Annotated in this window: 110 protein-coding genes, 5 tRNA genes and 1 pseudogene (2 of these 116 only partly in view); 54 read left to right on the top strand and 62 right to left on the bottom strand. The window is 59.4% G+C overall.

The features are described from left to right. From nrdE to leuA, 11 genes are all read left to right on the top strand, one after another. Nucleotides 1–1898 carry the 3' portion of a class 1b ribonucleoside-diphosphate reductase subunit alpha gene (gene nrdE / locus KHQ26_RS17395; protein WP_020803760.1) on the top strand. The gene continues 244 nt to the left of window position 1, outside the view, so the window shows 1898 of its 2142 coding nt (coding positions 245–2142); the start codon falls outside the window, past its left edge; its stop codon occupies nucleotides 1896–1898. A 10-nt stretch (nucleotides 1899–1908) separates the two neighbouring features. Then, a complete protein-coding gene (gene nrdF, locus KHQ26_RS17390; protein WP_015958861.1) occupies nucleotides 1909–2871 on the top strand; it encodes a class 1b ribonucleoside-diphosphate reductase subunit beta in 963 nt (320 codons plus the stop codon). 356 nt (nucleotides 2872–3227) lie between these two features. Continuing rightward, nucleotides 3228–4430 carry a glycine betaine/L-proline ABC transporter ATP-binding protein ProV gene (gene proV / locus KHQ26_RS17385; RefSeq protein WP_002914328.1) on the top strand — a complete coding sequence of 401 codons (1203 nt, stop codon included), beginning with the start codon at nucleotides 3228–3230 and terminating at the stop codon, nucleotides 4428–4430. Continuing rightward, nucleotides 4423–5490, top strand: coding sequence for a glycine betaine/L-proline ABC transporter permease ProW (gene proW / locus KHQ26_RS17380; protein ID WP_004174727.1), 1068 nt, complete (start codon nucleotides 4423–4425; stop codon nucleotides 5488–5490). The genes proV and proW overlap by 8 nt, the downstream gene beginning before the upstream one ends. A gap of 78 nt (nucleotides 5491–5568) precedes the next feature. Next, a complete protein-coding gene (gene proX, locus KHQ26_RS17375) occupies nucleotides 5569–6567 on the top strand; it encodes a glycine betaine/L-proline ABC transporter substrate-binding protein ProX (RefSeq protein WP_002914330.1) in 999 nt (332 codons plus the stop codon). Nucleotides 6568–6745: 178 nt separating this feature from the next. Continuing rightward, nucleotides 6746–7492 carry an AzlC family ABC transporter permease gene (locus KHQ26_RS17370; protein ID WP_020803754.1) on the top strand — a complete coding sequence of 249 codons (747 nt, stop codon included), beginning with the start codon at nucleotides 6746–6748 and terminating at the stop codon, nucleotides 7490–7492. Further along, nucleotides 7482–7817 carry an L-valine transporter subunit YgaH gene (gene ygaH / locus KHQ26_RS17365; protein ID WP_021469952.1) on the top strand — a complete coding sequence of 112 codons (336 nt, stop codon included), beginning with the start codon at nucleotides 7482–7484 and terminating at the stop codon, nucleotides 7815–7817. Before KHQ26_RS17370 ends, ygaH begins: the two co-directional genes overlap by 11 nt. 90 nt (nucleotides 7818–7907) lie before the next feature. Beyond that, nucleotides 7908–8438 (top strand): transcriptional repressor MprA, encoded by a 531-nt coding sequence (mprA, locus tag KHQ26_RS17360; protein ID WP_002914337.1) that lies wholly within the window; start codon nucleotides 7908–7910, stop codon nucleotides 8436–8438. Nucleotides 8439–8563: 125 nt separating this feature from the next. Next, nucleotides 8564–9736 (top strand): multidrug efflux MFS transporter periplasmic adaptor subunit EmrA, encoded by a 1173-nt coding sequence (emrA, locus tag KHQ26_RS17355; protein WP_002914339.1) that lies wholly within the window; start codon nucleotides 8564–8566, stop codon nucleotides 9734–9736. 15 nt (nucleotides 9737–9751) lie between these two features. Then, nucleotides 9752–11290 carry a multidrug efflux MFS transporter permease subunit EmrB gene (emrB, locus tag KHQ26_RS17350; protein ID WP_002914342.1) on the top strand — a complete coding sequence of 513 codons (1539 nt, stop codon included), beginning with the start codon at nucleotides 9752–9754 and terminating at the stop codon, nucleotides 11288–11290. A 136-nt stretch (nucleotides 11291–11426) separates the two neighbouring features. Continuing rightward, entirely contained in the window at nucleotides 11427–13103 is a 1677-nt protein-coding gene (gene leuA, locus KHQ26_RS17345) for a 2-isopropylmalate synthase (RefSeq protein ID WP_004185353.1), read from the top strand. Here the strand turns inward: leuA and KHQ26_RS17340 are convergent. The 19 genes from KHQ26_RS17340 to KHQ26_RS17250 all read right to left on the bottom strand — a co-directional run bounded on the left by KHQ26_RS17340 (nucleotide 13082) and on the right by KHQ26_RS17250 (nucleotide 27255). After that, nucleotides 13082–13849 carry an AraC family transcriptional regulator gene (locus tag KHQ26_RS17340; RefSeq protein WP_004149452.1) on the bottom strand — a complete coding sequence of 256 codons (768 nt, stop codon included), beginning with the start codon at nucleotides 13847–13849 and terminating at the stop codon, nucleotides 13082–13084. The two genes, leuA and KHQ26_RS17340, sit on opposite strands and share 22 nt — an antisense overlap. Before the next feature lie 52 nt (nucleotides 13850–13901). Next, complete coding sequence (gene luxS, locus KHQ26_RS17335) at nucleotides 13902–14417, bottom strand: S-ribosylhomocysteine lyase (RefSeq protein WP_002914351.1); 516 nt, start codon at nucleotides 14415–14417, stop codon at nucleotides 13902–13904. 156 nt (nucleotides 14418–14573) lie between these two features. After that, complete coding sequence (gshA, locus tag KHQ26_RS17330; RefSeq protein ID WP_002914353.1) at nucleotides 14574–16130, bottom strand: glutamate--cysteine ligase; 1557 nt, start codon at nucleotides 16128–16130, stop codon at nucleotides 14574–14576. Nucleotides 16131–16196: 66 nt separating this feature from the next. Then, a complete protein-coding gene (locus KHQ26_RS17325) occupies nucleotides 16197–16625 on the bottom strand; it encodes a YqaA family protein (RefSeq protein WP_002914355.1) in 429 nt (142 codons plus the stop codon). Beyond that, the gene (gene yqaB, locus KHQ26_RS17320; protein WP_020803762.1) at nucleotides 16622–17188 is read right to left on the bottom strand and encodes a fructose-1-phosphate/6-phosphogluconate phosphatase; all 567 of its coding nucleotides are present in this window, start codon (nucleotides 17186–17188) and stop codon (nucleotides 16622–16624) included. The genes KHQ26_RS17325 and yqaB overlap by 4 nt, the downstream gene beginning before the upstream one ends. Nucleotides 17189–17313: 125 nt before the next feature. Further along, complete coding sequence (locus KHQ26_RS17315) at nucleotides 17314–17628, bottom strand: BON domain-containing protein (RefSeq protein WP_002914359.1); 315 nt, start codon at nucleotides 17626–17628, stop codon at nucleotides 17314–17316. Between the two features lie 355 nt (nucleotides 17629–17983). Next, a tRNA-Arg gene (locus KHQ26_RS17310) sits at nucleotides 17984–18060 on the bottom strand. A 96-nt stretch (nucleotides 18061–18156) separates the two neighbouring features. Then, nucleotides 18157–18233 (bottom strand) — tRNA-Arg (locus KHQ26_RS17305). Nucleotides 18234–18294: 61 nt separating this feature from the next. Further along, nucleotides 18295–18371, bottom strand: a tRNA-Arg gene (locus tag KHQ26_RS17300). Between the two features lie 150 nt (nucleotides 18372–18521). Next, nucleotides 18522–18598: transfer RNA gene (locus tag KHQ26_RS17295), tRNA-Arg, on the bottom strand. Nucleotides 18599–18602: 4 nt separating this feature from the next. After that, nucleotides 18603–18695: transfer RNA gene (locus KHQ26_RS17290), tRNA-Ser, on the bottom strand. 322 nt (nucleotides 18696–19017) lie between these two features. Next, nucleotides 19018–19203 carry a carbon storage regulator CsrA gene (csrA, locus tag KHQ26_RS17285; RefSeq protein WP_000906486.1) on the bottom strand — a complete coding sequence of 62 codons (186 nt, stop codon included), beginning with the start codon at nucleotides 19201–19203 and terminating at the stop codon, nucleotides 19018–19020. A gap of 363 nt (nucleotides 19204–19566) precedes the next feature. After that, nucleotides 19567–22194 carry an alanine--tRNA ligase gene (gene alaS / locus KHQ26_RS17280; RefSeq protein WP_002914765.1) on the bottom strand — a complete coding sequence of 876 codons (2628 nt, stop codon included), beginning with the start codon at nucleotides 22192–22194 and terminating at the stop codon, nucleotides 19567–19569. 250 nt (nucleotides 22195–22444) lie between these two features. After that, nucleotides 22445–22945, bottom strand: a complete 501-nt coding sequence (gene recX, locus KHQ26_RS17275; protein WP_020805083.1) for a recombination regulator RecX — start codon at nucleotides 22943–22945, stop codon at nucleotides 22445–22447. 67 nt (nucleotides 22946–23012) lie between these two features. Continuing rightward, entirely contained in the window at nucleotides 23013–24071 is a 1059-nt protein-coding gene (gene recA, locus KHQ26_RS17270) for a recombinase RecA (RefSeq protein ID WP_002914769.1), read from the bottom strand. Between the two features lie 90 nt (nucleotides 24072–24161). Further along, the gene (gene pncC, locus KHQ26_RS17265) at nucleotides 24162–24659 is read right to left on the bottom strand and encodes a nicotinamide-nucleotide amidase (protein WP_002914771.1); all 498 of its coding nucleotides are present in this window, start codon (nucleotides 24657–24659) and stop codon (nucleotides 24162–24164) included. A gap of 139 nt (nucleotides 24660–24798) precedes the next feature. Then, nucleotides 24799–25677 carry a metal ABC transporter substrate-binding protein gene (locus KHQ26_RS17260; protein ID WP_004174698.1) on the bottom strand — a complete coding sequence of 293 codons (879 nt, stop codon included), beginning with the start codon at nucleotides 25675–25677 and terminating at the stop codon, nucleotides 24799–24801. 7 nt (nucleotides 25678–25684) lie between these two features. Then, nucleotides 25685–26548, bottom strand: coding sequence for a metal ABC transporter permease (locus tag KHQ26_RS17255; protein WP_004174697.1), 864 nt, complete (start codon nucleotides 26546–26548; stop codon nucleotides 25685–25687). Next, nucleotides 26545–27255: a metal ABC transporter ATP-binding protein gene (locus KHQ26_RS17250; RefSeq protein ID WP_015958867.1), complete on the bottom strand. Its 711-nt coding sequence runs from the start codon at nucleotides 27253–27255 to the stop codon at nucleotides 26545–26547. The genes KHQ26_RS17255 and KHQ26_RS17250 overlap by 4 nt, the downstream gene beginning before the upstream one ends. A 278-nt stretch (nucleotides 27256–27533) precedes the next feature. Here KHQ26_RS17250 and KHQ26_RS26085 point away from each other — a divergent pair. Next, nucleotides 27534–27614, top strand: a pseudogene (locus KHQ26_RS26085) (hypothetical protein); the annotation flags it as partial. 131 nt (nucleotides 27615–27745) lie between these two features. Here the strand turns inward: KHQ26_RS26085 and mltB are convergent. Then, complete coding sequence (gene mltB, locus KHQ26_RS17245) at nucleotides 27746–28825, bottom strand: lytic murein transglycosylase B (RefSeq protein ID WP_004174694.1); 1080 nt, start codon at nucleotides 28823–28825, stop codon at nucleotides 27746–27748. A gap of 276 nt (nucleotides 28826–29101) precedes the next feature. On the opposite strand from mltB, the gene KHQ26_RS17240 reads away from it, so the two are divergent. The 7 genes from KHQ26_RS17240 (at nucleotide 29102) to gutQ (ending at nucleotide 34124) form a co-directional block, all read left to right on the top strand. Further along, a complete protein-coding gene (locus KHQ26_RS17240; protein ID WP_002914812.1) occupies nucleotides 29102–29665 on the top strand; it encodes a PTS glucitol/sorbitol transporter subunit IIC in 564 nt (187 codons plus the stop codon). Further along, nucleotides 29662–30642: a PTS glucitol/sorbitol transporter subunit IIB gene (locus tag KHQ26_RS17235; RefSeq protein WP_004149462.1), complete on the top strand. Its 981-nt coding sequence runs from the start codon at nucleotides 29662–29664 to the stop codon at nucleotides 30640–30642. Before KHQ26_RS17240 ends, KHQ26_RS17235 begins: the two co-directional genes overlap by 4 nt. 13 nt (nucleotides 30643–30655) lie before the next feature. Beyond that, nucleotides 30656–31018: a PTS glucitol/sorbitol transporter subunit IIA gene (gene srlB, locus KHQ26_RS17230; RefSeq protein WP_004174693.1), complete on the top strand. Its 363-nt coding sequence runs from the start codon at nucleotides 30656–30658 to the stop codon at nucleotides 31016–31018. A 12-nt stretch (nucleotides 31019–31030) separates the two neighbouring features. Next, a complete protein-coding gene (srlD, locus tag KHQ26_RS17225; RefSeq protein ID WP_002914815.1) occupies nucleotides 31031–31810 on the top strand; it encodes a sorbitol-6-phosphate dehydrogenase in 780 nt (259 codons plus the stop codon). Nucleotides 31811–31966: 156 nt separating this feature from the next. Then, entirely contained in the window at nucleotides 31967–32326 is a 360-nt protein-coding gene (gene gutM, locus KHQ26_RS17220) for a transcriptional regulator GutM (RefSeq protein ID WP_004145754.1), read from the top strand. A 66-nt stretch (nucleotides 32327–32392) separates the two neighbouring features. After that, nucleotides 32393–33166: a glucitol operon DNA-binding transcriptional repressor SrlR gene (srlR, locus tag KHQ26_RS17215; protein ID WP_020805090.1), complete on the top strand. Its 774-nt coding sequence runs from the start codon at nucleotides 32393–32395 to the stop codon at nucleotides 33164–33166. Then, entirely contained in the window at nucleotides 33159–34124 is a 966-nt protein-coding gene (gutQ, locus tag KHQ26_RS17210; protein WP_004174691.1) for an arabinose-5-phosphate isomerase GutQ, read from the top strand. The genes srlR and gutQ overlap by 8 nt, the downstream gene beginning before the upstream one ends. Here gutQ and norR read toward each other — a convergent pair. Continuing rightward, entirely contained in the window at nucleotides 34087–35637 is a 1551-nt protein-coding gene (norR, locus tag KHQ26_RS17205) for a nitric oxide reductase transcriptional regulator NorR (protein ID WP_004174690.1), read from the bottom strand. The two genes, gutQ and norR, sit on opposite strands and share 38 nt — an antisense overlap. Nucleotides 35638–35824: 187 nt before the next feature. On the opposite strand from norR, the gene norV reads away from it, so the two are divergent. Beyond that, nucleotides 35825–37273: an anaerobic nitric oxide reductase flavorubredoxin gene (gene norV / locus KHQ26_RS17200; protein ID WP_004174689.1), complete on the top strand. Its 1449-nt coding sequence runs from the start codon at nucleotides 35825–35827 to the stop codon at nucleotides 37271–37273. Further along, nucleotides 37270–38403, top strand: a complete 1134-nt coding sequence (gene norW / locus KHQ26_RS17195) for an NADH:flavorubredoxin reductase NorW (RefSeq protein ID WP_004174688.1) — start codon at nucleotides 37270–37272, stop codon at nucleotides 38401–38403. Before norV ends, norW begins: the two co-directional genes overlap by 4 nt. A gap of 95 nt (nucleotides 38404–38498) precedes the next feature. Here the strand turns inward: norW and KHQ26_RS17190 are convergent, their stop codons facing one another. The 4 genes from KHQ26_RS17190 to KHQ26_RS17175 form a co-directional block, all read right to left on the bottom strand. Continuing rightward, complete coding sequence (locus tag KHQ26_RS17190) at nucleotides 38499–39512, bottom strand: HoxN/HupN/NixA family nickel/cobalt transporter (RefSeq protein ID WP_004174687.1); 1014 nt, start codon at nucleotides 39510–39512, stop codon at nucleotides 38499–38501. After that, nucleotides 39509–41743, bottom strand: coding sequence for a carbamoyltransferase HypF (gene hypF / locus KHQ26_RS17185; protein ID WP_004174686.1), 2235 nt, complete (start codon nucleotides 41741–41743; stop codon nucleotides 39509–39511). Before hypF ends, KHQ26_RS17190 begins: the two co-directional genes overlap by 4 nt. Nucleotides 41744–41751: 8 nt before the next feature. Further along, entirely contained in the window at nucleotides 41752–42279 is a 528-nt protein-coding gene (hydN, locus tag KHQ26_RS17180) for an electron transport protein HydN (protein WP_002914875.1), read from the bottom strand. A 136-nt stretch (nucleotides 42280–42415) separates the two neighbouring features. Then, on the bottom strand, nucleotides 42416–43429 hold the full coding sequence (locus KHQ26_RS17175; RefSeq protein WP_004174685.1) for a LacI family DNA-binding transcriptional regulator: 1014 nt from the start codon (nucleotides 43427–43429) through the stop codon (nucleotides 42416–42418). Nucleotides 43430–43696: 267 nt separating this feature from the next. Here KHQ26_RS17175 and ascF point away from each other — a divergent pair, with 267 nt between their 5' ends. The 3 genes from ascF (at nucleotide 43697) to KHQ26_RS17160 (ending at nucleotide 47080) form a co-directional block, all read left to right on the top strand. Next, nucleotides 43697–45139 carry a PTS cellobiose/arbutin/salicin transporter subunit IIBC gene (gene ascF / locus KHQ26_RS17170; RefSeq protein ID WP_002914879.1) on the top strand — a complete coding sequence of 481 codons (1443 nt, stop codon included), beginning with the start codon at nucleotides 43697–43699 and terminating at the stop codon, nucleotides 45137–45139. Nucleotides 45140–45165: 26 nt separating this feature from the next. Beyond that, complete coding sequence (locus KHQ26_RS17165; protein WP_004174684.1) at nucleotides 45166–46590, top strand: 6-phospho-beta-glucosidase; 1425 nt, start codon at nucleotides 45166–45168, stop codon at nucleotides 46588–46590. A 181-nt stretch (nucleotides 46591–46771) separates the two neighbouring features. Next, nucleotides 46772–47080 carry a SymE family type I addiction module toxin gene (locus KHQ26_RS17160; protein WP_002914883.1) on the top strand — a complete coding sequence of 103 codons (309 nt, stop codon included), beginning with the start codon at nucleotides 46772–46774 and terminating at the stop codon, nucleotides 47078–47080. On the opposite strand, the gene hycI is transcribed toward KHQ26_RS17160, so the two are convergent. The 9 genes from hycI to hycA all read right to left on the bottom strand — a co-directional run bounded on the left by hycI (nucleotide 47077) and on the right by hycA (nucleotide 54881). Then, nucleotides 47077–47547, bottom strand: a complete 471-nt coding sequence (gene hycI, locus KHQ26_RS17155; protein ID WP_004174683.1) for a hydrogenase maturation peptidase HycI — start codon at nucleotides 47545–47547, stop codon at nucleotides 47077–47079. The two genes, KHQ26_RS17160 and hycI, sit on opposite strands and share 4 nt — an antisense overlap. Next, complete coding sequence (locus KHQ26_RS17150; protein WP_002914887.1) at nucleotides 47540–47950, bottom strand: formate hydrogenlyase maturation HycH family protein; 411 nt, start codon at nucleotides 47948–47950, stop codon at nucleotides 47540–47542. The genes hycI and KHQ26_RS17150 overlap by 8 nt, the downstream gene beginning before the upstream one ends. Continuing rightward, nucleotides 47947–48714 (bottom strand): NADH-quinone oxidoreductase subunit B family protein, encoded by a 768-nt coding sequence (locus KHQ26_RS17145; RefSeq protein WP_002914891.1) that lies wholly within the window; start codon nucleotides 48712–48714, stop codon nucleotides 47947–47949. The genes KHQ26_RS17150 and KHQ26_RS17145 overlap by 4 nt, the downstream gene beginning before the upstream one ends. Then, a complete protein-coding gene (locus tag KHQ26_RS17140; protein WP_002914893.1) occupies nucleotides 48714–49256 on the bottom strand; it encodes a formate hydrogenlyase complex iron-sulfur subunit in 543 nt (180 codons plus the stop codon). The genes KHQ26_RS17145 and KHQ26_RS17140 overlap by 1 nt, the downstream gene beginning before the upstream one ends. A 9-nt stretch (nucleotides 49257–49265) precedes the next feature. Beyond that, nucleotides 49266–50975, bottom strand: a complete 1710-nt coding sequence (hycE, locus tag KHQ26_RS17135; RefSeq protein WP_004151044.1) for a formate hydrogenlyase subunit HycE — start codon at nucleotides 50973–50975, stop codon at nucleotides 49266–49268. Between the two features lie 16 nt (nucleotides 50976–50991). Beyond that, complete coding sequence (locus KHQ26_RS17130; RefSeq protein ID WP_032410519.1) at nucleotides 50992–51915, bottom strand: respiratory chain complex I subunit 1 family protein; 924 nt, start codon at nucleotides 51913–51915, stop codon at nucleotides 50992–50994. A gap of 2 nt (nucleotides 51916–51917) precedes the next feature. Further along, entirely contained in the window at nucleotides 51918–53744 is a 1827-nt protein-coding gene (gene hycC / locus KHQ26_RS17125; protein WP_004174681.1) for a formate hydrogenlyase subunit 3, read from the bottom strand. Then, nucleotides 53741–54349: a 4Fe-4S dicluster domain-containing protein gene (locus KHQ26_RS17120; RefSeq protein ID WP_004151047.1), complete on the bottom strand. Its 609-nt coding sequence runs from the start codon at nucleotides 54347–54349 to the stop codon at nucleotides 53741–53743. The genes hycC and KHQ26_RS17120 overlap by 4 nt, the downstream gene beginning before the upstream one ends. 82 nt (nucleotides 54350–54431) lie before the next feature. Continuing rightward, entirely contained in the window at nucleotides 54432–54881 is a 450-nt protein-coding gene (gene hycA, locus KHQ26_RS17115) for a formate hydrogenlyase regulator HycA (RefSeq protein WP_002914925.1), read from the bottom strand. A gap of 209 nt (nucleotides 54882–55090) precedes the next feature. Between hycA and hypA the strand changes: the two genes are divergently transcribed. From hypA to flhA, 6 genes are all read left to right on the top strand, one after another. Beyond that, complete coding sequence (gene hypA / locus KHQ26_RS17110) at nucleotides 55091–55435, top strand: hydrogenase maturation nickel metallochaperone HypA (protein WP_002914928.1); 345 nt, start codon at nucleotides 55091–55093, stop codon at nucleotides 55433–55435. Between the two features lie 3 nt (nucleotides 55436–55438). After that, on the top strand, nucleotides 55439–56311 hold the full coding sequence (gene hypB, locus KHQ26_RS17105; RefSeq protein WP_004181043.1) for a hydrogenase nickel incorporation protein HypB: 873 nt from the start codon (nucleotides 55439–55441) through the stop codon (nucleotides 56309–56311). Continuing rightward, nucleotides 56302–56574, top strand: a complete 273-nt coding sequence (locus KHQ26_RS17100) for a HypC/HybG/HupF family hydrogenase formation chaperone (RefSeq protein WP_002914934.1) — start codon at nucleotides 56302–56304, stop codon at nucleotides 56572–56574. Before hypB ends, KHQ26_RS17100 begins: the two co-directional genes overlap by 10 nt. Further along, on the top strand, nucleotides 56574–57695 hold the full coding sequence (gene hypD, locus KHQ26_RS17095; protein ID WP_004174679.1) for a hydrogenase formation protein HypD: 1122 nt from the start codon (nucleotides 56574–56576) through the stop codon (nucleotides 57693–57695). The genes KHQ26_RS17100 and hypD overlap by 1 nt, the downstream gene beginning before the upstream one ends. Next, the gene (gene hypE / locus KHQ26_RS17090) at nucleotides 57692–58702 is read left to right on the top strand and encodes a hydrogenase expression/formation protein HypE (protein ID WP_004174678.1); all 1011 of its coding nucleotides are present in this window, start codon (nucleotides 57692–57694) and stop codon (nucleotides 58700–58702) included. Before hypD ends, hypE begins: the two co-directional genes overlap by 4 nt. A gap of 236 nt (nucleotides 58703–58938) precedes the next feature. Continuing rightward, nucleotides 58939–61011: a formate hydrogenlyase transcriptional activator FlhA gene (gene flhA, locus KHQ26_RS17085; RefSeq protein ID WP_004174677.1), complete on the top strand. Its 2073-nt coding sequence runs from the start codon at nucleotides 58939–58941 to the stop codon at nucleotides 61009–61011. A gap of 53 nt (nucleotides 61012–61064) precedes the next feature. Here flhA and KHQ26_RS17080 read toward each other — a convergent pair whose 3' ends face one another. From KHQ26_RS17080 to KHQ26_RS17065, 4 genes are all read right to left on the bottom strand, one after another. Then, entirely contained in the window at nucleotides 61065–62465 is a 1401-nt protein-coding gene (locus tag KHQ26_RS17080) for a glycoside hydrolase family 1 protein (RefSeq protein WP_004174676.1), read from the bottom strand. A 50-nt stretch (nucleotides 62466–62515) separates the two neighbouring features. Next, complete coding sequence (locus tag KHQ26_RS17075) at nucleotides 62516–64708, bottom strand: CBM35 domain-containing protein (RefSeq protein ID WP_020805105.1); 2193 nt, start codon at nucleotides 64706–64708, stop codon at nucleotides 62516–62518. Between the two features lie 12 nt (nucleotides 64709–64720). Continuing rightward, nucleotides 64721–66058 (bottom strand): maltoporin, encoded by a 1338-nt coding sequence (locus tag KHQ26_RS17070; RefSeq protein ID WP_002914972.1) that lies wholly within the window; start codon nucleotides 66056–66058, stop codon nucleotides 64721–64723. Nucleotides 66059–66320: 262 nt separating this feature from the next. Further along, a complete protein-coding gene (locus KHQ26_RS17065) occupies nucleotides 66321–67592 on the bottom strand; it encodes a PTS sugar transporter subunit IIC (RefSeq protein WP_004151052.1) in 1272 nt (423 codons plus the stop codon). Nucleotides 67593–67769: 177 nt separating this feature from the next. Here KHQ26_RS17065 and KHQ26_RS17060 point away from each other — a divergent pair, with 177 nt between their 5' ends. The 9 genes from KHQ26_RS17060 to KHQ26_RS17020 all read left to right on the top strand — a co-directional run bounded on the left by KHQ26_RS17060 (nucleotide 67770) and on the right by KHQ26_RS17020 (nucleotide 75345). Then, entirely contained in the window at nucleotides 67770–68084 is a 315-nt protein-coding gene (locus tag KHQ26_RS17060) for a PTS sugar transporter subunit IIB (RefSeq protein ID WP_002914979.1), read from the top strand. Between the two features lie 9 nt (nucleotides 68085–68093). Beyond that, complete coding sequence (locus KHQ26_RS17055; RefSeq protein WP_004145789.1) at nucleotides 68094–69416, top strand: PTS cellobiose transporter subunit IIC; 1323 nt, start codon at nucleotides 68094–68096, stop codon at nucleotides 69414–69416. 23 nt (nucleotides 69417–69439) lie between these two features. Continuing rightward, nucleotides 69440–69754 carry a PTS lactose/cellobiose transporter subunit IIA gene (locus KHQ26_RS17050; RefSeq protein WP_002914983.1) on the top strand — a complete coding sequence of 105 codons (315 nt, stop codon included), beginning with the start codon at nucleotides 69440–69442 and terminating at the stop codon, nucleotides 69752–69754. Between the two features lie 50 nt (nucleotides 69755–69804). Next, on the top strand, nucleotides 69805–70719 hold the full coding sequence (locus tag KHQ26_RS17045; RefSeq protein WP_020805103.1) for an ROK family protein: 915 nt from the start codon (nucleotides 69805–69807) through the stop codon (nucleotides 70717–70719). A 56-nt stretch (nucleotides 70720–70775) separates the two neighbouring features. Continuing rightward, nucleotides 70776–71738, top strand: a complete 963-nt coding sequence (locus tag KHQ26_RS17040) for a LacI family DNA-binding transcriptional regulator (RefSeq protein WP_002915031.1) — start codon at nucleotides 70776–70778, stop codon at nucleotides 71736–71738. A 178-nt stretch (nucleotides 71739–71916) separates the two neighbouring features. Further along, on the top strand, nucleotides 71917–72834 hold the full coding sequence (locus KHQ26_RS17035; protein WP_211777927.1) for a metal ABC transporter substrate-binding protein: 918 nt from the start codon (nucleotides 71917–71919) through the stop codon (nucleotides 72832–72834). Then, a complete protein-coding gene (locus tag KHQ26_RS17030; protein ID WP_020805088.1) occupies nucleotides 72831–73652 on the top strand; it encodes a manganese/iron ABC transporter ATP-binding protein in 822 nt (273 codons plus the stop codon). The genes KHQ26_RS17035 and KHQ26_RS17030 overlap by 4 nt, the downstream gene beginning before the upstream one ends. Next, nucleotides 73649–74497 carry an iron/manganese ABC transporter permease subunit SitC gene (gene sitC, locus KHQ26_RS17025; protein WP_004145794.1) on the top strand — a complete coding sequence of 283 codons (849 nt, stop codon included), beginning with the start codon at nucleotides 73649–73651 and terminating at the stop codon, nucleotides 74495–74497. The genes KHQ26_RS17030 and sitC overlap by 4 nt, the downstream gene beginning before the upstream one ends. Continuing rightward, entirely contained in the window at nucleotides 74491–75345 is an 855-nt protein-coding gene (locus KHQ26_RS17020) for a metal ABC transporter permease (protein WP_020805104.1), read from the top strand. Before sitC ends, KHQ26_RS17020 begins: the two co-directional genes overlap by 7 nt. Before the next feature lie 66 nt (nucleotides 75346–75411). Here KHQ26_RS17020 and KHQ26_RS17015 read toward each other — a convergent pair whose 3' ends face one another. Further along, a complete protein-coding gene (locus tag KHQ26_RS17015) occupies nucleotides 75412–75753 on the bottom strand; it encodes a nitrous oxide-stimulated promoter family protein (protein WP_072159798.1) in 342 nt (113 codons plus the stop codon). 66 nt (nucleotides 75754–75819) lie between these two features. After that, nucleotides 75820–76707, bottom strand: coding sequence for a LysR family transcriptional regulator (locus KHQ26_RS17010; protein ID WP_004151056.1), 888 nt, complete (start codon nucleotides 76705–76707; stop codon nucleotides 75820–75822). Between the two features lie 184 nt (nucleotides 76708–76891). On the opposite strand from KHQ26_RS17010, the gene KHQ26_RS17005 reads away from it, so the two are divergent. Together KHQ26_RS17005 and KHQ26_RS17000 are read left to right on the top strand one after the other, a co-directional pair. Continuing rightward, entirely contained in the window at nucleotides 76892–77833 is a 942-nt protein-coding gene (locus KHQ26_RS17005; protein WP_020805091.1) for an AEC family transporter, read from the top strand. A 35-nt stretch (nucleotides 77834–77868) separates the two neighbouring features. After that, on the top strand, nucleotides 77869–79578 hold the full coding sequence (locus tag KHQ26_RS17000) for a thiamine pyrophosphate-requiring protein (RefSeq protein ID WP_020805092.1): 1710 nt from the start codon (nucleotides 77869–77871) through the stop codon (nucleotides 79576–79578). Between the two features lie 39 nt (nucleotides 79579–79617). Here KHQ26_RS17000 and KHQ26_RS16995 read toward each other — a convergent pair whose 3' ends face one another. Next, a complete protein-coding gene (locus KHQ26_RS16995; RefSeq protein WP_002915045.1) occupies nucleotides 79618–79911 on the bottom strand; it encodes a SelT/SelW/SelH family protein in 294 nt (97 codons plus the stop codon). A 215-nt stretch (nucleotides 79912–80126) separates the two neighbouring features. Here KHQ26_RS16995 and KHQ26_RS16990 point away from each other — a divergent pair, with 215 nt between their 5' ends. The 9 genes from KHQ26_RS16990 (at nucleotide 80127) to mutS (ending at nucleotide 90559) form a co-directional block, all read left to right on the top strand. After that, nucleotides 80127–82490, top strand: a complete 2364-nt coding sequence (locus tag KHQ26_RS16990; RefSeq protein ID WP_049125182.1) for a TonB-dependent receptor domain-containing protein — start codon at nucleotides 80127–80129, stop codon at nucleotides 82488–82490. A 71-nt stretch (nucleotides 82491–82561) separates the two neighbouring features. Continuing rightward, nucleotides 82562–83593, top strand: coding sequence for a hemin-degrading factor (locus KHQ26_RS16985; RefSeq protein WP_004185408.1), 1032 nt, complete (start codon nucleotides 82562–82564; stop codon nucleotides 83591–83593). Continuing rightward, nucleotides 83590–84408: a heme/hemin ABC transporter substrate-binding protein gene (locus tag KHQ26_RS16980; RefSeq protein WP_004181072.1), complete on the top strand. Its 819-nt coding sequence runs from the start codon at nucleotides 83590–83592 to the stop codon at nucleotides 84406–84408. The genes KHQ26_RS16985 and KHQ26_RS16980 overlap by 4 nt, the downstream gene beginning before the upstream one ends. Then, nucleotides 84408–85403, top strand: coding sequence for a FecCD family ABC transporter permease (locus KHQ26_RS16975; RefSeq protein ID WP_004174663.1), 996 nt, complete (start codon nucleotides 84408–84410; stop codon nucleotides 85401–85403). The genes KHQ26_RS16980 and KHQ26_RS16975 overlap by 1 nt, the downstream gene beginning before the upstream one ends. Then, entirely contained in the window at nucleotides 85396–86175 is a 780-nt protein-coding gene (locus KHQ26_RS16970; protein ID WP_004149516.1) for a heme ABC transporter ATP-binding protein, read from the top strand. The genes KHQ26_RS16975 and KHQ26_RS16970 overlap by 8 nt, the downstream gene beginning before the upstream one ends. 278 nt (nucleotides 86176–86453) lie before the next feature. Continuing rightward, on the top strand, nucleotides 86454–86936 hold the full coding sequence (locus KHQ26_RS16965) for an Hcp family type VI secretion system effector (RefSeq protein ID WP_002915094.1): 483 nt from the start codon (nucleotides 86454–86456) through the stop codon (nucleotides 86934–86936). A gap of 11 nt (nucleotides 86937–86947) precedes the next feature. Continuing rightward, a complete protein-coding gene (locus KHQ26_RS16960; RefSeq protein ID WP_049256836.1) occupies nucleotides 86948–87397 on the top strand; it encodes an STM2901 family protein in 450 nt (149 codons plus the stop codon). Further along, nucleotides 87382–87729: a DUF1493 family protein gene (locus KHQ26_RS16955; protein ID WP_008806210.1), complete on the top strand. Its 348-nt coding sequence runs from the start codon at nucleotides 87382–87384 to the stop codon at nucleotides 87727–87729. The genes KHQ26_RS16960 and KHQ26_RS16955 overlap by 16 nt, the downstream gene beginning before the upstream one ends. A gap of 268 nt (nucleotides 87730–87997) precedes the next feature. Then, on the top strand, nucleotides 87998–90559 hold the full coding sequence (gene mutS, locus KHQ26_RS16950) for a DNA mismatch repair protein MutS (RefSeq protein WP_004151059.1): 2562 nt from the start codon (nucleotides 87998–88000) through the stop codon (nucleotides 90557–90559). A 119-nt stretch (nucleotides 90560–90678) separates the two neighbouring features. Here the strand turns inward: mutS and KHQ26_RS16945 are convergent, their stop codons facing one another. The 4 genes from KHQ26_RS16945 to KHQ26_RS16930 all read right to left on the bottom strand — a co-directional run bounded on the left by KHQ26_RS16945 (nucleotide 90679) and on the right by KHQ26_RS16930 (nucleotide 93437). Then, complete coding sequence (locus KHQ26_RS16945; protein WP_002915097.1) at nucleotides 90679–90831, bottom strand: Hok/Gef family protein; 153 nt, start codon at nucleotides 90829–90831, stop codon at nucleotides 90679–90681. A gap of 338 nt (nucleotides 90832–91169) precedes the next feature. After that, the gene (locus KHQ26_RS16940) at nucleotides 91170–91406 is read right to left on the bottom strand and encodes a non-oxidative hydroxyarylic acid decarboxylases subunit D (protein ID WP_002915098.1); all 237 of its coding nucleotides are present in this window, start codon (nucleotides 91404–91406) and stop codon (nucleotides 91170–91172) included. 10 nt (nucleotides 91407–91416) lie between these two features. Then, on the bottom strand, nucleotides 91417–92844 hold the full coding sequence (locus tag KHQ26_RS16935) for a non-oxidative hydroxyarylic acid decarboxylases subunit C (protein WP_004151060.1): 1428 nt from the start codon (nucleotides 92842–92844) through the stop codon (nucleotides 91417–91419). Continuing rightward, the gene (locus KHQ26_RS16930; RefSeq protein ID WP_002915099.1) at nucleotides 92844–93437 is read right to left on the bottom strand and encodes a non-oxidative hydroxyarylic acid decarboxylases subunit B; all 594 of its coding nucleotides are present in this window, start codon (nucleotides 93435–93437) and stop codon (nucleotides 92844–92846) included. The genes KHQ26_RS16935 and KHQ26_RS16930 overlap by 1 nt, the downstream gene beginning before the upstream one ends. A 173-nt stretch (nucleotides 93438–93610) precedes the next feature. Here KHQ26_RS16930 and KHQ26_RS16925 point away from each other — a divergent pair, with 173 nt between their 5' ends. Next, nucleotides 93611–94018: a MarR family winged helix-turn-helix transcriptional regulator gene (locus KHQ26_RS16925; protein WP_002915102.1), complete on the top strand. Its 408-nt coding sequence runs from the start codon at nucleotides 93611–93613 to the stop codon at nucleotides 94016–94018. Between the two features lie 8 nt (nucleotides 94019–94026). Here the strand turns inward: KHQ26_RS16925 and KHQ26_RS16920 are convergent, their stop codons facing one another. Continuing rightward, complete coding sequence (locus KHQ26_RS16920) at nucleotides 94027–94914, bottom strand: LysR family transcriptional regulator (RefSeq protein WP_004181081.1); 888 nt, start codon at nucleotides 94912–94914, stop codon at nucleotides 94027–94029. 108 nt (nucleotides 94915–95022) lie between these two features. Here KHQ26_RS16920 and KHQ26_RS16915 point away from each other — a divergent pair, with 108 nt between their 5' ends. Together KHQ26_RS16915 and KHQ26_RS16910 are read left to right on the top strand one after the other, a co-directional pair. Continuing rightward, nucleotides 95023–96225, top strand: a complete 1203-nt coding sequence (locus KHQ26_RS16915; protein WP_049124844.1) for an MFS transporter — start codon at nucleotides 95023–95025, stop codon at nucleotides 96223–96225. Beyond that, nucleotides 96222–96599: a hypothetical protein gene (locus KHQ26_RS16910; protein WP_009485531.1), complete on the top strand. Its 378-nt coding sequence runs from the start codon at nucleotides 96222–96224 to the stop codon at nucleotides 96597–96599. The genes KHQ26_RS16915 and KHQ26_RS16910 overlap by 4 nt, the downstream gene beginning before the upstream one ends. Nucleotides 96600–96651: 52 nt before the next feature. Here KHQ26_RS16910 and rpoS read toward each other — a convergent pair whose 3' ends face one another. The 13 genes from rpoS to cysG form a co-directional block, all read right to left on the bottom strand. Continuing rightward, nucleotides 96652–97644 (bottom strand): RNA polymerase sigma factor RpoS, encoded by a 993-nt coding sequence (gene rpoS, locus KHQ26_RS16905; protein ID WP_002915106.1) that lies wholly within the window; start codon nucleotides 97642–97644, stop codon nucleotides 96652–96654. Between the two features lie 157 nt (nucleotides 97645–97801). Beyond that, nucleotides 97802–98938 (bottom strand): murein hydrolase activator NlpD, encoded by a 1137-nt coding sequence (gene nlpD, locus KHQ26_RS16900; RefSeq protein ID WP_004149542.1) that lies wholly within the window; start codon nucleotides 98936–98938, stop codon nucleotides 97802–97804. A 125-nt stretch (nucleotides 98939–99063) separates the two neighbouring features. Further along, the gene (locus KHQ26_RS16895; RefSeq protein WP_002915108.1) at nucleotides 99064–99690 is read right to left on the bottom strand and encodes a protein-L-isoaspartate(D-aspartate) O-methyltransferase; all 627 of its coding nucleotides are present in this window, start codon (nucleotides 99688–99690) and stop codon (nucleotides 99064–99066) included. After that, entirely contained in the window at nucleotides 99684–100445 is a 762-nt protein-coding gene (gene surE / locus KHQ26_RS16890; RefSeq protein ID WP_004142750.1) for a 5'/3'-nucleotidase SurE, read from the bottom strand. Before surE ends, KHQ26_RS16895 begins: the two co-directional genes overlap by 7 nt. Beyond that, the gene (gene truD / locus KHQ26_RS16885; protein ID WP_004185423.1) at nucleotides 100426–101475 is read right to left on the bottom strand and encodes a tRNA pseudouridine(13) synthase TruD; all 1050 of its coding nucleotides are present in this window, start codon (nucleotides 101473–101475) and stop codon (nucleotides 100426–100428) included. Before truD ends, surE begins: the two co-directional genes overlap by 20 nt. Continuing rightward, entirely contained in the window at nucleotides 101472–101951 is a 480-nt protein-coding gene (gene ispF, locus KHQ26_RS16880) for a 2-C-methyl-D-erythritol 2,4-cyclodiphosphate synthase (RefSeq protein WP_002915113.1), read from the bottom strand. Before ispF ends, truD begins: the two co-directional genes overlap by 4 nt. After that, nucleotides 101951–102661 carry a 2-C-methyl-D-erythritol 4-phosphate cytidylyltransferase gene (gene ispD / locus KHQ26_RS16875; RefSeq protein ID WP_009485534.1) on the bottom strand — a complete coding sequence of 237 codons (711 nt, stop codon included), beginning with the start codon at nucleotides 102659–102661 and terminating at the stop codon, nucleotides 101951–101953. The genes ispF and ispD overlap by 1 nt, the downstream gene beginning before the upstream one ends. A gap of 19 nt (nucleotides 102662–102680) precedes the next feature. Next, on the bottom strand, nucleotides 102681–102998 hold the full coding sequence (gene ftsB / locus KHQ26_RS16870) for a cell division protein FtsB (RefSeq protein ID WP_002915156.1): 318 nt from the start codon (nucleotides 102996–102998) through the stop codon (nucleotides 102681–102683). A 140-nt stretch (nucleotides 102999–103138) separates the two neighbouring features. Further along, a complete protein-coding gene (locus KHQ26_RS16865; RefSeq protein WP_002915157.1) occupies nucleotides 103139–103465 on the bottom strand; it encodes a DUF3561 family protein in 327 nt (108 codons plus the stop codon). 50 nt (nucleotides 103466–103515) lie between these two features. Further along, nucleotides 103516–104121, bottom strand: coding sequence for an adenylyl-sulfate kinase (cysC, locus tag KHQ26_RS16860; protein WP_002915158.1), 606 nt, complete (start codon nucleotides 104119–104121; stop codon nucleotides 103516–103518). After that, nucleotides 104121–105548 (bottom strand): sulfate adenylyltransferase subunit CysN, encoded by a 1428-nt coding sequence (gene cysN / locus KHQ26_RS16855; RefSeq protein ID WP_002915159.1) that lies wholly within the window; start codon nucleotides 105546–105548, stop codon nucleotides 104121–104123. Before cysN ends, cysC begins: the two co-directional genes overlap by 1 nt. A gap of 9 nt (nucleotides 105549–105557) precedes the next feature. Beyond that, the gene (gene cysD, locus KHQ26_RS16850) at nucleotides 105558–106466 is read right to left on the bottom strand and encodes a sulfate adenylyltransferase subunit CysD (protein WP_002915160.1); all 909 of its coding nucleotides are present in this window, start codon (nucleotides 106464–106466) and stop codon (nucleotides 105558–105560) included. A 9-nt stretch (nucleotides 106467–106475) separates the two neighbouring features. Beyond that, entirely contained in the window at nucleotides 106476–107882 is a 1407-nt protein-coding gene (cysG, locus tag KHQ26_RS16845) for a siroheme synthase CysG (RefSeq protein ID WP_072196938.1), read from the bottom strand. Between the two features lie 246 nt (nucleotides 107883–108128). On the opposite strand from cysG, the gene KHQ26_RS16840 reads away from it, so the two are divergent. Continuing rightward, entirely contained in the window at nucleotides 108129–109175 is a 1047-nt protein-coding gene (locus KHQ26_RS16840) for an aminopeptidase (RefSeq protein ID WP_004174643.1), read from the top strand. 72 nt (nucleotides 109176–109247) lie between these two features. On the opposite strand, the gene cysH is transcribed toward KHQ26_RS16840, so the two are convergent. From cysH to cysJ, 3 genes are all read right to left on the bottom strand, one after another. Continuing rightward, entirely contained in the window at nucleotides 109248–109982 is a 735-nt protein-coding gene (gene cysH, locus KHQ26_RS16835) for a phosphoadenosine phosphosulfate reductase (protein ID WP_002915177.1), read from the bottom strand. A 98-nt stretch (nucleotides 109983–110080) separates the two neighbouring features. Next, nucleotides 110081–111793 carry an assimilatory sulfite reductase (NADPH) hemoprotein subunit gene (gene cysI, locus KHQ26_RS16830; RefSeq protein ID WP_004142787.1) on the bottom strand — a complete coding sequence of 571 codons (1713 nt, stop codon included), beginning with the start codon at nucleotides 111791–111793 and terminating at the stop codon, nucleotides 110081–110083. Beyond that, nucleotides 111793–113151, bottom strand: the 3' portion of a protein-coding gene (gene cysJ, locus KHQ26_RS16825; protein ID WP_004151065.1) for an NADPH-dependent assimilatory sulfite reductase flavoprotein subunit. The gene runs 441 nt beyond the window's last position; 1359 of the gene's 1800 nt are visible here — the last part of the coding sequence; its start codon lies beyond the right edge, outside the window; its stop codon occupies nucleotides 111793–111795. Before cysJ ends, cysI begins: the two co-directional genes overlap by 1 nt.

Here is a 113151-nt window from a genome sequence, read left to right as displayed (position 1 = left end):
GGTTTGTGCTGGCGTTGTTCGCCCATGCCCGGCGCGCTCCGTTTCGCTTTCAGACCTTCCTCGGCGCCTGGAAGTTCTATACCAGCTATGCGCTGAAAACCTTTGACGGCAAGCACTACCTCGAGGATTTCGCCGAACGCAGCGTGATGGTGGCCCTGACGCTGGCCCGGGGCGATGAACAGCAGGCGCGGCAGCTGACGGAGGAGATACTCAGCGGCCGCTTTCAGCCCGCCACACCGACCTTCCTTAACGCTGGCAAACAGCAGCGCGGGGAGCTGATCTCCTGCTTCCTGCTGCGTATTGAGGATAATATGGAGTCCATCGGCCGGGCGGTGAACTCGGCGCTACAGCTGTCGAAGCGCGGCGGCGGGGTGGCCTTTTTACTCTCCAACCTGCGCGAGGCCGGGGCGCCGATCAAGCGCATCGAAAACCAGTCTTCTGGGGTGGTGCCGGTGATGAAGATGCTGGAGGACGCCTTCTCCTATGCCAATCAGCTCGGCGCCCGCCAGGGGGCGGGTGCGGTCTGGCTGCATGTTCACCATCCCGATATTTTACGCTTTCTTGATACCCGGCGTGAAAATGCCGATGAGAAAATCCGCATCAAAACCTTGTCGCTGGGGGTGGTGATCCCTGATATCACCTTCCAGCTGGCGAAAGAAGATGCGCAGATGGCCCTGTTCTCGCCTTATGACGTCGAACGGCTGTACGGCAAACCTTTCGCCGATTGCGCCATCGGCGACCTCTATCCGCAGCTGGTGGCCGACGAGCGGGTCCGCAAGCGCTGGATCCGCGCCCGCGACCTGTTCCAGCGCCTGGCGGAGATCCAGTTTGAATCCGGCTACCCGTACATCATGTTTGAAGACACCGTGAACCGCGCCAGTCCGGTGGCCGGGCGGGTCACCATGAGCAATCTGTGTTCGGAGATCCTGCAGGTCAGTACGCCGTCCGCCTATAATGAAGACCTCAGCTATGCGCATATCGGGGAAGATATCTCCTGCAACCTCGGCTCGCTGAACATCGCCCACACCATGGACTCGCCGGATTTCGGCCGCACAATCGCCACCGCGGTGCGCGCCCTGACCGCCGTGTCCGACATGAGCGACATTCAGTCGGTTCCCTCGGTGGCGGCCGGCAACGCGGCCTCCCACGCCATCGGCCTGGGGCAGATGAATCTGCACGGTTACCTGGCGCGGGAGGGCATTGCCTACGGCAGCCCGGAGGGGCTGGACTTCACCAATATCTACTTCTACACCGTGACCTGGCACGCGCTGCACACCTCGATGCAGCTGGCCCGCGAGCGCGGCCAGCGCTTCGCCGGCTTCGAGCAGTCGCGCTACGCCAGCGGGGCGTACTTCGACAAATATCTGCAGGAGGAGTGGCAGCCGAAAACCGAACGGGTGCGCACGCTGTTCGCCCGCGCCGGCATCTCTCTGCCCGACCGGGAAAGCTGGCGCCAGCTGCGCGACGATGTCATGCGCTATGGCATCTACAATCGCTATCTGCAGGCGGTGCCGCCCACCGGCTCGATCTCGTACATCAACCATGCCACCTCCAGCATTCACCCGATCGTCTCGAAGATTGAGATCCGCAAAGAGGGGAAAACCGGACGGGTGTACTACCCCGCGCCATTTATGAATAACGACAATCTGGCCCTCTACCAGGATGCGTATGAGATAGGGCCGGAGAAGATCATTGACACTTACGCCGAGGCGACGCGCCACGTCGACCAGGGGCTGTCGCTGACCCTGTTCTTCCCCGATACCGCCACCACCCGCGATATCAACAAGGCGCAAATTTACGCCTGGAAGAAAGGCATCAAGACGCTCTACTACATCCGTCTGCGCCAGCTGGCGCTGGAAGGCACTGAAATTGAAGGCTGCGTGTCCTGCGCGCTGTAAGGAGAACAGGATGACCCATTTAACGCGCGTCAGCGCAATCAACTGGAACCGCATTGATGACGATAAAGATCTTGAGGTCTGGAACCGTCTCACCAGCAACTTCTGGCTGCCGGAGAAAGTGCCGCTGTCGAACGACATTCCCGCCTGGCAAACCCTCAGCGCGGCGGAGCAGCAGTTGACCATTCGCGTCTTTACCGGATTGACCCTGCTTGACACCATTCAGAACACCGTCGGCGCCCCGGCGCTAATGGCGGACGCCTTAACCCCGCATGAGGAGGCGGTGCTGTCGAACATCAGCTTTATGGAGGCGGTTCATGCCCGCTCTTACAGCTCCATCTTTTCCACGCTGTGCCACAGCAAGGAAGTGGATGCCGCCTTCGCCTGGAGCGAAAGCTGCGATCCCCTGCAGCGCAAGGCGCAGCTGATGCTGGATTACTATCAGGCCGACGAGCCGCTGAAGAAAAAAATCGCCAGCGTGTTCCTCGAATCCTTTCTCTTCTACTCCGGCTTCTGGCTGCCGATGTACTTCTCCAGCCGGGGAAAGCTGACCAACACTGCGGATCTGATCCGCCTGATCATTCGCGATGAAGCGGTGCATGGCTATTACATCGGCTACAAGTACCAGAAAGGACTGGAGATCGTCAGCCCCGGCAAGCGCGAAGAATTGAAAAATTTCGCCCTCGATCTGCTGATGGATCTTTACGACAACGAACTGGCCTACAGCCGGGAGCTGTACGGCGAGAGCGGCTGGTTCGACGACGTCAGCGCTTTCCTGTGCTACAACGCCAACAAAGCGCTGATGAACCTCGGCTACGAGGCGCTGTTCCCGGCGGAGATGGCGGCGGTCAATCCGGCAATCCTCGCAGCGCTGTCGCCCAACGCCGACGAAAACCATGACTTTTTCTCCGGTTCCGGCTCCTCCTACGTGATAGGAAAAATGGAAGAGACCGCCGACGACGATTGGGACTTTTAACCGTACTTTCACCAGGAATATCGCAGGCGGATTCCTGGTGATTAATTTCACAAAATAGCGTTTAATCCACCAAATATTCTCTCCATGACCTAACCGTCATCACTTCGTCATATTTAGCAGAAAACCGGTCCATTTCAGTAGAATTATCCAAAGATAATCAAAAAATATTACCAACAACAAATTACCGCCCAGCCCTTATATCACGGGGGCTTAGCCACAGTTGCCCCCATCTGATTTTGCCGAGAGTTTGCCATTGAGGGTTGTCACAGAATCTGAGTATGTTAGGGTGTAAAAAGATCATAATCACCATCGGGTATCATATCGCAATAAACAAATAACAGGAACTTCTCTATTGCATGGCAATTAAATTAGAAATCAAAAATCTTTATAAGATATTTGGCGAGCATCCACACCGTGCTTTCAAATATATTGAGAAAGGACTCAACAAAGCGCAAATACTGGAAAAAACGGGGCTGTCGCTTGGCGTCAAAGACGCCAGTCTGGCCATTGAAGAAGGCGAGATATTCGTCATCATGGGGCTCTCCGGCTCGGGGAAATCCACCATGGTTCGCCTTCTCAATCGCCTGATTGAACCCACCCGCGGCCAGGTGCTGATTGACGGGGTCGATATCGCCAAAATGTCGGATGCCGAGCTGCGCGAGGTGCGTCGCAAGAAAATTGCGATGGTTTTTCAGTCCTTTGCGCTGATGCCGCACATGAGCGTGCTCGATAACACGGCGTTTGGCATGGCGCTTGCCGGCGTTCCCGCCGCCGAACGAGAGCAAAAAGCCCGGGAGGCGCTGCGTCAGGTGGGGCTGGAGAATTATGCCCACGCCTGGCCGGATGAACTCTCCGGCGGCATGCGCCAGCGCGTCGGTTTAGCTCGCGCCCTGGCGATTAATCCCGATATTCTGTTAATGGATGAAGCCTTCTCTGCGCTCGATCCGCTCATTCGTACCGAAATGCAGGATGAGCTCATCAAATTACAGGCGAAGCATCAACGCACTATCGTCTTTATTTCCCATGACCTTGATGAAGCCATGCGAATTGGCGATCGTATCGCCATTATGCAAAATGGCGAAGTGGTCCAGGTCGGCACTCCGGATGAAATATTAAATAATCCGGCCAATGATTATGTGCGCACCTTCTTCCGCGGCGTGGATATTAGCCAGGTATTCAGCGCGAAAGATATTGCCCGCCGCAGCCCGGTTGGCCTGATTCGTAAAACGCCTGGTTTTGGCCCCCGTTCGGCGCTGAAATTATTACAGGATGAAGACCGGGAATATGGCTATGTCATAGAGCGCGGTAATCGCTTTGTCGGGATTGTCTCGATTGATTCTCTGAAAACAGCCCTCAGCGCCGGGCAGGGGATCGAGGCGGCGCTGATTGACGCCCCGCTGGCGGTGGAAGCGCAAACCCCGCTCAGCGATCTGCTCTCCCACGTCGGCCACGCTCCGTGCGCCGTGCCGGTAGTGGATGAAGAACAACAATACATTGGCATCATTTCCAAACGGATGTTGCTCCAGGCTTTAGATCGCGAGGGGGTGAATCATGGCTGATCAGACCAATCCGTGGGGCAGCGCCCCGTCAACCGACAGCGCCGCGCAGGCTGCCGATGCCTGGGGTGGCGCCTCTACTGCCGCGCCGGCTAATGGCGGCGGCGCCGACTGGCTGCACAGCGCCCCTGCGCCGCAGCCGGAACAGTTCAATATCATGGATCCGTTCCATAAGACCCTGATCCCGCTCGACAGCTGGGTGACCCACGCCATCGACTGGATCGTGCTGCACTTCCGTCCGCTGTTCCAGGGGATCCGCGTGCCGATCGACTACATCCTCAGCGCCTTCCAGCAGCTGCTGTTGGGGATGCCGGCGCCGGTGGCGATTATCGTCTTCGCGCTAATCGCCTGGCAGATCTCCAGCCTCGGCATGGGGGTCGCCACTCTGGTATCGCTGATTGCCATCGGCGCCATCGGCGCGTGGTCGCAAGCCATGGTCACTCTGGCGCTGGTCCTCACCGCCCTGCTGTTCTGCATGGTTATCGGCTTGCCGCTGGGGATCTGGCTAGCGCGCAGCCCGCGGGCGGCGAAAATCATCCGCCCGCTGTTGGATGCCATGCAGACCACGCCGGCGTTCGTCTATCTGGTGCCGATCGTGATGCTGTTCGGCATCGGCAACGTACCGGGCGTGGTGGTGACGATTATCTTCGCCCTGCCGCCGATCGTCCGTCTGACCATCCTCGGGATAAACCAGGTGCCTGCGGATCTGATCGAAGCGTCGCGCTCATTTGGCGCCAGCCCGCGCCAGCTGCTGTTTAAGGTGCAGCTGCCGCTGGCCATGCCCACCATTATGGCCGGGGTTAACCAGACCCTGATGCTGGCCCTGTCGATGGTAGTGATCGCCTCGATGATCGCCGTCGGCGGCCTCGGCCAGATGGTGCTGCGCGGTATCGGCCGCCTGGATATGGGCCTGGCGACCGTCGGCGGGGTGGGGATCGTGATCCTGGCGATTATTCTTGACCGCCTCACCCAGGCCGTCGGTCGCGACGCCCGCAGTCGCGGCAACCGCCGCTGGTACACCACCGGCCCGCTGGGGCTTATCACTCGCCCTTTCTGTCGATAAGTCGATAACAGCGCCGCTCCCCGGCACCAGCCGATGCCCGGGAGCGGCCCTTCCCGTTAAACAATAAGAGGAACCACCATGCGACATAGTACGATGTTGGCCACCGCCGCCTTTGCCACCCTGCTCGCCACCAGCGCCTTCGCCGCCGACCTGCCGGGTAAAGGGATTACGGTGAAGCCCGCTCAGAGCACTATCTCCGAAGAGAGCTTCCAGACCCTGCTGGTCAGTCGCGCGCTGGAGAAGCTGGGCTACACCGTCGAGAAACCCAGCGAAGTGGACTATAACGTTGCCTATACGTCGATTGCCGCCGGAGATACCACCTTTATCGCCACCAACTGGCAACCGCTGCACGATGACATGTACGCCGCGGCGGGCGGTGATAACAAATTCTATCGCAAAGGAGTGTACGTCTCAGGCGCCGCCCAGGGCTATTTGATCGACAAAAAAACCGCTGAGCAGTACCACATCACCTCCATCGATCAGCTCAAAGATCCGCAGATCGCCAAACTGTTTGATACCAACAATGACGGTAAAGCGGATCTCACCGGCTGTACCCCAGGATGGGGCTGCGAAGCAGTGATTAACCATCAGATTGACGCCTATGGCCTGAGCAAAACCGTCACCCATAACCAGGGCAACTACGCGGCGATGATGGCCGACACCATTGCCCGGTATAAAGAGGGTAAACCGGTGCTCTACTACACCTGGACGCCGTACTGGGTTAGCGACGTGCTGAAGCCTGGCAAGGACGTCGTCTGGCTGCAGGTGCCGTTCTCCTCCCTGCCGGGCGAACAGAAAAACATCGACACCAAACTGGCCAACGGCGCCAACTATGGCTTCCCGGTGAACACCATGCACATCGTCGCCAACAAAGCCTGGGCGGAGAAAAATCCGGCCGCCGCCACTCTGTTTAGCGTCATGAAGCTGCCGATCGCCGACATCAACGCCGAGAATGCGATGATGCACGAAGGCCATGCTTCCGAAGCCGACATTAACGGCCACGTTGATGGCTGGATCAAAGCCCACCAGCCGCTGTTCGACAGCTGGGTGAAAACCGCCCTCGCCGCGCAGCAGTAAACCCGCTCACGGATAAGGCCCAGCGCCTTATCCGGCCCCCTTGCCCCCTTTCTCGTGGCCAGGTCATAGAAACGCGTTTCCAGGAATTTCCATAGTGTTAAGGCGCATCGCGCTCTGTTAAGGTGGAGACATCGGTCAAATTGCCATCTTCACATGGATCCAGCGATAAGTTATTCATATGGAAAACCCCGCGCCCTTAACCTGTGCCTTACCTGAACGCGTCGCCACCGTCGGCGAAGGCGTCAAAGACAGTCTCCCCATCGTCATCAGCTACCTTCCGGTGGCATTCGCCTTCGGACTCAATGCCACCCGGCTGGGCTTCACCCCGCTGGAAAGCCTGTTCTTCTCCTGCATTATTTACGCCGGCGCCAGCCAGTTTGTGATCACCGCCATGTTGGCCGCCGGCAGTTCGCTGTGGGTCGCCGCCCTGACGGTAATGGCGATGGATGTCCGCCACGTGCTGTATGGCCCCTCATTGCGCAGCCGCATTCGCTCAGCGCTGGATAAAAAGAAAACCGCCCTCTGGGCCTTCGGCCTGACCGATGAGGTTTTCGCCGCCGCTACCGCCAGGCTGGTTCGCGATCACCGCCGCTGGAGCGAAAACTGGATGCTTGGTCTCGCTTTTACCTCGTGGGCATCGTGGGTGTGCGGCACGCTGGCCGGCGCCTGGTCCGGCAACGGCCTGCTGGTGGATTATCCGGCGGTGGAAGCCGCCCTCGGCTTTATGCTGCCGGCGCTGTTTATGAGCTTCCTGCTGGCCTCTTTCCAGCGTCAGCAGTCACTCTGCGTCACGGCGGCGCTAGCGGGCGCGCTGGGCGGCATTCTGTTATTTTCCATTCCGGCGGCGATCCTCGCCGGAATTGTCTGCGGGTGTCTGACGGCGCTGCTTCAGGCCATGCTCAAGGGGATGCCGGATGAACAGTGAAGTCCTTCTGCTCGGGGTGATAGTCGGCGGCGTCAACTATCTCTTTCGCTATCTTCCTCTGCGTTTGCGCGTCGGCCACGCCCGTCCTGCCCGCCGCGGCCCGGTCAGCGTGCTGCTGGATACCATTGGCATCGCCTCGATTTGCGCGCTGTTGGTGGTCTCCAGCGTGCCGGAGATCCTCGCCGATGCCCATCGCCTGGCGCCGACGCTGACCGGCTTCCTGGTGCTGGGCGCCGCCTTCTGGAAAACCCGCAGCATCATTGTCCCGACCCTGCTGTCGGCGTTTGCCTATGGTCTGGCATGGAAAATCATCAACGGGCTTTAAGCTTTACGTATCAATTTTGGTCAATAATTCATTTGATTTATTTGTCACAATAGTTATTATATCGGCTGTAATTAATGAGGTCATACCCAAATGGATAGTTCGTTTACTCCCATTGAGCAAATGCTCAAGTTCCGCGCCAGCCGCCATGAAGATTTCCCGTTTCAGGAGATCCTGTTAACTCGTCTTTGCATGCATATGCAAGGTAAGCTGCTGGAAAATCGCAATAAAATGCTCAAAGCGCAGGGAATTAACGAGACATTATTTATGGCGCTGATTACGCTGGAGTCACAGGAAAACCACAGCATCCAGCCGTCCGAGCTGAGCTGTGCGCTGGGCTCGTCACGTACCAACGCCACCCGTATCGCTGATGAACTGGAAAAACGCGGCTGGATTGAGCGCCGCGAGAGCGATAACGATCGTCGCTGTTTGCATCTGCAACTGACCGAAAAGGGCCATCAGTTTTTGCGTGAAGTCCTGCCGCCGCAGCATAACTGCCTGCATCAGCTGTGGTCTTCACTTAGCACCAGCGAAAAAGATCAGCTCGAACACATCACCCGCAAACTCCTGAGCCGCCTTGATCAGATGGAAGAAGAAGGCGTGCTAGCGGACTCTCTACGCTAAGGGCGGCGTCGCTCAGCCCATTTTTACGTTGCAAGGAAAACAGCCAGGCCAGCAGATCTCTGCTGGCCTTTCTGATAAACAGGTCGGCTCAGCCGATGTGAAATAATAAGATCGTGGAGAATAACATGAGTGCAAATGCGGAGAGCCAAACCCCGCAGCAACCAGGCAGCAAAAAAGGAAAGCGTAAAGGCGCCCTTCTGTTGCTGACATTGCTCTTCATTATTATTGCCGTGGCATATGGGATTTACTGGTTTCTGGTACTGCGTCACTACGAAGAGACCGACGATGCCTACGTGGCAGGGAATCAGGTACAAATTATGGCTCAGGTCGCGGGCAGCGTGACCAAAGTCTGGGCTGACAACACGGACTACGTGCAGAAAGGCGATCCGCTGGTCACTCTCGATCGGACCGATGCCCAACAGGCGTTTGAAAAGGCTAAGACCCAACTGGCCGCCAGCGTCCGTCAGACCCGCCAGCAGATGATCAACAGCAAGCAATTGCAGGCGAACATCGACGTCAAAAAAACCGCCCTTGCCCAGGCGCAGGCTGACCTGAACCGCCGCATCCCGCTGGGCGCCGCGAACCTCATTGGCCGCGAAGAGCTGCAGCACGCCCGCGATACCGTCGCCAGCGCACAGGCCGAACTCGACGTGGCAATCCAGCAGTACAACGCCAACCAGGCGATCGTGCTGGGCACCAGGCTAGAACAGCAGCCGGCGGTGCTCCAGGCGGCCACTGAAGTGCGTAACGCCTGGCTGGCCCTGCAGCGTACGCAGATCGTCAGCCCGATTAGCGGCTACGTTTCCCGTCGCTCGGTACAGCCTGGCGCGCAGATCGGCACCACCACGCCGCTGATGGCGGTGGTCCCGGCGACCAACCTGTGGATCGATGCTAACTTTAAAGAGACTCAGCTGGCGCATATGCGTATCGGCCAGCCGGCCACCGTGATCAGCGATATCTATGGCGATGACGTGAAATACACCGGTAAAGTGGTCGGTCTGGATATGGGCACCGGCAGCGCCTTCTCCCTGCTGCCGGCGCAGAATGCCACCGGCAACTGGATCAAAGTGGTACAGCGCCTGCCGGTTCGTATCGAGCTGGATGAAAAACAACTAGCGGAACACCCGCTGCGCATCGGCCTCTCGACGCTGGTGGAAGTCAACACCACCGATCGCGATGGTGAAATGCTGGCCAGCCAGGTGCGGAGCTCCCCGGTTTACGAGAGCAATGCCCGCGAAATCGCTCTCGATCCGGTTAATAAGCTGATAGACGAGATCATTCAGGCCAACGCCGGATAATTCGGGGTGAGTGTAATGCAACAGCAAAAACCGCTGGAAGGCGCGCAGCTGGTCATTATGACCATTGCGCTGTCGCTCGCGACGTTCATGCAGGTGCTGGATTCCACTATCGCCAACGTGGCGATCCCGACCATTGCCGGCAACCTTGGCTCGTCGCTGAGCCAGGGGACCTGGGTCATCACCTCGTTCGGGGTCGCTAACGCCATCTCCATCCCGATCACCGGCTGGCTGGCCAAGCGCGTCGGCGAGGTGAAGCTGTTCCTGTGGTCAACCACCGCTTTCGCCATTGCCTCCTGGGCCTGCGGCGTCTCCAACAGCCTGACGATGCTGATTTTCTTCCGCGTCATTCAGGGGATCGTCGCCGGACCGCTGATCCCGCTGTCGCAAAGTCTGCTGCTCAGCAACTATCCCCCGGCGAAGCGCTCTATCGCTCTGGCGCTGTGGTCAATGACGGTGATTGTCGCGCCCATCTGCGGTCCGATCCTCGGCGGCTATATCAGCGATAACTATCACTGGGGCTGGATCTTCTTTATCAACGTGCCCATTGGCGTGGCGGTGGTGCTGATGACCCTGCAGACCCTGCGCAACCGGGAAACCAAAACCGAACAGCGGCGGATCGACGGCGTCGGTCTGGCGCTGCTGATCATTGGTATCGGTAGCCTGCAGGTGATGCTGGACCGGGGTAAAGAGCTGGACTGGTTCTCCTCCAATGAGATTATCATTCTGACCATCGTGGCGGTGGTGGCGATAAGCTTCCTGATCGTCTGGGAGCTAACCGACGATAACCCGATTGTCGATCTATCGCTATTTAAGTCGCGCAACTTCACCATCGGCTGCCTCTGTATCAGTCTGGCCTATATGCTCTACTTCGGCGCCATCGTGCTGCTGCCGCAGCTGTTGCAGGAGGTCTACGGCTACACCGCGACCTGGGCCGGCCTGGCGTCGGCGCCGGTGGGGGTGATCCCGGTCATTCTGTCGCCGATTATCGGCCGCTTCGCGCATAAGCTCGACATGCGGCGGCTGGTCACCTTCAGCTTTATTATGTACGCGGTCTGCTTCTACTGGCGCGCCTGGACCTTCGAACCGGGGATGGACTTTGGCGCCTCGGCGTGGCCACAGTTTATCCAGGGCTTCGCGGTGGCCTGCTTCTTCATGCCGTTGACCACCATCACCCTCTCCGGCCTGCCGCCGGAGCGGCTGGCGGCGGCGTCGAGCCTGTCGAACTTCACCCGTACCCTTGCCGGCTCCATCGGGACCTCGATCACCACCACCCTGTGGACCAACCGCGAGGCGCTGCATCATGCGCAGCTCACCGAATCGGTGACCCCCTTTAACCCCAACGCGCAGCAGATATACGATCAGCTGCAGGGCATGGGAATGACGCAGCAGCAGGCGTCCGGCTGGATAGCGCAGCAGATAACCAACCAGGGGCTGATTATCTCCGCCAACGAAATCTTCTGGATTTCTGCGGCTATTTTCATCCTGCTGTTGGGGCTGGTGTGGTTCGCCAGACCACCGTTCAGCGCCGGCGGAGGCGGCGGCGGCGCGCACTAAGCCTCACATAAAGGGACCTCCGGGTCCCTTTTTTACGGCGTCAGGTTGTCCAGTTCTCGCTAGTTTCTGTCTCGTTTGCGAAAGCCCGTCACCCTGCGCTCGGGCAGGATAAAGGCTGACCATTAAGGAGAACACTATGCTGAGCCATCCTGCTGAAAAGTACCGTCCCTATCCGCCGATCGCCCTGCCTGACCGCCGCTGGCCAGACCGGCAAATCAGCCACGCCCCGCGCTGGCTGTCGACTGACCTGCGCGACGGCAACCAGGCGCTGGCGGAGCCCATGGACAGCGCCCGCAAACTGCAGTTCTGGGATCTGCTGCTGGAGTGCGGCTTTAAAGAGATTGAAGTCGCCTTCCCTTCCGCCTCACAAACCGATTTCAACTTTGTCCGCCAGCTGATTGACGAACAGCGCATCCCGGAGGATGTCACCATCCAGGTGCTGACCCAGGCGCGAGACCCGCTGATCCTGCGCACCTTTGAGGCGCTGCGCGGCGCCCGCCGGGCTACCGTCCACCTCTACAATGCCACCGCGCCGCTGTTCCGCGAGCTGGTTTTCGGCATGGACAAGGCCGAGGTGATCGCCCTCGCGACCCGCGCCACCCGGCTTATCCGTCAGCAGTGCGAACAGCAGCCGGAGACCCGCTGGCAATATGAATATTCGCCTGAAACCTTCTGCTTCACCGAGCCCGAGTTTGCGCTTGAGATTTGCGAAGCGGTGGCGGATGTCTGGCAGCCCTGCGCCGAGCGACCGATGATCGTCAATCTGCCGGCGACGGTGGAAGTCAACACCCCCAACGTCTATGCCGATCAGATCGAGTATTTTTGCCGCCACTTCTCCCGCCGCGGCGAGGTCTGCATCAGCGTGCACCCGCATAACGATCGCGGCACCGGCGTCGCCAGCGCCGAGCTGGCGGTGATGGCCGGCGCCGATCGGGTAGAAGGCTGCCTGTTTGGCAACGGCGAACGCACCGGCAACGTCTGTCTGGTGACTTTGGCGATGAACCTCTACAGCCAGGGCATCGACCCTGAGCTTCGCTTCGAGCAGATGAACCGGGTGGTGGAGGTGGTGGAAAACTGCAACCAGATCCCCGTTCACCCGCGCCACCCGTGGGCGGGAAGTCTGGCTTACACCGCCTTCTCCGGCTCCCATCAGGATGCGATCAAAAAAGGGTTTGATGCCCGTCAGCCTGGCGATCCGTGGCAGATGCCCTACCTGCCCATTGACCCGCAGGATATTGGCTGCAGCTATGAGGCGGTGATCCGCGTCAACAGCCAGTCGGGGAAGAGCGGCAGCGCCTGGCTTATCGAACAAAATCATGGTCTGAAACTGCCCCGCGGGCTGCAGCAGGACTTCAGCCAGCACGTTCAGCAGGCCACCGATAGCGACGGCAAAGAGATGACCCACCATGCGCTGTGGCAGCTGTTCCGCACGCGCTACGGGCTGCAGGCGCAGCCGGCGCTGACGCTGCTCGATTATCAGAGCGCCAGCCAGCAGGATGGCCAGCTTTCCCTGCAGGCAACGCTGCGTCACCACGGCGAAACCCGACGCCTGCAGGGCCAGGGCAACGGCCTGCTCTCCGCCGCAGCCAGCGGGCTCAGCGCGCTGTTTCGGCAGCCGTTTATGATCAAGGACTATCATGAGCATACCCTCGGCGCGCGCAGCGACAGCCGGTCGGTGGCCTATATCCGCTGCGTTTTTCCGCAAGGAGAAAGCTACTGGGGCGTGGGTATCGATAATGACGTGGCGCGCGCCTCGCTGCAGGCGCTGTGCAATGCGCTCAGCGCCGCCGATCAGGCCGGGGGACGAAAATAGTCGCTGGGGGCGACGCCCATCACCCGACGAAACATGGCGCTGAAGGCGCTGTGGCTACCGTAGCCCAGCTCCAGCGCCACCCGCAGCACGGAGTGGCCCTGCGCCAGGCGCACCAGCGCTTCCATTAGCTTCGCCCGGCGCACCCACTCGCTCCACGTCAGGCTAGTCTGCTGCTGAAAATGGCGGTTTAGGGTTCGCTCGCTCATGCTGCACGCCTTCGCCGCTTGGCCGCTGCTCCAGGCCTCGCCCGGCGCCTCGCGTACCTGCTGGCACAGCCGACGCAGCGTTTCGCTTTGCGGCTCCGGCAGGCCAAACGGCAGGATCGCCATCCCGCGGATCTCATCGAGGATCAGTTCATAAATTCTTTCGTCGCGGCTGGCGGGGGCATAGCGTTCCGCCAGCGCCAGGGATGACACGATCAGTTCCCGCAACAGCGGCGTGATCTGTACGATCTGGCAGCCCGCCGGAAGATCGGCGCGCGCCAGCGGATCGATAAACAGGGTGCGCGCCGCCACGTTGCCGGTCATGCGCAGCGCGTGCGGCGTTCCCGCCGGCAGCCAGACGCCGCGCCCGGGCGGCACCACCCAGTAGCCTACCGGCGTCGCGACCCGCACCACGCCGCTTAGTATATGCAGCAGCTGGGCGCAGTCATGCTGATGCCAGTCTTCCTGGTCACCATGGGCATAATCATGGGCAAAGGGCACCAGTGGGCGGTGCTGAAAGGAGAAGGAAAGCGTCGTCGTCATCGCGGCGTCAGAAGAGCGGCCCGGCGACAGGCGTCGGGCCGTGGCGGAAGCACTAGATGTGCAGTTCCTGCAGTTTTTCTTTCGGCAACGCCAGTTCGTCGTTGCTGTTGATGCGCACATCGCGCTCAATGATATGGCGAGCGATGTCCTGGGCCTCTTCCAGCGAGTGCATGGTGTAAGTCCCGCACTGGTAGACGTTGAGCTCCGGGATCTGGTTCTGATCTTTCACCTTCAGCACATCGGCCATCGCCGCTTTCCAGGCGTCAGCGACGCGCTGCTCGTCCGGCGTACCAATCAGGCTCATATAGAAGCCGGTGCGGCAGCCCATTGGCGAAATGTCGATAATTTCCACGCCATTCCCGTTCAGATGATCGCGCATAAAGCCCGCGAACAGATGCTCCAGGGTGTGGATACCGCGTTCCGGCATCACTTCCTGGTTCGGTACGCAGAAGCGCAGATCGAAAACGGTGATTTCATCGCCATGCGGCGTGTTCATTTTCTTCGCGACACGCACCGCTGGGGCTTCCATTCGGGTATGGTCGACTGTGAAACTATCTAACAACGGCATTCGTCACCTCCGGGAGTGAATTTTTTTAAAATAAAATGAACTCTTTGTTCAGCCGCGAGTCTCAGTATATGAAAGACGCGCATTTATTATCATCATCATCCCTGAATCAGAGATGAAAGTTTGGCCACAGTGATGTGGCCTTTTTCTTTTCCAGCGCTACGCGTGCCGCGCCAGCAGCGCCTCAAACGGCTCGCTGTCTTCAGCTTCCACTTTCTTCTGTCGCGCCACCGACGCGTCGCGCTCGGCGATAAAATCGTCTTCGCTCAGGATCTCCAGCGGCTCTTCGCGCAGCTGCGTCCGGTAACGATCGGCAAGCGCACGGCCGGTACCGCCAATGCCTTCTTCAATCATAGAACGCAGAATGCGGGCTGAGAAGGTTAATTCCGGATCGTCAAAGCAGGCCAGCAGCTCGTCGCAGACCTGCTGATATGCCTGGCCACCGTGGATACTGTCCAGGGTCTGCGCCACGCGGCGTAAATCGCGGAACAGATCTTTGCCCACCTGAGCCAGCGGGAACTGCGCGCTTTCGCAGCCAATCCCCAGCGTTAAGCCCGGCTTACGCCCTTCCAGAATCACCCGATTCCAGTTGGTGCGGGTGCACAGCAGCTCATCGCTGCTCATCTCCGGCGCGTCGGCCAGCGCGCACCAGACCATAAACAGGTCGAGGAAACGCACCTGCTGGGCGTCAACGCCGATCGGCGAGAACGGATTGATATCCAGCGAACGCACTTCGATATACTCAATACCACCGCGCAACAGCGCATCGGACGGGGTTTCGCCCCGACGGGTGACGCGTTTCGGGCGGATCGGCGCATAAAGTTCATTTTCAATCTGCAGAATGTTGCTGTTGATCTGCAGATACTTGCCGTCTTTCTGCAGCCCGATTTTGGCGTACTCTTCCGACGGCGTTTTAATCGCCCGCTTCAATCCTGCCACATACTCGTGCAGATCGTTAAACGTAATTCCGAGATTGCTTTGCGACTTATTGGTATAACCAAGGTCGCTGAGGCGCAGCGAGGTGGCATACGGCAGGTAATACATGCCGTTGCCCGTTTCCTCAAAGGGCAGCGTTGTCGGTTTGCCTTGCAGGAATGAGGAGCAAATCGCCGGCGAGGCGCCAAACAGATAGGGGATCACCCAGCCAAAGCGATAGTAGTTACGAATTGAGCGGAAATAGCCCGCCGAAATGGCCTCTTTACCACTCTCGGCATCTTCCACACCACATTTTGCCTGCCAGAAGGCCATCGGTAGGGAGAAGTTATAGTGCACGCCGGAGATAGTCTGCATCAGCGCGCCATAGCGGTTCTTCAGCCCCTCGCGATATAGCGTTTTCAGGCGCCCCACGTTAGAGGTGCCGTACTGCGCCAGCTCAATATCCTGACCGGGGGCGATATAGCATGGCATGCTCAGCGGCCACATCCGCTCGTCGCCAAGCTGACGCGCGGTATAGCGATGGACATCGCGCATAAAGGTCAGCATATGCTCAATATCGCCATCTACTGGCGTAATGAACTCAAGTAAAGCTTCGGCAAAATCGGTGGTAATCCATTTATGCGTTAGCGCTGAGCCTAACGCCGGAGGGTGACCGGTCGTTGCAAGGGTGCCGTCTGCGTTCACGCGCAGCGTTTCCCGCTCCAGACCACGTTGAATACCCTGCAGAGCCTGCGGATGTTTTTCCAGCCAGGCCAGCGCCTGTGATACGTCCGGGATCAATTTGACCTCCCGCCTGTCGAAATCGTTTGAATAAGCATAATTGTAATGGATGAACTGTCAGTCCAATTAGTGCCACCACGTCATGCCCTGAAGCGTCGCTGCCGCAATAGCGATATAGCGCAGCGCCTTACCAAGGCATAAGAAAAAGAGTACCGGTCCCCAGGAAATGCGCATCCATCCCGCCAGCAAACACAGTAAATCGCCGACAACCGGCGCCCAGCTCAGTAAGAGCGTGACCGCGCCGTAGCGCTTAAGCCAGCCGGCCGCCCGCTCCTGCCAGCGCGAGGTTTTGCGCAGCGGAAACAAGCGCCCCAGAATAACGTTAGTTACCCCTCCAAGGCTATTGCCGATTGTTGCTATTAATACTAACCACCACGGATGACTGACCCCCGCAAGTAGCATAGCCACCAGCACAACCTCCGAATTGCCGGGGAGCAGCGTGGCGCTTAAAAAGCTACTGGCAAACAGCGAGGTGAGTGACAGCGCGTCGCTCACAGCAAACGCACGTCAACTGCGTCCATTCCCGCGCGCTTCGCCGCCTGCAGACCAAAGTCGGCATCTTCGAAGACGACGCATTTTTCCGGCGCGACGCCCATGCGCTCGGCGCACAGCAGGAAGGTATCGGGCGCGGGTTTATGGTTGACCACATGATCGGCCGCCACCACCGCGGAGAAGTAATGACGCAGCCCCAGGTGCGCCAGCAGCGCTTCGGCGACGGCGCTCTCGCTGCCGGTTCCCACCGACATCGGGCGACGGCCGTGCCATGCCTTAACCACCTCAATCAGCGGCAACGGGCGTACGCTGTCCAGCAGCATCGCTTTGACGGCCTGGGTTTTTTCCTGCGCCAGGCGATGTGGATCGAGATCGGCCTGGTTGAGTTCGATAATAGCCTGGGCGATTCGCCAGGTTGGTGAGCCATTGAGCGCGACCATCGCGTGTTCGTCGAAACGCATACCGTAGCGGCCCAATACCTCGTTCCATGCCTGCCGATGGGTCGGCTCGGTATCGAGAATGGTGCCATCCATATCAAAGATCAGTCCTGCGTAACCTTCGTACATTGTCTTCTCACCAACCGGTTTGGGAATGATTACTGTAACGCAAAAGCCCGCCGTTGTCGCGGCCAGCGGCGCAGACGACAAAGGCGCCCTCAGGCGCCCCCAAACATTAGGCCGGATAACCAGCCTTATTTAATACGCAGATCGTTCTCGACCATTCGCACGCCCTGCACTCGGCGTGTGACTTCTACGGCTCGTTTAGCGCTCTCCGCGGAGGAGACAAATCCGCTCAGCTGGACGCGGCCTTTAAAGGTCTGGACGCTAATTTCTGAGGACTTAATGTCTTTATCGTTAAAGAGCGCCGTTTTCACCTTGGTGGTCACCACGGTATCGTCAATATAGCCGCCCGTACTCTCCTTTGTAGCCGATCCCGCACAGCCAGCGAGGGCCGTCGTTACCAGCAGCGTCGCGCAAAAAGCAGGTATTGCTTTGAACCATTTCATGGATTTCTCTCCTTGCATTTATCTCAGCCTGATAACGCTGATATACAAGGATAAATTATAGTGGAAAGCGCGTCTTGCCAATAAAAAAGTCAGGATGAAGCCAGTGATGGAAAACGAGGTAATCGGGATGGTGAGAGAAGAGTGAAGATTATGCATTCAGAACGGGTGCGGCGATAATTTCGCAGCCTATGCAACAACATCGTCGTTGTTACTGAGGAGAATATGGTGCATCCGGGAGGATGACTCGGCTACGCCTCGCCCTTTGGGCCGTTGCTTACGCAACGTTATCCCCCCTGGTGCTGGCGATGATTTCGCAGACCATAAAACAACATCGTCGCTGTTACTAAGGAGAATATGGTGCATCCGGGAGGATTCGAACCTCCGACCGCTCGGTTCGTAGCCGAGTACTCTATCCAGCTGAGCTACGGATGCATCGGGAAAGCTATTTTACTGCGGGGTTACTCTCCTGGCACTTACGATGGTTTCGCAAACCAGATAACAACAATGTTGCTGTTACTAAGGAGAATATGGTGCATCCGGGAGGATTCGAACCTCCGACCGCTCGGTTCGTAGCCGAGTACTCTATCCAGCTGAGCTACGGATGCATCGGGATTACTGCTGTAATTCTGATATCAAATTTCGCGATTTGCCATTCTTATTAAAGAATGGTGCATCCGGGAGGATTCGAACCTCCGACCGCTCGGTTCGTAGCCGAGTACTCTATCCAGCTGAGCTACGGATGCATCGGGAAACTTGCTTTACTACGCGTCAGTGTCACAACTAACACATGCCACACTGAGTATGATGGCCTAATCGGTAGAGTGACTCGATTATGCCTCGCACTGCGGGCCGCTGCTTTCACAGCGCTCTTCTCTCTTAATTCAGAAAGAAGATGGTGCATCCGGGAGGATTCGAACCTCCGACCGCTCGGTTCGTAGCCGAGTACTCTATCCAGCTGAGCTACGGATGCAAAATGGCGGTGAGGCGGGGATTCGAACCCCGGATGCAGCTTTTGACCGCATACTCCCTTAGCAGGGGAGCGCCTTCAGCCTCTCGGCCACCTCACCACACACGCCTCTTTCGAGTGCTTCGAAGAACTTGTTTCTGCTCTTCGTCGCTGCGATGGCGCACATATTACTTTCTGGTACTTATAAGTCAAACACTTTTTCGAGACCTTTTTTCGTTTGCACACTTCGCACGCAATTCGCATGCAAAAACGGCAAAAAGGGCAATTTATCAACAGGAAATCAGCCCTGACGCTGGCATAACGCCAAACGACCAAAGCGGCAAAGGGTAATGAAAAGCGGTATGGCGCAGGGGGAAAAAACAGAAAAAGGGAAAAAGCGGCGGTAAGTGATGCGCCTCACTGCACAGCGAGGCGCGGAAACCTTAGTAACTGGACTGCTGGGATTTTTCAGCCTGAATACGCTGGTAGATCTCTTCACGGTGAACAGACACTTCTTTAGGGGCGTTTACGCCAATACGAACCTGGTTACCCTTCACCCCTAAAACTGTCACAGTGACCTCATCTCCAATCATGAGGGTCTCACCAACTCGACGAGTCAGAATCAGCATTCTTTGCTCCTTGAAAGATTAAAAGAGTCGGGTCTCTCGTATCCCGGCATTATCCATCATATAACGCCAAAAAGTAAGCGATGACAAATACCTTAGGGTATAAGCAGTCATGGCATCACATTCTGTTAAACCTAAGTTTAGCCGATATACACAATTTCAACCCGACTTTATCGTTATCAGTGTTTCTGACGCAAGGTGCCGCAACCCTCTGGTTATGGCACCTATACCCGTCATACTTCAAGTTGCATGCGTGTTGGCTTTCCTCGCTCACCCCAGTCACTTACTAGAGTAAGCTCCTGGGGATTCGCTGCGTCGCCGCCTTCCTGCAACTCGAATTATTTAGGGTAAATGCGTTTATAGTTATTACAGTTTTGCGCTGACCCAGCCTTTCACACTGGCTAACGCTGCAGGGAGAGCAGACGCATCGGTACCACCGGCCTGCGCCATATCCGGACGACCGCCCCCTTTACCGCCCACCTGCTGAGCGACCATACCAACCAGCTCCCCTGCTTTCACGCGGTCTGTCACATCCTTAGACACACCTGCAATCAGAGAAACCTTACCATCCGCTACCGTAGCTAATACAACGATCGTCGAACCGAGCTGGTTCTTCAGATCGTCAACCATGGTACGCAGCATTTTCGGCTCAACGCCGGTCAGTTCGCTGACCAGCAGCTTAACGCCGTTAATCTCTTCCGCTTTGCTGGAGAGGTTTGCGCTCTCCTGCGCCGCAGCCTGCTCTTTCAGCTGCTGCAGCTCTTTTTCCAGCTGACGGGTACGCTCCAGCGCGGCGCGAACCTTCTCGCCGAGATTGTGGCTGTCACCCTTCAGCAGCTGAGCGATATCATTGAGCTGATCGCTCTGCGCATGCAGGATGGCCATCGCGCCTTCGCCAGTCACCGCTTCGATACGGCGCACGCCAGCAGCGGTGCCGGACTCTGACGTGATGCGGAACAGGCCGATATCGCCGGTACGCGCCGCGTGAGTCCCGCCGCACAGCTCCGTGGAGAAGTCGCCCATCCGCAGAACGCGCACGCGATCGTCGTATTTCTCGCCAAACAGCGCCATGGCGCCGGATGCGCGCGCGGCATCGATATCCATAATGTTGGTTTCGATAGCCAGGTTACGACGGATCTGCGCGTTGACCAGGTCTTCCACCGCACGAATTTCTTCCGGCTTCATCGCTTCAAAATGCGAGAAGTCAAAGCGCAGCGCTTTATCATTGACCAGCGAACCTTTCTGCGCCACATGGGTGCCGAGCACCTGGCGCAGCGCCGCGTGCATCAGGTGCGTCGCGGAGTGGTTGAGACGGATACGCTGACGGCGAGCCTCATCTACGTCGGCCTGCACCGCGTCACCCACTTTCAGTGTGCCGCTGGCGACTTTACCGATATGACCAATAGCCTGGCCGTACTTCTGCGTGTCGCTGACTGCGAAGGAGAAGCCCGCGCCTTTTAATTCGCCTTTATCGCCCACCTGGCCGCCGGACTCCGCATAGAACGGGGTCTGATCAAGGATCACCACCGCTTCCTGGCCAGCGCTAACGCTATCCACCGCTTTGCCGTCGATAAACAGGGCGGTAACCTTGCCGTTCAGCTCCAGATGATCGTAGCCTTTAAATTCAGAGGCGCCGTCAACGCGGATCATCGCATTATAGTCGGCGCCGAAACCACTGGACTCGCGCGCGCGGCGGCGCTGCTCTTCCATCGCGGCTTCAAAACCAGCTTCATCAACCTTGATGTTGCGCTCGCGGCACACATCGGCGGTCAGGTCGACCGGGAAGCCGTAGGTGTCGTACAGACGGAAGGCGGTTTCGCCGTCCAGGGTGTCGCCTTTCAGCTTCGACAGCTCCTCATCCAGCAGCGCCAGGCCGCGCTCGAGGGTGCGGGCAAACTGCTCTTCTTCGGTTTTCAGCACCTGCTCAACCTGAGCCTGCTGCTGCTTCAGCTCGTCGCCGGCGGAGCCCATCACATCGATCAGCGGGGCAACCAGTTTCCAGAAGAAGGTGTCCTTCGCGCCCAGCATGTTGCCGTGACGGATCGCGCGGCGAATGATACGACGCAGCACGTAGCCGCGGTTTTCATTCGACGGGATCACGCCGTCGGCAACCAGGAAGGCGCAGGAGCGAATGTGGTCGGCGATAACGCGCAGCGACTTGTTCGTCAGATCGGTCGCGCCGGTGACTTTCGCCACGCTGGCGATCAGATCGCGGAACAGGTCGATGTCATAGTTGGAGTTAACGTGCTGCAGCACCGCGGCAATACGCTCCAGACCCATACCGGTGTCGACGGACGGCTTCGGCAGCGGCTCCATAGTACCGTCAGCCTGACGGTTGAACTGCATGAAGACGATGTTCCAAATCTCAATGTAACGGTCGCCATCTTCTTCCGGGCTTCCCGGAGGGCCGCCCCAGATGTGATCGCCGTGGTCAAAGAAGATTTCGGTGCACGGGCCGCACGGACCGGTGTCGCCCATCTGCCAGAAGTTGTCAGAAGCAAACGGCGCGCCTTTGTTGTCGCCGATGCGGATAATACGCTCGCGCGGAACGCCTACTTCATTGGCCCAGATGTCGAAAGCTTCGTCATCGGTCTCGTAAACGGTAACCCACAGTTTTTCTTTCGGCAGCGCGAACCAGTTCTCACCGGTCAGCAGTTCCCACGCGTATTTGATGGCATCCTGCTTGAAGTAATCGCCAAAGCTGAAGTTGCCCAGCATTTCAAAAAAGGTGTGGTGACGCGCGGTGTAACCGACGTTTTCCAGATCGTTGTGTTTACCACCCGCACGCACGCAACGCTGTGCGGTGGTCGCACGCGAATAATTACGTTTGTCGAGACCAAGGAAGACATCCTTGAACTGGTTCATCCCTGCATTGGTAAACAGCAGGGTCGGATCGTTGTGCGGCACCAGGGAGCTGCTGGCAACTACCTGATGTCCCTTGCTATGGAAAAAGTCGAGAAACGCCTGACGGATCTCAGCGGTGCTCTTGCTCATAATTATCCTGAAATCAAGCTACACGTCATCCTTCAAGTCGCCTCTGTCCTGGCTGCGCTTGCTCTTCCGGCACCGAACTGACGTACGTTGCGAAAGAGAGTCTCTCTTGCCGCCCTGATGCAGCTTGAATGATTTTGTGTAAAGGAATAATCGCCCAGGCCGCTGCCTGCACAGTCACAACCAGCGGCCCGACGGAATAAAGTGGGAATAAGATAAGTTTTCTTTACGGCGAAGTAAAATCCCGGATGGGTCAATCTGCAAAATTTCGCCAGATTTCCTGGATATCTTCCATCAGGTAGCCGCGGTAAAGCAGGAATCGCTGAACTTTCACTTTTTCAGTAAAGGCGGAAGGTAACGGTTCGCCGTATTTACGCTGTGCCTGCTCCCTGGCAAGGCTCACCCAGTCGATATCGCATTTGCGCATCGCCTGGTCAACGACCTGGCGCGCAATGCCTTTCTGGCTGAGCTCCTGGCGAATCCGCGCCGGACCATAGCCTTTGCGGCTCCGGCTGGCGATGAACTGGCCGACGAAGCGGTTGTCGTCGAGGTAGCGGTTTTCGATACACCAGGCGACAACCTGCTCCAGCTCGTCGGGGGTGGCGTCCAGCGCCTCAGGACCGTTTTTGCTCATCACCGGAGCGACCAGCTTGCGTCGCAGCTCCTGCTCGCTGTGGTCGCGCATCGCCAGAATGCGGATAGCACGGTCCAGCAGGCGGGCGTAGCCGGAGCGGCGTGATGAAGGTTCAGTCACAGGCACCTCGATAATCTCACAAAGCAAAAGGGCTGCCTAAGCAGCCCTGTCAGTCTTGCAGACGATATCAGAAATCCTGTTCGGTTTCTTCTGCGTCGTTGCCGTCAACAACGAAGTCTGGCTTCGCATCCTGATTGTTGAGCAGCAGTTCGCGCACTTTCTTCTCAATCTCTTTCGCCGCCGCCGGGTTCTCTTTCAGCCAGGTGATCGCGTTCGCTTTACCCTGACCGATTTTGTCGCCGTTGTAGCTATACCAGGCACCCGCTTTCTCAATCAGCTTCTCTTTCACGCCGAGGTCTACCAGCTCGCCGTAGAAGTTGATGCCTTCGCCGTAGAGGATCTGAAATTCGGCCTGTTTAAACGGCGCGGCGATCTTGTTTTTCACCACTTTGACGCGGGTTTCGCTGCCGACGACGTTGTCGCCCTCTTTCACCGCGCCGATGCGGCGAATGTCCAGACGCACAGAGGCGTAGAACTTCAGCGCGTTACCACCGGTAGTGGTTTCCGGGTTACCGAACATCACGCCAATTTTCATACGGATCTGGTTGATAAAGATCAGCAGCGTGTTGGACTGCTTCAGGTTACCCGCCAGCTTACGCATCGCCTGGCTCATCATACGCGCCGCAAGGCCCATGTGAGAGTCGCCGATTTCGCCTTCGATTTCCGCTTTCGGCGTCAACGCCGCGACGGAGTCGACGACGATAACATCAACCGCACCGGAGCGCGCCAGCGCGTCACAGATCTCCAGCGCCTGCTCGCCGGTGTCCGGCTGAGAACACAGCAGGTTGTCGATATCGACGCCCAGTTTGCGTGCATAGACAGGATCCAGCGCATGTTCAGCATCGATGAACGCACAGGTTTTACCTTCGCGCTGCGCTGCGGCGATAACCTGCAGCGTCAGGGTGGTTTTACCGGAGGATTCCGGACCGTAGATCTCGACGATACGGCCCATTGGCAGACCGCCGGCGCCCAGCGCGATATCCAGAGAAAGCGAGCCGGTGGAGATGGTTTCCACATCCATGGTGCGGTCTTCACCCAGGCGCATGATGGAGCCTTTACCGAATTGCTTTTCGATCTGGCCCAGTGCAGCCGCCAACGCTTTCTGTTTGTTTTCGTCGATCGCCATTGTTACTCCTAATCATGCAGGGTAAAGCGTGTTCGCTTCGCCGTTAATATTTGTTCAGTTGAGGCAATTATACTGTATGGTCATACAGTATCAAGTGTTTTGTAGAAATTGTTGCCAGAGCAGATTTAGCGCATAGGCCGTCGCCTGACGACGCACCGCTTCGCGGTCTCCGGCAAAGCATTCCCGCCGCGTCACCCCTTGCCCGCTCACGCTGGCGACGCCGAACCATACCGTGCCGACCGGCTTTTCGACGCTGCCGCCATCCGGCCCGGCGACGCCGCTAACGGAGATGGCATAATCCGCACGCGCCGCGCGCAGCGCGCCAATCGCCATCTCCACCACCACCGGTTCGCTTACCGCGCCGTTGTCGCGCAGCGTCGCTTCGCTGACGCCGATCATTTGCGATTTAGCTTCGTTGCTGTAGGTGACAAAGCCGCGTTCAAACCACGCCGAGCTGCCGGCAATATCGGTGATCGCTTTCGCAATCCAGCCGCCGGTACAGGATTCCGCCGTGGTCACCGTCGCCCCACGCGCCTTCAGCGCCCGGCCAATCTTCTCGCTTAGCTGCATTAATTCTGAATCGGTCATTATCGCCCCGCTTTGCTCTGGATAAAGAGGCCATCAAAGATAGCACTTTCGACAGAGATATGGGGATGAAGTGGCGATTTTACGAGGGGGGATCCAGAAATGGGTCGTCCTGTGATAACCAGGACGACCAGACAACCTGTTACTTCATGCTGTTAGCGATAAGCTCAACGTTGTGACGCATCATTTTGACGTAACTATCGGCGACGCCGCCCGGCTTAGACAGCGCTTCCGGATAGAGTTCGCCCCCCGGCTGCGCGCCGGTGGCGCTGGCAATCTGCTTCACCAGCCGCGGGTCAAGCTGGTTCTCCATAAACCAGGTATGGACGCCATCCGCTTTGATTTGCTTAATCAGCGCCGCCACCTGCGCCGCGCTGGCCTCGCTCTCTGAAGAGAGCCCCTGTGGCGCGAGGAAGGTCACGTGGTAAGCCCGGCCAAAATAGCCGAAAGCGTCATGGCTGGTCAGGACCTTGCGCTTGGCCAGCGGAATGGCGCTGAACTGCGCTTTCGCCCAGCCGTCGAGAGACGTCAGCTGGTCGATATAGCGCTTGCCGCTGCTGGTCAACGCCGCTTTATCTTCCGGGTCGGCTTTCACCAGACCATCGAGGATATTCTGCGCATACAATGCGCCGTTCGCTGCGCTGTTCCAGGCGTGGGGATCGGTCACCGTTTTACCCTCTTCATCAAGGGTATGGGTCTTGACGCCTTTCGATGCCACCACCAGCTCGCCCTTAAAACCAGAGGCCTTAATCAGGCGATCCAGCCACCCTTCCAGCCCCAGGCCGTTAACCACCACCACGTCGGCCTTGCTGAGCAGCGCGCTATCCTTCGGCGACGGTTCGAAGGTGTGCGGATCGCCGTCCGGGCCGACCAGGGTATCCACATGGACATGCTCCCCGCCGACCTGCTGCGCTATATCACCCAACACCGAAAAACTGCTTACCACATTCAGCGTTTTCGCCATGGCCCCCTGCGCCATCAGGCCGAGGGCCAGCGCGACCACTATTGCACTACGTTTCATCATTTCCTTACCCCATCAATGTGCGCCAACCGACCAGCAGCCGGCTGCGCGTGCCAAAAAATAGCGAAACAAAAAACAGTGCGCTGGCGGTCAGCACAATAGCGGGCCCGGCGGGAAGACTAATCGCCCAGGAGAAGCTTAATCCCAGCCAGGCGCAGAGCGCGCCCATTCCCGCCGCCAGCAGCAGAATGCCCGGCAGCGTGCGCGCCCAGCAGCGCGCGGCGACCGCCGGGAGCATCATTACCCCTACCGCCATCAGCGTGCCGAGCACCTGAAACCCGGCCACCAGATTAAGCACCAGCAGCGCCAGAAAAAGCCCATGCAGCAGCGCAGGCAGCCGCCGGTGATTCACCTGCAACCAGGCGCTGTCGAACGCCTCGCTGACCAGACCGCGGTAGCACAGCGCAATGCACAATAGCGTCAGGCTGGCGACGCCGCTGACAAACAGCGCCGCATCGCGATCGACCGCCAGAATGGAGCCAAATAGCAGATGCAGGAGGTCCACGCTGGAGCCGCGCAGCGACACCAGGGTGACGCCCAGGGCCAGCGAGCCCAGATAAAATCCGGCAAAACTGGCGTCCTCTTTTAACGGTGTCCGCCGGCTCACCCACCCGGCCACCAGGGCAACCACGATACCGGCGATGAAGCCGCCGAGGGTCATGGCCAGCAGCGACATGCCGCTCAGCAGATACCCCACCGCCACGCCGGGGAGAATGGCGTGCGACAGCGCATCGCCCATCAGGCTCATGCGCCGCAGCAGCAGGAAGACGCCCAGCATGGTGGTGCTCAGCGACAGCGCCAGACACACCACGAGGGCCCGACGCATAAAGCCGAATTCAATGAAAGGCTGAAAGAAGGTGTGCCAGATCATGCCGACCTCACATGACTGAAGGCCGGGAGCACCGCCCGGGTAGCGCCCCAGCAGGCGCGCTGGGGAGTCAGCAGCAGCGTCTCGGGGAAAAAGTCGGCCACCCGCTGGTTATCATGCAGCACCGCCAGGATGGTCTGTCCCTGCCGGTGCATCTCGAGGATCAAATCCATTAGTTCGCGACTGGTCGCTTCGTCGATACCGGTGAAGGGCTCGTCGAGCATCACCAGCGGCGCCTGCTGCACCATCACCCGGGCAAATAGCATGCGCTGAAACTGGCCGCCGGAGAGCGCTTCGATCGGCGTTTTCGCCAGGCCCGCCAGCCCAACCCGCTCCAGCACCGCGCCGATGCGTCGCCGGGTGCCGCCCCCCAGACCGCGCAGCAGCGACACGCCAGGCCATGCGCCCTGGCTTACCACATCCTGCACGTTGAGAGGAAACTGCGACTCGAGGGCATGGCGCTGCGCCAGCCAGCCGATCACCGGCCGTTTTCCCTGCCAGCGCAGGCGGCCACTGACCGGCGGAAGAAACCCGGCGAGGGTTTTCAGCAGCGTTGATTTTCCGCAGCCATTGAGGCCAACAATTGCCGTCAGGCTGCCGGGGCATATCATCCCGCTCAGCGGAGGGGTGATCGCTACCCCGTCATAGCCGGCGACAAGCTGCTCCAGTTCAATCATGGCAGCGTCACCGCCCACCAGGTTGCTAACCATAGCGCCGCCAGCAGCACGCCTGCGATGGCCGCGCGCGCCGCGGCGGATGCCATAAAAATCGATGTGAACATATCCCTGCCTCAATTTAATGTTATAACATAACAATAACGAAGCGAAGAAAGAATGTAAATCAGCGTCAGTCAGCGGAAATGTAACAAAGGTCAACAAGAGGCATGGAGACGGGAAAAAACGGGGGGATAAGCGCGGCCTCCCCGGCGTCATCCCCCGGTCGCGCTGCGCTTACCGGGGCTAGCAACCGGATACCAGACCGTAGCCCGGATAAGGCGCTGGCGAACTCCGCCGCCAACGTGCGGATGACGGCGCGTAACGTAGCCGCAGTGTTGCCGATGGGCGACAAGCTGTCATTGAACTCTCCCCAGGTCGCGCTGCGCTTACCGTGGCTAGCAACCGGATACCGGACCGTAGCCCGGATAAGGCGCTACGCGCCGCTATCCGGGGAGGCTGGGAAATTGTCAGCCGGATGAAAGGATTAATAACCGCCGCGGGCCTGCGCAACCGCCAGACCCAGCTGCCAGACGGCCATCGCGTAGTGGGTGCTGTGGTTGTAGCGGGTGATGGTGTAGAAGTTCGGCAGCCCGTACCAGTACTCATAGCCGGTGCCGACGTCCAGCCGCAGCAGGCTGGCCTGCTGATGGTTACCCAGCGGCTGGGTCGGGGTCAGCCCTGCGGCCGCCAGCTGCGAAACGCTGTATTTAGTCTTGAAACCATTCTCCAGCCCCGGGGCCTGCCCCAGCGCCTGCACCGCCACCAGATCGCCGCTCACCCAGCCATGCTGTTTGAAGTAGTTGGCCACGCTGCCGATAGCATCCACCGGGTCCCACAGGTTGATATGTCCGTCACCGTTAAAATCGACCGCATACTGCTTATAGGAGGACGGCATAAACTGACCGTAGCCCATCGCCCCGGCGAAAGAGCCTTTCAGATCCAGCGGGTCGTCGCTTTCGCTGCGCGCCATTAGCAGGAAAGTTTCCAGCTCCGACGAGAAGTATTCGGCGCGGCGCGGGTAGCTAAACGACAGCGTCGCCAGCGCGTCGAGGATCCGGGTTTTGCCCATCACCCGGCCCCAGCGAGTCTCCACGCCGATAATGCCGACGATGATTTCCGGCGGCACGCCGTAAACCTGATAAGCGCGGTTGAGCGCGTCCTGATACTGATTCCAGAACACCACGCCGTTCTGCACATTATCCGGGGTAATGAACTGTTTCTTGTAGCGCAGCCAGGCGCCGGTCGGCCCGGTTGGCGGCAGGCCGGTCGGCGCCTGACGATCCATCAGCCGCAGGACGTAATCCAGGCGCTTTGCCTGCGACAGGATCTCCTGCAGCTGCTGCCTGTCGAAGCCGTGCTTCGCCACCATCTTATCGATAAACTGCGCCGCCGCCGGGTTGTTGGCGAAGTCGCCGCCCATCTGCATCACGTTATGCTGCGGTTCCAGCAAAAAGCCGCCGGTTCCACTCGCCATCTCCGTTTCCGCGGGGGTCTTGGGTTTGCTGCTGCAGGCAGCGAGGAGCACACAAAGGGGAAGTAAAGCCAGATAGCGACGCTTCAACATGGGAATTCCGTTTAACAAATTCAGCAAGGGATAATTATGGTAAAGCATGCGACGACCAACAAGAAAGCGACAATCTGTTTGTAGACAAAATAGTCCTTCAACTGCTCCTCCCCTGCGTGCTTTCATGCCCTGCAACATTTCATCTCGCCCGCATCATCTTTCAAAATAAAATATTTATCTTTCATTTTGCGATCCATTTAACACTTTTAAACCTTTCAAAATGATTAAAATCAGCCTGCGATTAGCAAGAAAAATAACATGCTGAAGGAGAGAACAATGATTGACGTCGTGACCCACGGCGCGGAGTGGTTTATCGGCCTGTTTCAGAAAGGCGGCGAGGTATTTACCGGCATGGTGACCGGGATCCTCCCCTTGCTGATCAGCCTGCTGGTGATCATGAACGCGCTGATCAACTTTATCGGCCAGCAGCGGATCGAGAAGCTGGCGCAGCGCTGCGCCGGAAACCCAATCTCCCGTTACCTGCTGCTACCCTGCATCGGCACCTTCGTGTTTTGTAACCCAATGACGTTAAGCCTCGGTCGGTTTATGCCAGAGAAGTACAAGCCCAGCTATTACGCGGCGGCGTCGTATAGCTGCCACTCAATGAACGGGCTGTTTCCACATATCAACCCCGGCGAGCTGTTCGTCTATCTCGGCATCGCCAACGGCCTCACTACCCTCGGCCTGCCGCTCGGTCCGCTGGCGGTGAGCTACCTGCTGGTCGGGCTGGTGACTAACTTCTTCCGCGGCTGGGTCACCGACCTGACCACCTCGATTTTCGAGAGAAAAATGGCGATTCAGCTTTCCCAGAAAGTGCATCTGTCAGGAGCGACATCATGACCCGTATTCGTATAGAGAAAGGCACCGGCGGCTGGGGCGGCCCGCTTGAGCTCGACGCCGTCGAAGGCAAAAAGATCGTCTATATCACCGCCGGCACCCGCCCGGCGATCGTTGACCGCATCGCCAGCCTGACCGGCTGGCAGCCGGTGGACGGGTTTAAAGAGGGAGAACCAGCGGAAAGCGACATCGGCGTGGCGATTATCGACTGCGGGGGCACCCTGCGCTGCGGGCTCTATCCTAAACGCCGCATCCCGACGGTGAATATCCATGCCACCGGCAAATCAGGGCCGCTGGCCCAGTACATCACGGAAGATATTTATGTCTCCGGCGTCAAAGAGGACAACATCCAGTGCATCGCTCCCGACAGCGCAGGGGTTTCCGAGCCGCCGGCGGAAAACAAGAGCGCGGGTCGCGATTACGACACCAGCAAGAAGATTACTGAACAGAGCGATGGCCTGCTGGCGAAGGTCGGGATGGGCATGGGTTCGGTGGTGGCGGTGCTGTTCCAGGCCGGGCGCGACACCATTGATACGGTGCTGAAAACCATTCTGCCGTTTATGGCTTTCGTCTCGGCGCTGATCGGCATCATCATGGCCTCCGGCATCGGCGACTGGATCGCCCACGGCCTGGCGCCGCTCGCCAGCCATCCGCTGGGGCTGGTAACCCTGGCGCTGATTTGCTCTTTCCCGCTGCTGTCGCCGTTTCTCGGCCCCGGCGCGGTTATTGCCCAGGTGATCGGCGTGCTGATCGGCGTTCAAATCGGCCTCGGCAACATTCCGCCGCACCTCGCCCTGCCCGCCCTATTCGCCATTAACGCCCAGGCCGCCTGCGATTTTATTCCGGTAGGCCTGTCGCTAGCCGAAGCCCGCCAGGATACCGTGCGCGTCGGCGTGCCGTCGGTGCTGGTCAGCCGCTTTCTGACCGGCGCACCAACGGTGCTGATCGCGTGGTTCGTTTCCGGATTTATTTACCAGTAAGAGGTTCCTGCAGATGACTGTGATTTACCAGACCACCATTACGCACATCGGCGCCTGCGCGACGATGGCGCTGGAAGAGCAAATGCTGATCACCTTCCGCGAGGGCGCCCCGGCGGATATCGAAGAGTACTGCTTTATTCACAACCACGGCGAGCTTGCTGGCACGCTGCAGCCGGGGGCAGAGCTGCAGCTTGGCGAACAGCGCTACCCGGTGACCGCCGTCGGCGAGGTCGCTGAACAAAACCTGCGCGAGCTGGGCCACATCACCCTGCGCTTTGACGGCCATCGTGAAGCAGAGTTCCCAGGTACCGTCCATGTGGCGGGCCCGGTGCCGGACGCCATCGCGCCCGGCTGCGTACTGAAGTTTGTTGCTTAAAAGGAGAGAGAGATGAATCAGGTTGCTGTTGTCATTGGCGGTGGACAAACCTTAGGAGAGTTTCTGTGCCGCGGGCTGGCCGCCGAGGGCTACCGCGTGGCGGTGGTCGATATTCAGAGCGAAAAAGCCAGCCGCGTCGCCCAGGAGATTAACGCTGAGTATGGCGAAGGTATGGCGTACGGCTTCGGCGCCGACGCCACCAGCGAGGCCAGCGTCACCGCCCTGGCCCACGGGGTGGATGAGATTTTTTCGCGCGTCGACCTGCTGGTGTACAGCGCCGGGATCGCCAAGGCGGCGTTTATTAGCGACTTCGCGCTGGGCGATTTTGACCGCTCGCTGCAGGTCAATCTGGTGGGCTATTTTCTCTGCGCCCGCGAGTTCTCGCGGTTGATGATCCGCGACGGCATTAAGGGGCGGATCATTCAGATCAACTCGAAATCCGGCAAAGTCGGCAGTAAGCACAACTCCGGCTACAGCGCGGCGAAGTTCGGCGGCGTCGGGCTGACCCAGTCGCTGGCGCTGGATCTGGCGGAATATGGCATTACCGTGCATTCGCTGATGCTCGGCAATCTGCTGAAGTCGCCGATGTTCCAGTCGCTGCTGCCGCAGTATGCCACCAAGCTCGGTATCGATGAGAGCGAAGTCGAGCAGTACTACATCGACAAGGTGCCGCTGAAGCGCGGCTGCGAATATCAGGATGTGCTGAACGTATTGATGTTTTACGCTAGCCCACAGGCGTCGTACTGCACCGGGCAGTCGATCAACGTCACCGGCGGCCAGGTGATGTTTTAACAGGTTCCCGGATGGCGCTGCGCTTATCCGGGCTACAAAACTGTAGGTCGGGTAAGGCGTTAGCCGCCACCCGACAAAAAACGGCACCGCGGGTCGCTCGGGTTAGGCGCTCGCGCCGTGACCTGGGCTGTTCCCGCCCCCCTTAAGGAGAGACCTATGGTTACTGCATTAATCATCGTCGCCGCCATCGCCTGGCTTACCCAGCTGGCCTTTGGCGGCTGGCAGATCCGCCGCTTCAATCGCGCCTTTGATAGCCTGTGCCAGCAGGGGCGGGTGGGCGTCGGCCGCTCCGCCGGGCGCTTTCAACCGCGCGCCATCGTCGCCATCGCCGTCGATGATAACGACCGCATTAGCGACACGCTGCTGATGAAAGGCTTCACCATTTTCGCCAGTCCGCAAAAGATCCCGGCTCTGGCAGGCAAACATATTGCGGAATTGCAGCCTGATGTGATCTTTCCCCATGATCCGCGCTGTCAGAATGCACTATCATTAGCGCTTAATCCGAAACATGGATAATTTCGTTGTAAAAGTAAATATCTTGCGAAATTATCACTTCGAAACTTAAACGCAGGATAGACGCCTATGAAACCACGTCAGCGCCAGGCAGCCATTCTCGAGTTCCTGCAGTCGCAGGGAAAATGCTCGGTCGAAGAGCTGGCGCAACACTTCGATACCACTGGCACCACCATCCGCAAGGATCTGGTCACGCTGGAAAACGCCGGCACCGTCATTCGCACCTACGGTGGCGTGGTACTCAACAAGGATGAAGCCGATCCGCCGATTGACCATAAAACGCTGATCAACACCCATAAAAAAGCCCAGATTGCCGAGGCCGCCGTGCGATACATCCACGATGGCGATTCAATTATCCTCGACGCCGGCAGCACCGTGCTGCAGATGGTGCCATTGCTGAGTCACTTCAATAACATCACGGTGATGACCAACAGCCTGCATATCGTCAACGCGCTATCAGAGTTCGATAACGAGCAGACCATCCTGATGCCGGGCGGCACCTTCCGTAAAAAATCGGCCTCTTTTCACGGCCAGCTGGCGGAAAACGCCTTCGAACAGTTCAGCTTCGACAAGCTGTTTATGGGCACCGACGGTATCGATCTGAACGCCGGAGTCACTACCTTTAATGAGGTCTATACCGTCAGCAAAGCGATGTGCAACGCCACCCGCGAAGTGATCCTGATGGCCGACTCATCCAAGTTTGGTCGTAAAAGCCCCAATATTGTCTGCGGCCTTGAACGCGTGGATAAATTGATTACCGATGCCGATATTGACCCGGAATTCCAGCGGGCGCTGGAAGCCAAAGGTATTGAAGTCATTATTACTGGAGAACATCATGAGTAACTTTTTGTTAGAGGCCGGACGCCAGACCCTGATGCTTGAGCTGCAGGAGGCGAGCCGCCTGCCGGAGCGCCTGGGCGACGACTTCATCCGCGCGGCGGAAACCATTATCCACTGCGAGGGCAAACTGATTGTCTCCGGTATCGGTAAATCCGGCCACATCGGTAAAAAGCTGGCGGCAACCTTCGCCAGCACCGGCACCCCGGCCTTTTTCGTCCATCCGGCGGAAGCCCTGCACGGCGATCTCGGCATGCTCGATAGCCGCGACGTGATGCTGTTTATCTCCTACTCCGGTAGCGCGAAAGAGCTGGATCTCATCGTGCCGCGGCTGGAAGAAAAAGGCATTCCGCTGCTGGCGATGACCGGCAAATCCACCTCGCCGCTGGCGCTGGCGGCGAAAGCGGTGCTGGATATCGCCGTGGAGCGCGAGGCCTGCCCGATGCATCTGGCGCCAACCTCCAGCACCGTCAACACGCTGATGCTGGGCGACGCGTTGGCGATGGCGGTGATGCAGGCGCGCGGTTTCAATGAAGAGGATTTCGCCCGTTCCCACCCGGCGGGCGCCCTCGGCGCGCGGCTGCTGAACAAAGTGCATCACCTGATGCGTCGTGATGAAGAAGTGCCGCGGGTCAATACCGAGGCTAACGTCATGGACGCCATGCTCGAACTAAGCCGAACCGGACTCGGCCTGGTGGCGGTCTGCGATGAAGCCAACCGCGTGCAGGGCGTTTTCACCGACGGCGACCTGCGCCGCTGGCTGGTTGCTGGCGGTACGCTCAACGATGGCGTCACTCGGGCGATGACCCGCAACGGCGTAACGCTGCAGGCGGATAGCCGCGCGGTGGAAGCCAAAGAGCGGCTGATGAAACACAAAATCAGCGCCGCGCCGGTAGTGGATGAGAACGGCCAACTGGTCGGCGCCATTAACCTGCAGAACTTCTACCAGGCGGGGATCCTTTAAGCCCCAGACGTTTCGCCAGCCGATGCAGGTTGGCGACGTCCAGTTCCAGCGCTCGGGCGGTCGCCGCCCAGTTGCCCTGGTTCGCCTCCAGCGCGCGGCTAATGGCTTCTCGCTGAAAAGAGTCGGTCGCCTCGCGCAGATTGATGTTTCCCGTCGCGGGCGCCGCTGCCGCCGTCTCAGTCGGCAACATCGGCGCCGCCACCGCAAACTGGAAATGCTGCGGCTCCAGGACCACTTCATCACCGGCCTGGGTGGCCCGCGCCAGCACCACCGCCCGATGGATAGCATGCTCCAGTTCGCGCACGTTGCCCGGCCAGGACCACTGCTGCAGCCGGTTTCGCGCCGCCTCAGCCAAAATGACCCGCGCCAGCCCCATCCGCAGGCGGCACTGCTCGCAGAAATAGCCCGCCAGCAGCACCACGTCACTTTCCCGCTCGCGTAGCGGCGGAACCGACAGCGGGAAGACGCTCAGCCGATGGTACAGATCGGCGCGAAAGCGCCCTTCCACCACCTCCTGGCGCAGATCGCGGTTCGTCGCCGCCAGCACCCGCACATCGACCCGCAGGCTGCGGTCATCGCCGACGCGCTGAATATCGCCATACTGCAGCACGCGCAGCAGTTTGGCCTGCAGCGCCAGCGACAGTTCGCCGATTTCGTCAAGAAACAGGGTGCCGTTATCCGCCATCTCAAATTTACCGCTGCGGTTGCTGATAGCCCCGGTAAATGCCCCTTTCACATGGCCGAACAGCTCGCTCTCCGCTACGCTTTCCGGCAGCGCCGCGCAGTTGAGGTACACCAGAGGGTTGGCGGCTCGCGGCGACCCCTGATGCACCGCCTTCGCCACCAGCTCTTTGCCGGTGCCGGTTTCGCCGCTGATCAGCACGTTTAAATCCGAGGCGGCGACGATATCGATCTCTTTTTTCAGCTGCAGCATGGGCCCCGACAGGCCGATGATCTCCTGGCGCTCCGGCAGCGGGTAATTCACCGCCTGCGCCGGCAGGACGTTTTGCGCTTCAAGGCGGGCGATAAGCAGCGCATTATTCAGCGCCCCGGCCACCAGCGCGGCAATCAGCCGCAGCTCTTCATCGCTGAAGCTATCGAAACGATCGGCATCCATGCCGTCCAGGGTCAGCGCGCCAATCAGCGTCTGCCCGGCAAACAGCGGCAGTCCCACGCAGGCATGGACTTTGAGGCTCTCATGACCGGGGATCAACCCGTCATAGGGGTCGGGCAGGTCGCTATCCGCCGGGAAGCGCACCACATCCCCGGCGCGCGCAATCGCCTCCAGCCGCGGGTGTCCTTCCAGGGCAAAGCGCCGACCGAGCACATCCTGCGCCAGGCCATCGATCGCCAGCGGCACAAACTGATGCGCCTCATAGCGCAGCAGCGCCGAGGCATCGCAGCCAAGAATTTGCCGCAGGGTAGTAATCAGGCGCGAAAAGCGGTCGGTGTGACCAATATCGCTTTGTAAATCTATGGCGATTCTCGCCAGCTCGTCGACGGAAAAACTCATTGCCGCTCCATTGTCATTTTGACAATACGCATTGTCATATCGACTATTTTAACCATTGTCATTTTGACAACAACCAAAATCAGAAAAAATTAAAAACAGATAATTATCAATGAATTAAAAAGTTGGCACGCAACTTGATATAAGCCAGTCAACTGAGTTTAAACACACTGTATTGATTGAGGTTGCTATGTCTATTGTGGTGAAAAATAACATTCTTTGGGTTGGCCAACGTGACTGGGAAGTGCGTGATTTCCACGGCACCGAATATAAAACGCTGCGCGGCAGCAGCTACAACAGCTATCTCATCCGCGAAGAGAAAAACGTGCTGATCGATACCGTCGATCATAAATTCAGCCGCGAGTTCGTACAGAACCTGCGCCGCGAAATCGACCTCGCCGACCTCGACTATATCGTCATTAACCACGCCGAAGAGGACCATGCCGGCGCGCTGACCGAACTGATGATGCAGATCCCGGATACGCCGATCTACTGCACTGCCAACGCCATCGACTCGATCAACGGCCACCATCATCATCCGGAGTGGAACTTCCACGTGGTGAAAACCGGCGATACTCTCGACATCGGTAACGGTAAACAGCTGATCTTCGTGGAAACGCCGATGCTGCACTGGCCGGACAGCATGATGACCTACCTGACCGGCGACGCGGTGCTGTTCAGCAACGACGCCTTCGGCCAGCACTATTGCGACGAACATCTGTTCAACGATGAAGTGGACCAGACTGAACTGTACGAACAGTGCCAGCGCTACTACGCCAACATCCTGACGCCCTTCAGCCGCCTGGTGACGCCGAAAATTACTGAAATCCTCGGTTTCAACCTGCCGGTGGAGATGATTGCCACCTCCCACGGCGTGGTCTGGCGCGATAACCCGACGCAAATCGTCGAGAAATACCTCGAGTGGGCGGCGGATTATCAGGAAGATCGCATCACCATCTTCTACGACACCATGTCCAATAATACCCGCATGATGGCGGACGCCATTGCCCAGGGGATCACCGAGGTTGACCCACGGGTAGCGGTGAAAATCTTTAACGTCGCCCGCAGCGACAAAAACGACATCCTCACCAATGTTTTCCGCTCGAAAGGCGTACTTGTCGGCACGTCCACCATGAACAACGTGATGATGCCGAAAATCGCCGGGCTGGTGGAAGAGATGACCGGGCTGCGTTTTCGCAATAAACGCGCCAGCGCCTTTGGCTCGCACGGCTGGAGCGGCGGCGCGGTAGACCGCCTGTCCACCCGCCTGCAGGATGCCGGCTTTGAGATGTCGCTGAGCCTGAAAGCCAAATGGCGCCCGGATATCGACGCGCTGGAGCTGTGCCGCCAACACGGTCGCGACATCGCTCGCCAATGGGCCCTCTCGCCGCTGCCGGTTGCTGAAGCAGCGACAACACCGGAACCACAGGACTGCGCCTGTGCCGCGGCCGCGGCCGCCGATCTCGGTCCCATGATGCAGTGCAGCGTGTGCCAGTGGGTCTATGACCCGGCGAAAGGCGAATCTAATCAGGATGTACAGCCGGGTACGCCGTGGAGCGAAGTGCCGGACAATTTCCTCTGCCCTGAGTGTTCTCTTGGCAAAGATGTCTTTGACGTACTGGCGACGGAGGCAAAATGAGTGATGGCATCGTCATCATCGGCTCGGGCTTCGCGGCCCGCCAGCTGGTGAAAAATATTCGTAAGCAGGATGCGCAAATCCCGCTGACCCTCATCGCCGCCGATAGCATGGATGAATACAACAAACCGGACCTCAGCCATGTCATCAGCCGCGGACAGAAGGCCGACGATCTGACCCTGCAAAGCGCCGGCGAGTTCGCCGAGCAGTACACTCTGCGTCTGTTTCCCCATACCTGGGTAAGCGATATCGACGCCGAAAACCGGTTAGTGAAGAGCCACGATAACCAGTGGCGCTACGACAAACTGGTGCTGGCCACCGGCGCGACGCCGTTTATCCCGTCGGTGCCGGGGCGCGAGCTGATGCTAACGCTCAATAGCCAGCGCGAATATGGCGCGGCGCAGAGCCGGCTGCACGACGCGAAGCGCGTGCTGATCGTCGGCGGCGGCCTGATTGGCTGCGAACTGGCGATGGATTTCTGCCGCGCCGGTAAAGCGGTAACGGTAGTCGATAACTCCGCCAGCGTGCTGGCGGCGCTGATGCCGCCGGAGGCCAGCAGCCGCCTGCAGCATCGGCTCACCGAGATGGGCGTACATCTGATGCTGAAAACGCAGCTGGAGGGGCTGGAGCAAACCGCCGACGGCATTCGCGTCAGTCTCGATCGCCAGCGCGCGATAACCGTCAATGCGGTGGTGGCCGCCGCCGGCCTGCGCCCGGAAACGTCGCTGGCGCGCCACGCCGGACTGCAGATTAACCGCGGTATTGTGGTCAATAGCCAGCTGCAAACCAGCGACCCGGCGATTTATGCGCTCGGCGACTGTGCGGAAATCAACGGCGTGGTACTGCCGTTCCTGCAGCCGATTTTACTCAGCGCCATGTGCCTGAGTAAAAATCTGCTGGCGCAGGCGGGAGAACTCAAGCTGCCGCCAATGCTGGTGAAGGTGAAAACCCCGGATCTGCCGCTGCATCTGGCCGGCGACACCCGCCGCGACGATCTGACGTGGAATATCGTGGCCGCCAAAGAGGGGCTGGTGGCGAAAGGCGTGGATGCCGAAAACCAGCTGCGCGCCTTTGTGGTCAGCGAAGACAAAATGAAGGAAGCCTTTGCGCTGCTCAAACAACTGGTAAGTTGATGGTTTTCCCGGTTGCGGCGTAAACGCCTTAGCCGGGCTACGGTATTGTCCTGGTAGCCCGGCTAAGCGCAGCGCAAGCCGGGAACATATCCAGCCTAGCGCGCCAGATTGTCGTAGCCGCGCCAGCGATAGTTAAGCACCGATAGCGCCCAACAGGCGACAAACAACCCGACCACCACAAATCCGGCGTCGCCGAGGTTGTCGTTTAACGCCCCTACCCAGCGCCATATTCCGCCGCTGAGCGCAAACTTATCCATCAGCAGGCCCAGCGCTTCCAGGCCGCCGATAAACAGCGCCACCACCACCGAGGTGCCGGTGATGGTCATGTTGTAATAGAGCTTGCGCTGCGGTTTGCTGAACGCCCAGCCGTAGGCGCCGACCATCAGCACGTTATCGAGGGTATCCACCAGCGCCATACCACTGGCGAACAGCGCCGGGAAGACCATAATCGACCAGACGGAAATCCCGCTCGACGCACCGGCGGCGGAGATACCCAGTACGCCGATTTCGGTGGCGGTATCAAAACCGAGGCCAAACAGGAAACCGACCAGGTACATCTGCCAGCTGCGGCTTATCAGACGGAAGGTCTTGCCAAACAGCCAGCTCATCACCCCGCCGCCGCTGACGATTTCGTCGCTCACCGGCTCTCCGCGCTTCCATGCCCGAAAGCTGCGCCACACGCTGCGTAAAATCACCAGGTTGATAAAGGCCATCGCCAGTAAAAACAGGGCCGACACGGCGGTGCCGATAACGCTACCGGTATCATGCAGCCAGCTCATCTGCGTGCTGAAGGCGGTGGCGGTCGCGGCAATCGCCGCCGAGGCCAGCACCACAATCGATGAGTGGCCCAGCGAAAACCACGCCCCGACGGCGAAAGGCCGCCGCCCCTGCTGCATCATCTTGCGGGTCACGTTATCAATCGCCGCAATATGGTCGGCGTCCACCGCGTGGCGCAGGCCGTAGCCCCAGGCCAGCAGGCTGGCGGCCATCAGCGCGCCGCTGTCGCCAAAGGCCTGCAGCGCCCAGCACCAGGCCAGTAAATTCGCCGCGATCAACCCCAGCACCAGACCCGCGGCGCGCGGCTGCTGGCGTAAAACTGTCATTATCATGGTTGTATTCCTTGAGCCTGCCCGCGGGCGGCGGCGATCACCGCCTGACCATAGGCGATTGCGCCGTCGCCGGCCGGCAACTGCTGTGCAAACAGCAGAGTAAAATCCGCCAGATAAAAGGTCAATCGCGCCGCCAGCAGGCGGTTATGCAGCACCCCGCCGCTGCAGACCATCGTGTCGATGCCGCGGACGGTGGCGCAGTCGCGGGCCATCGCCGCCAGTCCACAGGCCAGGGCGTCGTGGAATGCCCAGGCTTTCTGCGCCGGAGTCGCCTGCCAGCTCAGCCATTGCCGCCAGAAGGTCGCTAAATCCAGCGCGTCGTCGCGCCACGGCAGCGTAACCGGGTGGCTGACGCCGGGGCAGCTGGCGGCCAGCGCCTCCAGCCGACAGGCCGCTTCGCCTTCATAGCTCAGACTCTCCGGCGCGCAATCCAGGGCGCAGGCAACGGCATCAAACAGCCGTCCGCAGGATGAGGCGCGCGGCGCGTTAATCCCGCGCTCGATGGCCTGCGCCAGCAGCGGCCAGTTGCGCTGGCGCAGGGTGGCGGCCTGCGGATAATCCTGCCAGTCAGGGACAAAGGCCAAACAGTGGGCCAGCAAATTTCGCCACGGCTGGCGTGCCGCCAGGTCCCCCCCTGGCAGCGCGACGGCCGGCAGCCCGCCAAGATGTTCGCATTCGCGATAGTTGACCCGCAGGCACTCCCCGCCCCACAGCGCGCCGTTCTCCCCCATACCAATACCGTCGAGTGTCAGGGCGATAACGTCCCCGCCGTCAAGCGGCCAGCGGTGCTCCGCCAGGCACGCCGCGGCGTGGGCATGGTGATGCAGCACTGTCTCCAGCGGCAGGGGCAGGGAGGCCGCCCACTGCGTTGAGCGATAGCCGGGATGGGCATCAACCACCACCCGCTGCGGCACAAACGCGTAAATGCTCTGCATCAGCTGCAGGGCGCTGCGCCACTGCTGTTCAATACCTTCCTCGCCAAGATCGCCAAAGTGCTGGCTCAGCACCGCTTCGCTGCCGCGCGCCAGGCAGAAGGTATTTTTCATATCCGCGCCGAGAGCCAGCAGCGGCGGGATGTCTCCTAGCCCTGGCGGCAGCGGCAGCGCGTCCGGGACGTAGCCCCGGGCGCGGCGCAGCATTTCACCGCTTGAGCGCACCAGTGAATCATCCATCCGCTGTACGATGTCGCGATTATGCAAGAGAAAGCCGTCGGCAATGTCGGCTAAGTCGTTGAGCGCCTGAGCATTACTTAACGCCGGCGGACGGCCGCTAAGGTTGCCAGAGGTCATTACGATGGGGCGCGCCAGGGCCTGCAGAAGCAAATGCTGCAGCGGATTAGACGGCAGCATCACCCCTACTTCCGCAAGTCCTGGCGCTATTTCGTCACACAGGCCGGAGACCTGTGCTTTGGCAATCAGTACGATGGGCGCCGCCGGGGAGCCCATCAGCGCCGCAGCGGCGGCGGGTAAGCCCGTTGCCGTCGGCAGCATTACCGCCAGCGGTTTTGCCGGGCGGTGTTTTCGCGCCCGCAGCGTGGCAACGGCTGCGGGGTTACCGGCATCGCAGGCCAGATGAAAGCCGCCGATGCCTTTTATCGCCACGATGTCGCCCGCCGCCAGCCGGGCGATAGCCGCCTGCAGCGCCGCCTCGCCGTCCAGCGCTTCCCCCTCTGCCCGCCATTCCAGTCGCGGCCCGCAGTCGGGGCAGGCCACCGGCTGGGCGTGAAAACGGCGATCGGCAGGATCGAGGAATTCCGCTTCACAAGGGGAACAGAGCGGGAACGGCGCCATTGCGGTGAAGGGCCGGTCGTAGGGCATGGCGCGAATAATGGTTAACCGCGGGCCGCAGTGGGTACAGTTGATAAAGGGGTAGCGGTAGCGGCGTGCCCGGGGATCGTTCATCTCCGCGAGGCACGCCGGGCAGGTCGCGGCATCGGGCACAATCTGAGTCCGCATCCGTCCCGCCCCGCTCTCGCGGATGGTGAAATCCTGCGGCGTGGCCGCCCAGCGATAGGGAATGCAGGCGGTGCTGTCGATCCGCGCCAGCGGCAGGCAGTGGTCAGCCAGAGCGGCAGTAAAACCGTCGTCGCCCCCGACCAGCCGCACCAGTACGCCGTCGCCGTCGTTACAGACATCGCCGCAGCGGGCCTGCGCCCGGGCCAGCTGCCAGACAAAGGGGCGGAACCCCACCCCCTGCACTTTGCCGCGAATGCGGATTTGCACCCCGTTCATACCCGGTGTTACCAGGCCAGCGCCGTACGGCGACGTTTCTCGATATTCATCTGCTCAAGTTTGTTGCGGTCAACGCACACCAGGGCATGCGTCGGGCAGACTTCCATGCAGGCCGGGCCGCTCTCGCGGTGGAAGCAGAGATCGCACTTGTTGGCTTCGGCTTTTTCCGCCACGACGTTCAGTCCGGCGCCGCTATGGCGGATCACCGGGCGCACCACCACCTCCATCGCCCCGTACGGGCAGGCGACGACGCAGGTTTTGCAGCCGATGCAACGCTCCTGCATCACATGGACAAAGCCTTTATCGCGGCTGATGGCGCCGTTCGGGCAGACATTGGCGCAGGGGGCGTCTTCACACTGACGGCAGGCGGTCGCCGTGGAAACATTGACCCCTTTGATCACGTGAATACGCGGCTGAAAGGTGTGAGGCGTCAGGGAGGCGCAGTCCTGATGTTCCTGATGGGATACCACGCAGGCCACTTCGCAAGTGCGACAGCCGATACATTTGCTCGCATCGGCGATAATGAAACGGTTCATCCATTTCTCCAGCAGTAAGAAGGTTACGCGCCGGAGTATGCATAATACGTTCCAAGTTTTTAACATATTGATTATAAAGACTATTATAGCTGGGCTTTGCTGTCATCGTCAGTAGTGACGATGACAGCTGACGACGTCAGGCACAGGGGCCCGCCACCAGCGACTCGCGTTCAATCAGCGCTCCGGGAAAGCTTTGCTGAAAGTTGAATTCCCCGCCATCCAGCATAAAGATCAGCCGATTGATGCTCTCTTTAATCATCTCCGTCACCGGCACCCGGACGCTGGCGAGCGACGGCACCATATACGGCGCAAGAGCAATATCGTCAAACCCCACCACCGAGACCTGTTCTGGCACCTTAACGCCCAGCTGGTGAAGCTGCTTCATCGCCCCGATGGCCATATCGTCATTGCTCGCCACCAGCGCGCTGTAGGTAACCCCGCGCTGACGCAGGCTCTCCACCCCCGCCGCCCCGGTTTCCGGCGTCCAGCGCCCTTCGGCGATAAGCGCCTCGTTCAGGGCGATGCCGTGGCCAGCCAGCGCGTCTTTGTAGCCGGCGAGGCGTTCGACGCCGGTGGGCGAGTCAAGGGAGCCGGTAATAAAGGCGATATCGCGATGGCCAAGCGCAATCAGCCGCTCCACTACCCGCATCGCCGAGGCTTTTTGATCGGACCAGACGCAGTGGCTGGCGTGGCGGCGCAGGCGGCGATTAAGCACCATGATCGGCTGCGAGTGGTTCTCAACGATCTCGTCCATCTCATCAACGGTGAGAAAGCGCGGGTAGATGATGATCGCATCGCAGCGCAGATCCAGCAGGTACTGGATCGCCTCCCGCTCCTCTTGCGCGCTGTGCTTGCCGTCGGCCAGGATCAGCTGCCGCCCTTTATCCTCCGTCATCCGCGCCACGTGATACAGCAGTTCGCTAAAATAGACGCCGTGGTACAGGGTATTGGTCACCACCAGGCCGAGGGTTTGCGTGGTTTTGGTCGCCAGGTTGCGCGCCAGCAGATTAGGCCGGTAGCCGCTCTCCGCCACCGCCTTAAACACCCGGTCTTTGGTCTCCTGGCTGACATAGCCGTTGCCCGACAGCACCCGCGAAACGGTCGCCTTCGATACCCCCGCGCGCTTTGCGACCTCCAGCATCGTTGCCATGTGATTCTTCCTGTTGCAAAAGTTGCAGGCAGTGTACTGCACGTTTCCCGCTTTTACAGCATTCCCCTGTTCACCAACGCGATCCGGCTCACGGCGACGCTTAGCGATCAAAATCACAAAATTGAGATCATCTTTTTTTATTTCTTGTGAAATTAAATGAAACTCACCATGATTTTGTGGAACCGGTTTCCTATAAAAACATGGTATCGCCCGGCGATGCGGGGCGGTGGCAGATCAGTACCCTATTGATAAACAGGATAAAATCCGATGTCGAAAAATTATGCAGCCCTGGCGCAACAGATAGTCGCGGCAATCGGCGGGGTCGACAACGTCGCCGCCGTTACCCACTGCATGACCCGTCTGCGCTTCGTGGTTAAAGACGACGAACAGGTCGATAGCTCTACCCTGAAAGGCCTGGCCGGGGTGCTCGGCGTCGTGCGCAGCGATAACCAGTGCCAGGTGATCATCGGCAACACTGTCTCCCAGGCCTACCGCGAGGTGGTGAATCTGCTGCCAGGCGACCTGCGCCCGGCTGAGCCGCAGGGCAAAGCGCCGCTGACCCTGAAACGCATCGGCGCCGGGATCCTCGACGCGCTGATCGGCACCATGTCCCCGCTGATCCCGGCGATTATCGGCGGATCGATGGTCAAGCTGCTGGCGATGATCCTCGAGATGAGCGGCGCGTTGCCGAAAGGCTCGCCGACGCTGACCCTGCTGGCGCTTATCGGCGACGGCGCATTTTTCTTCCTGCCGCTGATGGTGGCCGCCTCCGCGGCGGTGAAATTCAAAACTAATATGTCGCTGGCTATCGCCATCGCCGGGGTGCTGGTGCATCCTGGGTTTATCGAATTGATGGCCAAAGCCGCCCAGGGAGAACACGTTGAATTCGCCTTTATTCCGGTTACCGCGGTGAAATACACCTATACGGTGATCCCGGCGCTGGTGATGACCTGGTGCCTGTCGTATATCGAGCGCTGGGTGGATCGCATTACCCCGGCGGTGACGAAAAACTTTCTGAAGCCGATGCTGATCGTGCTGATCGCCGCCCCGCTGGCGATCCTGCTGATTGGCCCGCTGGGCATCTGGATCGGCAGCGCCATTTCCGCGCTGGTGTATACGATCCACAGCTATCTCGGCTGGCTGTCGGTGGCGATCATGGGCGGGCTGTGGCCGCTATTGGTGATGACCGGTATGCACCGCGTCTTTACGCCGACCATCATTCAGACCATCGCCGAAACCGGCAAAGAGGGTATGGTGATGCCATCGGAGATCGGCGCCAACCTGTCGCTCGGCGGCTCTTCACTGGCGGTAGCGTGGAAAACCAAAAACCCGGAGCTGCGCCAGACGGCGCTGGCCGCCGCGGCATCGGCGATTCTGGCCGGGATTTCCGAACCGGCGCTGTACGGCGTGGCGGTGCGCCTGAAGCGCCCGCTGATCGCCAGCTTAATCAGCGGCTTTATCTGCGGCGCGGTGGCAGGCATTGCCGGACTGGCCAGCCATTCGATGGCGGCGCCGGGGCTGTTTACCAGCGTGCAGTTTTTCGATCCGGCCAATCCAATGACCATCGTCTGGGTGTTTGGCGTGATGGCGCTGTCGGTGGTGCTGTCGTTTGCCCTGACGCTGATCCTTGGCTTTGAGGACATTCCCGTTGAGCAGGCCGCTGCCGACGCCAGAGCGCGCCAGGCCCGGGCCCAGGCATCCCACGCCTGAATACACTATTGATAATGAGGTAATGCATGGCGAGTTTCCCACAGGGATTTTTATGGGGCGGCGCACTGGCCGCCAACCAGTCTGAAGGCGCTTATCTTGAAGGCGGTAAGGGGCTGACCACCGTGGATACCCTTCCCCACGGCGCCCATCGCCTGCCGGTAAAATTAGGCCTGGAGAAGCGCTTTACGCTGCGTGAAGACGAATTTTACCCCAGCCACCAGGCGATCGATTTTTACCATCGCTATAAAGAAGATATCGCCCTGATGGCCGAGATGGGGTTCAGCGTCTTTCGCACCTCCATCGCCTGGAGCCGCCTGTTCCCACGCGGCGACGAACAGCAGCCGAATCCGCAGGGCATCGCCTTCTATCGCTCACTGTTCGAGGAGTGCAAAAAGCACGGTATCGAGCCGCTGGTCACCCTGTGCCATTTTGACGTGCCGATGCATCTGGTGATGGAGTACGGCTCCTGGCGCAACCGCAAAATGGTGGATTTTTTCAGCCACTACGCCCGCACCTGCTTTGAAGCTTTTGACGGCCTGGTGAAATACTGGCTCACCTTCAATGAAATCAACATCATGCTGCACAGCCCCTACTCCGGCGCCGGTCTGGTGTTTGAGGAGGGAGAAAATCAAGAGCAGGTGAAGTATCAGGCCGCGCATCACGAGCTGGTGGCCAGCGCGCTGGCGACGAAAATCGCCCATGAGATTAACCCGCAAAATCAGGTCGGCTGTATGCTGGCCGGCGGTAATTTCTACCCTTACTCCTGCAAGCCGGAAGATGTATGGATGGCGCTGGAGAAGGACCGCGAAAACCTGTTCTTTATCGATGTCCAGGCCCGCGGCGCCTATCCGGTGTGGGCCGCGCGGGTGTTCCGGGAAAAAGGGGTCACGATTGCGAAACAGCCGGGCGATGACGAGATCCTCAAAAACACCGTCGATTTCGTCTCCTTTAGCTACTACGCGTCGCGCTGCGCCTCGGCGGAGATGAACGCCAGCAACACCAATGCCGCCAACATCGTCAAGTCGCTGAAGAACCCGCACATTCCGGCCAGCGAATGGGGCTGGGGCATCGACCCGCTGGGCCTGCGCATCACCATGAACATGATGTACGACCGCTATCAGAAACCGCTGTTCCTGGTGGAAAACGGGCTTGGCGCCCGCGATGAGATCGATGCCAATGGGGACATCAATGACGACTATCGCATCAGCTACCTGCGCGAGCACATCAGGGCGATGCGCGATGCTATCGGCGACGGCATTCCGGTGATGGGCTACACCAGCTGGGGCTGCATCGATCTGGTCTCGGCGTCCACCGGCGAGATGAGCAAGCGCTACGGCTTTGTCTATGTCGATCGCGACGATGCCGGCAACGGCACCCTGACGCGTAAGCGTAAAAAGTCATTCTTCTGGTACCAGAAGGTGATAGCCAGTAACGGCGCCGATCTCGACTAAGCACCCTCGCCCACGCGCGCCCGTTCCCCGCGATAACCGGGGGACGGACGTCGGCTATCTGTTGCATCCATTACATGCTTTTTTCTCGAGCCTGATTCCATTTTCTGGTTTGCCACCTGTTTACAATAACTGGTATTTTATCCAGTACTTTTACAGGGGTATCTTCAGCAAGGAGCACATCATGAGCGCACAGCACCCTACCGCAGCCAGAGGGATAGCCAGGGCCATTCGCCAGTTAACCGTGGGATATGTCAGAAAACGCCATGAGGACCGCAAAACGCGGGAGACGCGGCGCTACACCCGCCACGCGGCATTAAGCTTAAACGGCGACTGGCTGGAGCAGGCGGGGTTTCCGGTCGGCACGCAGGTCAGAGTCTCGGTGTCGCCCGGTAAATTAGTGATAGAGAATCTTGAGCTGGCAGCGCCGGGAACGGGGCTCCCTTCCGGCCAGTCGTGCGCCGGCGGAGAGCCCGGTTCGCCGCAGGGCTAGTCGTCCGCGGCCTCCAGCTGAGTAAAGCCGCCCTTGCCCTGCCAGCCTGCCAGCTGCTGATACACCCGGGCAACGGCCTCTTTCACCGGCTGGGTCATCGGATAATAAAAACCGACGATATCCGGCTGAATGCCGAGGAAAATCACCTCGCCGACGTCTTCTTTCAGCTGATCGACCAGATAGTTGAGCGGCATGTTATGGGTGGTCATCATAAACATCTCGGCGATGTCGTCGGGATCGATGATGCGAATGTCGCCGGGGTTTAGGCCCATATCGGTGGCATCGACAATCAGCAGGCGTTCGGGGCGTAATTCGCGGATCGCCACGATGTCGTTTTCCGGCGCGCTGCCGCCGTCGATGACCACCCACTGGCCGGCCGGGTTCGCCGCGCACATCTCCGCCAGCAGCGGGCCGGCGCCGTCGTCACCCATCATGCTGTTGCCGACACAGAGTAAAACGTCAGTCACGTAATCTCCTCACCATCAGGTAGATGGCGCTCTCCTGGTGAATATCATGCAGCATGCTGAGCAGGGTTTTGCTCCACGCCTGCTGCTGCGGGGTCTGCGCGGACTGCGCTTTATCAAAGGCGTTGGCCAGCATCGCCACATGACTGCTGTCGATGACGATTTCGCCATACTTCGGCACGCCCTCCATTTTGCGCCGCGCGGCGCTTCCGGCCTCAAGGGTGGCGATCCATGCCAGATACGCGTCCCACGGGCAGCTCAGCGCCGCCTCCAGACAGTCGATGACGCCGAGGTGGTGGCCAATCGCCAGGCTGTAATAGACCACCTGCTGCGCCTGATCCGGCGTGGCGTCGTTCTCATCAATAAATTTACGGCTCAGCTGACTGAACACCACCGTCTCGCTCATCGGATACGCGCCCCCTCGACCACCTGGTTGAGATGGGTGACGATCTCGGTCAGACGCGGATCTTTCTCCGCCTCCAGCCAGCGCAGCACCTGGCTGTCGCCCTGGCCAAGCAGACGCATATAGTCATCGGCAATCTGCCGTCCATAGCGATAGCCCGCCAGACGCCGCGCTTCGCGATCGATGCGCACCCGCAGAGGCTGCACCATATCTGCATGCAGCAGCTCGGTCGGCTGTTCGTCGAGCTCACCCGGCAGACGGGCATGAATTTTCTGCTCCAGCAGGCCAAGCGCCATGGCGAAGCCGTACAGCGTGGCGGCTGGCGTCGGCGGGCAGCCCGGAATATAGACGTCGACCGGTACGATTTTATCGGTACCGCCCCAGACGCAGTACAGGTCGTGGAAGATGCCGCCGCTGTTGCCGCAGGCGCCGTAGGAGATACAGATCTTCGGATCCGGCGCCGACTGCCAGGCGCGCAGCGCCGGGGAGCGCATCGCGCGAGTCACTGCCCCGGTAAACAACAGAATATCGGCATGGCGCGGCGAAGGCACCACCTTAATCCCGAAGCGTTCAGCGTCGAACAGCGGCGAAAGGGTGGCGAAAATTTCGATTTCGCAGCCGTTGCAGCCGCCACAGTCGACGCGGTAGACGTAGGCCGAACGTTTAATCTTTTTCAGTAGCGAGGCCTTCATGCTGGCGATGGATTCATCCACCGTCATCGGCACGGGAATGCCGTTTTCATCGCGCGGGCCAAGTAAAGTACTCATCAGCTGGCCTCCCTCATATGGCGGGTCAGTTCAATACGATCGGACGGCACCAGGCATTTCTGGCGCTTGCATTCCGGGCAGGTTTCGAAGCTTTCGCGGTGCAGCTCGGCGCGGGTATCGCCGTTATGCTTGAGCAGCGCGATGGCGTAGTCGATCTCCTTCTGCACCGCGAACGGACGCTGGCACTCCCGGCAGTGGCAGATAGCGAAGCGCGACTGCTGGAGGAAATCCTCTTTCTTCCACACCGCCAGCTCATACTCCGGCGACAGCTTAATCGCCGCCGTCGGGCACACCTCTTCACAGCGACCGCAGAAGATACAGCGCCCGAGGTTGAACTGCCACGCCAGCTGGTTAGTGGCCAGATCGATCTCGACCGTCAGGGCGTTCGACGGGCAGGCGTTCACGCAGGCCGCGCAGCCGATACACTGCTGTGGCGTATGCTCCGGCTTGCCGCGAAAGTTTTTGTCCACCGGCATCGGCTCCAGCGGGTAGGCGTGCGTCGCGGTGCCGGTCTTAATAACTTTTTTAATAAAGGTAAACATGGCGATTCCTTATTTCAGCGGCGAGTTTTTACGCTCGATGCTGTAGCGCTCCAGCTCTTTGTATGGCACCACTTTGCTCTTCTTCTTGCGTACATCGACCACGGTCATGCGGTCAGTACAGGAGTAGCACGGGTCGAGGCTGCCGATGATCAGCGGCGCATCGGAAACGGTGTTGCCGCGCAGCATATAGCGCAGGGTCGGCCAGTTGGCGTAAGTCGCCGCCCGGCAGCGCCAGCGGTACAGTTTCTGGTTGTCGCCGGTCATGCTCCAGTGGATATCGTCGCCGCGCGGCGCCTCGGAGAAGCCCAGCGCGAAGCGGTGCGGAATATAGGTGAACCCCTCCACCATCAGCGGGCCGCCCGGCAGGTTATCGAGACCGAAATCAATCATATTCAGCGCGGTGTAAACCTCGTTGATCCGCACCTTGAGGCGAGATATCACGTCGCAGCCCTGCTCGCTGTGGACTTCCATCGGCAGCAGGCCGTAACCGACAAACGGGTGGTCGGCGCGGGTGTCGCGGGCGTGGCCGCTGGCGCGCACCATCGGGCCTACGTTGCTGAAGTCGCGGGCGATTTCCGGGTCCAGACGGCCAATACCGACGGTACGCTGTTCCATATTCGGCGTGCTGAGCAGCATATCCACCAGCTCCTGCACGTCGCGCCGCATCTGCTGCGCCAGCTGACGGGTCTGGATCATGTCCTCTTTCAGCAGGTCGCGGCGGATCCCGCCGATCAGGTTCAGGCCGTAGGTTTTACGCGCGCCGGTAAGGATCTCTGCCATCTTCATCGAGGTTTCGCGCACGCGGAAGAACTGCATAAAGCCGGAGTCAAAGCCGGTAAAGTGGCAGGCCAGACCGAGGTTCAGCAGGTGCGAGTGCAGGCGTTCCACCTCCAGCAGAATGGCGCGGATCATCTGCGCCCGCTCCGGCACCACGATGCCCATCGCGTTCTCCACCGAGGTGGTGTAAGCGGTGCTGTGGGCGAAGCCGCAGATGCCGCACACCCGGTCCGACAGGAAGGTCACTTCGTTATAACCCATGCGGGTTTCCGCCAGCTTTTCCATTCCGCGATGGACGTAGAACAGGCGGTAGTCGGCGTCGATAATGTTCTCGCCGTCAACGAACAGGCGGAAGTGGCCAGGTTCATCAGAGGTGACGTGCAGCGGGCCAATCGGCACCACGTTGTTTTTCTTGCTGCCGAGCTCGTTAATAAACTCGTAGGTTTCGGCGTCGGTGGTCGGCGCCGGACGCTGGCGATAATCCATGCTGTCTTTGCGCAGCGGATAGAGTTCGTCCGGCCAGTCGTCCGGCAGCACCAGCCGGCGTTCGTCCGGCAGGCCGACCGGCACCAGGCCGTACATATCACGCACTTCGCGCTCGCCCCATACCGCCGCCGGGACGCGCGGCGTCACCGACGGGTATTCCGGTTTGTTGGCGTCCACTTCCACGCGCACGGTGATCCAGCATTTGGTGCCCTGCTCCATCGACAGCACGTAATAGACCGCGTAGTGGCCGTTGAGCTTACGTTCATCGTTGCCGAACAGCACCGACAGCCAGCCGCCCTGCTGGTAGTAGAGAAACTCCACCACTTCCGGCAGGTAATTGACCTTCACGGTGATGGTTAACTGGTCTTTGGTCTGCCAGGCTTCGTCCAGCACCACGCCGGGAAAGGCCTGGTGCAGCGCCGCAAGGTAGTGTTGACCGATTTTTTCTTCAGACATGCTCAAACTCTCTTAATCACGCCACCAGCAAGGAGACGAAAGCTAAAAAGGCGAAACCAAACCCGGCCCAGGTGACGCGGGAGGTGGCACAAAAACGCAGACGCGCCATGCTGTTTTCAAACAGCGCGATAATTAGCACCCCAACCACCAGCTTAACGATGGCGACCACCAGCGCCAGCAGCAGGCCGCCGACGCTGAAGCTGGTCATCTGGCCCCACGGAAAGAAGACCCCGACAAACATCTGCAGCACCACCAGCTGTTTGAGGCTGATGCCCCACTTCAGGATGCCAAAGCCGCTACCGCTGTATTCCGACAGCGGCCCTTCCTGCAGCTCCTGCTCCGCTTCCGCCAGATCGAACGGCAGTTTGCCCATCTCGATAAAGGTGGCGAAGGCGCAGGCGCATAACGCCAGAATCAGTGGAATGCTGCGCGCCGCCGGCCAGTGGTAAAGGGTATCGGTGATGGCGCTGATATGGGTCGAGCCGGCGACCTGCGCCGCCACCCACACGCCCAACAGCAGGATCGGCTCCACCAGCACGCCGAGCATCGCTTCGCGACTGCTGCCCAGCGCGGTAAACGGGCTGCCGGTGTCCAGACCGGAAATGGCAAAGAAGAAACGGGCGATGGCGAACAGGTAGATCAGGGTGATGAGATCCCCCAGCACCGGCAGCGGGGAGTCTACCGTCACCACCGGCAGCGCGGTGGCGATGGTCAGCATCACGCCCACCATGACGTACGGCGTCAGGCGAAACACCCAGCCCGAGGCGTCAGGACCGACGCTCTGGCGGCCCAGCAGTTTCAGGATATCGCGATACTCCTGCAGTACCCCCGGTCCACGGCGGTTATGCAGCCGCGCGCGGGCGACGCGAACGATCCCGGACAACAGCGGCGCGACGGCAAACAGCACCAGCGCCTGTAGCAATGCAATTAACAGACTCATTCTCAGGCTCCTCGCGAAATGACAATCACCACCAGCACCGCCAGCTCAACCAGCGCGATCCAGCGCAGCAGCGCCGGCGCCGAGGCCGATTGCCAGCCCGGCACCAGACGCACCGGGTTCAGCCAGTGACGCAGCTTCAGCAACGGCGCAAAGGCCTCTTTCACCGGCATGGCAAAGCCGTGGGCCGTTACCACCATCGACTGCTCGTGGTCGTAACCGCAGACCCACGCCGCGCCGCGCGAGCGCGCCGCCAGGCGATCGCCTTTAAAGAAGATCATCAGCAGGAACGGCTGCAGCGGGCAGGCAATAAGCAGCAGCGCGATCATCGGCTGCGACACCACGCTCGATACCTGAGCCTGCACCGGGAAGGCGCCGCTCACCAGCGGCAGCAGCCACGGCGCGGCGATGCCGCCAACGAGGCAGAACACCGCCGCCAGCACCACGCTCAGGGTCATCAGCCAGGGGGCGCAGGTAGCGTTTTCCGCCTCTTTCGTCCGCGGCGCGCCGAGGAAGGTCACGCCGTAGACTTTCGCCATACACATCACCGCCAGTGCGCCAGTGATCGCCAGGCCAACGGCCAGTAGCGGCCCCAGCAGACGGCCGATAAACAGGTCGCCAGTGCTCATTTTGAAGAAGGATTGATAGATAACCCACTCGCCGGCGAAGCCGTTCAGCGGCGGCAGGGCCGCCATTGCCATCAGCCCCACCAGCATGGCGAGGGAGATCAGCGGCATTTTTTTACCGATGCCGCCCAGCTTCTCGATATCGCGATGACCGGTGCGGAACCACACCGCTCCGGCACCGAGGAACAGCGTGGTTTTGAACAGGCTGTGGTTAATCAGGTGATACATGCCGCCGATAAAGCCCAGCACCATCAGCGTGCTGTTGCGGGTCGCCACGCCGGTGACGAAGGCGCCCAGCCCCAGCAGGATAATGCCGATATTCTCCAGGGTGTGATAGGCCAGCAGGCGCTGAATGTTATGCTCCATCAGCGCATACAGTCCGCCGATAAAGGCGGTGATCATCCCCAGCGCCAGCAGCATCACGCCCCACCACAGCGGCGGCACGCCGCCGGCCAGCGAAACGGTCAGCATGCCGTACAGACCAACCTTCATTACCACCGTGGAAAACAGCGCGGCGGCCGGCGCGCTGGCCCCGGCGTGAGCCTGCGGCGCCCAGCCGTGCAGCGGGATCGCCCCGGCCAGCAGGGCGAACCCCACCAGACCCGGCAGCCAGAGCAGCGGGTTCTGCATCATATCCACCGCCTGAAGGTTGATCTGCGCCAGCTCGAGGGTGCCGTAGGTTGACCACACCAGCCAGCAGGTCCAGGCCATCAGCAGAGTACCGAGACGCCCCAGGGCAAACCACAGCTTACCGGAGGCGGCGCAGCCGGTGAGAAACGCCGCGCAGAGCGCCATGATCTCCGCCATCACCACCAGTGAACCGATATTGGTCACCACCACCGCGCAGGTCGCGGCGGCCAGCAGCAGGTTGACCAGCGGGCCGTTGGCCTTCACCTGCGGGTGGCGATGCCAGCTAATATTAAACAGCGACACCGGCAGCGCCGACAGGCCGATGGCCAGCAGCCACAGCGCGTTGACGCCCCCCACCCGTATCGTCAGGTGGAGAAACTGCAGCATGCCGCCGTGGATCCGCTCCGGCATCAGCAGCGCGGCGCCGCCGGCGACCACCAGCATGGCGCTGGCCACCGCGCCGCCGATCCCGGCAATGGCGCCGCTGAGCGGTTTGCGCATGGCAAACAGAAAGGCCAGTACGGCGCTGGCGGCATACCACGCCACCGCCTGATTCACTAATCCAATTACACTCATTCCCTCTCCCCCTGTTGCGCCTGGAACAGCGACAAGTCGCCAAGGTCGGTATTAAAGGTCAGCTGGCGTTTACGCTTGCTGGCCTGGGCGATATCACGGCTATCCACCAGCATCAGCGCGTTGGTCGGACAGGTCCGCACGCAGGCCGGGCCCTGGTCATCGAAGTGGCAGAGGTCGCATTTCACGGCAATAGCGCGCACGCCCGGTACCCAGTCGAGCAGCGAGCTGACGCGCGCCGGCGCCGGCGGCGCGGGGGGCGCCAGCCGGGTATTGGCATTCGCCGGGATATCCAGCGGGCGGCTGCCGGAAAATTCAATGGCGCCGAACGGGCAGGCAATGCCGCACAGTTTGCAGCTTACGCACAGGCTCTCGTTGAGCTGGACCGCGCCATCGACGCGCTGGATGGCGTTAACCGGGCAGACGGTGGCGCAGGGAGCATCTTCACAGTGGTGGCACATCTGCGGTGCCGATTCTTTTTCATTACGCATCACCTGCAGCCGCGGCATAGCCTGCAGGCCGTGCTGGCGATGCGTCTCAGAGCAGGCGGCTTCGCAGGTGCGGCAGCCGATACAGACAGTGGAGTCAGCAATTACAAAACGGTTCACCGGGTCATCCTCGGGTGAAAGTCATTTTTGACGAAATCAGGTTGCGCAGGTGTCATTTTCGACACGTGTCGACACCTTACGATCAGTGGGTCAGCGCCAGATGGCTTAAATCCACCGGTTGGTCTTGTTCCATGGCGTCATACAGACGGTCATAGACGGTGGCGATAATCGCCAGATAGTGCTCCAGCACCTGGTCGCGGGAGCGGTTGCTGATGCGGCCGTCCACCGTGCCATCCATTGCGAGGGTGGCCTGAGCAATCAGATACTTATCACCGCCGTTTTTGTTTTCGACGTAGTACTCGATGGTGTGGCTGTTGAAGCCTTCCGCGAGAGCGACGAACACCTGAAAATGGCCGAACAGCACGAAGCACAGCTCTTTGTCCGGCGCGCAGCTCATCGCGTGATGCAGGCGGGCCTTCGACAAGGTGATCCCCTGAACCAGCGAGTTACAGTAGATGTGCCACTGCTCCTGCTGCTGCCGGTGACGGTCGGCGATGTAATCCGCCTTTTCACTTATTTCCCAAATAGTCATATCGGTTTCTCCGTAGCATGAGATGCACCCTCTAAGCATTTTTCATGCCAGATTTTATTTAATTGATTTAACTATGTTTTTATATCGACCTCTGCCGATACGACATGTCGATGACAGCCCCGGGGCGTCGACATCGACATTGACTGCCACGACGATTTCATTCTGGCATCGTTATTGCATAGAAGGCGCATCGCGATACGGAGGCGACTATGCACGAAATCACCCTCAGCCAGCGGGCGCTGGAAATTATTGAACAACAGGCGCAGCAGGCCGGCGCGCGGCGGGTTACCGGCGTGTGGCTCAAGGTCGGCGCATTTTCCTGCGTGGAAGCCAGCGCCCTGACCTTCTGCTTTGAGCTGGTCTGCCGCGGCACGCTGGCGGAGGGGTGCGAACTGCATATCGCCGAACAACAGGCTGAATGCTGGTGCGATCGCTGTCAGCAGTACGTCCATCTTGTCTCGCAGCACGTTCGCCGCTGCCCGCACTGCAATAACGACCAGCTGCAGATCGTGGCGGATGATGGCTTACAGATTCAGCGTTTAGAATTGGAGTAAATTATGTGTACAACATGCGGCTGTGGCGAAGGCAACCTCTATATTGAAGGAGACGAACGAAACCCGCATTCCGCGTTCCGCAGCGCCCCCTTCGCGCCCGCCCCACGCCAGACGATGACCATCACCGGTGTCAAAACCGACCACTTCGCCCCCACCCGCACGCCAGAGGGCGACCTGCATTACGGCCACGGCGAAGCGGGTACCCACGCCCCGGGGCAGAGCCAGCGGCGGATGCTGGAAGTGGAGATCGACGTGCTGGATAAAAACAACCGCCTGGCGGCACGCAACCGCGCACGCTTCGCAGCAAAACAGCAGCTGGTGCTGAATCTGGTTTCCAGCCCCGGCTCCGGCAAAACCACCCTGCTCACCGAAACCCTCACCCGGCTGAAAGGACGCGCCGACTGCGCGGTGATTGAAGGCGATCAGCAAACGGTCAATGACGCCGCCCGCATTCGCGCCACCGGCACCCCGGCGATTCAGGTCAATACCGGGAAAGGCTGCCATCTCGACGCCCAGATGATCGCCGACGCCGCCCCGCGCCTGCCGCTGGCTGACCGCGGCATTCTGTTTATCGAAAACGTCGGCAACCTGGTCTGCCCGGCCAGCTTTGATCTCGGCGAGCGCCATAAGGTGGCGGTGCTGTCGGTCACCGAAGGCGAAGACAAACCGCTGAAGTATCCGCATATGTTCGCCGCCGCCAGCCTGATGCTGCTCAACAAAGTCGACCTGCTGCCGTATCTCAATTTCGACGTTGAGCGGTGCCTGGCCTGCGCCCGCGAGGTCAATCCGCATATTGAAATTATTCTTGTCTCCGCCACCAGCGGCGAAGGCATGGAGCAATGGCTCACCTGGCTGGAGACGCAGCGATGTGCATAGGCATTCCGGGACAAATTTGCGCCATCGACGGCGTGCTGGCGAAGGTGGAAGTTTGCGGTATTCAGCGCGACGTCGACCTGACGCTGGTCGGCGCCGTTGATGAGCAGGGCCAGCCGCGGCTCGGCCAGTGGGTGCTGGTGCACGTCGGCTTCGCCATGAGCGTCATTAATGAAGCCGAAGCCCGCGACACCCTCGAGGCGCTGCAAAATATGTTTGACGTGGAGCCGGACGTCGGCGCGCTGCTGTACGGCGAGGAGCGATAATGCGTTACGTAGATGAATACCGCGCCCCCGAACAGGTGATGCAGCTGGTGGCCCATCTTCAGCAGCGTGCTCGTCTGCTGCCGCACACCGCCGCGCGACCGCTGCGCATCATGGAGGTCTGCGGCGGCCATACCCATGCCATTTTTAAATTCGGGCTCGACCAGCTGTTGCCGGAGAACATCGAATTTATTCATGGTCCCGGCTGCCCGGTGTGCGTCCTGCCGATGGGGCGCATCGACGCCTGCATTGAGATTGCCAGCCGCCCGGGAGTGATCTTCTGCACCTTCGGCGACGCCATGCGCGTGCCGGGTAAAAACGGCTCGCTTCTGCAGGCGAAAGCCCGCGGCGCCGATGTCCGCATCGTTTACTCGCCGATGGACGCTCTGCGGCTGGCGCAGCAAAATCCGCAGCGCGAGGTGGTCTTTTTTGGTCTTGGTTTCGAAACCACCATGCCCGCTACCGCTCTGACCCTGCGTCAGGCGCGAGAGCGCAACGTCGATAACTTCTACTTTTTCTGCCAGCACATCACCCTGCTGCCGACCCTGCGCAGCCTGCTGGACCAGCCGGACAACAGTATCGACGCCTTTCTCGCCCCGGGCCACGTCAGTATGGTGATCGGCACCGAGGCCTACGGCTTTATCGCCAGCGACTATCACCGTCCTTTAGTGGTCGCCGGTTTCGAACCGCTTGATCTACTGCAAGGCGCGGTGATGCTGGTTGAGCAGACAATAGCGCAGCGCAGCGATGTGGAAAATCAGTACCGTCGCGTGGTGCCGGATGCCGGCAACCCGCTGGCGCAGGCGGCGATGGCCGACGTCTTCCGCCTGGATGGCGACAGCGAATGGCGCGGCCTGGGGGTCATCAGCGACTCCGGCGTGCAGCTTACGCCAGCCTATCAGCGCTTCGATGCCGAGGCGCATTTTCGCCCGGCGCCGCAGCGCGTGTGCGACGACCCGCGCGCCCGCTGCGGCGAGGTGCTGACCGGCCGCTGTAAACCGCACCAGTGCCCGCTCTTCGCCAGCACCTGCAATCCGCAAAGCGCCTTTGGCGCGCTAATGGTCTCCTCTGAAGGGGCCTGCGCCGCCTGGTATCAATATCGCAGTCAGGAAAATGAAGTATGAAAAGCGTCCAGTTAGCCCACGGTAGCGGGGGACAGGCAATGCAGCAGCTGATCGGCGACCTGTTTATGCAGGCCTTCGCCAACCCCTGGCTGGCGGAGCAGGAGGATCAGGCGCGCCTCGATCTGGCGGCGCTCGCCGCCCAGGGAGACCGCCTCGCCTTCTCCACCGACAGCTACGTGATTGACCCGCTGTTCTTTCCCGGCGGCAATATCGGCAAGCTGGCCGTCTGCGGTACCGCCAACGATGTGGCGGTCAGCGGCGCCATCCCGCGCTATCTTTCCTGCGGCTTTATTCTCGAAGAGGGGCTGGAGATGGCCACCCTGGAAGCGGTGGTCGCCAGCATGGCCGACACCGCCCGGGCGGCAGGGATCGCCATCGTCACCGGCGACACTAAAGTGGTGCCGCGCGGCGCGGCGGATAAGCTGTTTATTAACACCGCCGGCATCGGCGCCATCCCGGCGGACGTTCACTGGGGGACGCAGCAGATTAGCGCCGGTGATGTGCTGCTGGTCAGCGGCACGCTGGGGGATCATGGCGCCACCATCCTTAACCTGCGCGAGCAGATGGGGCTGGACGGCGCGCTGTCCAGCGACTGCGCGGTGCTGACGCCGCTTATCCAGACCCTGCGTCCGCTGAGCGGAGTGAAAGCCCTGCGCGACGCCACCCGCGGCGGGGTTAACGCGGTCGCCCATGAGTTCGCCGCCGCCAGCGGCTGCGGCATCGAACTGCAGGAGGCAACGCTGCCGGTCAACGACACGGTGCGCGGCGTCTGCGAGCTGCTTGGTCTGGACGCCCTGAACTTCGCCAATGAAGGCAAGCTGGTGCTCGCCGTCGCCCGCGACGAGGCGGAAAACGTGCTGGCGCATTTGCGGTCTCACGCGTTAGGACGCGATGCGGCGATAATCGGCGAAGTGGTCGTCCGCCCGGGCGTACGTTCCGTTGGGCTGTACGGCGTGAAGCGGACGCTCGATCTTCCCCACGCCGAACCGCTGCCGAGAATTTGTTAACGACGGCGTCGGGTCCCGGATAGCGGCTGGCGCCTTTTCCGGGCTACAAAACTGCGCGCACATGTAGCCCGGCTAAGCGCAGCGCGAGCCGGGAAAAAGCCAGCGTAATTATTTTGCCCAAACCAGCGGGCGCCCATGGATGGGTTAAAGCGGTAATAACCGCTTTATTAACATACTATTATTTGTACCATCATTTTCTTATGCGCCGCGTTGTCGGCGCGTTTTGGACGTAAGCAATGTCGTATACACCGATGAGCGATCTCGGCCAGCAGGGGCTGTTCGATATCACCCGGCTTTTATTACAGCAGCCCGATCTGGCCGCGCTAAGCGAAACCCTGACCCGTCTGGTGCAACAGTCCGCGCTGGCCGATGAGGCGGCCATCATCCTGTGGAACGCGGGTAATCACCGCGCGGCCAGGTACGCTTGCGATGAGGCCGGCCATCCGGTAAGCTACGAGGATGAAACCGTCCTGGCCCACGGTCCGGTGCGTCGCTTACTCTCCCGGCCGGATGCCCTGCATTGCGATCATGAAACCTTTGCCGACACCTGGCCGCAGCTTATCCGCAGCGGACTGTATCGTCCGTTCGGTTACTACTCGCTGCTGCCGCTGGCGGCGGACGGGCGGATCTTCGGCGGCTGCGAATTCCTCCGCCGTGACAACCGGCCGTGGAGCGAGAAAGAGTTCCAGCGGCTGCATACCTTCGCGCAGATCGTCGCCGTCGTCACCGAACAGATTCAGAACCGGGTCAGCAATAACGTCGATTACGATCTGCTGTGCCACGAGCGCGACAACTTTCGCATCCTGGTGGCGATCACCAACGCGGTGCTCTCGCGACTGGATATCGACGAGCTGGTCAGCGAGGTGGCGAAAGAGATCCATCGCTACTTCCGGATCGACGCCATCAGCGTGGTGCTGCGCAGCGACCGCAAGGGGAAGCTCAACATCTATTCCACGCATTATCTTGACGCCAGCCACCCGGTTCACGACCAGAGCGAGGTGGATGAAGCCGGCACCCTCACCGAGCGCGTGTTCAAAAGCAAAGAGATGCTGCTGCTTAATCTGCACGAGCATGACACTCTCGCGCCGTATGAGAAAATGCTCTTCGAGATGTGGGGCAATAAGATCCAGACCCTGTGCCTGCTGCCGCTGATGTCCGGCAATACCCTGCTCGGGGTGCTTAAGCTGGCGCAGTGCGACGAACAGGTCTTCACCACCACCAATCTCAAGCTGCTGCGGCAGATCGCCGAGCGGGTGTCGATCGCTATCGATAACGCCCTCGCCTACCGCGAAATTCAGCGCCTGAAAGAGCGGCTGGTGGATGAGAACCTCGCCCTCACCGAGCAGCTCAATAATGTCGAGAGCGAATTCGGGGAGATTATCGGCCGCAGCGAGGCGATGAACAATGTGCTCAAGCAGGTAGAGATGGTGGCGCACAGCGACAGCACCGTGCTGATCCTCGGCGAAACCGGCACCGGCAAAGAGCTTATCGCCCGCGCTATCCACAACCTCAGCGGACGCAACGGTCGGCGGATGGTGAAGATGAACTGCGCGGCGATGCCCGCCGGGCTGCTGGAGAGCGATCTGTTCGGCCACGAACGCGGCGCGTTCACCGGGGCCAGCGCCCAGCGTATCGGCCGCTTCGAACTGGCGGACAAAAGCTCCCTGTTCCTCGATGAAGTGGGCGATATGCCGCTGGAACTGCAGCCCAAACTGCTGCGCGTCCTCCAGGAGCAGGAGTTCGAACGTCTGGGGAGCAACAAGCTGATTCAGACCGACGTTCGATTGATCGCCGCCACCAACCGCGATCTCAAGCAGATGGTTATCGACAGGGAATTCCGCAGCGATCTCTACTACCGGCTCAACGTGTTCCCGATCCACCTGCCGCCGCTGCGCGAACGTCCCGACGATATCCCGCTGCTGGTGAAGGCGTTTACCTTTAAAATCGCCCGCCGCATGGGGCGCAATATCGACAGCATTCCGGCGGAAACCCTGCGCACTCTGACGCGTATGGAGTGGCCGGGCAACGTGCGCGAGCTGGAAAACGTTATCGAACGGGCGGTATTGCTCACCCGCGGCAACGTACTGCAGCTCTCCCTGCCGGAGCGGGATATCGTGGAAGCCCCGCGGACGCCGGCGGTCCTGCCTGAGGAAGGTGAGGATGAATATCAGCTGATCGTCCGGGTGCTGAAGGAGAGCAACGGCGTGGTGGCCGGGCCGAAAGGCGCCGCCCAGCGGCTGGGGCTCAAGCGCACCACGCTCCTGTCACGCATGAAGCGGCTGGGTATTAATAAAGACGAACTGGTGTAACCTCGCGCGCTCCCCCTTTCCGCGCCGGTGAGAGGGAGCGCTGGCGCAGCGCGCTATTTATCGCTGGTAAAACCGTTGCTGGTCGCCAGTTCGGCAAACCACAGCGCATTGCGTTTTATCTGTCGCTCGCCGGTCTCCAGATCCAGTCGCCAGAAGCCGTAGCGCCGTTTGAAGGCATTGATCCACGACCAGTTGTCGATAAACGTCCACTGGTGCACGCCAAAGCAGTTCGCGCCGTCGGCTATCGCCCGGTGCAGCTGCACCAGATGCTCCTCCATCAGCTGGATGCGGAAAGTATCGTTTATCACCCCGTCCGCCCCGGGCTCGCCCTCTGATTGTCGATCCATCGCGATGCCGATTTCCGCGAGATACCACTTAATATTGCCGTAGTTATCGCGAATATTGGCGGCAATGTCATAGATCGCCTGCGGCAGGATCTCGTTGTTATCACGATAAGGATTAAAGCGGCCCTGCGGGTTCACCGCGTTTTCGAAATAGTATTCCGGGGTGAAATAATCGAGGTCATATTCGCTCTCACGCGCTTTTACCCGCCGCGGCACGTAATAGTTTACCCCAAGAAAATCGATATCCGCGCTGAGGATCAACGCCGCGTCGTCTTTGCTGGTCGTCGGCAGGCAGTCGTGGGCGGCAAGGATCTCGCACAGCGCTTTGGGGAATTCATGTTTTACCAGCGGGTCAAGGAAGCTGCGGTTAAAAAACAGGTCGGCATACCCGGCGGCTTTTTTATCCGCGTCGCTGTCGGTGAGAGTATAGCTCGGGGTCAGGTTGAGCACCACGCCGATCTCGCCCGCCAGCGCCAGTTCACGATAAGCCGTTACCGCTTTGGCGTGCGCCAGCATAATGTTAAACGCCACCTGCGCCGCCAGCCGACCATCTTTCTTACACGGATAGTGGAAGTCGTACAGGTAGCCTCCCTCAACCGGCACAATCGGCTCGTTGAAGGTTATCCAGTATTTAACCTTATGGCCAAACAGGCTAAAGGCGGTGCGGGCAAAGCGGGCAAACAGCTCGGCTACGTGCGCCGATTCAAAGCCGCCGTACTGTTTCTGCAGCGCTTCCGGCATATCAAAGTGGTAGAGATTGATCATCGGCTCAATGCCGTTAGCGATCATCTCATCCAGATAGGCGTGATAAAAACGCACCGCGTCCGGGTCCGGCGCGCCGGTTTCCAAATCAGCGATCAGTCGTGACCACTGTATCGAGGTACGAAATGAGTTGAAGCCGGTCTGTTTCATCAGCGCCACGTCCTGCGGATACTGATGATAAGTATCACACACGGTCTGCGGCCCTACCTGCTGATAAAATCGCTCCGGCTGTTCGGCAAACCAACTGTCCCAGATGGAACGATGGCGCTTATTGGTGACCCCTTCCGTTTGCGGGCCGGACGCCGCCGCCCCCCACAGGAACCCTTGCGGAAACTGATACTGCTGCATAACCTCTCCTTCGAAAAAAGGCTGCGCCCGTCTGGCGCAGCCTGAACGTACTACTCAGCGACCACTTCGATCGATTTAATGAACATATAGCCCCAGTCGCCGGCGAAGCGGCCGAAGTCAATCTGATTGCTCCCGGCTTTAAGCGTCACAGGTATCCGCAGCTGCTGGCCCTGCTCATCCGTCTGCGGGAAGGCCACGGTCTGCGGAGCGCCCCCGTTGACGACAAATGAGTTCTGCTTACCGCCCCATTTGCCGTTGAAGGTTACATTGAGCAGGAACTGACCGCTCCACGGCGCCTGCACCTGCCAGCTGACCTTATCCCCCTCGTTGGCAAATGGGCCGAGGAAGCCGTCCTCGCCAACTGTCAGCGCGTCTTTATCACTCTTCATCACCGTCAGCCGCCCCTCAGCCACGCCATAAACTTCGCCGTGATAACGACAGAAATCCGCTGGCGCTTTCCCCGTCGCCTCGCCCACCGTCACGGTCACGGTTTTGCTGCTTTTCAGCAGCCCATCGTCCGCCGTGAACGTCAGCGCATAGGTGCCTGGCGCCGTAAACCAGGCCCGGGTTTGAGCCCGATCGGCATGGCAGAAATGCACCTGGCCATCGCCGGCGTGCTGCCAGCCCACCTTAACCTCTCGCGACGGCAGGCCATCGTCCTGCCAGCTGGCAGTAAGCTCGACGCCCTGGTCCTGCGTGGTGGTTAGGGCCGGTTCCAGCGTGACAACCGGCGGCTGATTCTCCTCGCTATGCTGCACGCTAATCACATTGGAAGGAGCCGAACGACCGCTCTCGTTTTTCGCCGTCACCCGGTAGTAATACGTATGCCCGAGCTGAAGCTGAAGATAATCGTCGCGGAACAGAACCATGGTTTCCGGATTCCATTCGTTAACACCATCGGAGATATCCCGGCCCACCACCGTCCACGGCCCGGTCGGTGAGGCGGCGCGTTCGACATCGTAGCTGCGTCCCACCGCAGCGCCCATCCAGTTGATCGCGAAGGGCGAGGTGGTCTCGCGCAGCAAAGGCGCCTCCGGCTTCGGCAGCGGCGCCATCGTCTGCTGCCCGGCCATCTGCGCCGCGGCGGTGCGCACCAGATCGACCACCGCCTGCTCCTGGTTCGCTTCGCCTTCTTTGGCAAACCCCGGCAGGTGGTAGCTGTAGTGCCCGGTCGACTCCTTATGCCAGTAGAAGCCGCCGTCGTGACGATGGCCGCGGAAGCCCCAGATAAGCCCGCCGGCGGCTTGCGCCCCGTTGACCTCGCTGTGAACAATCGACTGCATAATGGCGTTCAGTTGATCCGCCGGCAGCAGGCCAAACTCGCCGACGAGATAGACTTTTTGCCCGCCGACGGCGCGCAGATCCTGCGTCACCTGCCCGGGATGGTTATTATCGGCATTGGTGTAATAGTGATTGCTGACGATATCCACATTGGGGTCGGTCAGCGCAAAGGAATTGATTTTCTTATAGGTGCCATCTACCACCAGCTGATGAGGGGCCCATTTTTTAATCCACGCCGCGGTCTGATGCAGGAAATCGGCGTTGGTATCCTCCAGCTCGTTACCGGTTTCCCAGGCCATGATCGCCTTTTCATCATAATAGGCGCGGCCGGTGACGGTATTTGTCCGGGTGATGACCTGGCGGATCACATCCAGATAGGCTTTGAAGGTCTTGCTATCGGTCCGATAAAAGTCTTCCGCTTTTTCATGATAGAACGCCGCCAGCTGCTCGCGCCCGCCCCACCACCACCAGTGGTCGATAAACGGCAGGATCAGACGCAATCCCTGTTTATCCGCTTCGGCAATCATGTTGTCATACACCCGCATGGCTTTCTCATTCAGCCGCGGCATGCCGTCCGCCGTTTCCGGCGCCAGAATATGGGTCTCGCGCCCGCAGGCCTTATCAAATTCCTGCTGCACCGACAGCACGTAGACGCGCTGGGCTTTCGCCCCGGTTTGCACCATCGCCTGGATCCAGTTTTGCTGCTCCTGGGCCGTTGGCCATTTAAAGTATTGCCCCCAGCCGCGCGGGTCTGCCCTGCAGGGGCCGCGGGCGTCGTCTTCAATGCGGTGTAGCTCCGGCGCGTGGATCCCGGCGAAACGAAACACCTTGTCGCCGTCCTTGAGGGTGGCGCCGTCGCGAGTGATAAAGTGCGTAAAGTGCGAGCGCTCGGCGGCCAGCGCCCCGCCGGCCCCCAGCGCGGACAGCAGCCCCATCAGCAGCAGGTTTTTCATCGGCTTCATCGTTGTCTCTCCTTAGAACCAGACCTCGGCCTGTACGCCGAAGTTAACGGTGTCGGTAGAGCCACTGCGGGAATACCCGCCGGCGGTGATGGTATTGGTATCCCAGTTGTAGTTACCGTCTAATGCATCGGAGACACCTTTATCCCACTTCGCGTAGGTGACGAAGAAGCGCAGCTGCGGACGCGCCCAGAAACCGGAGTCAAAGGTCAGCGTTGGCGCAACGGTGACTTTGGTCAGGCCGCCTTTGCCTTTGCCGTTTACTCCTTTGTAGTTTTTGTCATCCAGGTATTCGTAGCCCAGCTCGTACTGCATGGCAAAGTTGCGGGTGATCTGATGATAAGGGCGGATACCAGCGACCCACATCGAGCGTCCCCAGCCATTTTCATCTTCTGTCCACCAGCGGTAGTTTTTATCTTTCTGCCAGAAAGCGAAGGTCGAGATCTCCAGGTCGCCCATCGAGGCCACGCTATCCAGCACCACTCGCCAGGACTGGGTGTTTTCCAGGTTGGCCCAGCCCCAGCCGTTTTTACCCAGCGAGTCACCCGCCGCCAGCCCTTTCCCGTACTGCAATGCGAGGCGGGAGTATCCTCCGGTCAGACCATAGAAGCCGTCAAAGTTATAAATACCGGTCACGCCATAGCCCTTCTCGGCGGAAGTCGGATGGTTTTCGTTACGGTTCATGTGGTGGCCGATCAGCTCCAGATCGAAGCCTGTCCCCGCGATCTTTTTCAGCCACAGGTTGAGGGAATAGTCATCCGGGTAGCCCTGATCTCCCTTATCCACCGGGTATGCTTTGGTTTCATCGGTGGGTGAAAAGGCGTACACCCCGGCGTCGAAGCGGGCGAAGCCGAGATCCATGTTGTCGAAGCCGCCGCCGGTGCCGTTGTACTGAATGTACTCCCAGTCGAACTGATGGCTGGAGGTGTTGGAGCTGCTATAGCGCTTACCGGCCCAGAAGGTCATCTCCGGCGCAAAATCCAGATTGCTCAGCTCGGCGAACCCTTCACGAAACTGTACGTCATGGCCATCGTCATCCTGACAGTTCCAGTCGGAGGTGCATTTCGACTGGTGAGTGAGGTTGGCCTGCACTTTCGCCACCACGCCGCTGTCCGCCGTCAGCGTCACGGTGGGGATCAGTTCGATCTTGGTGTCTTCTTCGTTGCCCAGTCGCCACTTACCGTCTGGCATCAGGCCGACGGAGTCCGCGCGGTTGCCATCGGAGTTCGCCAGGATCCCGGAGCGGATATAGCCATGCAGCGCAAAATCATACTTCGGATCGGCGCAGGCCGGGCTGCTGGCCCCTGCCAGCGAGAGGAGAGCCAGAGGTATTGAGTGTTTCAGCTTTATCATTATTTTTTTCCCACGTTATGTTTGTTAACACGAACCGATAACGGAGGGGAAATTTACGGATCAAAAACGGAAATGTACATCCACTTACGGAAAGCGCTTTCCATAATTGCCTATCTGGTTCACAAAATTAGCTCTGCGGCGAATATATTCGTGAGACTGATCACATAAAACTACAAGAATGCCGCCGGGAGCCGGCAGTGGAGCGGAAGGAGGAGGAGATGAGCAGGTGCCGCCGGGGGATAAGCCGCCGACGGCGAGGGGGTCAGCGTTCGGTTTCCGCGAGCTGGCGTTCGTACACTTTGAAGAAGGGGCGATAGAGCATCCAGGCGTTAAACATCGCGAACAGGCTCATGCACAAATTTTTCCAGCTGCCGTTCGCCGACCATGCTGCCCCCAGCGGGGAAGGCATCGACCATGGCAGCATCGCCACCGCGCGATCGAGGATACCCAGCTGAGTTAAATACCATGCGATACAGGCATTTATCAGCGGAACAAAGAGAAACGGCAGTAAAAAAACCGGGTTCATGATCACCGGAAAACCAAACAGTATTGGCTCGTTGATATTAAACAGCGACGGCAGCAGGCCAATCTTGGCCACGCTTTTCAGCTGCCGCGAGCGGCTGCGCATCGCCATCAGCACCAGCGGCAAGGTGGAGCCAATACCGCCGATCAGCAGGTAAAAATCCCAGAACCCCTGCAGATAAATATGCGGCAGCGTTGGCGAACCCGCCGCCAGCGCCTGCTGATTTTCAAACAGATAGGTCATCCAGAAGGGGTTCATGATCCCGGTGATGATCAGCGCGCCGTGGATACCGATAAACCAGAGTAAGTTACAGATAAATAAAGAGATAAGTACCGCCATCAGCGTGTCGGACGCCAGCACCAGCGGCCGCACCGCTTCGCTGATCAACTCCGGTACGATGCGTCCGGTGGTCTGCAGCAGTATGGCATTCATCACGCTTATCGACAGCATCACCACCAGCAGCGGGATCAGCAGTTGAAAGCCATTGCGGGTCATCAGCGGCACTTCATCAGGCAAGCGAATGCACCAGCCTTTTTTGTAGAAAAAACGAATTATCTCAATGGAATAGGTGCTGGATATCAGGGCGGTAAATATCCCCATACCGCCGAGATAAACATTGCTCACCGCAGTCTCGCGAAAGCCGATAAACAGCAAAAACGCCAGACACCCGGTTAAACCGCAGAGCCGTTCCGGCAGACGGTACTGCTTGGCGAGACTGGCGCTGGCGCCGAAGGCGACAATCAGCGCCACCAGGCCAATAGTTAGCTGAAAGGTCGGCAGCAGGATAGGCCGCAGCAGCAAATAGACCTGGCCGAAACGCGAGGCGCCGTCGATGGAAACGGGCGGAAACAAAATGGGAACTAACAGGCTGCCAACAATCACAAAGGGCATAGCCAGCGCAAAGCTATCGCGCATCGCCGTAATGTGGTTGTTGCGCGTCAGAACGTTCGCCAGCGGCGCCAGCCGCTGCTCGATGATGTCCACGGCCACATTCATTAACTGAATGTTCATACTCCTACCTTTGCGAATGGTTGTCTCGCCGGGATGATCGCCCACAACACCGGAAAGTGAAAGCCTGCCATAGGTGATCATGGTCACAATTAATAAATCCACAAACGGAAAGCGCTTTCCGTAATGCATCCATTTTGACTATAGTCCGCTCATCCAACCTCATCAGGAGCGGTAATTATGAAAAAAATTATGTTGTGTTGTTCAGCAGGCATGTCCACCAGCCTGCTGATGAAAAAAATGATTGCGGAAGCCGAACAGCGGGGCCTGCCGGTAGAGATCAACGCCTATGGCGTAGCGGAGTTCGCCGAACAGGTCGGCCATTATCAGGTGGTGCTGTTGGGGCCGCAGGTGAAATACATGCAGCAGGATCTGCAAAAACAGGCGGATAAATACGGTATCCGCGTCGAACCCATCAATATGATGGACTACGGCATGCAAAAAGGCGCCGCGGTCCTTGATTTCGCCCTTTCCCTTATCGAAAACAAGAACTAAGGAAAGATCATGAGCTCTCTGTACGCTAAACTGATCGACGTGATCGAACGGCAGATCACGCCGCTGGCCGGCGCGATCGGCCAGCAAAAATATGTCACCTCGATCCGCGATGGCTTTATCACTGCCCTGCCCTTTATGATCGTCGGCTCGTTCCTGTTGGTGTTTATCTTCCCGCCGTTTTCTCCGGATACGACGTGGGGGTTTGCCCGCGCCTGGCTGCAATTTTCGCTCGATCATCGCGATGCGCTGATGCTGCCGTTCAACTTCAGCATGGGGGTGATGACCCTGTTTATCGCCGTCGGGATCGCCGCCAGCCTCGCCAAACACCATCATCTGGACTCGCTGACCGCCGGGATGCTGTCGCTGATGTCGTTTCTGCTGGTAGCCGCGCCGCTGAAAGATGGCCAGATCTCTACTGCCTACTTCTCCGGTCAGGGGATCTTTACCGCCATTCTGGTGGCCATCTATTCCACCGAGCTGTACGCCTTCCTCAAACGGCATAACATCACCATTCGCCTGCCGCCGGAAGTGCCTGCCGGGGTGGCGCGCTCGTTTGAAATCCTGATCCCGGTGCTGGCGATCATTCTGACGCTGCATCCGCTGAACCTGTTTATCGAAGCCCAGCTGGGGATGATCATTCCGGAAGCGATCATGTCGCTGGTGAAGCCGCTGGTCGCGGCTTCCGATACGCTGCCGGCGATCCTGCTGTCGGTGCTGGTCTGTCAGGTGCTGTGGTTCGCCGGGATCCACGGCGCGCTGATCGTCACCGGGATCATGAACCCGTTCTGGATGGCCAACCTGTCGGTCAATCAGGCGGCCATGGCCGCTGGCACCGCTATCCCGCACATCTATGTCCAGGGCTTCTGGGATCACTATCTGCTGATCGGCGGCGTCGGCTCCACCCTGCCGCTGGCGCTGATGCTGCTGCGCAGCAAGGCCGTGCATCTGCGGACGATCGGCCGGATGGGGGTCGTGCCGGGCGTATTTAACATCAACGAACCGATTCTGTTCGGCGCGCCGATCATCATGAACCCGCTGTTTTTCCTGCCGTTCGTGCTGGTGCCGATGGTCAACGCGACCCTGGCGTACTTTGCGCTGAAGCTGGACCTGGTCAGCCGCGTAGTGTCGATGACGCCGTGGACAACGCCGGCCCCCATCGGCGCCTCATGGGCGGCGAACTGGAGCTTTAGCCCGGTGATCCTGTGCCTCATCTGTATGGCCACCGCCATGGTGATGTACCTGCCATTTCTCAAAGCTTACGAAAAACAGCTGCTGGCCCAGGAGCGTGAAAACGCCGTCGGCCAGGCTGACAACGCGGCGCAAACCGCTTAACGCTAACGATTCAGAGGATAATCATGGAATTAGAAGAACAGGTGATGGGGATCATCATCAACGCCGGTCAGTCACGCAGCCTGTGCTACGAAGCGCTGCACGCCGCCAAAGCGGGTGATTTCGCCACCGCCGACGCCAAAATGCAGGAAGCGGCTCACTATTCCCGCGAGGCGCACCTTGTGCAGACCCAGCTTATCGAAGCTGACGAAGGCGAGGGAAAAACCAAAATGACGCTGGTGATGGTCCATGCTCAGGATCACCTGATGACATCCATTCTGGCGAAAGAGCTGATTGCCGAACTGATTGCGATTTACCGCGCGCAGCCGCTTCACGCCTAGCGCCTTGCCCGGCCAGACGCGCTGGCCGGGCCTGATTCCCCGAGGTCACTATGTTACATCTTGGAATAGATATTGGCGGCACCAAAATGGAAGCCGTACTGCTGGACCCGGCGGGCGAATGCGTCCAGCGCCTGCGCCGGCCGACCCACAAAGAGAGCTATGACGCCTTTATGCGTCAGTTGCTGACCCTGATTGCCGATATTCGCGCGGTCAGCCCGCAGCCGTTCACCCTGGGGATCGGCCTGCCCGGGGCTATCGATCCGCAAAGCGGACGCATTAAAAACTGCAACTGCCTGGTGCTTAACGGTCACGATCTGCGCCGGGATATCATGCAGCAGCTTGGCCAGCCGGTGTGGATGGCAAACGATGCCGACTGCTTCACCCTTTCGGAGGCGGTGGATGGCGCCGGCGCCGGAGCTACCACCGTCTTCGGGGTGATTATCGGTACCGGCTGCGGCGGCGGGATCGCCGTTCATCAACAGCTGCTCAGCGGCCCCAACGCTATCGCCGGGGAGTGGGGGCATAATCCGCTGCCGGGCTATACTCCTGAGCGCGATGGCCCGCCGCAGCCCTGCTATTGCGGCAAAACGAACTGCATCGAAAGCTTTCTCTCCGGCACCGGCTTCGCCCGCCGCTATGGGGAACAAGCCCGTGCGGAAGCCATTGTCGCCGCGGCGCAAAACGGCGATCCGCGCGCGCTGGCCCACTGGCGACACTTTATCGATGCCTTTTCCCGTAGCCTGGCGTCGGTGATCAATATTCTCGACCCGCAGGTGATTGTGCTGGGCGGCGGTCTGTCCAACGTCAGCCAGATCTATCGCGATCTGCCTGCCGCCATCGTGCCGTGGATCTTCTCCGACACCTGCCGCACGCAGATCAAACCGGCCCGTTTCGGCGACGCCAGCGGCGTGCGCGGCGCGGCCTGGCTGCCCCGGCTTCCCGGCGCCGCGCAAGGGCAGCGGTAGACACTTTTTTCAGCAGGTATGTTAAGCTAGGCGAAAATGTTCAGACAGAAAAAGCCATGCCAACGATTGATGATGTTTCAAGATTAGCGAATGTCTCAAGAGCGACGGTATCCCGCGTGCTGACCGGCACCCGGGGCGTGCGCGAAGAGAGCCGGGAAGCTGTGCTGCGGGCCGTTGAAGAACTCAACTATCGCCCGAGCTTTGCCGCGCAAAACCTCGCCAGTCAGACATCCAGCCACGTTGGTCTGGTGATTTCCGCGCAGGACGAAAGCCACGGCGCACGTCTGCTGCCGCTGCTCTCTCAGGCGCTGAAAGGGCTGAATAAAAGCCTGCTGGTCCAGTACGTCAGCGACCCGGTAGAGCAGGCGGCGGTAATCGACGATCTGCAGCGCCAGTGCGTGGCGGTGGTGGTGCTGGGCGCCGTTGCCGCCGACGCGCCGCGCAACGTTATCGCCTTTGACCGCTTCGGCGTCGCCGGGAGCAACAGCCAGGGCTATGACTTCGCCTTTGCCACCGAAAGCGCCTGCCGCTATGTGATTGGCAAGGGACACCGCAACATCGCCCTGCTGGTGGACAGCGATAGCGACGATGCCAGCCGTCAGATGCTGGAAGGCTACCGCAACGTCCTGCAGAACTACTCCATTCCTTTTAACCGTCAGCTGGTGCTGACGGCCAACGATGACGTCGAGCAGGCGCTGCTGACCTTAATTAACAGCTTCAGTAAATACTCAGTCATTATCGTTAAACGCGACCGCTACGCGGCTGAGGCGATGCGTCTGCTGCGCGAATTCACCATCGCCGTCCCGCAGGAAGTCTCCCTGCTGAGCCTTGAGGATTCCCCGCTCGCCTCGCTGCTCTACCCGCCGCTGACCTGCATCTCCTGGCCACTGGAGGCGCTGCTGGATAACTGTATTCAGCGTATTCGCAGCCTGATTGACGACCGGCCAACCTTCACCGCCGAGGGCCGCTCGCTGGCTGGCCGTCTGATCCCGCGCCAGTCGGTCGCCGATATCTCTTGATCTTCGCCCGGTTGGCGCCGGGCCAGACTTACCTCCCCTTTTCGCGCTTTCGTTTCCCGGCTCATTATTACCCACGCATGCAAATAAGAATTATTTTCATTTATAAATAGCTTGTGCTATATAACATAGCAATGGCTATAAACGCTGGGAAATTAACCACACCATTGCGAGGGATCCTATGCTACACCTGACACCGCTGAAATCATTGCTGCTGGCCAGCGCGCTGGCTCTGCTGGCCGCGACGCCGGCCTCGGCGCAGGAGAAATTCAGGGTTATCACCACCTTCACGGTTATCGCCGATATGGCGCAGAAAGTGGCCGGCGACGCCGCCGTCGTCAGCTCCATTACTAAACCGGGCGCGGAGATCCATGATTACCAGCCCACGCCCGGCGATATCAAACGCGCGCAGGGGGCGCAGCTGATCCTCAGCAATGGGCTTAATCTCGAACGGTGGTTTGCCCGTTTTTATCAGCACTTACAGGGCGTTCCGGAGGTGGTGGTCAGCGAGGGGATCCAGCCGATGGGCATCAGCGCGGGCCCCTATAGCGGGAAGCCCAATCCCCATGCCTGGATGTCGGCAGATAACGCCCTGATCTATGTCGATAACATTCGCGATGCGCTGGTGAAGTACGATCCGCCTCACGCCGACACCTATCGCCGTAACGCCGAGGCCTACAAAGAGAAGATCCGTCAGACGATGGCGCCGCTGCAGGCCAGACTGGCGCAGCTGCCGGCGGATAAGCGCTGGCTGGTCACCAGCGAGGGAGCCTTCTCCTATCTGGCCCGCGACTATGGCCTGCGCGAACTGTATCTGTGGCCGATCAATGCCGACCAGCAGGGCACCCCGCAACAGGTGCGCAAGGTTATCGACACCATGAAGAAAGAACGCATCCCGACCATCTTCAGCGAAAGCACCATCTCCGATAAACCGGCGCGTCAGGTGGCGCGGGAAGCCGGGGCCCACTACGGCGGCGTGCTGTATGTCGATTCGCTGAGCGCCGCCGACGGCCCGGTGCCGACCTGGCTCGACCTGCTGCGCGTCACCACCGAAACCATCGTCAACGGTATCCAGGACGGGATGAGGAAGCAGCCATGAATGCAGCGCAATCGGGACTGTATGTCGACCAGCTCACCGTCACCTGGCGCAACGGCCACACTGCCCTGCGCAACGCCTCGTTCAGCGTGCCGCGCGGCTCCATTGCCGCGCTGGTGGGGGTTAACGGCTCGGGTAAATCCACGCTGTTTAAAGCGCTGATGGGCTTTGTCCGCGTTGGTCACGGCGAGATCGCCATACTCGGCCAGCCGGTCAACCGCGCGCTGCGCCAGAACCTGGTCGCCTATGTCCCGCAGTCGGAAGAGGTGGACTGGTCCTTCCCGGTGCTGGTGGAGGATGTGGTGATGATGGGCCGCTACGGCCATATGGGCTGGCTGCGGCGGGCAAAGCCGCGCGATCGCGAAATTGTCGATGCCGCGCTGGCCCGCGTGGGCATGAGCGAGTACCGCCATCGGCAGATTGGCGAGCTCTCCGGCGGGCAGAAAAAGCGCGTTTTCCTTGCCCGCGCCATCGCTCAGCAGGGTCAGGTGATCCTGCTGGATGAGCCTTTCACCGGCGTCGATGTGCAGACCGAAGCGCGCATCATCAGTCTGCTGCGCGAACTCCGCGCTGAGGGTTGTACCATGCTGGTCTCCACCCATAACCTCGGGTCAGTGAGTGAATTTTGTGATTATACGGTGATGGTGAAAGGCACCGTGCTGGCCAGCGGCCCGACAGAAACCACCTTCACCGCCGAGAATCTGGAGCGGGCTTTCAGCGGCGTGCTGCGCCACGTCGCGCTGACCGGCGGGGAAGCGCAGGTTATCACCGATGACGAGCGGCCGTTTATCAGCCGGCGCGCGGCGGGAGGCCCACGATGAGCTGGCTGCTGGAGCCGTTTGGCTATCACTATATGCTCAATGCGATGTGGGTGTCGGCGCTGGTGGGCGGCGTCTGTGCGTTTCTCTCCTGCTACCTGATGCTCAAAGGCTGGTCGCTGATTGGCGACGCCCTCTCCCACTCGATTGTACCCGGCGTCGCCGGGGCCTATATGCTCGGCCTGCCTTTCGCGCTCGGCGCATTTCTCTCCGGCGGCCTGGCGGCGGGCAGCATGCTGTTTTTGCAGCAGCGCTCGCGGCTAAAAGAGGATGCTATTATCGGGCTGATCTTCTCCTCCTTCTTCGGGATCGGGCTGTTTATGGTGTCGCTGAATCCGACGTCGGTGAATATTCAGACCATCATCCTCGGCAATATTCTGGCCATCGCCCCGGAGGATATTATCCAGCTGGCGGCGATCGGCTTTATCTCAATGGCGATTCTGCTGCTGAAATGGAAAGACCTGATGGTGACCTTCTTTGATGAACACCACGCCCGCTCGATTGGCCTGAACACCCGCGGCCTGAAGCTGCTGTTCTTTACCCTGCTGGCCGCCTGCACCGTGGCGGCGCTGCAGACCGTCGGCGCCTTTCTGGTCATCTGCCTGGTGGTCACTCCCGGGGCCACCGCGTGGCTGTTAACCGATCGCTTCCCGCGCCTGCTGGCTATCGCCGTGGCTATCGGCAGCCTGACCAGTTTCTTCGGCGCCTGGCTCAGCTACTATCTCGACGGCGCCACCGGCGGCATTATCGTGGTCGCGCAAACGCTGCTGTTCCTCATCACCTTTATCTTCGCGCCGAAGCACGGCCTGCTGGCCAGCCGCCGCCGCGCCAGGGAGGCCGCATGCTGAACCTGTTCCTGGCCCCGTTCCAGTTTCCTTTTATGGTCAATGCGATAGCGATATCGATCGTCGTCGCCATTCCCTGCGCGCTGCTGTCGGTGTTTCTGGTGCTCAAAGGCTGGGCGCTGATGGGCGACGCCATGAGCCACGCGGTCTTTCCGGGCGTGGTGCTGGCCTACATTATCGGCATCCCCTTCGCCATCGGCGCGTTTATCGCCGGTCTGCTGTGCGCCGTGACGACCGGTTTTCTCGACGATAACAGCCGACTCAAGCGCGATACCATCATGGGGATTGTCTTCTCCGGCATGTTTGGCGCCGGACTGGTGCTGTACGTAGCGATCCAGTCCGATGTTCATCTCGACCATATCCTGTTCGGCGATATGCTGGGAATATCCCTCAGCGATATTGGGCAAACGACGGCGATCGCACTGGTGATTGCGTTGATTATCGGTCTCAAATGGCGGGATTTTTTGCTGCACGCCTTCGATCCAACGCAGGCTAAAGCCAGCGGCCTGCGCAGCGGACTGCTGCACTACGGCCTGCTGTGCATGATCGCCCTGACCATCGTCGCGACGCTGCAGTCGGTGGGGATTATTCTGTCGATTTCGCTGCTGATTGCCCCCGGGGCGATCGCGCTTCTGCTGGTGAGACGCTTTATCCACGCCCTGCTGCTGGCGGTAGCGGTGGCCATCGGCTGCTCGGCGGGAGGGGTGTGGCTGGCGTTTTATCTCGACAGCGCGCCAGCGCCGACTATCGTGGTGCTGTTTACCGCGCTGTTTGTAGTCGCCTTTGTCGCAAGCACGATCCGCGATAGTCAGAAACAGAAAACTTCAGCAATTATCCCCGGTGGCGGCTAACGCCTTGCCGGGGCTACAAGAGCACGACTTGTCGCCCGGCTGCGCAGCGCTGACCAGGGAAAGCCGCTACTTTTTCGGTCGATTTTTTTCCGGCAGCGGCGGCACCGGGCGCCTGTCGTCTAGCAGATGGCGAACAGTGAGGATCGGGTGGCGCCAGAGCATCCGCGGCCCGGCCCAGCGCATAATCTGCTTCATCTCCTCGCGCTTCGCCGGCTGGTAGCAATGCACCGGACACTGCTTGCAGGCCGGTTTGTTCTCGCCAAACACGCACTTATCAAGGCGCTTGTCAGCGTAGGCGTTCAGCGCCTGATAGTGCGCATTATCGGCCTGCGCCTCGGGACAGCGCCGCTGGTAGAGGGCAATCATCCGCTGAATCGTCATTTTTTCCCGTTCGATACGCTTCCCCATCTCCCTGCCTTTCGTCTTTTTTAAGATGCATTTATCATACACCTTAATATCCATACCCGACCAGACTCACTGCTTCAGATGCTGAATCAACTGCAGGGCTGCCCCGGACAGAACCCCGAAATGGCTGTAGGCATAGAAATCCCGGATAAAAACGCTGCCCTCGAGCTCAAACGGGCGCAGCAGGCCAAGCGCTTCTTCGTGTCGGTAAACCGGGGCCGGCATCGACGTTAACAGATCGCTCTCGCACAGAAAGGCCTTAATGGCCGAGGATGAGGCGCACTCAATAACCGGTTGCGGACAGGGCAACTGCCGGGCGCGAAAGATATCCGCCAGGATGTTCATTGGCGTACTAGACGGCGGCGGCATGATCCACGGATAGTCCAGCATCGCCTCCAGGGTGACGTCCGCCGCCTGATGCAGCGGGTGGTGCTGCCTGGCGACGATGCAGATCCGGTCCTGCCAGTTAATTTTGCCCCGCACCACGATTTTCTCATCATGCGGTAAGGGACCGCAGAGGGCGATATCGATGTCGTGCATCAGCAACAGCTTATACAGCTCGGAGTCAATGCGGTCGACGATCCGCAGATGGATCTGGGGATGGCGCTGATGGAAAGCCGCCAGCTTATCGATGAAATGGCTGGTCAGCAGACTGGAAACGCAGCCAATCCGCAGAATGCCTTTCCCGGCGCCACGGATGAGCTCAATTTCCTCGCGCGCCTTTTGTTCGGTATTCAGCATCGTCAGCGCGTAGGGTAAAAAGGCGCTGCCATATTCGCTCAACGCCATGCCGTGCTTATGTCGTTCGAATAAGGATGCGCTCAGGTCCGCTTCCAGGCTCAATAGCAGTCGGCTCAGTCCCGACTGGGTGATCCCCATTTTCTCTGCGGCCAGGGTCATATTGCCTTCGCGGGCGACGGTAATAAATGCCTGAATCTGCTTAAATTTCATTGGCATGATATTTACTCATTGAATAAACGGTTTTTGCATTTCCCCTGCGCCCTTTTTTAGCGAATAAATATCGCTATCAATACGCTCAAAAATCACCGGAACGCATACTTCAAAAGGATTTATTTATCTCACCACCCACGGCAAAACACATTTCTGAACCGAAGATAATTTATAATGAGAATATATCACCATGACACAGAACAATATTCTATTAATTTCAGGCGCTATATTACCGGTCATCATTACCGTCATCATCGGCTATATTAGCGGTAAACGAAAAGACTTTAACTGGCAGCAGGCGGGAGACATCAATAAAATTGTGATGCTCTACGCATTGCCGCTAAGTATTTTCAGCAATATGGTGATGACGCCGCGACACATCGTCATGACCATGGGCCCGGTCGCCGTGGTTATCATCCTGGCGCTGATTATCAGCTTCGTCATTCCCTTACTGGTCGCCCGCTATCTGTTTCGACGCAACCTCGCCCTCAGTACGCTGCAGGCGCTGGCCATCGGCTCGCCGGCAGTCCCGTTTATCGGCACCTCAGTGCTGGCCTTTTTATTTGGCACCGTCAGCGCGTCGCTGATCACCGTGTCCAGCATCACGCAAAACGTCTTCCAGCTGCCGCTGGTGATGATACTGATGTCGGTCGCCACCGGCGATAAGAGCCAGCATATTTCCTTTGGCGCACGGGTGGTGAACGCCATTAAACAACCCGTGGTCTGGTCGCCGGTGATCGCCCTGATCATCGTGCTGGCGGATATCCATATTCCGCAGACTATCTCGATGTCGCTGGGTCTGCTGGGCAAAGCCTCTGGCGGGCTGGCGCTGTTTGCCGCCGGGATCGTGCTCTATACGCGCAGCATTGTTATCACCACCGCTACCATTATCACCGTTATCGCCCGCAATATTCTGGTCCCCGGCGCCTGCTATCTCATTTTATTAAAAATGGGCTTCAGCATGGAGCAAATAAAGGAAGTCGTATTGACGATGGCTATCCCGGTAGGCTCCATCGCGATAATTATTGCTATGCAGTATAAAACCGGCGAGCAGGAAATGGCCTCGACGATGGCGCTGAGTATTATTGCCTCCATCATTACGATGGGCGGATTTATTTTCTTAACCTTTTAATTACCGCGATTACACCGCGTGAATACGGAGAGAATATGGCCTCTATCACATTATCGGCTGCTGAACTGTTACTGCATCGGCTACAGGCGCTGGACGTGGCGTATATTTTTATCAACTCGGGCACCGATTATCCTCCAGTCATTGAAGCCTGGGCAAAGGCCCGGGCGACCGGGCAAAAGGTACCGGAGTTAGTGATCTGCCCGCATGAAAACGCCGCTATCGGCATGGCCCATGGCTATTACCTCGGCACCGGCAAGGTGCAGGCGGTGATGGTTCACACCAACGTCGGGCTAGCCAACGCCGCCTGCGGCGTCATCAATCTGGCGAACAGCAATATCCCGGTGCTGATTTTTGGCGGCCGCACGCCGATAAGCGAACATTCCCACTTCGGCTGCCGCAATACGCCGATTGGCTACGGCCAGGAGATGCGCGACCAGGCGGCGCTGATCCGTGAATCCGTGAAGTGGGATTTTGAACTGCGGCTGGCCGATCAGATCGGCGAGCATGTTGACCGGGCCTGGGCGATCGCCAGCTCCCTGCCGAAAGGGCCGGTCTACCTGAGCTTACCGCGTGAGCCACTGTGCGAAACCTTTGCCGTCGATGAGGCCGCGCTGCAGGCTGGCCCTTCGCAGCAGCCGGTCCGCTATGCGCCAGTCCGGGAAGATATCGCCCGCGCAGCCGAGGCAATCGCCTGCGCCAGACACCCGGTCATCTTCGCCCAGCGCGGCGCCCGAACGGCGGAAGGCTTTGCGCGCCTCGATAGTCTGGTGCGCGAATGGGCGATCCCTCTGGTGGAATACTGGGGCACCGAGGTTACCCTGAGCGCCGATAATCCCCTGCTCGCCGGGGCTGATCCCAGCGTCTGGCTCGCTGACGCCGATGTGATTCTGGTGGTCGACTCGCAGGCGCCATGGATGATCGCCGAGGGCGACTGTCGCCAGGACTGCACCGTGATCCAGATGGGCCCCGATCCGCTCTTCTCCCGCTACCCGGTGCGCGGCTATCGCGCGGACATCAACCTGGCGGGCGAGACCGATGAAGTCTTCAGCCTGCTGGAAGAGGCGCTGCGCCCGCTGCAGGCCGCCCGCCAGCAGCATGTGGCGGAGCGGGCGGCATATACGCAGAACCGCATCCAGCAACAGAAAAACCAGCGCGACGCGCTTATCCATGCCAGCCAGAGCGGGGCCATTACCAAACCCTGGCTCAGCTACTGCCTCGGCCATCTGGCTAATCAACACCGCGGCCGGATCGTTTCTGAACTGACCACGCTGCCGCAGTTTGCCGGACTGACCCATGCCGAGAGCTATTACCAGGAAGCGCTGGCCGGCGGCCTGGGCGAAGCCCTGCCCATCGCGCTGGGGCTGCAGCTTGCGCGCCGGGAAGAGCTGATTATTGCCGCCGTCGGCGACGGGTCGTACCTGTTCGCCAACCCTGCGGTCTGCCACCATATTGCGGAGGTAATGAAGCTTCCTGTCCTCGTCGTGGTCGGAAATAACGGCGGATGGGGCGCCGTCGCGGGCGGCACCAAAGCGCTCTACCCGGACGGCTACGCGGCCCGCGCGGAAACCATTCCGGCCACCGCCTTTACCACCTCGCCGGATTTCGCCGCGATCGCCGCCTCCAGCCGCGCGGCGGCCCTGTCGGTTTCCCGGGCCGAAGATCTCCCCGGCGTGCTGGAAGAAGCGGTATCCCTCATACGCACCCGCCGACAGAGCGTGCTGGTTGACGTGCAGTTAGCCCGCTAACGGCTTCTCCTCCGGGCGCTTGTCGTCCGGAGGGGGTTGTCACCCCTTCTGGTCACCTTTATCCACATGGCCCAGCGGCTTCTCCGGGAAGCAGACATCGCGCACCCGGCGTTTCAGCTCGGCCGCATCCGGAAAACCGCCATCCTGCTTGCGCTCCCAGATCTGCTGACCGTCGACATCGATCGTGAAGATCCCGCCGGTCCCCGGCACCAGCGTCACCGAGGCGATGTCGGTGCTGAAGGTATGTAACAGCTCCTGCGCCATCCAGCTGGCGCGCAGCATCCAGTTGCACTGGGAACAGTAGGTGATGGTGATGGCCGCTTTTGAGTTCATCGTCGTCTCGCTAAGTCTGAAAGGGCAAATTGTAAACAAAGTGCAGTTTAAATGAAGAACACATGATTATTTTGTTGCAAACGATAATACCTATCATTACCATTCGTAATCAACAAATGGAGTAAGACCCTATCCGCAACGGAAAAGACGGAGCAACCTGCAACTCTGGAAGTAACGCGTGAGCCGATACTAATAACGATCAAGGCGTGGCGACTATGTACAAATCGACTCCGTCAGCAGCATGCTGTAAAAAACGCCTGCTGGTGACCTCTTTGTTTGCAGCAATTTATCAGACTTCTGCCATCGCAGCAGATACTTCCGCCGTTAGCGGCGAGGCGGTGGATGACACCTCGGAACAAATGACCGTCACCGCCCCCGCGCCGGTGCAGAAAGCCGGTAGCGAACACAGCATCAGCGCCCGGGAGCTGGAGAATAAAGGCGCTAACGATTTCGGCTCAATCATGCGCTATGAGCCGCTCATCATCGCCACCGGGGCCAGCGGCGGCTCCGGCAACGGCAAAAGCGGCTTCGACCGCGGAGGTTACACCGGCTACAACATTCGCGGTATGGAGAGCAACCGCGTAGGCATCGACGTGGACGGTATCGCGCAACCCAACGCCACCGGCCGCGGCTACGTCGGCCGCGCCGGGCTCAACACCTTCGGCATCGGCCGCGATTATATCGACCCGTATATGTACGGCAGCGTGGATATCCAGTCCGGCGCCACCTCGACGGAAACGGCCAACAGCGCTATCGGGGGGAATGTCTCCTTCCGCCCGAAATCAGCGGATGATTACCTGCGCCCGGGCAAGACCAGCGCCTTCGGCTACCGCAGCGGTTACGACTCTGCGGATCGCAGCTGGCACAACGGGGTGACCGTCGCCGGCGGCGATGAGTTCCTGCGCGGGATTTTGGTCTATAGCCGCCGTGACGGCCAGGAAACCGAAAACAACAGCGGCACCGTCGACGCCTACCCGGCGAACTGGCACTCCGATGCTTTTCTGGCCTCCGGGATCTGGCAGCCTAACGATGAGCACAAGCTGACCAGCACCTTCGACTATTACCATAAAACCAACCACACCCACTACGATACCTGGGACTCCAGCGGCAACAGCACCATCGGCACCGCCAACCAGACCAGCCAGACCCGGCGCTGGGGCCTGAGCCTGAAGGATGACTGGACGCCGATGAACGACTACCTCGACAGCGTCTCCACAAAAATCTACTACCAGCATACCGAAGCCCATGACTGGACTTATATGCCGGACAGCGTCACCCGCAAAATGCAGACGGTGAACTCTAACTACGATACCGACACCTGGGGCCTGCAGACCGCGCTGGCGAAAACCCTGGGCCGCCACGATCTGAGCGCCGGTTTCAACGCCAGCACCAGCAAAACCCAGCGGCCGTTCAGCCAGTCGCCGATCCCCAGCGTTTACAGCGAGATCATGCAGCCGGAGGCAGACAGCCGCAGCTACACCCTCGGTGGCTTTGTCCAGGATAAGATCAACTTCGATCTCGACAGCCACAACTTCGCCGTTATTCCCGGCGTGCGCGTGGTGCATCAATCGACTAAGCCGGAAAATCTGTCCGATCTCGCCGCCAACAGCAGCGTGCTGAGCGAATCGTCGGTGGCGAATCTGTACGGCAAAAACAGCGATACCCAGGTTCTGCCGTCGTTGACCTTCCAGTACGACCTCACCCCGCGCCTGATGACCTACCTGCAGTACCAGCGCGGGGCGCAGTTCCCCAACGCCAGCCAGCTGTATGGCTCCTGGAACCTCGGCTCCAGCTACGCCGGCAGCCAGCAGTATGCCCTGATCGGCAATACCGATCTGAAGACGGAAACCAGCGATAATCTCGAGTGGGGGCTGAAAGGGGAAGTTACCGAAGGCATCACCCTGCGCACGGCGCTGTTCTACAACAGCTATAAGAACTTTATCGCCTATACCCGCTATACCCGCGCCAACAATCCGGGCCAGTTCACGAATGTGCCGTCGAACATCTACACCATTTATCAGGCGGAAAACCGCGATAAAGCCTATATCTACGGCGGTGAGATTAGCACTAAATTTAACTTTGGCACCTGGTTTGAGCAGGTGGACGGCCTGAGCGCCACCCTCGCCCTCGGCTATAGCGAAGGGAAATCGAAATCCAGCTACAGCGGCGATAAATACGTCGACCTCGACAGCGTGGCGCCAATGAAAGCCATCGTCGGCGTGGCGTGGGACGATCCGGCGAAACGCTACGGCACCGCCCTGACGGCGACCTTTGTCAAAGGGAAACAGGCGACCGCCACCAACCGCGAAAGCTACAGCAACAGCGGATCCGCCATCACCGATGCCAGCAGCGACTATATGCGCGTGCCGGGCTACGGCATGCTGGACTGGACCGCGTACTGGCAGGTGGCGAAAAACGTGCGCCTCAATGGCGGGGTCTACAACCTCACCGATCGTAAATACTGGGATTACCTGAGCAGCCGCAATATCGAGACCGGCACCAACCAGGACGCCAACGATAAAGCGCTGGCGGTGATGCCGGGCCGCACCTGGCAGCTGGGCGTCAACGTCGACTTCTGATTGCCCGAATAATAACGCACCTGCCCCCGGCCCGCCGGCCGGGGATATTCATCGTCGAGAAGGATATGATTATGCCAAATGCACACCCTGACCTGTGGCAGCGCTACCAGGCCACCAAAGCGGCCAGTACCGCGAAATATGCCCGCGATATCGCCGCGGAAATGGGGATCAGCGAAGCCGAGCTGACCGCCGCCCGCCTCGGCCATGATGCCGTGCGCCTGAGCGATGACGCCCGGACGCTGATTGCCGCCCTGGAGCGCGTCGGCGAAACCAAATGCATCTGCCGCAACGAGTATGCCGTGCATGAGCAGGTGGGCCAGTTCACGCACCAGCACCTCAGCGGCCACGCCGGGCTGGTGCTGAACCCGCGTGCGCTCGACCTGCGTCTGTTCCTCAGCCAGTGGGCCAGCGCCTTCCATCTGAACGATAATGGCCGTCAGAGCATCCAGTTTTTCGACCACCACGGCGACGCCCTGCTGAAAGTCTATGCGACCACGCAGACCGACATGGCGGCCTGGGAGACCCTGATCGCGGAATATCGGGTGGCGGCGCCGGCACCGCTGACCCTGCGCCCGCTGGAGCCGGTGAAATATGCCGATACCGCCGACGGCGCCGCCCTGGAGAACGACTGGCGCGCGATGACCGACGTTCACCAGTTCTTCGGTCTGCTGCGTAAATATCAGCTTTCCCGCCAGCAGGCCTTCCGTCTGGTGAGCGACGACCTCGCCTGCCGCGTGGCTCGCCATGCGCTGCCGTCGCTGCTGGAGACGGTGCGCCAGGAGGGCAATGAAATCATGATTTTCGTCGGCAATCGCGGCTGCGTGCAGATCTTTACCGGCGCCCTGGAAAAGCTGGCCCCCATGCGCGGCTGGCTGAATATCTTCAATACTACTTTTACCCTGCATCTGCGCGAAGAGAGCCTCGATGAAGTGTGGGTGACCCGCAAGCCGACTTCGGACGGACACGTCACCAGCGTCGAACTGTTCGCTAAAGACGGCACCCAGATTGCCCAGCTCTACGGCCAGCGCAGCGAGGGGCACCCCGAGCAGACGCAATGGCGCCAGCAGGTAGACCGCCTGACCCGTGAAGGGCAGCCCGCATGATGCGCTGGTTACTGCTCTTGATCGCTTTCCCGCTGCTGAGTCACGCCGCCGTTGAGCGGCTCGTCACCCTCGGCGGAGATGTCACTGAGATCGTTTATGCCCTTCACGCGGAGGAGAGCCTGGTGGCGCGGGACAGCACCAGCAGCTGGCCCCCGGCGGCGCAAAAGTTGCCGGACGTCGGCTACCTGCGACAGCTGAACGCCGAGGGGATCCTCGCGTTACGCCCGCAGCTGGTGTTAGCGAGCGCCCAGGCTCAGCCCTCGCTGGTCTTACACAAAGTGCAGGCGAGCGGGGTGAAGGTGGTGAACGTGCCGGGCGGCGAAAGTCTGTCCGCGATCGATAACAAAGTGGCTGTCATTGCCGAAGCGTTAGGCAAAACGGCGGCAGGCGACGCGCTGCGCCAGCAGCTTCAGCAGCAGATCGCCGCCATTCCAACGCAGCCGGTTGCTAAGCGGGTGCTGTTTATTCTCAGCCACGGCGGAATGAATACCCTGGTGGCCGGACAGCATACCGCGGCCGATGGCGCCATTCGCGCCGCCGGATTGCAGAACGCGATGCAGGGCTTCGACCACTATCGCGCCATGTCGCAGGAAGGGGTCGCCGCCAGCCAGGCGGATCTGGTGGTGATCTCCGCCGATGGTCTCAAAGGGATGGGCGGCGAAGCCGGGCTGTGGAAACTGCCCGGCCTGGCGCAGACCCCGGCGGGGCGTCATAAACAGCTGCTGACGATCGACGATATGGCCCTGCTGGGCTTCGGGCCGCGCACACCGCAGGCGATAATCGCGCTGCGAAACAAAGCGGAGCAGTTGCCCTGATGCGCCCTGCCCTCGCTCGCCGTTTGCTGCTGATGACGCTGCTGCTGGTCTCCCTGACGTTGTTTGCCACCACCCTCGGCGCCATGCGCTTGCCGCTGGTCAACCTGCTGCCTTCCGGGGATGACATGCTGCGCCATATCTGGCTGACCATCCGTCTGCCGCGGGTGCTGCTGGCCCTGCTGGTGGGCGCGGCGCTGGCCCTCTCCGGCTGCGTGATGCAGGGGCTGTTTCGCAACCCGCTTGCCGACCCGGGCCTGCTGGGCATCAGCAGCGGCGCCGCGCTGGCGGTGGCCAGCTGGCTGGTGCTCCCGTTCTCCGCTGCGGGGCTGATCGCCCTGTATATGCCGATGCTGGCGGCGTTTATTGGCAGCCTGGCGGTGATGGTGGTGATTTTCATCCTCAGTCGGGCGGAGGAGGGTTCGCTGTCGCGCCTGCTGCTGGTGGGGATCGCCATCAACGCGCTGTGCGGCGCGCTGGTCGGCGTCCTGTCCTGGCTGAGCAATGACGCCCAGCTGCGCCAGCTGTCGCTGTGGGGAATGGGCAGTCTGGGCCAGGCCGAATGGCCGACGCTGCTGGTGGCCGCGACCTTGATTATCCCGGCGGCGCTGGCGGTGTGGTGGATGGCGTCCCGCCTCAATCTGCTGCAGCTTGGCGATGAAGAGGCGCACTATCTTGGGGTCAACGTGCAGGCGCTGCAGCGCTGGCTGCTGCTGTGCAGCGCGGTGCTGGTGGCCGTCGCGGTGGCCATCAGCGGAGTCATCGGCTTTATCGGCCTGGTGGTGCCGCACCTGATGCGCCTGTGGCTGGGACCGGACCATCGCGGACTGATCCCCGGCTCGCTGCTGGCCGGCGCGATCCTGCTTCTGCTGGCCGACACCCTGGCCCGCACCGTGGCGGCGCCGGCGGAGATACCGGTCGGTCTGCTCACCAGCCTGCTGGGCGCCCCCTGGTTTCTGTGGCTGGTCTTTCGTCGGGAGAACTCCAGACATGGTTAATGAATACTGCGCCCAGGGGCTGTCACTTCACCTTGGTAAACGACAGATTATCGACAACGTCTCCGTCGCGCTGCGCGGCGGCGAGATGACGGCGCTTATCGGGCCGAACGGCGCCGGGAAATCCACTCTGCTGCGCCTGTTGACCGGCTATCTGACTCCGGACAGCGGCACCCGCCATCTTGCAGGCAAGCCGCTGGAGGCCTGGTCCCCCGAGGCGCTGTCGCGCCGGCGGGCGGTCATGCTGCAGCGAACGGCCCTGCAGGCCGACTGGACGGTGGAAACGGTCATTGCCATGGGACGCTCACCGTGGGGCGCGACGGCGGATCCGGCGGTGCTGGCGGCGGTGATGGCCGTCACCGGCTGCGATGGCCTTGCCGGCCGCCGCTATCCCGGCCTCTCCGGCGGCGAGCAGCAGCGGGTACAGCTGGCCCGCTGTCTGGCGCAGCTATGGCGCGACGGCGCGCCGCAGGGCTGGCTGTTTCTCGATGAGCCCACCTCGGCGCTGGACCTTTACTATCAGCAGCACCTGCTGCGTTTGCTCAAACGGCTCACCGCCGGCGGGCAACTGCACGTCTGCGTGGTGCTGCATGACCTTAACCTCGCCGCCCTGTGGGCCGACCGCATCCTGCTGCTCCACCAGGGACATCTGGTCGCCCAGGGCACGCCGCAGGAGGTGATCCAGCAGCCGGTTATCCATCGCTGGTACGGGGCGGATGTCCGCCTCGTCCAGCACCCGGACAACGCGGTCCCCCAGGTTTATCTGGCGCCATAATCCCCGCGCGGCGCAACTGGAATCCGGATCGCGCCGCGCTTACGCTTTCTGGCAATAATTGCCTGCATTATATTATTGAGGGTCATTTATATTTAAAATCTATACCAATGGCGTAATAACCCAATGAAATATTTACGACAGCTATTTTTAAATATAAACCATCATTACAGAGAAGATATTTCCCGTATTAATCCAAAAACGACACATTGATTATTTACTGCGCTTAATCAACTCGATACACTGTTTTCTTACTAATGATAATAGAGGGAAGAAGAAGCATGGCTATTCCAGGTAATATGTGGATATACGACGACGGTGGGGCACTAATCAAAGGTGGTTGTGATGTTGCAGACAGGGAGTTCAGCATCGAATTTAAAGGGTTTCATCACAATCTCTCCATTCCCACTGATAATGCCACTGGCAAGCCTACCGGCACTCGTCAGCACTCACCAATGATCATCGTTAAAGAATTCGACTATTCCAGTCCATACCTCTACAAAGCAGTAGCTACTGGTCAGAACCTGAAATCTGCTGAAATCAAATGGTATAAAATCAGCGATGCTGGTCAAGAAGTGGAATACTTCAATATGCTACTTGAAGGCGTCCGAATCGTATCAATATCTCCTACAATGGCTTCCCCAGAAGACAAGAACAACAACCATCTTGAATCTGTCGAACTTAGATATGAGAAGATCACCTGGAAACATTGTGACGGAAATATAATTTTCACCGATGCCTGGAATGAAAGACAAACAGCATAATAGATGAGCAAATGGATACGACAGAAGATCTAAATGGAACCTATTTCTATCACGGACAATCCAATCTTTCGGCTGGTGAACTTTTTGATGTCATTTTTCTTGAACAATTTTGTGACGAACTTGGCATTGGTATTGAATCTGGTGCCGCTATCCTCGCCGGGCAACCTTGGCTAAAAACCAGAACAAAGCCAGGAGAGGCAATAAAAGGAACAAGTGTTGTTTCTAAATATGGAAGGATGCTTCTGAGAAATGCAAAAACTCCATTTGGTATTAGGGTTCCTACACCCGTTGGTGTAAGAATGAGAAAAACGAATAGTCTTGCTGCTGTTATCGCCCGTTATGTTCCGTGGTTAGGTTGGATAGGACTTGTAAACTCAATTTATCAAGTTTCAAGAAAAACTCAGGAAAAATACAACCTAATAGCTCGCCCCAAAGACCGTATACAATGGACATCCTTTTAATGAAAAGCATTCAAGATCAGGTTTTAGACTTGTTTAAAGATGAGATCTCAACCCGTTTAGATAAAAATTGGAAAGAAATCCCATTGGAACTTGATTATGACTTATTTGATGCTCCCGGCGACGATCTGCATGACGCTTTAAATAAATTTGAACAAAAATTTAATGTTGATCTTTCCAGTGTTAAATGGTCGTGTTATTTCCCTTGGGAGAATACTCCAATGCTAACTCGGTGGTTTAAAGTAAAACGAGAAGATGTAGAAAAAACGCGTAAACCTTTAACTATCAAAATGTTTGCCGAATCAGCAAAAGCAGGTAAATGGCTTTACGACTAGCAACCACAAGCCGTTGTCGTAACGAGGTCTACGGCCAGAAGGCAGAACAACATCGACGGCGAACGTAATGTATGAAGACGATCGCGTGGCGGCGGTTCAATTACTGTGACGGTACCCCGCCCCCTCTGCAACTGGAATCCGGATCGCGCCGCGTGCTTTCGTCGGTTTCCCTCACCTGCCCATCTCCGTTATTATGTCTCATCCATGTGATAACGACGACAACTACAAAATCGCAGCCATTTCAAATCAGGGATCTGGATAACACCCCATGAGCACAATTGACAATCTCGACGCCCACACGCCGATGATGCAGCAGTATCTCAAGCTGAAGGCGCAACATCCTGACATTCTACTGTTTTACCGGATGGGGGATTTTTACGAGCTATTTTATGACGATGCGAAACGCGCGTCGCAGCTGCTCGATATCTCGCTGACCAAGCGCGGCGCCTCCGCGGGCGAACCGATACCCATGGCCGGCATCCCCCACCACGCGGTGGAGAACTACCTCGCCAAACTGGTCAACCAGGGCGAGTCGGTGGCCATTTGCGAGCAGATTGGCGACCCGGCCACCACCAAGGGGCCGGTCGAGCGTAAAGTGGTACGTATCGTCACCCCGGGCACCATTAGCGATGAAGCGCTGCTGCAGGAGCGCCAGGACAACCTGCTGGCCGCCATCTGGCAGGACAGCAAGGGCTTCGGCTACGCGACGCTGGATATCAGCTCCGGGCGCTTTCGCCTGAGCGAACCGGCCGACCGCGAAACCATGGCGGCAGAGCTGCAGCGCACCAACCCGGCGGAACTGCTGTATGCGGAAGATTTTGCCGAATCGTCGCTGATCGAGGGCCGCCGCGGTCTGCGCCGTCGCCCGCTGTGGGAATTTGAAATCGACACCGCACGCCAGCAGCTAAACCTGCAGTTCGGCACCCGCGATCTGGTCGGCTTCGGCGTCGAAAACGCCCCGCGCGGCCTGTGCGCCGCCGGCTGCCTGCTGCAGTATGTCAAAGACACCCAGCGTACCTCGCTGCCGCACATCCGCTCCATCACCATGGAACGCCAGCAGGACAGCATCATTATGGATGCCGCCACCCGCCGTAACCTCGAGATCACCCAGAATCTGGCCGGCGGCACCGACAACACCCTGGCCTCGGTACTCGACTGTACGGTGACGCCGATGGGTAGCCGGATGCTCAAGCGCTGGCTGCATATGCCGGTCCGCGATACCGCCGTGCTGGTGGAGCGCCAGCAGACCATCGGCGCGCTGCAGGAGCGCTATACCGAGCTGCAGCCGGTGCTGCGCCAGGTCGGCGATCTGGAGCGTATTCTGGCGCGTCTGGCGCTGCGTACCGCCCGGCCGCGCGATCTTGCCCGCATGCGTCATGCCCTGCAGCAACTGCCTCTGCTGCGTGAGCTGCTGGCCGACGTTGACAGTCAGCCGGTGCAAAAATTGCGCGAGAAAATGGGCGAGTTCACCGAACTGCGCGAACTGCTGGAGCGCGCGGTGATCGACGCCCCGCCGGTGTTGGTCCGCGACGGCGGGGTCATCGCTCCAGGCTATAGCGAAGAGCTGGACGAGTGGCGGGCGCTGGCCGATGGCGCCACCGATTATCTCGATAAGCTGGAGATCCGCGAGCGCGAGCGGCTGGGCCTCGATACCCTGAAAGTCGGCTACAACGCCGTCCACGGCTACTACATCCAGATTAGCCGCGGCCAGAGCCACCTCGCGCCGATCCACTACGTGCGCCGCCAGACGCTGAAGAACGCCGAACGCTATATTATTCCTGAGCTGAAGGAATACGAAGATAAGGTGCTGACCTCCAAGGGCAAAGCGCTGGCGCTGGAAAAACAGCTTTATGACGAACTGTTCGACCTGCTGCTGCCGCATCTCGCCGATCTGCAAACCAGCGCCAGCGCGCTGGCCGAGCTGGACGTGCTGGTCAACCTGGCGGAACGTGCGGAAACCCTGAACTATTGCTGCCCGACCTTTAGCGATAAGCCAGGCATTCGCATTAGCGAAGGCCGCCATCCGGTGGTCGAGCAGGTGCTGAAAGAGCCGTTTATCGCTAACCCGCTGCAGCTGGCGCCGCAGCGGCGGATGCTGATTATCACCGGGCCGAACATGGGCGGTAAAAGTACCTATATGCGCCAGACCGCGCTGATTGCGCTACTGGCCTATATCGGCAGCTACGTCCCGGCGCAGAAAGTAGAAATTGGCCCGATCGATCGCATCTTCACCCGCGTCGGCGCGGCGGATGACCTGGCCAGCGGCCGCTCGACCTTTATGGTGGAGATGACTGAAACCGCCAATATCCTGCACAATGCCACCGAGCATAGCCTGGTGCTGATGGATGAGATTGGCCGCGGCACGTCCACCTACGACGGGCTATCGCTGGCGTGGGCCTGTGCGGAAAATCTGGCCAACAAAATCAAGGCGCTGACGCTGTTCGCCACCCACTACTTCGAGCTCACCCAGCTGCCGGAGAAAATGGAAGGCGTCGCCAACGTCCACCTCGACGCCCTGGAGCACGGCGATACCATCGCCTTTATGCACAGCGTGCAGGACGGCGCGGCCAGCAAGAGCTATGGCCTGGCGGTCGCCGCGCTGGCGGGGGTGCCGAAAGAGGTGATCAAGCGCGCGCGGCAGAAACTGCGCGAGCTGGAGAGTATCTCGCCCAACGCGGCGGCGACCCAGGTCGACGGCACGCAGATGTCGCTACTCGCCGCCCCGGAAGAGACCTCGCCTGCGGTTGAGGCGCTGGAGAATCTTGATCCGGACTCCCTGACCCCGCGTCAGGCGCTGGAGTGGATCTACCGTCTGAAAAGCCTGGTCTAGCCACCCATTAAGGTGAAAAACGGCAGCGCTGTGAAGCGCTGCCGTTTTAGTAAACAAAAAAATGGGTGCTAGAGGATGCGTCCTGACAACCCATACGCGGGGTTGCCCCCGCGCGGATGCTACTTCTTCGATTCGTAAGCGAGAACAGCTTTAAACTCAATATTACGCTCTTTAATACTCAGCTCGCATAGTGAGCTGTGCACCAACAGCGTAAATCCCAGTACCGTAATACAGAGTACGATGATTGCCACAAGGGCATATTTTGTCAGCATATCTTGCCTCCCTGCAAAGAAGAGACTAACATCTGAATTGTCTATGTTCATTCGCTAGCCTCAGTTGATAGAAATATCTCCTGGGGCTTTCGTCTGTCTGGGGTCCTGGTAATGCTCAAGGCCAGACAGCCTCAAGCACCCGCCGCAATTCTACACTCGTCAGGGCGTGAAATTTATCTGCAAGGAATTAATCAGACGAATTTTATAATAATCTGGATGCAGGCTCGCAAAGTCATCCCGGTATATTAACCCTTCACGTAATTTTTTAATTTAATGAAAAAATAATTTCCATAATTGTACTAAATATAAAAAAGGCCCGACTTAGCGGGCCCCTTTCATTAACGCTTATCTTCCGGCAATAGCGGCGGTACGTGCGGCACCTGCGGCGCCTCATCGATATCTTTCTGCGTCATGCGGAACGCTTCCGGATAGTGTTCGCGGCTGGTGCGGCGCAGCGGCTCGGTATCTCGCCAGGTGTAAAGACAGTGCTGGCACTGATACACGGTCCAGACCCCTTTCACCGGCGAGGTCGCCATGACTTCAATCTTTTCATCGGCGCAACGTGGACAAATCATCTTCTTCTCCTTATTTACGGTTGGCCAGCATAGCGGTCAGTTTTTCAGCCCAGGCTTTGGTTTCCGGCAGATCCTGCACCGGCTGGCTGTAGTGACCGCGAAGGTCCGGCGCAACCGGGGTGGTGGCGTCGATAATCAGTTTGTCGGTAATGCCTGCCGGGCTGGAGCCTGGGTCAAGTTCAAGGACCGACATGTTCGGCAACTGCACCAGGTCTCCCGCCGGGTTAACCTTCGAGGAGAGCGCCCACATCACCTGCGGCAGGTTGAACGGGTCGACGTCTTCATCAACCATGATCACCATCTTCACATAGCCGAGGCCGTGGGGAGTGGTCATCGCCCGCAGGCCCACCGCGCGGGCAAAACCGCCGTAGCGTTTTTTGGTGGAGATGATCGCCAGCAGACCATGGGTGTACATGGCGTTGACCGCCTGCACTTCCGGAAATTCGGCCTTCAGCTGCTGATACAGCGGTACGCAGGTCGCCGGGCCCATCAGATAGTCAATCTCGGTCCACGGCATACCGAGGTAGAGCGATTCAAAAATCGGTTTGCTGCGATAAGAGACTTTGTCGATACGCACTACCGTCATGTTACGACCGCCGGAGTAGTGACCGGTAAATTCACCGAACGGCCCCTCGATCTCACGCTTACGCCCTTCAATGACCCCTTCGAGGATCACTTCCGAACCCCAGGGCACGTCAAAGCCGGTCAGCGGCGCGGTAGCGATGGGATACGGGCTCTCGCGCAGCGCGCCAGCCATCTCATATTCAGACTGATCGTATTTCAGCGGCGTGGCGCCCATCAGGGTAATAATCGGGTCGTTACCGAGGGTAATGGCGATCGGCAGATCTTCCCCACGCTCTTCCGCTTTGTGCAGATGCAGCGCGATATCGTGCATCGGTACCGGCTGCAGGCCGAGCTTGCGCTTGCCTTTCACTTCCATGCGGTAGATACCGACGTTTTGCTTACCGAAGTTATCTTTATCCAGCGGATCGCGCGAAACGACACAGGCTTTATCGAGGTAGAAACCGCCGTCACCATCGTTGAGGCGGAACAGCGGCAGAATATCGAACAGGTTGATATCATCGCCATCAACAGTATTTTCTGCCCACGCCGGGTTGGCGCGGCGCTCTGGCGTCACCGGGAAGTTATCCCAGCGGCGAATGAACTCATCAATCTGCTTTTTCACCGGCGTGTTAGGCGGCAGGCCCAGCGAGATGGCATGGTTCTGCCACGAGCCGATGGTGTTCATCGTCACGCGAGCGTCGTTAAAGCCGCGAATATTATCGAACCACAGCGCCGGGGCACCGTCGCCGATGCGTCCGGTCGCATTGGCGGCCGCCGCCAGATCGGGCTCAGCGTTCACCTCTTCACTGATTTTCAGCAGTTGTCCCTGGTCATCCAGCGCCTGCAAAAAGCTGCGCAAATCATCAAAAGCCATTATTCGATCTCCTGTGCAAATTGTTCTGCCGTGCGCAAGCCGTTCCAGCGGCGCGCTTTGTGATAGTCGAGGCCAAACTGATCCAGCACCCGGGTGACGATATGATTGGTGATATCGTCAACCGTCTCCGGGTGGTTGTAGTAAGCTGGCATCGGCGGGACCATCGCCACGCCCATGCGGGACAGCGCCAGCATGTTCTCCAGATGGATCGTGCTGAGCGGCATTTCCCGCGGGACCAACACCAGCTTGCGCCCCTCTTTGAGCACCACGTCCGCCGCGCGGCCCACCAGCCCTTCGGCATAACCCGCGCGAATGCCTGCAAGCGTTTTCATACTGCAGGGAATAACGATCATGCCGTCGGTACGAAATGAACCGGATGAGATGGTGGCGGCCTGGTCTGCCGGGCTGTGGGAAAAGTCCGCCAGCGCGGCCACTTCGCGCGCCGTCCAGGGCGTTTCCAGCTCGATGGTGGTTTTGGCCCATTTCGACATCACCAGATGGGTTTCCACCTCCGGCATATCGCGCAGCGCCTGCAGCAATGCCACCCCAAGCGGTGCCCCGGTAGCCCCCGTCATCCCAATAATCAGTTTCACTCCAGACCTCATTACTTTTGTTCGTGTACGAACTTTATATTTAAACTACCCCCTCCAGCCCTTATTGGCAAGATCGTTCGTATACGTGCGCATTTTTAATCAAAACGCAGAAAGGGTATAAAAAGGCGTACGAACGGCTATCATAGAGGTGACAGTTTTGTTACGGAGTATTCATGGAGTTACGAAACGAAGCATTCCACCTGCTGCGCCAGCTTTTTCAACAGCATACCGCCCGCTGGCAGCAGGCGTTGCCGGACCTGACTAAACCTCAGTATGCGGTGATGCGCTCGGTAGCGGAGCACCCCGGGATCGAACAGGTGGCGCTGATTGAAGCGGCGGTCAGCACCAAGGCTACGCTGGCGGAGATGCTCAGCCGAATGGAAGCGCGCGGCCTGGTGCGCCGGGAGCACGATCCGGCCGATAAACGCCGCCGTTTTGTCTATCTGACCGACGAAGGCGAGGCGTTGCTTAACCGTTCCATTCCGCAGGGCAATGAGGTCGATGACGAGTTTCTCGGCCGCCTGAGCGATGACGAGCGCGAGCAGTTCTCCCGGCTGGTGCACAAAATGATGGCGCCCTGAACGGGCGCTTAACCGACCTTCTCGCGCAGGAAGTCAATAAATGCCCGCACCCGGGTCGGCAAATGCTGAGAGTCGGGATAAAGGGCATACACGCCCTGCTGTGGGAAATGGTATTCCGGCAGGAGCGGCACCAGCTCCCGCTGCGCCACCTTTTTGGCTACCAGCCATGCGGGCAGCAAGGCGACGCCGCATCCCGCCAGAGCAAAGCTCATCAGCGCCGTAGCGCTATCAGCAGAAAACCGCGGCGCGCTGGCTATCGCGAAATCCACCTCTGTCTGGTGATCCGTGCGCAGCTGCCAGCGCAGCGGCGTCGGCAGGCGCTCGTGAATAATCCACTCAGCTTGCGCCAGATCGGACAGCGTCTGCACCGGATGGCTTGCCAGCCAGGCCGGAGAGGCGACGGGCAGGATCGCGAAACTGGCTATCCGCGTCGCCCGATAGCGGGAATCGGCCAGCGTACCGAGGCGTATCGCCACATCAAATCGTTCTGAAATGAGGTCGGCATGATGGGAGGAGGAGACGTGGCGCACCCGCAGCGCCGGATGACGACGGGCGAACGCGGCCAGCGCTGGAATGATAACCTGCGCGCCATACTCCGGCGTGGTGGTGATCCGTAGCTCCCCGCTTAAGCCGCTATGGCTGGCCCGCACTTCATCCTGGAGATTTTCCGCCGCGTTCAGGAGCGCCACCCCGCGCTGATAGAACAGCACCCCGGCGTCAGTGAGCCGCAAACGCCGCGTCGAACGCAGCAGCAGCGTCACCCCCAGCTCATTTTCCAGCTGCCGTACGTTAAAGCTGACCACTGCCTTGGTCTGCCCCAGCGCCGCTGCGGCCAGGGTGAAACTGCCGGCATCTACCACGGCGATAAACATGGTCACGCGCTGAAGATTAAGCATCGTCGTCCGGATGATTGTCAAAAATATTCAGACAGTATATCCCGATTAGTCCCGTTTATCCCTCGCTGCGGCAGGTTTACAGTAGCCGCCTGTCTGAGGGAGTGAACCATGACCTACCGCCACCGCGTTGCCACCGTTTTTCTGTTCGGCTTTTTTCTCGATTTGATCAATATGTTTATCGCCAGCATCGCCTTTCCGGCAATCAGCCGCGCGCTGGCGGTTTCCGTCTCGCAACTGGCGTGGGTCAGTAATGCCTATATTCTCGGTCTGACGGTCGTTGTGCCGTTCAGCGCCTGGCTCAGCGAGCGCTGGGGGGCGAAAGGGCTGTTTTTACTCTCGCTGGTGCTGTTCAGCCTCGGCGCGCTGGCGGCAGGGCTTGCCAACAGCCTGAGCGAACTGATTTTATGGCGGACGCTGCAGGGGATGGGCGGCGGGCTGTTAATCCCCCTCGGCCAGGCGCTGACGTGGCCGCTGTTTCAGCCGCATGAGCGGGCGAAGCTGTCGGCGGCGGTGATGCTGGTCGGCCTGCTGGCCCCCGCCTGCTCGCCGGCGATCGGCGGCCTGTTAGTCGAGGCGTTCAGTTGGCGCTGGGTCTTTAACGCCAGCCTGCCTGTCGCTCTGCTAACCTTTGTGCTGGCGGTGCGATGGCTGAACGACACCCCCGGTCCGGTTCGCCCGACTCGCTTTCTTCCACTGTCGCTGCTGGCCGATCCCCTGCTGCGCTTCGCGATGCTGATCTACCTCTGCGTGCCGGGAATGTTTATTGGCGTCAACGTGGTGGGGATGTTCTACCTGCAACGCGTCACCGGGATGGCGCCGGGGGCAATCGGTGCCCTGATGGTGCCCTGGTCGCTGGCCTCGTTTGCCGCCATCACTTTTACCGGCAGATATTTCAACCGCTTCGGGCCCCGGCCGCTGGTCGTCATCGGCTGCCTGCTTCAGGCGATGGGGATCATGCTGCTGCTGAAGATCGATGCGGACAGCCCGCTGGCGCTGTTGATTCTGGCCTTTACGCTGATGGGCGGCGGAGGCAGCTTATGCAGCAGCACCGCGCAAAGCAGCGCTTTCCTGCATACGCCTGCCGAAGAGATGCCTGACGCCAGCGCGCTATGGAATCTTAACCGCCAGCTCAGCTTCTTTGCCGGCAGCGCCCTGCTCGCCCTGCTGCTGAGGGTATTCCCGCCGGCCTACGCCTGGCAGGGGGTATTTATCAGCGCCGCCGTCATTACCCTGTTGCCGCTGCTGTTTTGCCTGCGGCTGAATAATCGGGCGATTATCCATCGCCTGCACACCACTCTGGAGAAGTCATGAATCCTTATCTGCAGGAAGTCCTCGATGCCCATGTCCTTATCGAACGCTGGTTAAGCCATGGCGAAGGAAGCGCTGAGGCGCTGATGAAGCGTTTTGCCGCCGATTTTACCATGATCCCCTTGAGCGGTGAGAAGATGGACTACCCAACGGTGAGCCGTTTTTTCCACCACGCCGGCGGCAGCCGTCCGGGGTTAGATATCGTAGTGGATCAGATGGAAATCATCAGCGAGTGGCACGACGGCGCCGCAGTGCTATATCGTGAAAGCCAAACGCTGGCGGATAGCAGCCAGAACGTTCGCTGGTCGACGGCGATTTTTCAGCACGCGGAAGGGAAAATTGTCTGGCGCCATCTGCAGGAAACCCGCCTCGGCTAGCCCAAAGAAAAAGGCCCCGACTTTCGAGGGGGCCTTTTTGACAGAAAACGTCTTATTCGCGGAAGAGCGCTTCGATATTCAGCCCCTGTCCCTGCAGAATTTCCCGCAGGCGACGCAGACCTTCTACCTGGATCTGCCGCACGCGTTCGCGGGTCAGGCCAATTTCACGGCCCACATCCTCCAGCGTGGCAGCTTCATAACCCAGCAGACCAAAACGACGTGCCAGAACTTCACGCTGCTTGGCGTTCAGTTCGAACAGCCATTTGACGATACTTTGCTTCATATCATCGTCCTGCGTGGTGTCTTCCGGGCCGTTCTCTTTCTCATCGGCCAGAATATCCAGCAGCGCTTTTTCTGAATCGCCACCCAGCGGAGTATCCACGGAGGTGATGCGCTCGTTCAGACGCAGCATACGGCTGACGTCATCGACCGGTTTGTCCAGCTGTTCGGCGATCTCTTCCGCGCTAGGCTCGTGGTCCAGCTTATGGGACAACTCGCGCGCGGTACGCAGATAGACGTTCAGCTCTTTAACAATATGGATCGGCAAACGGATCGTACGGGTTTGGTTCATGATCGCCCGTTCAATAGTCTGGCGGATCCACCAGGTCGCGTAGGTCGAAAAACGGAACCCACGTTCCGGGTCAAACTTCTCAACGGCGCGGATCAGGCCGAGGTTACCTTCTTCAATCAGATCCAGCAGCGCCAGACCACGATTGCTGTAACGACGGGCAATCTTCACCACCAGACGCAGGTTACTTTCAATCATGCGACGGCGTGAAGCGACATCACCACGCAGTGCGCGACGCGCGAAATAGACTTCCTCTTCCGCGGTCAGCAGTGGGGAATAACCAATCTCTCCAAGATAAAGCTGAGTGGCGTCAAGTACGCGCTGGGTTGCGCCTTGCGACAGCAGCTCTTCCTCAGCCAGATCGCTATCACTGGGTTCCTCTTCTACTAAGGCTTTCTCGTCGAAAACCTCAATTCCGTTCTCATCAAATTCCGCGTCTTCATTTAAATCATGAACTTTCAGCGTATTCTGACTCATAAAGGTGGCTCCTACCCGTGATCCCTGAGCAAAGCACCTTCCACGGCACATCAACAAACGACGCCTGGACGATTTCCCCTGCCCTCTCTGCGAGAGGAACGTAGACACCGCCCTGGCGCCTGTTAGCTGATGCTTCGCTTATCCGTACTTTGCCAAATTATCGCTGCGGTAAGTACTGCAGCGGGTTGACGGATTTCCCCTTGTAACGAATTTCAAAATGTAATCTTGTTGAGCTGGTTCCGGTGCTACCCATGGTAGCGATTTTCTGCCCCGCTTTGACTTCCTGTTGCTCCCGAACCAGCATGGTATCGTTATGAGCGTAGGCACTCAGGTAATCATCGTTGTGTTTGATGATAATAAGATTACCGTAGCCGCGCAGTGCGTTACCGGCATAGACGACGCGCCCATCGGCGGTCGCGACAATAGCCTGTCCCTTACTGCCTGCAATATCGATACCTTTATTGCCGCCTTCCGCGCCGCTAAAGTTCTCGATAACCTTGCCATCAGTCGGCCAGCGCCATGCTGAGATCGGCGAACTGGTTGACGTACTGCTTGCAGTCGGCTGGGTTGTGCTCACCGTTGTTGGTGCCGTCACCGGCGCGACAACCGTTGTGGTTGTAGTCGCTGGTTTATTATTAGGCAACATCTTGGTAGCACTCTGTTCACCTGAAGATTCAGAATACGTAATAGTCGGTTGTGAAGCAACCACCGCGGTCGATTTTTGTGCAGAAGTTGTGCTGGTCGTCGCACCGCCGCTCGCTCTTGCGCTGGCCTGAGAAACGGCGTTTTCGCCGGTGATCGGCTGGCCTGAGGCGTTACCGACCTGCAGTACCTGCCCCACGTTCAGCGCGTACGGGGCCGGGATATTGTTGCGTTGCGCCAGGTCGCGGAAATCGTTGCCGGTGACCCAGGCGATATAGAATAGCGTGTCGCCGCGTTTTACCGTATAGGTACTGCCGCCGGTATAGCTACCTTTCGGAATATCGCCATATTTGCGGTTGTAAACGATCCGGCCATTTACCGTCTGTACCGGCTCCTGCGCCACCGGCGCCGGCTGCGGCTGAATGGTCTGGGTCTGCATCGGCTGAATCGGCTGCGCCTGAGGAGCGGACTTGACGCCGGAGGGTGGCGGCGTAATCAGCATGCCGGAGTTGGTGCTGGAAGAGGCGGCGCCGCCGGCAGAGCTAACCGGCGCAGGCGGATTATTGGTGTTGGTACACCCGGCCAGCCAGAGTGAAACCAGTGAAAGAGCCGCAATACGGCTGACGGTAAATTTGGTGCTTCCCGCGCTCATTTATCCCCCAGGAATATGTTAACTGCCAATATCTTGCTTACCGGGCGGCGCCCGGCCAGGACACTGAAAAATGTGTCCACCCTACGCCTAAAGTCAGGCAAAAAAAACCTGGAATAATCCGGGTCTCAGGCCAGCTCCCCCTTCACCAGGGGAACAAAGCGAACGGCCTCGACGGTATCAATGATAAATTCGTTGCCCCGACGACGGATCCGTTTGAGAAACTGATGCTCTTCGCCGACCGGCAGCACCAGCACGCCGTCATCATCCAGCTGCGCCAGCAGCGCGGTCGGTATTTCCGGCGGCGCCGCCGTCACAATAATGGCATCAAACGGCGCCCGCGCCTGCCAACCTTGCCACCCATCGCCATGACGGGTTGAAACATTATGTAAATCAAGTTGTTTCAGGCGACGACGCGCCTGCCACTGTAAACTCTTAATTCGCTCTACCGAGCATACGTGATGCACCAGATGCGCCAGGATGGCCGTCTGGTAGCCGGAACCGGTGCCGATCTCCAGCACCCGCGACTCCGGCGTCAGCGTCAGCAGCTCGGTCATCCGCGCCACCATATACGGCTGGGAGATGGTCTGCCCCTGGCCAATCGGCAGCGCGGTGTTTTCCCACGCTTTATGTTCAAAGGCTTCATCAACAAACTTTTCGCGCGGGACCAGCGCGATCGCCTCGAGGACACGTTCATCGACGATGCCCTGCGTGCGCAGTTGATTCAACAAACTTTCAACACGTTTACTTACCATTGCCTGTCAACCCCGACACGTTCCAGCCAATCGGTGACCACCTCATGCGCCTGATGGGCGGTTAAATCGACGTGCAATGGCGTCACGGAAACATAGCCTTCATCCACTGCCGCAAAATCGGTGCCCGGCCCGGCATCGCGCTTATCGCCCGGCGGACCAATCCAGTACAGGGTGTTGCCGCGCGGATCTTTTTGCGGGATCACCTGGTCGGCCGGATGGCGGTTGCCGCAGCGGGTCACGCGAATGCCCTTGATTTGATCAAGCGGGAGATCCGGTACGTTGATGTTAAGGATCCGCCCGGTACGCAGCGGCTCGCGGCTTAGGGCGCGCAGAATGGTGCAGGTTACCGCCGCGGCGGTATCGTAATGCTGATAGCCGTTCAGCGACACGGCCAGCGCGGGGAACCCCAGATGACGGCCTTCCATCGCCGCGGCCACGGTGCCGGAATAGATGACGTCGTCACCCAGGTTGGGGCCGGCATTAATGCCGGAAACCACGATGTCCGGACGCGGGCGCATCAGCGCGTTCACGCCGAGATAGACACAGTCGGTCGGGGTGCCCATCTGGACGGCGATGTCGCCATTTTCAAAGGTAAACGTACGCAGGGACGATTCCAGCGTCAGCGAATTTGAGGCCCCGCTGCGGTTACGATCGGGTGCAACCACCTGGACCTCGGCAAACTCCCTTAAGGCCTTCGCCAGGGTCTGTATCCCCGGCGCATGGATCCCGTCATCGTTACTCAGCAATATTCGCATAGTCACCCGTTGTATTGATAAGCTCCCTGACCACGCTGGTGGCGAAGCTGCCCGCCGGCAGCCAGAAACGCAGTTCAACGGTTACGTCATCCCACCAGTTCCAGCTGAGCTGCTGTGGATAGAGAAGCATCGCCCGGCGCGCCGCCTCGACTTTCTCCCGTACCAGCAGCGCCTGCAACGCGGTTTCCTCGGCGATCGCGGCCTGCTCGAAAGCCAGGGCGTCGCGCTGGCTTCCCCAGTCGCCGCTGCCCGGCAGCGTGGCCGTAATCATCAGTTCGCGGTTATGCACCCGCGCCTGCGAAACCTCGAGTTCTTCCGGTGTGACGACAAACCAGCTCCCGCGCCCCGCTAATTGTAGCGCATCGCCATCAACGACCTGATTAAATTCCGTTTTTTTTAATCTAATACTCACTTGCTGATTAAACAACGCACTGCGGGCTGCCGACAACCAAAAACTGCGCTTATTGCGATCGCGCACTGGCGCGCCGCTCTCCGCCCAGCGCAGGGCACCCTGCAGGTTACTGCCGCCAATGCCAAAGCGCTGCGCGCCGAAATAGTTCGGCACTCCCCGTTCAGCGATGGCCTGCAGACGCGTCTCCACGTCCTGGCGATCGCTAATCTCGCGCAGGATCACGGTAAACTGGTTGCCTTTCAGCGCGCCTAAACGCAGCTTACGCTTATGGCGAGCATATTCCAGTACCTGGCAGCCCTCGAGCTGAAATTTGCTCAGGTCCGGCATCTCTTTGCCGGGCACCCGGGCGCACAGCCACTGCTCGGTGACCGCGTGCTTATCCTTTTGCCCGGCGAAGCTCACTTCACGGGCGTGGATCTTAAGGAATTTTGCCAGCGCGTCGGCGACAAAGCGCGTATTGCAGCCGTTTTTCAGGATCCGCACCAGCACGTGTTCGCCTTCGCCGTCCGGGGCAAAGCCCAGATCTTCCACCACCAGAAAATCTTCCGGATTGGCTTTCAGCAGCCCACTGCTCTGCGGCTTGCCGTGCAGCCAGGTCAGTTGGTCAAAGGCGATCATTTGTCGGCCTTACGCAGCAGCGCAACCGCTTCGCAGGCGATCCCTTCCCCGCGGCCGGTGAAGCCGAGCTTCTCGGTGGTGGTCGCTTTCACGTTGACGTCGTCCATATGGCAGCCGAGATCCTCAGCGATAAAGACACGCATCTGCGGAATATGCGGCAGCATTTTCGGCGCCTGGGCAATAATCGTGACGTCGACGTTGCCGAGCGTATAGCCCCTGGCCTGAATGCGGCGCCATGCTTCGCGTAGCAGTTCGCGGCTATCGGCGCCTTTAAACGCCGGATCGGTATCGGGGAACAGCTTGCCGATATCGCCCAGCGCCGCGGCGCCAAGCAGCGCGTCGGTCAGCGCATGCAGCGCGACGTCGCCGTCGGAGTGGGCCAGCAGCCCTTTTTCATAAGGAATGCGTACCCCGCCAATGATGATTGGGCCTTCACCGCCAAAAGCGTGTACGTCAAAACCATGTCCAATTCGCATTAAGCTTTCTCCTGGTGTCGGGAACGGGTGAGGTAAAATTCAGCCAGCGCCAGGTCTTCCGGGCGCGTCACTTTAATATTATCCGCGCGTCCGGCGACCAGCTGCGGATGGAAGCCGCAGTACTCCAGCGCCGAAGCTTCATCGGTGATAGTGGCTCCCTCGTTTAGCGCGCGAGTGAGGCAATCCACCAGCAGCTCGCGAGGGAAAAATTGCGGGGTGAGCGCATGCCACAGGTCATTGCGGTCGACGGTATGGGCGATAGCGGTTTTGCCCGGCTCGGCGCGCTTCATGGTGTCGCGCACTGGCGCCGCAAGGATCCCGCCGACGCGGCTGGTTTCGCAGAGCGACAGCAGGCGGCTGAGGTCGTCCTGATGCAGGCAGGGGCGCGCGGCGTCATGCACCAGCACCCACTGCGCCTCTGGCAACGCCTGCAGGCCGGCGAGTACCGAATCGGCGCGCTCAGCGCCGCCATCCACCACGGTAATCTGCGGATGCTGCGCCAGCGGCAGCTGGCTGAAGCGGCGATCGCCGGGGCTGACGGCAATCACCACCCGCTGGACGCGCGCATCCGCCAGCAGCGCGGCGACCGCGTGTTCGAGAATCGTTTTGTTACCGATTGAGAGATATTGTTTCGGGCATTCCGTTTGCATGCGGCGGCCGAAACCGGCTGCCGGCACCACGGCGCAAACGCCCGGAAAAGTGGCTGCCATGTTGTAATCCTGGGCCTGGTTATCGATTGTTCTGCTGTTGCCCCGATGCCTGATTGCGTTTAGACGCATCCGGTACCAGACGATAGAAGGTTTCGCCCGGGCGGGTCATGCTGAGTTCATTGCGCGCACGCTCCTCAATCGCTTCCTGCCCGCCGTTGAGGTCGTCAATTTCGGCAAAGAGCTGATCGTTGCGTGCTTTTAATTTGGCGTTAGTCGCCTGCTGGGCGGTGACGTCGTCGTTAACCCGCGTGTAGTCATGCAGGCCGTTTTTACCGAACCACAGCGAATACTGTAGCCAGACCAGCAAAGCTAATAATAGCAGCGTTAGTTTACCCATCCTGCCCCCTGAAAAACGGCATCATCATCCCAAAACTCGCCCGGGTACGCTACCGGGGCGCGCGGACGATGCCGCGTAACGCGGGGACTGTACCATATTTTTGCTGTCGATACCCATGCTTGATTCATACCAGCAACGGGTTATCCCAACAGCCAGAGGAAGAGTAGCGCAAACATCAGCCCAACGGTCAGGATGGTCGCGCTGACGCTATAGAGCAGTTTGCCATTGAGCAGAGAGTGCAGCGCAATACCGACCACCACCGCCACCGGCATCAACGCAAGGAAGAATGGCCAGGTGTAGAGGAGAAAGAAGAGTGTATTACTACCATAGAGAAGGAAGGGAATACCCAGCGCCAGCAGCCACGAAATAAAGCCCACGGCAGCGCCCGACAAAGACCAGGTGGTCTCGTCGCCGATCGCCGGAGGCGGTTCTGAACGAATAATACTGAGGTTCTGGGTATTGCGCATATCGAATCCTGTAGACCGGGCAACCGGCACCCCTCGATGCCGCTGCCGTTTCAGGATCTGATAATATCGCTCTGTTGCAGCAGGTCTAATAGTTGGTGCACCAAATTTGTTACCAATTGTTCACCATCCAGATGAATTTCCGCCTTTTCCGGTGCCTCATAGACCGAGTCTATACCGGTGAAATTGCGTAATTCCCCTGCCCGCGCTTTCTTATACAATCCTTTCGGATCCCGCGCCTCGCAGATGGCCAGCGGGGTATCGACGAACACTTCGATAAAGCGTCCTTCCCCGAGGCGCTCGCGCACCATCTGCCGTTCCGCACGGTGCGGAGATATAAATGCCGTCAATACCACCAGCCCGGCATCGACCATCAGCCTGGCCACTTCGCCGACGCGGCGAATGTTCTCTTTGCGATCCTCATCGCTGAATCCCAGGTCGCTGCACAGGCCATGGCGCACGTTATCGCCGTCCAGCAGATAGGTGCTGACGCCGCGCTCATGCAGGGCCTCCTCCAGCGCCCCGGCGACGGTGGATTTACCCGACCCCGAAAGGCCGGTAAACCACAGCACCACGCCGCGATGGCCGTGATGCTGTTCCCGCTGCTGTTGGGTCACAGGGTGGGCATGCCAGACGACGTTTTCGTCATGCTGGGCCATTATTTGCCTCCCAGCAGGTCGCGGGCGTCCCAGTGCGGGAAATGTTTACGGATCAGCTGGTTCAGCTCCAGCTCGAAGGCGCTGTACTGTGATGCCGAAGTCGATGCCTGCAGGTGCGGCTCGTTGACCATCCCGGCGCCGACGGTGACGTTGGTCAGGCGATCGATAAAGATAAGCCCGCCGGTCACCGGGTTTTGCTGATACGGATCCAGCACTAAAGGTTCGTCAAAGGTCAGCTCCACCAGGCCGATGCCGTTCAGCGGCAGAGACTCGACTTCACGCTGGGTCAGGTTGTTAATATCGACCTGGTAGCGGATAGCGTCGACGCGAGCGCGAGTCTTCTTGCCGGCGATTTTGATGTCGTAGCTCTGGCCCGGGGTCAGCGGCTGTTCGGCCATCCACACCACGTCGATGCTGGCGCTCTGTACCGCCGGCAGCGAGGCTTGCGCGTCAACCAGCAGGTCGCCGCGACTGATGTCGATTTCATCTTTCAGCACAAGGGTAATGGCTTCGCCGGCGGCGGCTTCCTGCAGGTCGCCGTCGAAGGTGACGATACGCGCCACGCTCGATTCGACGCCCGACGGCAGCACCTTCAGACGCTGGCCAACCTGCACGGTACCGGAGGCGACCGTGCCGGAGAAGCCGCGGAAATCAAGGTTCGGACGGTTAACATACTGCACCGGGAAGCGCAGCGGCTGGCTCTCGACCACCCGCTGGATCTCCACGGTTTCGAGGACTTCCAGCAGCGTCGGGCCACTGTACCACGGCATATTCGCGCTCTGGCTGGCGACATTATCGCCTTCCAGCGCCGACAACGGCACAAAGCGGATATCAAGGTTGCCCGGCAGCTGCTCGGCAAAGGTCAGATAATCTTCCCGGATCTCGTTGAAGCGCGCTTCGCTAAACTCGACGAGATCCATTTTGTTGATCGCCACTACCAGGTGTTTAATGCCCAGCAGCGTCGAGATGAAGCTGTGACGGCGAGTCTGGTCGAGCACGCCCTTGCGCGCATCGATCAGCAGGATCGCCAGGTCGCAGGTGGACGCCCCGGTGGCCATATTGCGCGTGTACTGCTCGTGCCCCGGGGTGTCGGCGATGATAAATTTGCGTTTTTCGGTTGAGAAGTAGCGATAGGCCACGTCGATGGTGATGCCCTGCTCGCGCTCGGCCTGCAGGCCGTCCACCAGCAGCGCCAGGTCCAGCTTTTCGCCCTGGGTGCCGTGACGCTTGCTGTCGTTGTGCAGCGAAGAGAGCTGGTCTTCATAGATCTGGCGCGTATCGTGCAGCAGGCGGCCAATTAAGGTGCTTTTGCCGTCATCGACGCTGCCGCAGGTCAAAAAACGCAGCAGGCTCTTGTGCTGTTGCGCGTGCAGGTAAGCTTCTACGCCGCCTTCGTTGGCAATTTGTTGGGCAATGGTCGTGTTCATGGCGGCTCCTTAGAAATACCCCTGACGTTTCTTCAGCTCCATCGAGCCGGCCTGGTCGCGGTCAATGACGCGCCCCTGACGTTCGCTGGTGGTCGATACCAGCATCTCTTCAATAATTTCGGGTAGCGTCTGCGCTTCAGACTCCACCGCGCCGGTCAGCGGCCAGCAGCCGAGGGTACGGAAACGCACCATTCGTTTTTCAATCACCTCGCCCGGCTGCAGATCGATACGGTCGTCATCGATCATCATCAGCATACCGTCGCGCTCCAGCACCGGACGCTCAGCGGCCAGATACAGCGGCACGATTTCAATATTTTCCAGATAGATGTACTGCCAGATATCCAGCTCGGTCCAGTTGGAGAGCGGGAAGACGCGGATGCTTTCGCCTTTGTTAATCTGGCCGTTGTAGTTGTGCCACAGCTCCGGACGCTGATTTTTCGGGTCCCAGCGGTGGAAGCGGTCGCGGAAGGAGTAGATGCGCTCTTTCGCGCGGGATTTCTCTTCGTCGCGACGCGCGCCGCCGAACGCGGCGTCAAAGCCGTATTTGTTCAGCGCCTGCTTCAGCCCTTCGGTTTTCATGATATCGGTATGCTTGGCGCTGCCGTGGACAAACGGGTTGATGCCCATCGCCACCCCTTCCGGGTTTTTATGCACCAGCAGTTCACAGCCGTAGGCTTTAGCGGTCCGGTCGCGGAACTCATACATCTCACGGAATTTCCAGCCGGTATCGACGTGCAGCAGCGGGAACGGCAGGGTTCCCGGATAAAACGCTTTGCGCGCCAGATGCAGCATTACGCTGGAATCTTTCCCGATGGAGTACATCATTACCGGGTTAGAAAATTCGGCGGCCACCTCACGAATAATATGGATGCTTTCCGCCTCCAGTTGCCGCAGGTGAGTGAGTCGTTTTTGGTCCATAACCGTTCCTTAAGCCAGATTGACCACCGAAGCGTTAAACCCCTCGGCGGATGATGTATGTTGAAACCAGGCGAGCTGCTGATGCAGCTGCACCACTTCGCCTACCACCAGCAGGGAGGGCATCGGGGCGTCTTTCGCCAGGTGTTCGAGTTGTTGCAATGTGCCGGTTATCGTCTGCTGATCGTCACGGGTGCCGCGGGAAATCACCGCCACCGGCGTGTCGCTGTCGCGACCGTGGGCGATCAGCTGGGCGCTGATTTCCGCCGCCTTCATGGTGCCCATGTAGATCGCCAGCGTTTGTTGGCTCTTCGCCAGCAGCGACCAGTCGAAGGGGGCGCTGTCCGGCTTATAGTGGCCGGTGACAAAGACGGCGCTTTGCGCATAATCGCGATGGGTCAGCGGAATACCGGCGTAGGCTGTCGCTCCGGCGGCGGCGGTGACGCCCGGCACCACCTGGAACGGGATCCCCGCCTCGGCGGCAGCCTGCAGCTCTTCTGCGCCGCGGCCAAAAATAAACGGATCGCCGCCCTTCAGACGCACGACGGTTTTCCCCGCCTTCGCCGCCTCCACCAGCAGCTGATTGGTTTCATGCTGCGGCACCGAATGCTCGCCGGCGCGTTTGCCGACGCAAATAAGTTCGGCATCGCGGCGCACCAGCTCGAGAACCGGCTGAGTCACCAGATGGTCGTGGAAAACCACGTCCGCCTGCTGGATCGCCTGCAGACCGCGAAGGGTCAGCAGCCCGGCATCGCCCGGTCCGGCGCCGACCAGAATAATTTCTCCCGTCTCGCGTTCGGGCTTATCCAGCTCATCCTGCAGCGCTTTTTCCGCCTCCGCAGAGTTGCCCGCCACCATCAGGCTGGCGAAGCGGCCGGTAAAGACGCGCTCCCAGAAGCGGCGACGCGCTTCGGTGGTCGTCAGGCGGGTTTTCAGATGGTTGCGCCAGTAGCTTGCTGATTCCGCCAGCCGACCGAGATTCGTCGGCAGCAGCGCTTCGATTTTTTCACGCAGAATGCGCGACAGCACCGGCGCTTTACCGCTGGAGGAGATCGCCACCAGCAGCGGCGAACGGTCGACGATAGAAGGGAAAACAAACGAGCACAGCGCCTGGTTATCCACCACGTTGACCAACCGGTAGCGCGCGTTAGCTGCCGCAAACACCCGCTGGTTAAGCGCCTCATCCTCGGTGGCCGCAATCACCAGAAAGACATCATCCACCAGCGAGTCGCTGAATGCCGTCGCCCGCCAGCTGAGTGCCTGGCGCGCAGCCAGATCGGCCAGCGCCGGTGACAGCGTTTCAGCGACCACCTGCACCTGCGCCTGGGCGCGCAGCAGGAACTTGATCTTACGTTCAGCAATCTCGCCGCCGCCGATCACCAGCACGGGCCTTTGTTTCAGTTCGGCAAAAAGGGGCAAGTAATCCACGGTGCAACAACTCTCTTACATTCAGCGATACTGCGACTATAGGGTGCGCCTTAGAGCAAATGAAATTACGAAATGGAATGAGTTGTGACACAAAGGAATAACGCGGCGGAAATACAAATATCAAAAAGTGCTTAACGCGCTATTTTTCCGCTATTTAAGAGCAATTGAAATTGTTTAACCGCGGTCACAGTTTCATACTGTACGCGTCAAATTGTCTTGTTCGTGTAAGGACCCCTTATGTTTTCCGCGTTGTGCCGCCGTCTGCTTCCGCTGGCGCTCGGCACCGGTTTTGTTTTTGCCGCCGCCCCCGCATTCAGCGCGCTGGGCGACACCGCCAGTAGCCAGGCCCGCCATATCGCCACCGTCTTCCCGGGACGAATGACCGGAACGCCGCCGGAAATGCTCTCAGCTGACTATCTGCGCCAGCAGTTCGCCCTGATGGGGTATCAGAGCGACGTGCGAAGCTTCAATACCCGCTATATCTATACCGACAGCAATCAGCGTAAGAACTGGCATAACGCCACCGGCAGTACGGTGATCGCCGCCCATGAAGGTAAAGTGCGCCAGCAGATTATTATCATGGCACACCTCGACACCTATGCGCCGCAGAGCGATAAAGACGTGGAGAACAACCTCGGCGGCCTGACGCTGCAGGGCATCGACGACAACGCGATGGGACTTGGCGTATTGCTGGAGCTGGCGGAGCATTTAAAGAACGTCCCTACCCGCTATGGCATCCGCTTTATCGCCACCAGCGGTGAAGAGGAAGGCCGTCTCGGCGCGCAAAACCTGCTGCAGCGGATGAGCGAAGCGGAAAAGAAAAATACCCTGCTGGTGATCAATCTCGATAATCTGGTGGTGGGCGATAAGCTTTATTTCAACAGCGGCCGCAGCACGCCGGCCTCGGTGCGCAAGCTGACCCGCGATCGCGCGCTGGCTATCGCTCGCAGCAAGGGCATCGCCGCCTACACCAACCCGGGACTCAATCCGGCTTATCCGAAAGGCACCAGCTGCTGCAATGACGCCAGCGTCTTCGACAACGCCGGGATCCCGGTGCTGTCGGTCGAGGCGACTAACTGGTCACTCGGCAAAAAAGATGGCTATCAGCAGCGGAGCAAATCGGCCAGTTTCCCGCAGGGAACCAGTTGGCATGACGTCCAGCTGGATAATCAGCAGTATATCGACCACGCGCTGCCCGGGCGCATCGAACACCGCGGACGCGAGGTAGTGAAAGTCATGCTGCCGCTGGTGAAAGAGCTGGCGAAGGTGGAGAAGAAAAGCTAATACGCACAAAAGAACGCGCGGTATCGCCCGCGTGTTCTTTTTGAATTATCACTCAGAGGAAGAGCTAACAGCTTAACCCTCGTGCAATCCGCACTCGCGTTTAAGCCCGAAGAACCGGGTCTCTTCTTCTGCCATGCCCGGCTCCCATTTGCGGGTGGTGTGGGTATCGCCTACCGAGAGATAGCCCTGATCCCACAGCGGATGGTACTTCAGCCCGTGCTTCTGCAGGTACTGATACACCGTGCGGTTATCCCAGTCGATAATCGGTAGCACCTTGAACACCCCGCGCTGGACCGCCAGCACCGGAAGCGTAGCCCGGCTGCCCGACTGCTCGCGGCGCAGACCGGCAAACCACGTCTGCGCGTTGAGCTCTTTCAGCGCCCGGTTCATCGGCTCAACCTTGTTGATCTCATTGTATTTCTCAATGCCCTCAACGCCCTGCTCCCACAGCTTGCCGTAGCGCGCCTCCTGCCAGGCTGCGCTTTCAGCCGCGCGGTAGACCTTCAGGTTCAGCTTGAGCTTGTCCGTCAGCTCGTCAATAAACTGATAGGTTTCCGGGAACAGGTAGCCGGTATCGGTGAGGATCACCGGAATATCCGGGCGGATCTGATTCACCAGATGCAAACTGACTGCCGCCTGAATGCCAAAGCTCGACGACAGCACATAGTTTCCCGGCAGATTTTCCAGCGCCCACGCCACACGCCCTTCGGCGTCAAGCTTTTCCAGTTGGGCGTTGGTTTCCGCGAGTGCCAGAATGCGTTCCACTTTCGGCAATGCATTAAGCGCGTTTAGATCGAGTACGGACATATGAACCTCGTTTGCCTGTTTTGCCGGACGACACTGCGTTCGTCCGGCCTACGGGTTTCGCTGGCCCGGATCGCTACGCGCCACCGGGCACCAGGATGTTATTCCCAGAAATCGCGGGCTGGGTCGAGCACCGGGCGAATGATGCCCGCACGCACCGTAAAATCGCCGAAGCCTTCACCCGCTTCGCGCTCTTTCGCCCAGCGCCCTACCAGTTCGTCTAGCGAGTCGAGAATTTCCGACTCGGTAATATTCTCCCGGTACATCCGCGGGATGCGGGTGCCGTTGCGGTTACCGCCGATGTGCAGGTTATAGCGGCCCGGCGCTTTGCCCACCAGTCCCACTTCCGCCAGCATCGCGCGGCCGCAGCCGTTCGGGCAGCCGGTGACGCGGGTGACGATATGCTCATCGCTCACGCCGTGCTTGCTCATCACCCCTTCCACCTTGTCGATAAACGACGGCAGGAAACGCTCGGCTTCCGCCATCGCCAGCGGACAGGTCGGGAAGGAGACGCAGGCCATCGAGTTTTCGCGCTGCGGGGTGACGGCATTCATCAGACCATGATCCCGCGCGAGCTTCTCGATCCGCGCCTTCTGATCTTCCGGTACGCTGGCGACAATCAGGTTCTGGTTAGCGGTGATGCGGAATTCGCCTTGATGGACCTTAGCAATCTCCAGCAGGCCAGTCTTCAGCGGACGACCCGGATAATCGAGAATGCGGCCGTTTTCAATAAACAGCGTCAGGTGCCACTTATCATCAATCCCCTTCACCCAGCCGATGCGATCGCCGCGGCCGGTAAATTCGTACGGGCGGATCGGCTCAAACTTAATGCCTGCCCGGCGCTCCACTTCCGCTTTGAAGGTTTCGACACCGACGCGCTCAAGGGTGTACTTGGTTTTCGCATTCTTACGGTCGGTACGGTTGCCCCAGTCGCGCTGGGTGGTCACAACCGCTTCCGCCACCGCCAGAGTATGCTCCAGCGGCAGATAACCGAATTCGCTCGCCGTGCGGGCGTAGGTTTTTTTGTTACCATGTTCGATAGAGAGACCGCCGCCCACCAGCAGGTTAAAGCCCACCAGCTTGCCGTTTTCGGCGATCGCCACGAAGTTCATGTCGTTGGCGTGCAGATCGATATCGTTCTGCGGCGGGATCACCACCGTGGTTTTAAACTTACGCGGCAGATAGGTCTGGCCGAGGATCGGCTCTTCGTCGGTAGTGGCGACCTTTTTCTGATCCAGCCAGATCTCGGCATAAGCGCGGGTACGCGGCAGCAGATGCTCGGAGATCTTTTTCGCCCACTCGTAGGCCTCAGCGTGCAGCTGCGACTCGTAGGGGTTGGAGGTGCACAGCACGTTACGGTTCATATCGTTGGCGGTGGCCAGCGCGTCCAGCCCCACCGAGTGCAGCATCTGATGCACCGGCTTGACGTTCTTTTTCAGAATGCCGTGGAACTGAAAGGTCTGCCGGTTGGTCAGGCGAATACTGCCGTAAATGGTGTTCTCAGCGGCAAACTTATCGATCGCCTTCCACTGGGTGGTGGTGATCACCCCGCCCGGCAGACGGCAGCGGAGCAGCATCGCATGACGCGGCTCCAGCTTCTGGGCGGCGCGCTCCGCGCGGATATCGCGATCGTCCTGCTGGTACATGCCGTGGAAACGGATCAGCAGGAAGTTATCGCCTTTAAAACCGCCGGTCAGACCGTCGTTTAAATCTTCCGCAATGGTGCCGCGCAGGTAGTTGCTCTCAAGCTTCATGCGCTCGGCATCGCTCAGTTTACCTTCGACCACTAAAGGCCCCGGATGTTTTTCGCTCATTAGTAGACATCTCGCTGATAACGGCGCTCAACGCGCAGCTCACTTAAAAATTCGTCCGCCGCTTCGGCGTCCATCGCGCCGTATTCGGCAATCACTTCCAGTAAGGTGTTTTCCACGTCCTTCGCCATACGATTGGCGTCGCCGCAGACATAAATGTGGGCGCCGTCATTGATCCAGCGCCACAGCTCGGCCCCCTGCTCGCGCAGTTTGTCCTGCACATAGATTTTTTGTTGTTGATCGCGGGACCAGGCCAGATCGATACGGGTCAGCAGACCTTCCTTCACATAGCTCTGCCACTCCACCTGATAGAGGAAATCTTCGGTGAAGTGCGGGTTGCCGAAGAACAACCAGTTCTTGCCTTGCGCTCCGTCCGCAGCGCGCTGCTGCATAAAGGCGCGGAACGGCGCAATACCGGTGCCCGGGCCAATCATGATCACCGGGGTCTCCGGGTTGGCTGGCAGACGGAAGTTGTCGTTGTGTTCGATAAAGACACGGACTTCGCCATCCTCTTCCACGCGGTCGGCGAGGAAGCTGGAGGCGCCGCCAGCCCGGGCGCGGCCTTCAATTTCATAGCGCACCACGCCCACGGTGACATGCACCTCGCTCTCCACTTCCGCCTGTGAGGAAGCAATAGAATACAGGCGCGGCGTCAGCGGACGCAGCAGACCGATTAACGCCTCAGCGTCCAGCTGCGCCGGAGAGAAACGGACCATATCGACGATCGGCGTCGCGGCGGCATACTGCTGCAACTGAGCTTTGTCGCCCACCAGCGGCAGCAGCGATTCGCTGCGCGTCAGGGTGGCGTAGTTTTCAACGATAGTCGCGGTGTTAACCGTCAGCTCAAAATGCCACTGCAGGGCTTCCGACAGCGGCAGAGTTTTACCCTCAACGGTCACCGGCTCGTCGCCTTTCAGCCACAGCAGCTCCACCAGCTCTTTCACCAGCTGAGGATCGTTCTGGTACCAGACGCCCAGGGCGTCGCCCGGCTGATAGCGCAGACCGGAATCACCGAGGTCTATTTCGATATGGCGCACATCTTTTTCTGAATTGCGGCCGGTGATTTTCTGATTGACCGACAGGGTCGCCGTCAGGGGCGCTTCTTTGGTATATGGGCTGGTGTGAATATCGTTCACCGCGCCGCTGGTGGCCAGCTGAGCGGGCGCAGCGACCGGCGCACGAGCCTTCAGCGCCTCAACCACGCGCGCGCGCCATTCAGCGGCCGCGGCCTGATATTCAACGTCGGCATCAACGCGATCGAGCAGACGTTCCGCGCCGAGCTCGGCCAGCTTGTTGTCGAAATCTTTGCCGGACTGACAGAAAAATTCATAAGAGGTATCGCCGAGACCAAAGACGGCGAA

The organism is Klebsiella sp. 10, assembly GCF_018223925.1.
Classification (GTDB): domain Bacteria; phylum Pseudomonadota; class Gammaproteobacteria; order Enterobacterales; family Enterobacteriaceae; genus Klebsiella; species Klebsiella pneumoniae.
The sequence above is the reverse complement of the archived record's forward strand: the minus strand, read 5'-3'. Positions and strand labels throughout refer to the sequence as shown.

Bases quoted from the DNA above. Each gene is read 5' to 3' on its own strand.
- KHQ26_RS17065 (WP_004151052.1), bottom strand. From the start codon at position 67,592: ATGAACATTCAGTTAATGAATGTGGCCGTGGACATCATCGAGCAGCGG.
- mprA (WP_002914337.1), top strand. From the start codon at position 7,908: ATGGATAGTTCGTTTACTCCCATTGAGCAAATGCTCAAGTTCCGCGCC.
- KHQ26_RS16840 (WP_004174643.1), top strand. From the start codon at position 108,129: ATGTTTTCCGCGTTGTGCCGCCGTCTGCTTCCGCTGGCGCTCGGCACC.
- nlpD (WP_004149542.1), bottom strand. From the start codon at position 98,938: ATGAGCGCGGGAAGCACCAAATTTACCGTCAGCCGTATTGCGGCTCTT.
- KHQ26_RS17240 (WP_002914812.1), top strand. From the start codon at position 29,102: ATGATTGACGTCGTGACCCACGGCGCGGAGTGGTTTATCGGCCTGTTT.
- KHQ26_RS16920 (WP_004181081.1), bottom strand. From the start codon at position 94,914: ATGCTTAATCTTCAGCGCGTGACCATGTTTATCGCCGTGGTAGATGCC.
- KHQ26_RS17250 (WP_015958867.1), bottom strand. From the start codon at position 27,255: ATGGTTAGCAACCTGGTGGGCGGTGACGCTGCCATGATTGAACTGGAG.
- hycA (WP_002914925.1), bottom strand. From the start codon at position 54,881: ATGACTATTTGGGAAATAAGTGAAAAGGCGGATTACATCGCCGACCGT.
- KHQ26_RS16990 (WP_049125182.1), top strand. From the start codon at position 80,127: ATGTACAAATCGACTCCGTCAGCAGCATGCTGTAAAAAACGCCTGCTG.
- KHQ26_RS17140 (WP_002914893.1), bottom strand. From the start codon at position 49,256: ATGTTTACCTTTATTAAAAAAGTTATTAAGACCGGCACCGCGACGCAC.
- rpoS (WP_002915106.1), bottom strand. From the start codon at position 97,644: ATGAGTCAGAATACGCTGAAAGTTCATGATTTAAATGAAGACGCGGAA.
- hypF (WP_004174686.1), bottom strand. From the start codon at position 41,743: ATGAACGGGGTGCAAATCCGCATTCGCGGCAAAGTGCAGGGGGTGGGG.
- surE (WP_004142750.1), bottom strand. From the start codon at position 100,445: ATGCGAATATTGCTGAGTAACGATGACGGGATCCATGCGCCGGGGATA.
- KHQ26_RS17070 (WP_002914972.1), bottom strand. From the start codon at position 66,058: ATGATAAAGCTGAAACACTCAATACCTCTGGCTCTCCTCTCGCTGGCA.
- KHQ26_RS16985 (WP_004185408.1), top strand. From the start codon at position 82,562: ATGCCAAATGCACACCCTGACCTGTGGCAGCGCTACCAGGCCACCAAA.
- srlB (WP_004174693.1), top strand. From the start codon at position 30,656: ATGACTGTGATTTACCAGACCACCATTACGCACATCGGCGCCTGCGCG.
- norW (WP_004174688.1), top strand. From the start codon at position 37,270: ATGAGTGATGGCATCGTCATCATCGGCTCGGGCTTCGCGGCCCGCCAG.
- KHQ26_RS17020 (WP_020805104.1), top strand. From the start codon at position 74,491: ATGCTGAACCTGTTCCTGGCCCCGTTCCAGTTTCCTTTTATGGTCAAT.
- KHQ26_RS16980 (WP_004181072.1), top strand. From the start codon at position 83,590: ATGATGCGCTGGTTACTGCTCTTGATCGCTTTCCCGCTGCTGAGTCAC.
- KHQ26_RS17050 (WP_002914983.1), top strand. From the start codon at position 69,440: ATGGAATTAGAAGAACAGGTGATGGGGATCATCATCAACGCCGGTCAG.
- ygaH (WP_021469952.1), top strand. From the start codon at position 7,482: ATGAACAGTGAAGTCCTTCTGCTCGGGGTGATAGTCGGCGGCGTCAAC.
- recA (WP_002914769.1), bottom strand. From the start codon at position 24,071: ATGGCGATCGACGAAAACAAACAGAAAGCGTTGGCGGCTGCACTGGGC.
- emrB (WP_002914342.1), top strand. From the start codon at position 9,752: ATGCAACAGCAAAAACCGCTGGAAGGCGCGCAGCTGGTCATTATGACC.
- alaS (WP_002914765.1), bottom strand. From the start codon at position 22,194: ATGAGCAAGAGCACCGCTGAGATCCGTCAGGCGTTTCTCGACTTTTTC.
- KHQ26_RS17130 (WP_032410519.1), bottom strand. From the start codon at position 51,915: ATGAGTCTGTTAATTGCATTGCTACAGGCGCTGGTGCTGTTTGCCGTC.
- KHQ26_RS17030 (WP_020805088.1), top strand. From the start codon at position 72,831: ATGAATGCAGCGCAATCGGGACTGTATGTCGACCAGCTCACCGTCACC.
- proV (WP_002914328.1), top strand. From the start codon at position 3,228: ATGGCAATTAAATTAGAAATCAAAAATCTTTATAAGATATTTGGCGAG.
- hypE (WP_004174678.1), top strand. From the start codon at position 57,692: ATGAAAAGCGTCCAGTTAGCCCACGGTAGCGGGGGACAGGCAATGCAG.
- hypA (WP_002914928.1), top strand. From the start codon at position 55,091: ATGCACGAAATCACCCTCAGCCAGCGGGCGCTGGAAATTATTGAACAA.
- KHQ26_RS17255 (WP_004174697.1), bottom strand. From the start codon at position 26,548: ATGATCTGGCACACCTTCTTTCAGCCTTTCATTGAATTCGGCTTTATG.
- hypD (WP_004174679.1), top strand. From the start codon at position 56,574: ATGCGTTACGTAGATGAATACCGCGCCCCCGAACAGGTGATGCAGCTG.
- KHQ26_RS17015 (WP_072159798.1), bottom strand. From the start codon at position 75,753: ATGGGGAAGCGTATCGAACGGGAAAAAATGACGATTCAGCGGATGATT.
- KHQ26_RS17010 (WP_004151056.1), bottom strand. From the start codon at position 76,707: ATGCCAATGAAATTTAAGCAGATTCAGGCATTTATTACCGTCGCCCGC.
- KHQ26_RS17165 (WP_004174684.1), top strand. From the start codon at position 45,166: ATGGCGAGTTTCCCACAGGGATTTTTATGGGGCGGCGCACTGGCCGCC.
- KHQ26_RS17175 (WP_004174685.1), bottom strand. From the start codon at position 43,429: ATGGCAACGATGCTGGAGGTCGCAAAGCGCGCGGGGGTATCGAAGGCG.
- KHQ26_RS17040 (WP_002915031.1), top strand. From the start codon at position 70,776: ATGCCAACGATTGATGATGTTTCAAGATTAGCGAATGTCTCAAGAGCG.
- truD (WP_004185423.1), bottom strand. From the start codon at position 101,475: ATGATCGCCTTTGACCAACTGACCTGGCTGCACGGCAAGCCGCAGAGC.
- KHQ26_RS17080 (WP_004174676.1), bottom strand. From the start codon at position 62,465: ATGCAGCAGTATCAGTTTCCGCAAGGGTTCCTGTGGGGGGCGGCGGCG.
- hypB (WP_004181043.1), top strand. From the start codon at position 55,439: ATGTGTACAACATGCGGCTGTGGCGAAGGCAACCTCTATATTGAAGGA.
- proX (WP_002914330.1), top strand. From the start codon at position 5,569: ATGCGACATAGTACGATGTTGGCCACCGCCGCCTTTGCCACCCTGCTC.
- gutM (WP_004145754.1), top strand. From the start codon at position 31,967: ATGGTTACTGCATTAATCATCGTCGCCGCCATCGCCTGGCTTACCCAG.
- hydN (WP_002914875.1), bottom strand. From the start codon at position 42,279: ATGAACCGTTTCATTATCGCCGATGCGAGCAAATGTATCGGCTGTCGC.
- cysD (WP_002915160.1), bottom strand. From the start codon at position 106,466: ATGGACCAAAAACGACTCACTCACCTGCGGCAACTGGAGGCGGAAAGC.
- KHQ26_RS17150 (WP_002914887.1), bottom strand. From the start codon at position 47,950: ATGAGCGAGACGGTGGTGTTCAGTCAGCTGAGCCGTAAATTTATTGAT.
- KHQ26_RS16935 (WP_004151060.1), bottom strand. From the start codon at position 92,844: ATGGCTTTTGATGATTTGCGCAGCTTTTTGCAGGCGCTGGATGACCAG.
- KHQ26_RS16960 (WP_049256836.1), top strand. From the start codon at position 86,948: ATGGATACGACAGAAGATCTAAATGGAACCTATTTCTATCACGGACAA.
- KHQ26_RS17315 (WP_002914359.1), bottom strand. From the start codon at position 17,628: ATGAAATGGTTCAAAGCAATACCTGCTTTTTGCGCGACGCTGCTGGTA.
- KHQ26_RS17100 (WP_002914934.1), top strand. From the start codon at position 56,302: ATGTGCATAGGCATTCCGGGACAAATTTGCGCCATCGACGGCGTGCTG.
- hycE (WP_004151044.1), bottom strand. From the start codon at position 50,975: ATGTCTGAAGAAAAAATCGGTCAACACTACCTTGCGGCGCTGCACCAG.
- KHQ26_RS17370 (WP_020803754.1), top strand. From the start codon at position 6,746: ATGGAAAACCCCGCGCCCTTAACCTGTGCCTTACCTGAACGCGTCGCC.
- sitC (WP_004145794.1), top strand. From the start codon at position 73,649: ATGAGCTGGCTGCTGGAGCCGTTTGGCTATCACTATATGCTCAATGCG.
- norR (WP_004174690.1), bottom strand. From the start codon at position 35,637: ATGAGTTTTTCCGTCGACGAGCTGGCGAGAATCGCCATAGATTTACAA.
- cysC (WP_002915158.1), bottom strand. From the start codon at position 104,121: ATGGCCCAGCATGACGAAAACGTCGTCTGGCATGCCCACCCTGTGACC.
- flhA (WP_004174677.1), top strand. From the start codon at position 58,939: ATGTCGTATACACCGATGAGCGATCTCGGCCAGCAGGGGCTGTTCGAT.
- ispD (WP_009485534.1), bottom strand. From the start codon at position 102,661: ATGGCAGCCACTTTTCCGGGCGTTTGCGCCGTGGTGCCGGCAGCCGGT.
- KHQ26_RS17075 (WP_020805105.1), bottom strand. From the start codon at position 64,708: ATGAAGCCGATGAAAAACCTGCTGCTGATGGGGCTGCTGTCCGCGCTG.
- KHQ26_RS17060 (WP_002914979.1), top strand. From the start codon at position 67,770: ATGAAAAAAATTATGTTGTGTTGTTCAGCAGGCATGTCCACCAGCCTG.
- KHQ26_RS17190 (WP_004174687.1), bottom strand. From the start codon at position 39,512: ATGATAATGACAGTTTTACGCCAGCAGCCGCGCGCCGCGGGTCTGGTG.
- cysI (WP_004142787.1), bottom strand. From the start codon at position 111,793: ATGAGCGAAAAACATCCGGGGCCTTTAGTGGTCGAAGGTAAACTGAGC.
- emrA (WP_002914339.1), top strand. From the start codon at position 8,564: ATGAGTGCAAATGCGGAGAGCCAAACCCCGCAGCAACCAGGCAGCAAA.
- KHQ26_RS16940 (WP_002915098.1), bottom strand. From the start codon at position 91,406: ATGATTTGTCCACGTTGCGCCGATGAAAAGATTGAAGTCATGGCGACC.
- KHQ26_RS16945 (WP_002915097.1), bottom strand. From the start codon at position 90,831: ATGCTGACAAAATATGCCCTTGTGGCAATCATCGTACTCTGTATTACG.
- pncC (WP_002914771.1), bottom strand. From the start codon at position 24,659: ATGACCGATTCAGAATTAATGCAGCTAAGCGAGAAGATTGGCCGGGCG.
- KHQ26_RS16970 (WP_004149516.1), top strand. From the start codon at position 85,396: ATGGTTAATGAATACTGCGCCCAGGGGCTGTCACTTCACCTTGGTAAA.
- KHQ26_RS16965 (WP_002915094.1), top strand. From the start codon at position 86,454: ATGGCTATTCCAGGTAATATGTGGATATACGACGACGGTGGGGCACTA.
- KHQ26_RS16895 (WP_002915108.1), bottom strand. From the start codon at position 99,690: ATGGTAAGTAAACGTGTTGAAAGTTTGTTGAATCAACTGCGCACGCAG.
- ispF (WP_002915113.1), bottom strand. From the start codon at position 101,951: ATGCGAATTGGACATGGTTTTGACGTACACGCTTTTGGCGGTGAAGGC.
- cysH (WP_002915177.1), bottom strand. From the start codon at position 109,982: ATGTCCGTACTCGATCTAAACGCGCTTAATGCATTGCCGAAAGTGGAA.
- ftsB (WP_002915156.1), bottom strand. From the start codon at position 102,998: ATGGGTAAACTAACGCTGCTATTATTAGCTTTGCTGGTCTGGCTACAG.
- leuA (WP_004185353.1), top strand. From the start codon at position 11,427: ATGCTGAGCCATCCTGCTGAAAAGTACCGTCCCTATCCGCCGATCGCC.
- luxS (WP_002914351.1), bottom strand. From the start codon at position 14,417: ATGCCGTTGTTAGATAGTTTCACAGTCGACCATACCCGAATGGAAGCC.
- mutS (WP_004151059.1), top strand. From the start codon at position 87,998: ATGAGCACAATTGACAATCTCGACGCCCACACGCCGATGATGCAGCAG.
- cysN (WP_002915159.1), bottom strand. From the start codon at position 105,548: ATGAACACGACCATTGCCCAACAAATTGCCAACGAAGGCGGCGTAGAA.
- KHQ26_RS16995 (WP_002915045.1), bottom strand. From the start codon at position 79,911: ATGAACTCAAAAGCGGCCATCACCATCACCTACTGTTCCCAGTGCAAC.
- KHQ26_RS17005 (WP_020805091.1), top strand. From the start codon at position 76,892: ATGACACAGAACAATATTCTATTAATTTCAGGCGCTATATTACCGGTC.
- nrdF (WP_015958861.1), top strand. From the start codon at position 1,909: ATGACCCATTTAACGCGCGTCAGCGCAATCAACTGGAACCGCATTGAT.
- gutQ (WP_004174691.1), top strand. From the start codon at position 33,159: ATGAGTAACTTTTTGTTAGAGGCCGGACGCCAGACCCTGATGCTTGAG.
- norV (WP_004174689.1), top strand. From the start codon at position 35,825: ATGTCTATTGTGGTGAAAAATAACATTCTTTGGGTTGGCCAACGTGAC.
- srlD (WP_002914815.1), top strand. From the start codon at position 31,031: ATGAATCAGGTTGCTGTTGTCATTGGCGGTGGACAAACCTTAGGAGAG.
- KHQ26_RS16925 (WP_002915102.1), top strand. From the start codon at position 93,611: ATGGAGTTACGAAACGAAGCATTCCACCTGCTGCGCCAGCTTTTTCAA.
- KHQ26_RS16910 (WP_009485531.1), top strand. From the start codon at position 96,222: ATGAATCCTTATCTGCAGGAAGTCCTCGATGCCCATGTCCTTATCGAA.
- proW (WP_004174727.1), top strand. From the start codon at position 4,423: ATGGCTGATCAGACCAATCCGTGGGGCAGCGCCCCGTCAACCGACAGC.
- KHQ26_RS17035 (WP_211777927.1), top strand. From the start codon at position 71,917: ATGCTACACCTGACACCGCTGAAATCATTGCTGCTGGCCAGCGCGCTG.
- KHQ26_RS17055 (WP_004145789.1), top strand. From the start codon at position 68,094: ATGAGCTCTCTGTACGCTAAACTGATCGACGTGATCGAACGGCAGATC.
- KHQ26_RS16865 (WP_002915157.1), bottom strand. From the start codon at position 103,465: ATGCGCAATACCCAGAACCTCAGTATTATTCGTTCAGAACCGCCTCCG.
- KHQ26_RS17260 (WP_004174698.1), bottom strand. From the start codon at position 25,677: ATGAAACGTAGTGCAATAGTGGTCGCGCTGGCCCTCGGCCTGATGGCG.
- KHQ26_RS17000 (WP_020805092.1), top strand. From the start codon at position 77,869: ATGGCCTCTATCACATTATCGGCTGCTGAACTGTTACTGCATCGGCTA.
- KHQ26_RS16955 (WP_008806210.1), top strand. From the start codon at position 87,382: ATGGACATCCTTTTAATGAAAAGCATTCAAGATCAGGTTTTAGACTTG.
- yqaB (WP_020803762.1), bottom strand. From the start codon at position 17,188: ATGTACGAAGGTTACGCAGGACTGATCTTTGATATGGATGGCACCATT.
- KHQ26_RS17045 (WP_020805103.1), top strand. From the start codon at position 69,805: ATGTTACATCTTGGAATAGATATTGGCGGCACCAAAATGGAAGCCGTA.
- mltB (WP_004174694.1), bottom strand. From the start codon at position 28,825: ATGTTGAAGCGTCGCTATCTGGCTTTACTTCCCCTTTGTGTGCTCCTC.
- hycC (WP_004174681.1), bottom strand. From the start codon at position 53,744: ATGAGTGTAATTGGATTAGTGAATCAGGCGGTGGCGTGGTATGCCGCC.
- srlR (WP_020805090.1), top strand. From the start codon at position 32,393: ATGAAACCACGTCAGCGCCAGGCAGCCATTCTCGAGTTCCTGCAGTCG.
- KHQ26_RS17160 (WP_002914883.1), top strand. From the start codon at position 46,772: ATGAGCGCACAGCACCCTACCGCAGCCAGAGGGATAGCCAGGGCCATT.
- KHQ26_RS17340 (WP_004149452.1), bottom strand. From the start codon at position 13,849: ATGACGACGACGCTTTCCTTCTCCTTTCAGCACCGCCCACTGGTGCCC.
- KHQ26_RS17145 (WP_002914891.1), bottom strand. From the start codon at position 48,714: ATGAGTACTTTACTTGGCCCGCGCGATGAAAACGGCATTCCCGTGCCG.
- csrA (WP_000906486.1), bottom strand. From the start codon at position 19,203: ATGCTGATTCTGACTCGTCGAGTTGGTGAGACCCTCATGATTGGAGAT.
- KHQ26_RS17235 (WP_004149462.1), top strand. From the start codon at position 29,662: ATGACCCGTATTCGTATAGAGAAAGGCACCGGCGGCTGGGGCGGCCCG.
- KHQ26_RS16975 (WP_004174663.1), top strand. From the start codon at position 84,408: ATGCGCCCTGCCCTCGCTCGCCGTTTGCTGCTGATGACGCTGCTGCTG.
- ascF (WP_002914879.1), top strand. From the start codon at position 43,697: ATGTCGAAAAATTATGCAGCCCTGGCGCAACAGATAGTCGCGGCAATC.
- KHQ26_RS16915 (WP_049124844.1), top strand. From the start codon at position 95,023: ATGACCTACCGCCACCGCGTTGCCACCGTTTTTCTGTTCGGCTTTTTT.